This is a genomic window from Micromonospora sp. DT227 (assembly GCF_049841835.1).
GTDB lineage: Bacteria > Actinomycetota > Actinomycetes > Mycobacteriales > Micromonosporaceae > Micromonospora.
Map to the genome: position 1 here is coordinate 1,598,691 of NZ_JBNCLA010000001.1, position 115,343 is coordinate 1,714,033.

General features: G+C 73.6%; 95 protein-coding genes, 1 tRNA gene, 1 other RNA gene and 1 pseudogene (1 of these 98 only partly in view). 65 read left to right on the top strand and 33 right to left on the bottom strand.

Annotated elements, in window-relative coordinates:
* Positions 1–185 precede the first annotated feature (185 nt).
* Positions 186–1,457 (bottom strand): 4-aminobutyrate--2-oxoglutarate transaminase, encoded by a 1,272-nt coding sequence (gene gabT / locus ACLQ2W_RS08175; RefSeq protein WP_425785857.1) that lies wholly within the window; start codon positions 1,455–1,457, stop codon positions 186–188.
* 4 nt (positions 1,458–1,461) lie between these two features.
* Positions 1,462–2,898, bottom strand: coding sequence for a gamma-aminobutyraldehyde dehydrogenase (locus ACLQ2W_RS08180; protein WP_281944026.1), 1,437 nt, complete (start codon positions 2,896–2,898; stop codon positions 1,462–1,464).
* Between the two features lie 142 nt (positions 2,899–3,040).
* Here ACLQ2W_RS08180 and ACLQ2W_RS08185 point away from each other — a divergent pair, with 142 nt between their 5' ends.
* Positions 3,041–4,480, top strand: coding sequence for an aldehyde dehydrogenase family protein (locus tag ACLQ2W_RS08185; RefSeq protein WP_425785858.1), 1,440 nt, complete (start codon positions 3,041–3,043; stop codon positions 4,478–4,480).
* A gap of 4 nt (positions 4,481–4,484) precedes the next feature.
* Here the strand turns inward: ACLQ2W_RS08185 and ACLQ2W_RS08190 are convergent, their stop codons facing one another.
* Positions 4,485–5,717, bottom strand: a complete 1,233-nt coding sequence (locus tag ACLQ2W_RS08190; protein WP_425785859.1) for an SUKH-3 domain-containing protein — start codon at positions 5,715–5,717, stop codon at positions 4,485–4,487.
* Positions 5,718–5,855: 138 nt separating this feature from the next.
* Between ACLQ2W_RS08190 and ACLQ2W_RS08195 the strand changes: the two genes are divergently transcribed.
* The 15 genes from ACLQ2W_RS08195 to efeB all read left to right on the top strand — a co-directional run bounded on the left by ACLQ2W_RS08195 (position 5,856) and on the right by efeB (position 22,989).
* Positions 5,856–6,212 carry a YbaB/EbfC family nucleoid-associated protein gene (locus ACLQ2W_RS08195; protein WP_425785860.1) on the top strand — a complete coding sequence of 119 codons (357 nt, stop codon included), beginning with the start codon at positions 5,856–5,858 and terminating at the stop codon, positions 6,210–6,212.
* Between the two features lie 2 nt (positions 6,213–6,214).
* Positions 6,215–6,571 carry a hypothetical protein gene (locus ACLQ2W_RS08200; RefSeq protein ID WP_425785861.1) on the top strand — a complete coding sequence of 119 codons (357 nt, stop codon included), beginning with the start codon at positions 6,215–6,217 and terminating at the stop codon, positions 6,569–6,571.
* 24 nt (positions 6,572–6,595) lie between these two features.
* Positions 6,596–10,867: a toxin glutamine deamidase domain-containing protein gene (locus tag ACLQ2W_RS08205; protein WP_425786034.1), complete on the top strand. Its 4,272-nt coding sequence runs from the start codon at positions 6,596–6,598 to the stop codon at positions 10,865–10,867.
* Positions 10,864–11,304: a hypothetical protein gene (locus ACLQ2W_RS08210; RefSeq protein ID WP_425785862.1), complete on the top strand. Its 441-nt coding sequence runs from the start codon at positions 10,864–10,866 to the stop codon at positions 11,302–11,304. Before ACLQ2W_RS08205 ends, ACLQ2W_RS08210 begins: the two co-directional genes overlap by 4 nt.
* Before the next feature lie 16 nt (positions 11,305–11,320).
* Positions 11,321–11,893 carry a DinB family protein gene (locus ACLQ2W_RS08215; protein ID WP_425785863.1) on the top strand — a complete coding sequence of 191 codons (573 nt, stop codon included), beginning with the start codon at positions 11,321–11,323 and terminating at the stop codon, positions 11,891–11,893.
* Positions 11,894–11,946: 53 nt separating this feature from the next.
* A complete protein-coding gene (nfi, locus tag ACLQ2W_RS08220; RefSeq protein ID WP_425786035.1) occupies positions 11,947–12,624 on the top strand; it encodes a deoxyribonuclease V in 678 nt (225 codons plus the stop codon).
* Between the two features lie 113 nt (positions 12,625–12,737).
* Positions 12,738–13,712 (top strand): hypothetical protein, encoded by a 975-nt coding sequence (locus ACLQ2W_RS08225; RefSeq protein ID WP_425785864.1) that lies wholly within the window; start codon positions 12,738–12,740, stop codon positions 13,710–13,712.
* Between the two features lie 159 nt (positions 13,713–13,871).
* On the top strand, positions 13,872–14,078 hold the full coding sequence (locus tag ACLQ2W_RS08230) for a Trm112 family protein (RefSeq protein ID WP_425785865.1): 207 nt from the start codon (positions 13,872–13,874) through the stop codon (positions 14,076–14,078).
* Complete coding sequence (locus ACLQ2W_RS08235) at positions 14,075–15,271, top strand: SIS domain-containing protein (protein ID WP_107157731.1); 1,197 nt, start codon at positions 14,075–14,077, stop codon at positions 15,269–15,271. Before ACLQ2W_RS08230 ends, ACLQ2W_RS08235 begins: the two co-directional genes overlap by 4 nt.
* Positions 15,272–15,299: 28 nt before the next feature.
* Positions 15,300–16,346 carry a cation diffusion facilitator family transporter gene (locus ACLQ2W_RS08240; RefSeq protein ID WP_425785866.1) on the top strand — a complete coding sequence of 349 codons (1,047 nt, stop codon included), beginning with the start codon at positions 15,300–15,302 and terminating at the stop codon, positions 16,344–16,346.
* A gap of 3 nt (positions 16,347–16,349) precedes the next feature.
* Complete coding sequence (manA, locus tag ACLQ2W_RS08245; protein WP_425785867.1) at positions 16,350–17,510, top strand: mannose-6-phosphate isomerase, class I; 1,161 nt, start codon at positions 16,350–16,352, stop codon at positions 17,508–17,510.
* A 272-nt stretch (positions 17,511–17,782) separates the two neighbouring features.
* Positions 17,783–19,282, top strand: coding sequence for an adenosylhomocysteinase (gene ahcY, locus ACLQ2W_RS08250; RefSeq protein WP_425785868.1), 1,500 nt, complete (start codon positions 17,783–17,785; stop codon positions 19,280–19,282).
* Between the two features lie 244 nt (positions 19,283–19,526).
* Positions 19,527–20,510 carry an iron uptake transporter permease EfeU gene (gene efeU / locus ACLQ2W_RS08255; protein WP_425785869.1) on the top strand — a complete coding sequence of 328 codons (984 nt, stop codon included), beginning with the start codon at positions 19,527–19,529 and terminating at the stop codon, positions 20,508–20,510.
* A gap of 29 nt (positions 20,511–20,539) precedes the next feature.
* Positions 20,540–21,670: an iron uptake system protein EfeO gene (efeO, locus tag ACLQ2W_RS08260; protein WP_405092534.1), complete on the top strand. Its 1,131-nt coding sequence runs from the start codon at positions 20,540–20,542 to the stop codon at positions 21,668–21,670.
* Positions 21,667–22,989 (top strand): iron uptake transporter deferrochelatase/peroxidase subunit, encoded by a 1,323-nt coding sequence (gene efeB / locus ACLQ2W_RS08265; RefSeq protein ID WP_425785870.1) that lies wholly within the window; start codon positions 21,667–21,669, stop codon positions 22,987–22,989. The genes efeO and efeB overlap by 4 nt, the downstream gene beginning before the upstream one ends.
* Positions 22,990–23,057: 68 nt before the next feature.
* Here the strand turns inward: efeB and ACLQ2W_RS08270 are convergent, their stop codons facing one another.
* The gene (locus tag ACLQ2W_RS08270; protein WP_425785871.1) at positions 23,058–24,041 is read right to left on the bottom strand and encodes an RDD family protein; all 984 of its coding nucleotides are present in this window, start codon (positions 24,039–24,041) and stop codon (positions 23,058–23,060) included.
* Between ACLQ2W_RS08270 and ACLQ2W_RS08275 the strand changes: the two genes are divergently transcribed.
* A complete protein-coding gene (locus ACLQ2W_RS08275; RefSeq protein WP_425785872.1) occupies positions 24,012–24,974 on the top strand; it encodes a stage II sporulation protein M in 963 nt (320 codons plus the stop codon). The genes ACLQ2W_RS08270 and ACLQ2W_RS08275 overlap by 30 nt on opposite strands.
* Positions 24,975–25,059: 85 nt before the next feature.
* On the opposite strand, the gene ACLQ2W_RS08280 is transcribed toward ACLQ2W_RS08275, so the two are convergent.
* From ACLQ2W_RS08280 to ACLQ2W_RS08300, 5 genes are read right to left on the bottom strand one after another with little or no spacing between them, the layout of a single operon-like run.
* The gene (locus ACLQ2W_RS08280; protein ID WP_425785873.1) at positions 25,060–26,370 is read right to left on the bottom strand and encodes a DUF58 domain-containing protein; all 1,311 of its coding nucleotides are present in this window, start codon (positions 26,368–26,370) and stop codon (positions 25,060–25,062) included.
* On the bottom strand, positions 26,367–27,341 hold the full coding sequence (locus ACLQ2W_RS08285) for an AAA family ATPase (protein WP_425786036.1): 975 nt from the start codon (positions 27,339–27,341) through the stop codon (positions 26,367–26,369). The genes ACLQ2W_RS08280 and ACLQ2W_RS08285 overlap by 4 nt, the downstream gene beginning before the upstream one ends.
* Before the next feature lie 11 nt (positions 27,342–27,352).
* Positions 27,353–28,645 carry a DUF4350 domain-containing protein gene (locus ACLQ2W_RS08290; protein WP_425785874.1) on the bottom strand — a complete coding sequence of 431 codons (1,293 nt, stop codon included), beginning with the start codon at positions 28,643–28,645 and terminating at the stop codon, positions 27,353–27,355.
* A complete protein-coding gene (locus ACLQ2W_RS08295; RefSeq protein WP_425785875.1) occupies positions 28,642–29,268 on the bottom strand; it encodes a DUF4129 domain-containing protein in 627 nt (208 codons plus the stop codon). Before ACLQ2W_RS08295 ends, ACLQ2W_RS08290 begins: the two co-directional genes overlap by 4 nt.
* Positions 29,265–30,107 (bottom strand): hypothetical protein, encoded by an 843-nt coding sequence (locus ACLQ2W_RS08300; protein WP_425785876.1) that lies wholly within the window; start codon positions 30,105–30,107, stop codon positions 29,265–29,267. The genes ACLQ2W_RS08295 and ACLQ2W_RS08300 overlap by 4 nt, the downstream gene beginning before the upstream one ends.
* 216 nt (positions 30,108–30,323) lie before the next feature.
* Here ACLQ2W_RS08300 and mtrA point away from each other — a divergent pair, with 216 nt between their 5' ends.
* From mtrA to hpf, 5 genes are all read left to right on the top strand, one after another.
* Positions 30,324–31,013, top strand: coding sequence for an MtrAB system response regulator MtrA (mtrA, locus tag ACLQ2W_RS08305; RefSeq protein ID WP_091060316.1), 690 nt, complete (start codon positions 30,324–30,326; stop codon positions 31,011–31,013).
* Positions 31,014–31,026: 13 nt separating this feature from the next.
* On the top strand, positions 31,027–32,781 hold the full coding sequence (gene mtrB, locus ACLQ2W_RS08310) for an MtrAB system histidine kinase MtrB (protein WP_425785877.1): 1,755 nt from the start codon (positions 31,027–31,029) through the stop codon (positions 32,779–32,781).
* 2 nt (positions 32,782–32,783) lie between these two features.
* The gene (locus ACLQ2W_RS08315; RefSeq protein WP_425786037.1) at positions 32,784–34,577 is read left to right on the top strand and encodes an LpqB family beta-propeller domain-containing protein; all 1,794 of its coding nucleotides are present in this window, start codon (positions 32,784–32,786) and stop codon (positions 34,575–34,577) included.
* A 1-nt stretch (position 34,578) separates the two neighbouring features.
* Positions 34,579–35,286, top strand: coding sequence for a ComF family protein (locus ACLQ2W_RS08320; protein ID WP_425785878.1), 708 nt, complete (start codon positions 34,579–34,581; stop codon positions 35,284–35,286).
* Positions 35,287–35,536: 250 nt separating this feature from the next.
* Complete coding sequence (gene hpf, locus ACLQ2W_RS08325) at positions 35,537–36,181, top strand: ribosome hibernation-promoting factor, HPF/YfiA family (protein WP_425785879.1); 645 nt, start codon at positions 35,537–35,539, stop codon at positions 36,179–36,181.
* Positions 36,182–36,229: 48 nt separating this feature from the next.
* Here hpf and ACLQ2W_RS08330 read toward each other — a convergent pair whose 3' ends face one another.
* Positions 36,230–37,336, bottom strand: a complete 1,107-nt coding sequence (locus tag ACLQ2W_RS08330; RefSeq protein ID WP_425785880.1) for a GNAT family N-acetyltransferase — start codon at positions 37,334–37,336, stop codon at positions 36,230–36,232.
* Positions 37,333–38,490 carry a GNAT family N-acetyltransferase gene (locus tag ACLQ2W_RS08335; RefSeq protein ID WP_425785881.1) on the bottom strand — a complete coding sequence of 386 codons (1,158 nt, stop codon included), beginning with the start codon at positions 38,488–38,490 and terminating at the stop codon, positions 37,333–37,335. Before ACLQ2W_RS08335 ends, ACLQ2W_RS08330 begins: the two co-directional genes overlap by 4 nt.
* Before the next feature lie 170 nt (positions 38,491–38,660).
* On the opposite strand from ACLQ2W_RS08335, the gene secA reads away from it, so the two are divergent.
* Positions 38,661–41,564: a preprotein translocase subunit SecA gene (gene secA, locus ACLQ2W_RS08340; protein ID WP_425785882.1), complete on the top strand. Its 2,904-nt coding sequence runs from the start codon at positions 38,661–38,663 to the stop codon at positions 41,562–41,564.
* Between the two features lie 236 nt (positions 41,565–41,800).
* On the opposite strand, the gene ACLQ2W_RS08345 is transcribed toward secA, so the two are convergent.
* Entirely contained in the window at positions 41,801–42,469 is a 669-nt protein-coding gene (locus tag ACLQ2W_RS08345) for an Rv3235 family protein (protein WP_425785883.1), read from the bottom strand.
* Between the two features lie 100 nt (positions 42,470–42,569).
* The gene (locus ACLQ2W_RS08350; protein ID WP_091060288.1) at positions 42,570–42,797 is read right to left on the bottom strand and encodes a helix-turn-helix domain-containing protein; all 228 of its coding nucleotides are present in this window, start codon (positions 42,795–42,797) and stop codon (positions 42,570–42,572) included.
* Between the two features lie 197 nt (positions 42,798–42,994).
* On the opposite strand from ACLQ2W_RS08350, the gene ACLQ2W_RS08355 reads away from it, so the two are divergent.
* Positions 42,995–43,504 carry a DUF6912 family protein gene (locus tag ACLQ2W_RS08355; RefSeq protein ID WP_425785884.1) on the top strand — a complete coding sequence of 170 codons (510 nt, stop codon included), beginning with the start codon at positions 42,995–42,997 and terminating at the stop codon, positions 43,502–43,504.
* Between the two features lie 15 nt (positions 43,505–43,519).
* Here ACLQ2W_RS08355 and ACLQ2W_RS08360 read toward each other — a convergent pair whose 3' ends face one another.
* Positions 43,520–44,518, bottom strand: a complete 999-nt coding sequence (locus tag ACLQ2W_RS08360; RefSeq protein WP_425785885.1) for a hypothetical protein — start codon at positions 44,516–44,518, stop codon at positions 43,520–43,522.
* A gap of 423 nt (positions 44,519–44,941) precedes the next feature.
* Between ACLQ2W_RS08360 and pruA the strand changes: the two genes are divergently transcribed.
* The 8 genes from pruA to ACLQ2W_RS08400 all read left to right on the top strand — a co-directional run bounded on the left by pruA (position 44,942) and on the right by ACLQ2W_RS08400 (position 52,509).
* Complete coding sequence (pruA, locus tag ACLQ2W_RS08365) at positions 44,942–46,570, top strand: L-glutamate gamma-semialdehyde dehydrogenase (protein ID WP_425785886.1); 1,629 nt, start codon at positions 44,942–44,944, stop codon at positions 46,568–46,570.
* Positions 46,571–46,721: 151 nt separating this feature from the next.
* Positions 46,722–47,237 carry a PadR family transcriptional regulator gene (locus tag ACLQ2W_RS08370; protein ID WP_107157710.1) on the top strand — a complete coding sequence of 172 codons (516 nt, stop codon included), beginning with the start codon at positions 46,722–46,724 and terminating at the stop codon, positions 47,235–47,237.
* Between the two features lie 45 nt (positions 47,238–47,282).
* Positions 47,283–48,404: a peptide chain release factor 2 gene (gene prfB, locus ACLQ2W_RS08375; RefSeq protein WP_405092553.1), complete on the top strand. Its 1,122-nt coding sequence runs from the start codon at positions 47,283–47,285 to the stop codon at positions 48,402–48,404.
* Between the two features lie 118 nt (positions 48,405–48,522).
* Positions 48,523–49,203 carry a cell division ATP-binding protein FtsE gene (gene ftsE / locus ACLQ2W_RS08380; protein WP_013284225.1) on the top strand — a complete coding sequence of 227 codons (681 nt, stop codon included), beginning with the start codon at positions 48,523–48,525 and terminating at the stop codon, positions 49,201–49,203.
* A gap of 67 nt (positions 49,204–49,270) precedes the next feature.
* Positions 49,271–50,146, top strand: coding sequence for a permease-like cell division protein FtsX (gene ftsX / locus ACLQ2W_RS08385; protein ID WP_107157708.1), 876 nt, complete (start codon positions 49,271–49,273; stop codon positions 50,144–50,146).
* A 133-nt stretch (positions 50,147–50,279) separates the two neighbouring features.
* Positions 50,280–50,759, top strand: a complete 480-nt coding sequence (gene smpB, locus ACLQ2W_RS08390; protein WP_425785887.1) for an SsrA-binding protein SmpB — start codon at positions 50,280–50,282, stop codon at positions 50,757–50,759.
* Between the two features lie 104 nt (positions 50,760–50,863).
* Positions 50,864–51,239: a transfer-messenger RNA gene (gene ssrA, locus ACLQ2W_RS08395) on the top strand.
* Positions 51,240–51,558: 319 nt separating this feature from the next.
* Positions 51,559–52,509 carry a hypothetical protein gene (locus tag ACLQ2W_RS08400; protein WP_425785888.1) on the top strand — a complete coding sequence of 317 codons (951 nt, stop codon included), beginning with the start codon at positions 51,559–51,561 and terminating at the stop codon, positions 52,507–52,509.
* Between the two features lie 3 nt (positions 52,510–52,512).
* Here ACLQ2W_RS08400 and mdlC read toward each other — a convergent pair whose 3' ends face one another.
* Both mdlC and ACLQ2W_RS08410 read right to left on the bottom strand, forming a co-directional pair.
* Positions 52,513–54,108, bottom strand: a complete 1,596-nt coding sequence (gene mdlC / locus ACLQ2W_RS08405; RefSeq protein WP_425785889.1) for a benzoylformate decarboxylase — start codon at positions 54,106–54,108, stop codon at positions 52,513–52,515.
* 110 nt (positions 54,109–54,218) lie between these two features.
* Complete coding sequence (locus ACLQ2W_RS08410) at positions 54,219–55,019, bottom strand: S-methyl-5'-thioadenosine phosphorylase (protein WP_425785890.1); 801 nt, start codon at positions 55,017–55,019, stop codon at positions 54,219–54,221.
* 149 nt (positions 55,020–55,168) lie between these two features.
* On the opposite strand from ACLQ2W_RS08410, the gene ACLQ2W_RS08415 reads away from it, so the two are divergent.
* Together ACLQ2W_RS08415 and ACLQ2W_RS08420 are read left to right on the top strand one after the other, a co-directional pair.
* A complete protein-coding gene (locus tag ACLQ2W_RS08415) occupies positions 55,169–55,759 on the top strand; it encodes a YqgE/AlgH family protein (RefSeq protein WP_107157788.1) in 591 nt (196 codons plus the stop codon).
* Positions 55,760–55,846: 87 nt separating this feature from the next.
* Positions 55,847–55,919, top strand: a tRNA-Ala gene (locus ACLQ2W_RS08420).
* Positions 55,920–56,448: 529 nt separating this feature from the next.
* On the opposite strand, the gene ACLQ2W_RS08425 is transcribed toward ACLQ2W_RS08420, so the two are convergent.
* Positions 56,449–57,474: a family 43 glycosylhydrolase gene (locus ACLQ2W_RS08425; RefSeq protein WP_425785891.1), complete on the bottom strand. Its 1,026-nt coding sequence runs from the start codon at positions 57,472–57,474 to the stop codon at positions 56,449–56,451.
* Positions 57,475–57,694: 220 nt separating this feature from the next.
* On the opposite strand from ACLQ2W_RS08425, the gene ACLQ2W_RS08430 reads away from it, so the two are divergent.
* Entirely contained in the window at positions 57,695–58,570 is an 876-nt protein-coding gene (locus tag ACLQ2W_RS08430; protein WP_425785892.1) for an endonuclease/exonuclease/phosphatase family protein, read from the top strand.
* A gap of 526 nt (positions 58,571–59,096) precedes the next feature.
* Here ACLQ2W_RS08430 and ACLQ2W_RS08435 read toward each other — a convergent pair.
* The 4 genes from ACLQ2W_RS08435 to ACLQ2W_RS08450 form a co-directional block, all read right to left on the bottom strand.
* Positions 59,097–59,483, bottom strand: coding sequence for a transposase (locus ACLQ2W_RS08435; protein ID WP_425786038.1), 387 nt, complete (start codon positions 59,481–59,483; stop codon positions 59,097–59,099).
* Positions 59,438–60,010: a hypothetical protein gene (locus ACLQ2W_RS08440; protein ID WP_425786047.1), complete on the bottom strand. Its 573-nt coding sequence runs from the start codon at positions 60,008–60,010 to the stop codon at positions 59,438–59,440. Before ACLQ2W_RS08440 ends, ACLQ2W_RS08435 begins: the two co-directional genes overlap by 46 nt.
* Before the next feature lie 448 nt (positions 60,011–60,458).
* Positions 60,459–61,487: an ice-binding family protein gene (locus tag ACLQ2W_RS08445; RefSeq protein ID WP_425785893.1), complete on the bottom strand. Its 1,029-nt coding sequence runs from the start codon at positions 61,485–61,487 to the stop codon at positions 60,459–60,461.
* Positions 61,488–61,728: 241 nt separating this feature from the next.
* A complete protein-coding gene (locus ACLQ2W_RS08450) occupies positions 61,729–62,217 on the bottom strand; it encodes a DUF1772 domain-containing protein (RefSeq protein ID WP_425785894.1) in 489 nt (162 codons plus the stop codon).
* Positions 62,218–62,288: 71 nt separating this feature from the next.
* Here ACLQ2W_RS08450 and ACLQ2W_RS08455 point away from each other — a divergent pair, with 71 nt between their 5' ends.
* Positions 62,289–63,248, top strand: a complete 960-nt coding sequence (locus tag ACLQ2W_RS08455) for an AraC family transcriptional regulator (RefSeq protein ID WP_425785895.1) — start codon at positions 62,289–62,291, stop codon at positions 63,246–63,248.
* 74 nt (positions 63,249–63,322) lie between these two features.
* Complete coding sequence (locus ACLQ2W_RS08460) at positions 63,323–64,618, top strand: M23 family metallopeptidase (protein WP_425785896.1); 1,296 nt, start codon at positions 63,323–63,325, stop codon at positions 64,616–64,618.
* A 50-nt stretch (positions 64,619–64,668) separates the two neighbouring features.
* On the opposite strand, the gene ACLQ2W_RS08465 is transcribed toward ACLQ2W_RS08460, so the two are convergent.
* Positions 64,669–66,939 carry a DUF4153 domain-containing protein gene (locus tag ACLQ2W_RS08465; RefSeq protein ID WP_425785897.1) on the bottom strand — a complete coding sequence of 757 codons (2,271 nt, stop codon included), beginning with the start codon at positions 66,937–66,939 and terminating at the stop codon, positions 64,669–64,671.
* Between the two features lie 163 nt (positions 66,940–67,102).
* Here ACLQ2W_RS08465 and ACLQ2W_RS08470 point away from each other — a divergent pair, with 163 nt between their 5' ends.
* From ACLQ2W_RS08470 to ACLQ2W_RS08500, 7 genes are all read left to right on the top strand, one after another.
* Positions 67,103–68,002: a lytic polysaccharide monooxygenase auxiliary activity family 9 protein gene (locus ACLQ2W_RS08470; RefSeq protein ID WP_425785898.1), complete on the top strand. Its 900-nt coding sequence runs from the start codon at positions 67,103–67,105 to the stop codon at positions 68,000–68,002.
* Positions 68,003–68,126: 124 nt separating this feature from the next.
* On the top strand, positions 68,127–69,428 hold the full coding sequence (locus tag ACLQ2W_RS08475; protein ID WP_425785899.1) for a hypothetical protein: 1,302 nt from the start codon (positions 68,127–68,129) through the stop codon (positions 69,426–69,428).
* 468 nt (positions 69,429–69,896) lie between these two features.
* Complete coding sequence (locus ACLQ2W_RS08480; RefSeq protein ID WP_425785900.1) at positions 69,897–72,347, top strand: glycosyltransferase; 2,451 nt, start codon at positions 69,897–69,899, stop codon at positions 72,345–72,347.
* A complete protein-coding gene (locus tag ACLQ2W_RS08485; protein WP_425785901.1) occupies positions 72,344–73,972 on the top strand; it encodes a glycosyltransferase family 39 protein in 1,629 nt (542 codons plus the stop codon). Before ACLQ2W_RS08480 ends, ACLQ2W_RS08485 begins: the two co-directional genes overlap by 4 nt.
* Positions 73,969–75,342: an alkaline phosphatase family protein gene (locus tag ACLQ2W_RS08490; RefSeq protein WP_425785902.1), complete on the top strand. Its 1,374-nt coding sequence runs from the start codon at positions 73,969–73,971 to the stop codon at positions 75,340–75,342. The genes ACLQ2W_RS08485 and ACLQ2W_RS08490 overlap by 4 nt, the downstream gene beginning before the upstream one ends.
* A complete protein-coding gene (locus ACLQ2W_RS08495) occupies positions 75,339–77,522 on the top strand; it encodes a hypothetical protein (protein ID WP_425785903.1) in 2,184 nt (727 codons plus the stop codon). The genes ACLQ2W_RS08490 and ACLQ2W_RS08495 overlap by 4 nt, the downstream gene beginning before the upstream one ends.
* Before the next feature lie 65 nt (positions 77,523–77,587).
* Entirely contained in the window at positions 77,588–79,186 is a 1,599-nt protein-coding gene (locus ACLQ2W_RS08500; protein WP_425785904.1) for a DUF7594 domain-containing protein, read from the top strand.
* Between the two features lie 10 nt (positions 79,187–79,196).
* On the opposite strand, the gene mgrA is transcribed toward ACLQ2W_RS08500, so the two are convergent.
* Positions 79,197–80,195 (bottom strand): L-glyceraldehyde 3-phosphate reductase, encoded by a 999-nt coding sequence (gene mgrA / locus ACLQ2W_RS08505; RefSeq protein WP_425785905.1) that lies wholly within the window; start codon positions 80,193–80,195, stop codon positions 79,197–79,199.
* A 65-nt stretch (positions 80,196–80,260) separates the two neighbouring features.
* On the opposite strand from mgrA, the pseudogene ACLQ2W_RS08510 reads away from it, so the two are divergent.
* The 8 genes and pseudogenes from ACLQ2W_RS08510 (at position 80,261) to ACLQ2W_RS08545 (ending at position 88,944) form a co-directional block, all read left to right on the top strand.
* Positions 80,261–81,229 (top strand): annotated as a pseudogene (locus ACLQ2W_RS08510) (aldo/keto reductase).
* A 4-nt stretch (positions 81,230–81,233) separates the two neighbouring features.
* Positions 81,234–81,731, top strand: coding sequence for a hemerythrin domain-containing protein (locus tag ACLQ2W_RS08515; protein ID WP_425785906.1), 498 nt, complete (start codon positions 81,234–81,236; stop codon positions 81,729–81,731).
* 60 nt (positions 81,732–81,791) lie between these two features.
* Positions 81,792–83,042: a sensor histidine kinase gene (locus ACLQ2W_RS08520; protein WP_425785907.1), complete on the top strand. Its 1,251-nt coding sequence runs from the start codon at positions 81,792–81,794 to the stop codon at positions 83,040–83,042.
* Entirely contained in the window at positions 83,039–83,689 is a 651-nt protein-coding gene (locus tag ACLQ2W_RS08525; protein ID WP_425785908.1) for a response regulator, read from the top strand. The genes ACLQ2W_RS08520 and ACLQ2W_RS08525 overlap by 4 nt, the downstream gene beginning before the upstream one ends.
* Positions 83,690–83,762: 73 nt before the next feature.
* The gene (locus tag ACLQ2W_RS08530; RefSeq protein ID WP_425785909.1) at positions 83,763–84,821 is read left to right on the top strand and encodes a hypothetical protein; all 1,059 of its coding nucleotides are present in this window, start codon (positions 83,763–83,765) and stop codon (positions 84,819–84,821) included.
* A gap of 71 nt (positions 84,822–84,892) precedes the next feature.
* Positions 84,893–86,383 (top strand): magnesium chelatase, encoded by a 1,491-nt coding sequence (locus ACLQ2W_RS08535; RefSeq protein ID WP_425785910.1) that lies wholly within the window; start codon positions 84,893–84,895, stop codon positions 86,381–86,383.
* 2 nt (positions 86,384–86,385) lie between these two features.
* Positions 86,386–88,338 (top strand): VWA domain-containing protein, encoded by a 1,953-nt coding sequence (locus ACLQ2W_RS08540; protein ID WP_425785911.1) that lies wholly within the window; start codon positions 86,386–86,388, stop codon positions 88,336–88,338.
* 129 nt (positions 88,339–88,467) lie between these two features.
* Positions 88,468–88,944, top strand: a complete 477-nt coding sequence (locus ACLQ2W_RS08545) for a hypothetical protein (RefSeq protein ID WP_425786039.1) — start codon at positions 88,468–88,470, stop codon at positions 88,942–88,944.
* Here the strand turns inward: ACLQ2W_RS08545 and ACLQ2W_RS08550 are convergent.
* Positions 88,918–89,922 (bottom strand): GlxA family transcriptional regulator, encoded by a 1,005-nt coding sequence (locus ACLQ2W_RS08550; protein ID WP_425785912.1) that lies wholly within the window; start codon positions 89,920–89,922, stop codon positions 88,918–88,920. The two genes, ACLQ2W_RS08545 and ACLQ2W_RS08550, sit on opposite strands and share 27 nt — an antisense overlap.
* Positions 89,923–89,993: 71 nt before the next feature.
* Here ACLQ2W_RS08550 and ACLQ2W_RS08555 point away from each other — a divergent pair, with 71 nt between their 5' ends.
* Entirely contained in the window at positions 89,994–91,277 is a 1,284-nt protein-coding gene (locus tag ACLQ2W_RS08555) for an MFS transporter (protein ID WP_425785913.1), read from the top strand.
* 1 nt (position 91,278) lies between these two features.
* Here the strand turns inward: ACLQ2W_RS08555 and ACLQ2W_RS08560 are convergent, their stop codons facing one another.
* Both ACLQ2W_RS08560 and ACLQ2W_RS08565 read right to left on the bottom strand, forming a co-directional pair.
* Positions 91,279–91,992 carry an RICIN domain-containing protein gene (locus ACLQ2W_RS08560; protein ID WP_281943919.1) on the bottom strand — a complete coding sequence of 238 codons (714 nt, stop codon included), beginning with the start codon at positions 91,990–91,992 and terminating at the stop codon, positions 91,279–91,281.
* A 57-nt stretch (positions 91,993–92,049) separates the two neighbouring features.
* Positions 92,050–92,334, bottom strand: coding sequence for a DUF427 domain-containing protein (locus ACLQ2W_RS08565; RefSeq protein WP_281943917.1), 285 nt, complete (start codon positions 92,332–92,334; stop codon positions 92,050–92,052).
* An 83-nt stretch (positions 92,335–92,417) separates the two neighbouring features.
* On the opposite strand from ACLQ2W_RS08565, the gene ACLQ2W_RS08570 reads away from it, so the two are divergent.
* The 9 genes from ACLQ2W_RS08570 to ACLQ2W_RS08610 all read left to right on the top strand — a co-directional run bounded on the left by ACLQ2W_RS08570 (position 92,418) and on the right by ACLQ2W_RS08610 (position 105,586).
* On the top strand, positions 92,418–93,803 hold the full coding sequence (locus ACLQ2W_RS08570; RefSeq protein WP_425785914.1) for an FAD-binding oxidoreductase: 1,386 nt from the start codon (positions 92,418–92,420) through the stop codon (positions 93,801–93,803).
* Complete coding sequence (locus tag ACLQ2W_RS08575; RefSeq protein WP_425785915.1) at positions 93,800–95,143, top strand: class I SAM-dependent methyltransferase; 1,344 nt, start codon at positions 93,800–93,802, stop codon at positions 95,141–95,143. Before ACLQ2W_RS08570 ends, ACLQ2W_RS08575 begins: the two co-directional genes overlap by 4 nt.
* Positions 95,144–95,223: 80 nt before the next feature.
* Positions 95,224–95,457 (top strand): zinc-ribbon domain-containing protein, encoded by a 234-nt coding sequence (locus ACLQ2W_RS08580; RefSeq protein ID WP_107158271.1) that lies wholly within the window; start codon positions 95,224–95,226, stop codon positions 95,455–95,457.
* Between the two features lie 258 nt (positions 95,458–95,715).
* Complete coding sequence (locus ACLQ2W_RS08585) at positions 95,716–96,786, top strand: hypothetical protein (RefSeq protein ID WP_425785916.1); 1,071 nt, start codon at positions 95,716–95,718, stop codon at positions 96,784–96,786.
* A 43-nt stretch (positions 96,787–96,829) separates the two neighbouring features.
* Entirely contained in the window at positions 96,830–98,302 is a 1,473-nt protein-coding gene (locus ACLQ2W_RS08590; protein ID WP_425785917.1) for a hypothetical protein, read from the top strand.
* A 93-nt stretch (positions 98,303–98,395) separates the two neighbouring features.
* Positions 98,396–99,949, top strand: a complete 1,554-nt coding sequence (locus tag ACLQ2W_RS08595; protein WP_425785918.1) for a glycosyl hydrolase — start codon at positions 98,396–98,398, stop codon at positions 99,947–99,949.
* Between the two features lie 142 nt (positions 99,950–100,091).
* Complete coding sequence (locus ACLQ2W_RS08600; RefSeq protein WP_425785919.1) at positions 100,092–102,284, top strand: S1 family peptidase; 2,193 nt, start codon at positions 100,092–100,094, stop codon at positions 102,282–102,284.
* Between the two features lie 295 nt (positions 102,285–102,579).
* Positions 102,580–104,772 carry a putative bifunctional diguanylate cyclase/phosphodiesterase gene (locus tag ACLQ2W_RS08605; protein WP_425785920.1) on the top strand — a complete coding sequence of 731 codons (2,193 nt, stop codon included), beginning with the start codon at positions 102,580–102,582 and terminating at the stop codon, positions 104,770–104,772.
* 55 nt (positions 104,773–104,827) lie between these two features.
* Entirely contained in the window at positions 104,828–105,586 is a 759-nt protein-coding gene (locus ACLQ2W_RS08610) for a MerR family transcriptional regulator (RefSeq protein ID WP_425785921.1), read from the top strand.
* A 240-nt stretch (positions 105,587–105,826) separates the two neighbouring features.
* Here ACLQ2W_RS08610 and ACLQ2W_RS08615 read toward each other — a convergent pair whose 3' ends face one another.
* Together ACLQ2W_RS08615 and ACLQ2W_RS08620 are read right to left on the bottom strand one after the other, a co-directional pair.
* Entirely contained in the window at positions 105,827–107,344 is a 1,518-nt protein-coding gene (locus ACLQ2W_RS08615; RefSeq protein ID WP_425785922.1) for a GntP family permease, read from the bottom strand.
* A gap of 22 nt (positions 107,345–107,366) precedes the next feature.
* A complete protein-coding gene (locus ACLQ2W_RS08620; RefSeq protein WP_425785923.1) occupies positions 107,367–108,908 on the bottom strand; it encodes a gluconokinase in 1,542 nt (513 codons plus the stop codon).
* 266 nt (positions 108,909–109,174) lie between these two features.
* Between ACLQ2W_RS08620 and ACLQ2W_RS08625 the strand changes: the two genes are divergently transcribed.
* Entirely contained in the window at positions 109,175–110,332 is a 1,158-nt protein-coding gene (locus ACLQ2W_RS08625; protein WP_425785924.1) for a hypothetical protein, read from the top strand.
* 21 nt (positions 110,333–110,353) lie between these two features.
* Here ACLQ2W_RS08625 and ACLQ2W_RS08630 read toward each other — a convergent pair whose 3' ends face one another.
* A complete protein-coding gene (locus ACLQ2W_RS08630; RefSeq protein ID WP_425785925.1) occupies positions 110,354–110,947 on the bottom strand; it encodes a hypothetical protein in 594 nt (197 codons plus the stop codon).
* A 108-nt stretch (positions 110,948–111,055) separates the two neighbouring features.
* Between ACLQ2W_RS08630 and ACLQ2W_RS08635 the strand changes: the two genes are divergently transcribed.
* Positions 111,056–112,336 (top strand): phosphotransferase family protein, encoded by a 1,281-nt coding sequence (locus tag ACLQ2W_RS08635; protein WP_425785926.1) that lies wholly within the window; start codon positions 111,056–111,058, stop codon positions 112,334–112,336.
* Here ACLQ2W_RS08635 and ACLQ2W_RS08640 read toward each other — a convergent pair.
* On the bottom strand, positions 112,333–113,193 hold the full coding sequence (locus tag ACLQ2W_RS08640; protein ID WP_425785927.1) for an AraC family transcriptional regulator: 861 nt from the start codon (positions 113,191–113,193) through the stop codon (positions 112,333–112,335). The genes ACLQ2W_RS08635 and ACLQ2W_RS08640 overlap by 4 nt on opposite strands.
* 128 nt (positions 113,194–113,321) lie before the next feature.
* Here ACLQ2W_RS08640 and yidD point away from each other — a divergent pair, with 128 nt between their 5' ends.
* A complete protein-coding gene (yidD, locus tag ACLQ2W_RS08645) occupies positions 113,322–113,693 on the top strand; it encodes a membrane protein insertion efficiency factor YidD (RefSeq protein WP_281944185.1) in 372 nt (123 codons plus the stop codon).
* Positions 113,694–113,711: 18 nt separating this feature from the next.
* Here the strand turns inward: yidD and ACLQ2W_RS08650 are convergent, their stop codons facing one another.
* The 3 genes in view from ACLQ2W_RS08650 to ACLQ2W_RS08660 are tightly spaced (at most 35 nt apart) and all read right to left on the bottom strand, a layout consistent with a single transcriptional unit that may run on beyond the window.
* Positions 113,712–114,446: a YqjF family protein gene (locus ACLQ2W_RS08650; protein WP_425785928.1), complete on the bottom strand. Its 735-nt coding sequence runs from the start codon at positions 114,444–114,446 to the stop codon at positions 113,712–113,714.
* Positions 114,447–114,478: 32 nt separating this feature from the next.
* The gene (locus tag ACLQ2W_RS08655; RefSeq protein WP_425785929.1) at positions 114,479–114,844 is read right to left on the bottom strand and encodes a VOC family protein; all 366 of its coding nucleotides are present in this window, start codon (positions 114,842–114,844) and stop codon (positions 114,479–114,481) included.
* 35 nt (positions 114,845–114,879) lie between these two features.
* Positions 114,880–115,343 carry the end of a hypothetical protein gene (locus tag ACLQ2W_RS08660; RefSeq protein ID WP_425785930.1) on the bottom strand. The gene runs 526 nt beyond the window's last position, so only the last 464 of its 990 coding nucleotides appear in the window; its start codon lies beyond the right edge, outside the window; its stop codon occupies positions 114,880–114,882.

Genomic DNA, 115,343 nt, shown 5'->3' on the forward strand with positions numbered 1-115,343 from the left:
CGTGTTGCTCAACGCGGCGGCCATGGACCTGGTCCGCGAGCCGGGCAAGAACGTCATCCGCCGCAACACGGTGCAGTTGCTGCGCTGACCACGAGGGGATGCGCTGACCACGAGGGGAGTGGAACACCACGGGCGGGACCTGGGGGGATCAGGCCCGTGGTGCTCCACGATCAGGGGCGGCCGGGTCAGCCGAATGCGGCATCGAGAATGTCGAGGCCGCGGCCCAACTCGCTGTCGGCGATCACCAGCGGGGGCAGGAAACGCAACACGTTGCCGTAGGTGCCGCAGGTCAGGGTGAGCAGCCCGGCCGCGTGGCAGGCCGCCGACAGCGCCGCCGTGGCCACCGGATCGGGGGTGGTCCCGCCCGGCTGCACGATCTCCATGGCGAGCATCGCGCCCCGGCCGCGTACCTCGGCGACCCGCGGGTCACGGGCGGCGATCGCGTGCAGCCGCTCGCCCATCACCGCGCCGATCCGCCGGGCCGCGGCCGACAGGTCCAGCTCCCGCATCGTCTCCATCGCCGCGAGCGCGGCGGCGCAGGCGACCGGGTTGCCGCCGTACGTGCCCCCGAGACCACCGACGTGCACCGCGTCCATCAGCTCCGCCCGCCCGGTCACCGCCGCCAGCGGCAGCCCGCCGGCCATGCCCTTGGCGAGCGTGACCAGGTCCGGCTCGACGCCCTCGTGCGCGCAGGCGAACCAGTCACCGGTGCGGCAGAAACCGGTCTGGATCTCGTCGGCGACGAAGACCACCCCGGCCGCCGTCGCCCACTCGCGCAACGCCGGCAGGAACCCCGTCGCGGGTACGACGAAGCCGCCCTCGCCCTGGATCGGCTCGATCAGCAGCGCGGCCACGTTCTCCGCGCCCACCTGCTTCTCGATCATCTCGATCGACCGAGCCGCCGCGGTCGCCCCGTCGAGCCCGCCGTCGCGCAGCGGATACGACATCGGCACCCGGTAGACCTCCCCGGCGAACGGCCCGAACCGGTGCTTGTACGGCATGTTCTTCGCGGTCAACGCCATGGTCAGGTTGGTCCGACCGTGGTACGCGTGGTCGAACACCACCACCGCCGGCCGCCCGGTCGCGTGGCGGGCGATCTTCACCGCGTTCTCCACCGCCTCGGCGCCGGAGTTGAACAGCGCCGACCGCTTCTCGAAGCCGCCCGGCGTCACCGCGTTGAGCTGCTCGCACACCGCCACGTACGACTCGTACGGCGCGACCATGAAACAGGTGTGGGTGAACCGTTCGACCTGGGCGCGGACCGCCTCGACCACCTTCGGGGCGGAGTTGCCCACGTTGGTGACCGCGATGCCGGCCGCGAAGTCGATCCACTCCCGCCCGTCCACGTCGGTGAGCGTCCCGCCGCCCGCCCTGTCCACGTACGCGTCGACGACGCTGCCCACGCCCCGGGCCACCGCCGACGTGCGGCGCTTGCGCAGCTCCTCGCTGGATGCCATGGGGTCAGCCCTCGATGTGGTGCATGACGTGCTTGATCCGGGTGTAGTCCTCCAGGCTGTAGACCGACAGGTCCTTGCCGTGGCCGGAGTGCTTGAAGCCGCCGTGCGGCATCTCCGACACGAACGGGATGTGCGTGTTCACCCAGACGCAGCCGAAGTCCAGCCGGCGGGTCATCCGCATGGCCCGGCCGTGGTCGCGGGTCCAGACCGAGGCGGACAGGCCGTACTCGACGCCGTTGGCCCAGCGCACCGCCTCGTCCTCGTCGGAGAACCGCTGCACGGTGATCACCGGCCCGAACACCTCGTCCTGGATGATCTCGTCGGCCTGCCGGACGCCGGAGACCACGGTCGGGGCGTAGAAGAAGCCCCGCTCGCCGACCCGGCTGCCGCCGGTGGTGACGTCCGCGTGATCCGGCAGGCGGTCCACGAAGCCGCTGACCCGGGCGAGCTGGTTGGCGTTGTTCAACGGGCCGTAGAGCACGTCCGCGTCGTCCGGCCCGCCGGTGCGGGTGTTGCGGGCCTGCTCGGTGAGCGCGGCCACGAAGTCGTCGTGGATGCCCGGGCCGGTCAGCACCCGGGTCGCGGCGGTGCAGTCCTGGCCGGCGTTGAAGTAGCCGCCCACCGCGATCGCCTCGGCCGCCGCCGCCACGTCCGCGTCGTCGAAGATCACCACCGGGGCCTTGCCGCCCAGCTCCAGGTGGGTCCGCTTCAGGTCCGGCGCCGCCGCGGCGGCGACCTCCATGCCCGCCCTGGTCGAGCCGGTGATCGACACGAGCTGCGGGGTCGGGTGGGAGACCAGCGTACGACCGGTGTCCCGGTCGCCGCAGACCACGTTGAACACACCCGGCGGCAGGTGCTCGGCGGCGATCTCGGCCAGCAGCAGCGTCGACACCGGCGTGGTGTCCGACGGCTTCAGCACCACCGCGTTGCCGGCGGCGAGGGCCGGGGCGATCTTCCAGACCGCCATCATCAGCGGGTAGTTCCAGGGCGTCACCTGCGCGCAGACGCCGATCGGCTCGCGCCGCACGTACGACGTGTGGCCGGCCAGGTACTCACCCGCCGAACGCCCCTCCAGCAGGCGCGCCGCGCCGGCGAAGAACCGCAGCTCGTCCACGGCCGGCGGCAGCTCCTCGTCGGTGGTGAGCTGCCGGGGTTTGCCGGTGTTGCGCACCTCCGCGTCGACCAGGTCGGCGGCCCGGGCCTCCACCGCGTCAGCGAACTTCAGCATCGCCCGCTGCCGCTCCGCCGGGGTGGCGTCCCGCCAGCCCTCGAACGCGGTGGAGGCGGCCCGCATCGCCGCGTCCACGTCCGCCGGCCCGGACACGGGGGCGCGGGCGAACACCTCGCCGGTGCACGGGTCGACCAGATCGGCGTAGCCGCCGTCCACCGGGTCGACGTACTCGCCGTTGACGAAGTTGCGCAGCTGCTGCTGGTCGCTCATCTCAAGTCTCCGAGAGGGTGGCCGGAAGGAAGGTCAGCGGAGGTTCTCGCAATCTGACTGCCATCTTGGCTACTGAATTCGAGGCAGACAAGGGTTTGGGCAACTGTTTCCGCGCGAGCGTTCCTGGTCTACGCTGCCGGACGTGGAGCCGAGAGCCTTCTACGTCGCCGGCCGCCCCGCCCACGGCGAGGCAGAGCTGACCGTCACCCACCCGTACGACGGGCGAGCGGTGGGGCGTACCACACTCGCCACGGCCGACCAGGTCGAAGCCGCCGTCGCGGGCGCCGCCCGGGTGGCCGCGGAGGCCGCGGCCCTGCCCGCGCACGTCCGCGCGGCCGCCCTGGACCACGTGTCCCGGCGGATCGCCGAACGGGCCGACGAGGTCGCCGCGCTGATCACCGCCGAGAACGGCAAGCCGGTCAAGTGGGCGAAGGCCGAGGTCGGGCGCGCGATCTCGACGTTCCGCTGGGCCGCCGAGGAGGCCCGCCGCTTCTCCGGCGAGTTGCAACGCCTCGACACCGACCCGGCCGCCACCGGCCGGATCGCGCTGGTCCGGCGCGTGCCGCGCGGGCCGGTGCTCGGCATCACCCCGTTCAACTTCCCGCTCAACCTGGTCGCCCACAAGGTCGCCCCGGCGCTCGCCGTCGGTGCCCCGATCGTGGTCAAACCGGCCCCGGCCACCCCGCTCACCGCGCTGCTGCTCGGCGAGATCCTCGCCGAGACCGACCTGCCCGACGGCATCTTCTCGGTGCTGCCGCTGCCCAACGAACGCGCCGCCGAACTGGTCGCCGACCCGCGCCTGCCGGTGGTCTCGTTCACCGGCTCCGGCCCGGTCGGCGCGGCCATCCGCCGCGCCGCCCCGGACAAGCACGTCACGCTGGAGTTGGGCGGCAACGCGGCGGCGGTGATCTGCGGGGACTGGTCGGCCGACGAGGACCTGACATTCGCCGCGCACCGCATCGCCACGTTCTCGAACTACCAGGCCGGGCAGTCGTGCATCGCGGTGCAGCGGGTCTACGTGCACGAACGGCTCCACGACGGCTTCCTGCCCCGGCTCGTCACCGCCGTCGAGGAACTGCGCACCGGCGACCCCCGCTCCGAGCTGACCGACGTCGGGCCGCTGGTGTCCGTCGAGGCGGCGCAGCGGGTGGAGGCGTGGGTGGACGAGGCGGTCGCCGCCGGGGCCACCATCGAGGTGGGCGGCCGGCGCGACGGCGCGACCTACCCGCCGACCGTGCTCAGCGGCGTGCCGGCCGACGCGAAGGTCTGCGCCGAGGAGGTGTTCGGGCCGGTGCTCGTGGTCGCCCAGGTCCCGGACGACCAGGCCGCGTTCGCCGCGGTCAACGACTCCGCGTACGGATTGCAGGCCGGTGTCTTCACCCACCGGCTGGACGTGGCGTTCGCCGCCGCCCGGACGCTGGAGGTCGGCGGCGTGATCGTCGGCGACGTGCCGTCGTACCGGGCCGACCAGATGCCGTACGGCGGGGTGAAAGGCTCGGGCGTCGGGCGGGAAGGGCTGCGCAGCGCGATGGACGACTACACCGAGCCGCGCGTCCTGGTGCTCACCGGGGTGGCGTTGTAGGCGGTCACCAGGTGCCGTCATCGCGGACCCGGGGGGCGGCACGGCCGAGCAGCAGCGTGGTGAGAGCGGCATCGACGTCGGCGCCGAGGAACCACTCGCCGGCCTGGTCGAGCGCGAAGACCCGGCCGTGCTCGTCGACCGCGAGGATGCTCTCCTGACGTTCGCTGCCCAACGGGAAGAGGCGGACACCGAGGACCGCGCCGAAGTCGGCGAGGGTGTCGGCGGTGTGCGCGGCGCGGAGCGGATTCGTCGTGAACCGACTGATCCACACCTGTTCCCCCGGCCCTCGGCGTCGGCTCAGGACGGCCGGGAACGCGGTGAGCGCCGCCTCGGCGGCCGGGAAGACCTCATGTCGGTGATGTTGGCCCGCCACCTCGGTGGTCTCGGCGATCGCGCCCATCGCGAGGGCCTCGTTGAACATGCTGAGCTGCCATCCACCGTCCGCCAGCGCATGAGCGACCTCGTCGGGAAACCTGCCCGGCTGGACGAGCTCGCGCGGCTCCGGACGCCACTCCTCGACGAAGGCGAGATCGGACCAGGGCAGGACCGCGAAACGCACCAGGAACCTGACGCACGAATCGCAGGGCAGCTCGGCCGCCCCGGCCGCCGGGTCGCCCGGCTCGCGGCTCCGGAAGGTCTCGATCCGCCCCGCGCCGAGCAGCTCGCGTGCCTCGTCGAGCGTCAGCGGCGGTAGCCCTCCGGCGGCGCGACGGTGGTCGTGCTCGTGCAACGCGTCGGAGACGACGATCATCTCCGCGTGCCGATCGCCGCCCCGCACCAGGTGACCGGCGGGCAGCTCGTCGAGATAGGACCGGACGAGTGGATGGTGGTGCAGCTCGACGTCGCCCTTCGCGCCCTGCGCGACGTGCAGCCGGCCGTCCAGGGTGAGGTGCGCCGCCGCGCCGGGCGTGGGCAGCCGGGTCAGCTCGCGGAGCAACTGCCCGGCCGGGTCGACCGCACGGGGGGCGCGCGGCGCGGCCGGCCGGCGTTGCCGGTACATCTGCTCGACCGCCGACGCCGGCACCCGGGGCCAGGTGGAGACCTCGCCGGTCTCCTTGTCGATGACCGTGGTCGGCAGGTCGCCGGGCAGGGCCCGCGCCTCGGTGGACACGGTGGACAGCACCACGTAACCCAGGTCGAACTCCTCGACCACGGGCGTGCAGGGGAAACCGAGACGGTCGGAGTCCCGCCGGGCCCAGACGGAGGCGATCTGCTCGGCCTGCTGTCGCTCGATCACCACCTGAAATTACCGGACCCCACGGATTCCGTGGCACCCGGTATGGTCGGCCCTACCCACGGTGACGGAAGGGGAGCGGTGGTGGCCGAGAGTGCCGATCGGGATGCAAACCGTGCGCTGCGTGCGAGGTTCGACGAGGTGTACGGCCAGTACCAACGACTGCGGTCCGGCCTGGACGAGCTCCAGACCAGGCTGGCCGAGTTGCGGGTGACCGAACGCTCCGACGACGGACAGATCACCGTCGTGGTCGGGGCGCGCGGCGAGCTGATCACCGTCGAGGTGAGTCCCGCCGTGTTCCACGATCGGGATGCCCGGGCGCTGAGCCGGAAGATCACCGAGACCGTGCTGCGTGCCTCCGCCGCCGCGTCCGCCGCCACCCGTGAACTGGTCGCCGGCTATCTGCCGCCCGGCTCGTCGTCGGTCGAGTTCCTGCGTACCCATGACTTCGGCGCGCTGCTCGGCCGGGCCGACGCCGTGGCGTCGCGCGGCGAGTGACCGTGGCCGGGGAAGGGATCTGGCTGGACGCGGACCGCGCCCGGCGCGGGGGCGGCGACCTGGCCGCGACCGGCAGGGCCGTCACCGCGGCCCGGCGCGAGACCGGCGATCCGATCGCCGCGGCGGGTGGCCGACGACCGTGGGGGCGCGACGACATCGGCGCCGCGTTCGACAAGCACTACCAGGGCTACGCCGAGACGCTGCTGCGGGCGTGGGAGCTGCTCGGACGCTCGCTCGAAGGGCTCGGGTCGGACGTGGTCCGCTCGGTCACCGCGACCGTGGAGACCGATCTGGGCAACGCCCGTGACCTCGGGAAGATCCCGCACCAACGGCACAATCCGCATCGGCCCTGGCGCTGACCACCGGAGGATCCGCGCGTGAGCATGTTGCCCAGCCCGATCCCGCACCCGCTCGACTACTGCCCCTGGGACGTGCCCGGCTGGATCTACGAGGCGCTCGACTGGGTGGTCGGCGTGGAATGGCCGGAGGGCAACGAGCGCGCCGTCTGGGACCTGGCCGACCAGTGGTACTCCGTCGCCGGCGTCCTGGCCGGCCCGCGCGACGAGGCGACCACCGCCGCCGGTGAGGTGAGGAGCGGATACGGCGGCGTCGGTCCGGTGGCGCACGCGTTCGACACCGCCTGGGACAAGGTGGCGGGGGGCGAGGACGCGCCGCTGCACGCCCTCGTGGCGGCCACCGACGAGTTGGGGCGGCTCGTCGACTCCTGCGGCTGCGACATCGAGGGCGCGAAGCTGGAAGCCTGGATCGAGCTGGGCATCCTGGTCGTCGAACTGCTGTCCCTCGCGGTGGTCACCGTGCTCACGCTCGGCGCGGCGTCACCGGCGGCCGGCGCCGCGATCACCGCCACCCGGATCGCCGTGCAACAGATCTTCAAGCGGCTGGTGGCCCAGTTGGCCCGCAAGGCGGTCAAGGAAGGCCTGAAGGAGGCCGGCGAACGGGCCGCGAAGGAGGCCGTCAAGAGCGGTGCCCGGGGTCTCGCTCGCAAGGCCGTGCTCGCCGGCCTGGCGGAGGCCGGGCAGGAGGCGGGCACCAGCCTGGCCACCCAGGCGTACCAGAACTCCACCGGCCGCCGGAACGGCCTCGACCTGACCGACGTGGGCGCGTCAGGGCTCGGGGGCTTCGCCGGCGGCGCGGTCGCGCCGCTGGCCGGACTGGGTCGGCATGCGAGCGGGCGGTTCGCGCAGGTCGGGGAGCGCTTCGGGCGCGAGATGGCCGGCGAGAGCCTCGCCGAGATCGCGGCCGGGCTGGCCACCGGTCAGGGCCCGTCACTGGAAGACCTCGCTCGCGCCGCGGCGTCCGGCGTGAGCGGTTCCGCCACCGGGCAGACCGAGACGGCGCTGCACCACCGGCTCGACGGGAAGCTGGGCGGCCTCACGGCCCCGCCGGTCGGCCTGGACCTGCCGCCGGTCGGCCCGGAGGGATCATCCGGGCCCGGTCCGGCCGGTCTCGTTCCGGACCAGCGGTCCGGCGGGCCGCCGTCCGCGCAGAGTGGTGAGCCGGTCGCGCACTCCCGGCCGGTTGCTGGCCCGCTTCCTTCGACCCCGCTGGCCGATGCCGTGACGGCGGCTCCGTACCTCGACCCGGTGGGCGCGGCACACCCAACGCCGGAGCTGACCGCCCCGACGCTGCCCGCCCTGGAAAACGTCGATTCCGCCGTCGTGACAACCACCTCGACCACCACTCCGATGCTGTCCTCGGTGGCCGTCGACACGCCGAACCCCGGCACCGCTCTTCCCGGGGCCGCCGACGCTTGGCACGGCGCGGGCCCGACGCCGGCGGTGACCGACACCCATGCTCCGGCACCCACCACACCCGTGCAGGCGGCGGCCCCGACAACACTCTCGCCGCCGCCCGTCGACCATCCGTACCCGGCGATGCCGCCGTCACCGGATCGGATCACCGCCGGTGGGTTCGACGGGCACCTCGCCGCGCCGCCAGTTCCGCCGCCTCATCCCCAGGTCGCGCCGAACCCGGGAGCACCCGGCGTCGGCCCTGATCCCCGGCCGGTGCCGAACCCTCGCTTCCCGCTACTGGACTCGTTGGCCCCACCGCATCCCTCCGCCGATCCCTCGTCCCCGATTCCCGGTCCGCCGCAGCACCGGCCCCCGCACCGCGAGACCTTCCAGCAGCGGGCCGCGCGACTGGCGGCCGACCGCGAGGCCCTGGACCGGCGGCGTTACCAGGGCTACCTGCAATCCCAGCGGACGCTGCACGAGGAGAATCGGCGGCAGGCGCAGGTCAAGGAGCTCCGCGACCTTGCCGATCAGCACTACGAGGCAGCGCGCTGGCTGCTCACCCGAGGCTACGAGCTGCGCCAGGCCGGGCAGCACCAGCTCGCCGACCAGCACGTGCGCGAGGGACGGCTGCGGGAACGCCTGCATTACCGGGCGGTCGACGAGGCGGACGCGATACGTGCCGGCAAGCGCCTGCCGGAACGGGTGATGGTCGAGGACGACCTCGACTTCTACCGGATCAACGACGACGTGGCGGACCTGGCGCTCGGCGCGGTGGAGACGGCCGACCACTCCGCGCTCACCGGCCACGGTCACCCGCCGCCGGTCGACCGGTCCCGCCCCTACGGCCGGCGCGGAGGACTCCGGCCTCCGCTCGCGCTGCACCAGACCGACCTCGAACGACAGATGCCCCGCAACCCCGACGGCAGCGTGATCCGAACCGCCGATCCCCGGCACGGCGACTGGTTCCGGCTGGCCAACGACGGTGGCCCGGCCGCCGACGCGACCCGGGGGATCAACTGCCTCGACTGCACGCTGTCCCTCTTCGAGACCTGGGTGCACGGTCGGCCACGGGTCGCCGCGCCGCGTACCTTCGACGGTTATCTCGCGGGCGACGTGCGCCGGCCGGTCGGCGGCGAGATCGACGGCCCGCTGCGGGTCGAGGAGACGACGGGCGGCCGGTTCCAGAACCTGTGCGGGCCCGACCGCGCCGGGGTGACCGGCGCGGCCCGGCGGCGGCTGGTCGAGCGCGGCTACCGCGACCTGCACGCGCAACTGGCGTCGGGCGGTCACGGCAGCTACGCCTTTCTCATCACCAGTTTCGAGGGCGGCGGCTCGCACGCCTGGGTCGCGCTCAACCAGAACGGCACGGTGCTCTACCTCGACCCACAGAGCGGGATGGTGGCGGGGCAGCCGCTCTACCGGCACAGCGGCGTCCCGTTCGAGGGGAACGTGGTGGGGGTGGACGCCCTGGTCCTCGGCCCGGACGGCCGGCCGATGCCGCTCGCCAGCCGGCCGCCCGGCGACTTCAACGTGCTGCCCGAGCCACGGCACCGTCCGGCGCCGCCACGGCCGCCCGACCCGCTGCCGCAAGGCCACGGGGGCACGCCCGACTTCAACCGCGTCCACCTGCTCGGCGAGTCCACCACCTTGCACCGCCCGCCGGGCACCCCGGTCCCGGGCAGCGCGCCCGAGGCCGAGCCGACGCCCGTCCGGATACGCGACACGCACCGTGCGGCCCATGCGGACCGCATCGCCGCCGGGCTCTACGTGCGCGACGCGCTGGCGGCGAGCGGCAGCCTGGCTGACGCCTTCGCCGCCGGGGTGACTCCGGTCGAGTTGGCGCAGCACGCCGACGGGGCGACGTTGCGGCGGCTCGTGCCAGGGCTCGACGAGGCCGCGGCCGGTGACCTGAAACGGCTGTTCACCGACGCCCGCGTGCAGCGGATGCTGGACCAGAGCTGGGAGGCCCCGCCGCGGCGGGAGGAGCTGCTCGCCGAGACGTTGGTGCGGCAGCTCGCGGAGCGTCCCGACCTGGTGCGGATGATCCTGGCGACGCCGGAACTCGCCAACTCGCTGACCGCCAGGCCGGTGACCCTGCACCATCTCGCCAGCCACCAACAGGCCATCGACGTCCTCGGTGACGTGGTCCAGGAGATCCGGGAACGTGGCGCGAAAGCCGTCGCCTCAGCGTCCGTAGCTCCTGTTGAGGCCACCCCGCTCCGTCCCGGGCAGAACGAGGTGAGTCGGCGTTTCGACGGCGAGCGCCCGATGCCGCTCCAGCCGGGGTTCGACAAGGCTCGTCTCGCCGATTCGTCGTATTCAACGTCGTATCTGGATCGGCTGTATCAGGATGCCGCCGTCGCCCAGCGTGAACTCGACTTGCTCGGCAGCGACTTGGCTCAGATGTCGACGAACGAGGCCGAATACAGGCCACGCCCCGGGCCCAAGGACCGGGCTCGGGCCGAGGACAAGGTTGCTCGAAATGGCGGCAGAGTCGACCGCCTTCGAGACCTTGCAGCCGGCAGAGTTTCTTATCAGACGTTGGATGACTTGTACGCGGGGCTGGCGATCCTGTCCGGCAATCCTCATCTTGATGTGGCGAGATTCGAGGATCGATTCCGTGACCCCCAGGACAGCGGGTATCGAGACATCCAGCTGCTGGTGCGAACCGCCACGGGCCATATCGGCGAATTTCGACTGCAGCTGGCTGCGCTTGATCAGGTGGCCGAATGGGAGCACTCCCTGTTCGAGGTCTGGCGTGACCTCGAGGCGGTGCCCCGGAGCGAGGGTCGTAACCTCTCCGTGGCGGAGTCAGCGATCCGGAAGGGCCTCGTCCGGCGCCAGCGCGAACACTTCTGGGCCGCACTCCAATCGACTCTGAGCGGTGGAAAGCCATGACGGAAGCGGCGGACGGGCTCGGCCTTGCCGGCTACTACGACTACTACGACAACCCCGTGAAGATCATGCCGACAGCGGACGGTGGTCTGACCGCCTGGCGGTTAGACCACCGAACGGGCGGCTGGCAGGCAGCTGACGACGTTGTCGACGAGATAGTTTTCGCCATGGGTGGCGACATCTTCGTGCGGTCGGCTGACCGATTCGTGCAGCGTGTCGAAGAAGAGCGCGGTCGCTACCTCAAGGGCGACGGGCCCGTCTTCGCGCTCTACGAGACGGTGCGGGCGATCGACGAGCAGGCCACCGCCGAGAGGCGCGCGTACACACCGGAGGAAGCGGCACTCGTCGCGGGCATCCGGCGGCGGACCTTTGTGATGTTCGAGGAGCAGCTCCAACGGGCCGGGGACCCCGGTGCCGACCCGACCATCGCGGCCTCCTGATGGTCGCGTGCCGGTCATGAGCACCGATGCCGGAGCCGCCCTTCCGGCACGCCGGTTCGGCTGGGAGGACATGTTCGTCGCGCCGGACGAGGATCCCCGCGTCGAAGATCCGGGGGCGGACGAGCGGAGCATCCTGGCCGGCGAGTTGAGGTACCACCGTCGCACTCTGGAACTGAAGTGCGCCGGGCTCGACGCGGAGCAACTTGCCCGGCGGTCGGTGCCACCGTCGACGCTGTCGTTGCTCGGGCTGCTCCGTCATGCCGCGGAGCGTGAGCGGCACTGGTTCCGCCGCGTCATGGCCGGGAAGGATGTGTCGCGGATCTGGCCGACAGGTGACGTGGACGAGTCCTTCACCGGCGCCGTCGCCGATCCGGCGCTGGTCGCGCAGGCGTGGACGGCGTGGCGCCGTGAGGTGACGTTCGCCGAGCGGTTCGTGGCGGAGGCGCCGAACCTGGAGGTCAGGGGTCACCGGGGTGACCGGGTGGTCTCGCTGCGGGAGCTGCTGGTGCACGCGATCGGGGAGTACGCCCGGCACAACGGGCACGCCGATCTGCTGCGCGAGCGGATCGACGGTCGGGTGGGCCGGTGACGCGCGCCGACCCTGCGCGCCCCGGGCAGCAGGCCGGGCCGCCGACGGCGGGGATTCGGTACCGGCCGCCGGCCGACGTGGCGGAGGCGCTGCGCGTACAGGAGGAGTTGCGGTCTCGGGTCGACCTGGTCGGGCCCGGTCCGAGCGCGCCCGCGACGGTGGCCGGGCTGGACGTCGCGTACGCGGAGAGCGGTGACCGGCTCGCGGCGGCCGTCACGGTGCTGGACGCGGCCACCCTGGCCGTGGTGGACGAGGCGGTGTGCGTGGGGCGGCCGGCGTTCCCGTACGTGCCGGGGTTGTTCGCCTTCCGGGAGATGCCGGCGCTGCTCACCGCGTTGGAGCGGCTGACCGTCCGCCCGGAGCTGCTGGTGTGCGACGGGCACGGGGTGGCGCACCCGCGCCGGTTCGGGTTGGCCTGCCACCTGGGTCTGGTGACCGGGCTGCCGGCGATCGGGGTGGGCAAGACGCCGCTCGTCGGTTCGTGGACCGGGCCGGGCCCACGGCGCGGCGACCGGGCCGACCTGCGGGACGGCGGGGAGGTGGTCGGGCGGGTGCTGCGGACCCGGGACGGGGTCCGGCCGGTCTTCGTCAGCGTCGGGCACCGGATCGGGTTGGACGGGGCGGTGGAGCGGGTACTGGCTCTGACGCCCCGGTACCGGCTGCCGGAGACCACCCGGACGGCCGACCAGCTCTGCCGTCGGGCCCTCGCGGCGGGTGGCGACCGGAGCTGACCGGGGCACGTAACGCTGCACACATGTGGGGCGCTCGATGAGCGGGTGCCCAGGTGGCCCGGTAGTAACCTGACCGGCGGATCTCGTCCCGGGACGGAAACGGTGAGGTGGGGATGTCGGTGAGGCGGCACGCGGCGCGTTGGGCCACGGCCGGTGCGATGCTGGGTGGCCTGGTGGTCGCTGCGGCGTCCCCGGCGCTGGCTGACGGCGACCGGGTCGGGCTGCGCTCGGCGGGCAGCTTCACGGCCGGCGGCTCGGCGGGCGCGGTGACGGTCGAGGTGCGCAAGCGCACCGAGGGGTGCGTGTCGCTGCGCACCACGCTCGGCTTGCGGCTGGACGGTCTGCGGGCCGATCAGGTCCGGGTGCAGGTGGCGTCCGGTGGCCGCTGGGTGGGGGTGCCGGTCTCCGGTGGTGGCGGCGTGGTGACCACCTCCCAGGTGGCGTCGGTCGAGCGGCCGCTGTGCAAGGGCAAGGGCGCGGCGGTGCGCTACCGGGTGTCCTTCCTGTCCGGCGCCGTGGGCGGGCGGCTGGAGATCGCCGGTGAGGCGAGTGCCGCGAACGGCCAGGTGCTCGGCCGGGCCGGCCGGTCGGCCCGGCTGGTGGGCGCGCCGCCGACGCCGAGCCCGAGCCCGACGCCCTCCCGCAAGCCGTCGCCGACCCCCACGCCCAGCACGGTCGCCGCCACGCCGCCGGAGACGGCGGGCACGTCGGCGGTGGTCGCCGCCGTCGAGCCGGCCGCCGGTGCCGCGGCCGACGATTCGTCCTTCGGAGGTTCCATGATCATGTGGTTCGGCATCGGGCTGGTCCTGGTCGGCGTCGCGCTGATCGTCCTGCTGGTGCGCCGCAGCCGCGCGGACCGGACGGACGACGGCCCGGTGGTCGAGCATCCCCCGGTCCCGCTGCCCCGCAGCAGCACCACCTACCGTTCCGGGGCGCCCGGGCCGGCCCCGACGGTGTACGGCGGCGGCGGCGGCGCCACGCCACCGCGCCCGACCGGCAACGTGTACGGGACGCCGCCCGCCGGGTCCCCGCCGGCGCCCCCCGCGGACGGGGACGCCACCAGCCTGTTGCCCCGCATGCCGGACTGAGCCGGACCCGACGGCTCCCGGGTTTACCGTGACCATGGGTGGACCCGGCCGGCCGGGTGTCGAACGGGGCCGGGTGCCGGGGCCGGTTCGCCGTTAAGATCGCGTGCGCCGGACGGCACCGCCGACCGGTGAGACCACATACGTGGAAGGAGCCGCGCCGTGGCCCTGGACCCGCAGTTGCTCGAGATCCTCGCCTGCCCGGACACACACCACGCCCCGCTCGACTACGACCCGCAGGCGCAGACGTTGACCTGCACCGAGTGCGGTCGCGTCTTCGAGGTCCGGGACGACGTCCCGGTGCTGCTCCTGGACGAGGCGCGGGGCGGTCCGGTGGCTGACGACGCGCGGGGCGGGTCGTCGCGGTGATGGACGGTACGGCCGGGGTGAGCGGGCACCGGCACGCGGACGAGGCCCTGCTGGACGATCCGGCGCAGCTCGGCGAGCGGGATCCGGGCGGGATGCTGCGGTTCACCGCCTCCGCCGGCGCCCAGGTACGCGAGTCGGCGGCGTTGGCCGCCGAGGCGAACCTGTCCGTGCTGGCCGACGACGGGCGACCCCGTGCGGTGGTCATCGCCGGCATCGGCACCGCCGGGCGTACCGGGGACGTGCTGGCCACGGTCGCCGGGCCGCGCTGCCCGGTGCCGGTGATCCCGCACCGCAGCGCCGGCGTGCCCGGCTGGGTGGGCGCGGCGGACGTGGTCATCGCGGTGAGCGCCTCCGGCCGTAGCCCGGAGGCGTTGGGCGCGGCCGAGGCGGCGCACCGGCGCGGCGCCCGGCTGGTCGCGGTCGGCGCTCCGGACTCGCAACTCCAGTCGGTGGCGGAGCGGGCCCGCGCGCCGTTCATCCCGGTGCCGCGGCGGGCCCCGGCCCGGGCCAGCCTGTGGGCGCTCACCGTGCCGGTCCTGCTCGCCGCCCGTACGCTCGGCCTCGTGAAGGTCAACGAGGCGGATCTGGCCGAGACCGCGGCCCGGCTGGACGCCGACGCCGACCGGTGCCGGCCGACCGCCGAGTCGTTCGTCAATCCGGCGAAGTCCCTCGCGTTGGGGCTGGCCGGGTCGATCCCGATCGTGTGGGGTTCGTCCCCGCTGGCCACCGTGGCCGCCCGCCGGTTCGGTGACACGCTGTCCGCGAACTCCCGCTACCCGGTGGTGAGCGGTGCGCTGGGCGAGGCCGGCCGGGGCCGGGTGGGGCTGCTCGACGGCGTCTTCGGCGGGCTGGCCGAGGGCGAGCGGGACATCTTCGCCGACCCCGACGACTCCGACCCGGACGGCATCCGGCTGCGGCTGGTGCTGCTGCGCGACGGCGGCCTCAACGCCGACGACGACACCGACGAGCCGCTGGCGGTGGAGGAGCGCCGCGCGGACGCGGTGCAGACGCTCGCCGAGCGGCGCGGGGTGCGCTGCGACGTGGTGACCGCCGAGGGTGGCTCCGCGCTGGAGCGGCTCGCGTCGCTGGTGGCGGTGCCGGACTTCGCCTCGATCTACCTCGCCCTGGCACACGGGCTGGACCCGATGGCGGTTCCGGCCATCACGGAAATGAAGGAGCTGGCAAACCAGTGAGCATGTGCGGCATCGAGCGAGGCGGGGCATGAGCGCAAACGGGGGCACCAAGGCGATCGTCGCCGCCCTGGCGGCGAACCTCGGCATCGCCGTCACCAAGTTCATCGCGTTCCTGCTGACCGGCTCGTCGTCGATGCTGGCGGAGTCGATCCACTCGGTCGCCGACTCCGGCAACCAGGGTCTGCTGCTGATCGGCGGCCGGCGGGCCAAGCGGGAGGCCACGCCGCAGCACCCGTTCGGCTACGGCCGGGAGCGCTACATCTACGCGTTCATCGTGGCGATCGTGCTGTTCAGCCTCGGTGGCCTGTTCGCGCTCTACGAGGCGTACCACAAGGCGGCCGACCCGCACGGGATCGACAGCTGGCAGTGGGTGCCGGTGGTGGTGCTGCTCTCGGCGATCGTGATGGAGGGCTTCTCGTTCCGCACCGCGATCAAGGAGTCGAACCTGATCCGGGGCAAGCAGACCTGGGTCCGGTTCATCCGCCGGGCCAAGGCCCCGGAGCTGCCGGTGGTGCTGCTGGAGGACTTCGGCGCGCTGGTGGGTCTGGTCTTCGCGCTGTTCGGCGTCGGCATGACGCTGATCACCGGCAACGGCATGTGGGACGCGGCCGGCACCGCGATGATCGGCGTGCTGCTGGTGATCATCGCGATCACGCTGGCGATCGAGACCAAGAGCCTGCTGCTCGGTGAGGGTGCCGAGCGCAGCGAGCTGGCCAAGATCGAGCAGGCCGTCACCGGCGGCCCGGAGGTCGAGCGGATCATCCACATGAAGACGCTCTACCTCGGCCCGGAGGAGCTGCTGGTGGCCGCGAAGATCGCGGTGCCGGCCTGCGAGAGCGCGGAGGAGTTGGCCCGGGGCATCAACGCGGTCGAGGCGCGGATCCGCCGCGAGGTGCCGATCGCCCGGGTGATCTACCTGGAGCCGGACATCTGGAGCGCGGCGGCGCAGCGGGCGGGCACCGGCCAGGCCGCCGACACCGCCGTGCCGGAGGCGGAGACGGAGGCGCAGACGGACGACGCGACCGCGCCGGAGACGACGAAGGCCGACGAGGTGGCCGGGCGGCCCGGGGGCTGACCGATGGAGTTGATGCAGGGCCGGATCCGGGACTACGCCTGGGGCTCGCGCACCGCGATCGCGCAGTTGCAGGGCCGGGCGGTGCCGAGCGACGGGCCGGAGGCCGAGCTGTGGCTGGGCGCCCACCCGGGTGCCCCGGCCACCGTCGACCGGGACGGCGGCCCGGTGAGTCTCACCGAGTTGTTGCTGGCCGAGCCGGGGCACTGGCTGGGCGAGCGCCTGGTCGGCCGGTTCGGCACCCGGCTGCCGTTCCTGCTGAAGGTGCTGGCCGCCGACGCGCCGCTGAGCCTCCAGGCGCATCCGGACGCCGAGCAGGCCCGCACCGGGCACGCGGCGGACGCCGGGCGGGTCAACTACGTCGACCCGTACCACAAGCCGGAGCTGTTGGTGGCGCTCTCCGAGTTCGACGCGCTCTGCGGCTTCCGGGACCCGGCCGAGTCGGCGGCGGTGCTCGCCGGGTTCGGCGTACCCGCGTTGGCGCCGGTGGTGGCCGCGTTGCGTGGCGGTCCGGCGGGGCTGCGGGAGGCCGTACGCGCGCTGTTGAGCTGGCCGGAGTCGGAGCGTGCCGGGCTGGTGGCGGCCGTGCTGGCGGCGGCGACCGCCGGGCCGGCGTCCCCGGGTGCGGCGCTGGTCCGCACGCTCGCGGCCGGTTATCCGACCGACCCGGGCGTGGTGGTGGCGCTGCTGCTGAACCGGGTGCGGCTGGCGCCGGGCGAGGGGATCTGGATGCCGGCCGGCAACCTGCACGCCTACCTGCGCGGCACCGGCGTGGAGATCATGGCGGCGAGCGACAACGTGCTGCGCGGCGGGTTGACCTCGAAGCGGATCGACGTGGACGAGTTGCTGCGGGTGCTCCGGTTCGAGGTGCTGGCCGATCCGGTGCTGCGGCCGGAACCGGTGGCGCCCGGCGTGTCCACCTGGCCGGTGCCGGTGGAGGATTTCGCGTTGCACCGGGTGGTGGTGGGCGCCGCGTCGCCGGAGGTGCGGTTCACGCTGCCCGGTCCGCGGGTGGTGCTCTGCGGGGCCGGCAAGCTGACCGTGGACGACGGGGTCGGCGTGGTGACGTTGGCCGCCGGCCGGTCCGCGGTCGGCACCGCCGCCGGCGGCCCGCTGGTGCTCACCGGCGACGGCGAGGCGTTCGTGGCCACCTGCGGTCTGTCCTGAGCCCGCGGCGCCGATTTCCCGGAACCGCTTGACGAGCTGGTCGCTCAGTGTGAGTCTTTGTGTACGCAGCGTTGTCGCGACGAACGTCCGGGAACGCGCGGGGATCCAAACCGGGGGGATGCACGGGGGTGGCCGGGCCGTGGACGGAAAGTCGTCCACGACCGTCCGCCCCCGTGCGCTTTTCGCCGCTCCTGCGCCAACCGGAGCCGGGTGAGCGGGCCCACGCGCGTAAGGTGGAAGGCTGCGCAGCCCTTCGTTCGACAGGAGCTTCCATGACCAGCACGCTTCCGGCGGCCCCCAGCGGCGCGCCGTCCGGCGCCCGGCCGAGCACCCTCGCCGAGGGCGACTACAAGGTGGCGGATCTGTCGCTCGCCGAGTTCGGGCGCAAGGAGATCCGGCTCGCCGAGCACGAGATGCCCGGCCTGATGGCGATCCGGCGCGAGTTCGCCGACGCCCAGCCGCTCGCCGGCGCCCGCATCACCGGGTCGCTGCACATGACCGTGCAGACCGCCGTCCTGATCGAGACCCTGGTCGCGCTCGGCGCGCAGGTCCGCTGGGCGTCCTGCAACATCTTCTCCACCCAGGACCACGCCGCCGCGGCCATCGTGGTCGGCGCCGAGGGCACTCCGGAGGCCCCGGCCGGCGTCCCGGTCTACGCCTGGAAGGGCGAGACGCTGGAGGAGTACTGGTGGTGCACCGAGCAGGTGCTCGCCTGGCCCGACGGGCAGGGCCCGAACATGATCCTCGACGACGGCGGCGACGCCACGCTGCTGGTGCACAAGGGCGCCGAGTTCGAGAAGGCCGGCGTCGTGCCGCCGGTCGAGTCCGCCGACTCCGAGGAGTACGCGGTCATCCTCCAGGTGCTGCACCGCTCGCTCGGCGAGGACAACCAGCGCTGGACCCGGATCGCCGCCGGCATCAAGGGCGTCACCGAGGAGACCACCACCGGTGTGCACCGGCTCTACGAGATGCACCGTGCCGGCACGCTGCTCTTCCCGGCCATCAACGTCAACGACTCGGTGACCAAGAGCAAGTTCGACAACAAGTACGGCTGCCGCCACTCGCTCATCGACGGCATCAACCGGGCCACCGACGTGCTGATCGGCGGCAAGATGGCCGTCGTGATGGGCTACGGCGACGTGGGCAAGGGCTGCGCCGAGTCGCTGCGTGGCCAGGGCGCCCGGGTCGTGGTGACCGAGGTCGACCCGATCTGCGCGCTCCAGGCCGCGATGGACGGCTACCAGGTCGCCACGCTGGACGACGTGGTCGAGCAGGCCGACATCTTCATCACCGCGACCGGCTGCTTCGACGTGATCACCAACGAGCACATGGCCCGGATGAAGCACCAGGCCATCGTGGGCAACATCGGCCACTTCGACAACGAGATCGACATGGCCGGCCTGGCCAAGCGCGGCGACGTGACCCGGGAGAACATCAAGCCGCAGGTCGACGTGTGGCGGTTCGACGACGGCCACGCCATCATCGTGCTCTCCGAGGGTCGCCTGCTGAACCTGGGCAACGCCACCGGGCACCCGAGCTTCGTGATGTCGAACTCGTTCGCCAACCAGACCATCGCCCAGATCGAGCTGTTCACCAAGACCGACGAGTACCCGATCGGCGTCTACGTGCTGCCCAAGCACCTGGACGAGAAGGTCGCCCGGCTGCACCTGGACGCGCTCGGCGCCAAGCTGACCACGCTGACCAAGGAGCAGGCCTCCTACCTGGGCGTCTCCCAGGAGGGCCCGTTCAAGCCGGAGCACTACCGCTACTGAGTTCCACTCCCGGAAGGGACCGGGGTCGGCCGCCGCGCGGCCGTCCCGGTCCCTTCTCGCGTACGCGGGGACGAACGGGTCCTCCGGCCCTGTCCGATCCGGCCGGCCCGGGACGAGGCTGGGACGACGGTCGCGGCCGGCGGGGTGACGTTGCCGTGAACAACTTGACGCCGTGCCGGAACAGGAGCAAGGTATGGCTGCCCTAAGTTAACTGAGGCATGCCTGACCGACTACGGAGTTACGGATGTTCGCCACGTACCTGATCGGCCTGCGGGAGGGCCTGGAAGCGACCCTGGTGGTCAGCATCCTGGTCGCCTTCCTGGTGAAGTCGCAACGGCGTGACCGGCTGCCCCAGGTCTGGGCCGGCGTCGGCCTGGCCGTGGTGCTCTCCGTCGTCTTCGGCTCGCTGATCCAGTACACCTCGACCTCGCTGCTGCGGACCTCCGAGTCGCGCGAGTTCTTCGAGGCGGTGACCTCGGTCGCCGCCGTCGTGTTCGTGACCTGGATGATCTTCTGGATGCGCCGGGCGGCCCGCTCCATCGCGGGCGAGCTGCGCGGGAAGCTCACCGAGGCGCTCGCCGTCGGGTCGCTGGCGGTCGCCGGCATGGCCTTCCTCGCGGTGGTCCGGGAGGGCCTGGAGACCGCGCTGATCTTCTACGCCGCGGCCGAGAGCGTGGCCGGCGGCACCGGCGCGGGCTCGCTGCTCGCCCTGGTCGGCGGCATCGCCACCGCCGTGGTGATCGGCTTCCTGCTCTACCGCAGCGCCCTGAAGATCAACCTGAGTCGCTTCTTCACCTGGACCGGCGCGCTGCTGATCCTGGTCGCCGCCGGCATCCTCAAGTACGGCGTGCACGACTTCCAGGAGGCCGGCGTGCTGCCCGGCCTGAACAACCAGGCCTTCGACATCTCCGCCACGCTCGACCCGAACGCCTGGTACGGCGCGCTGCTCGCCGGCATGTTCAACATCACCGCCGCGCCGACCGTGCTGGAACTGATCGCCTGGGTCGCGTACGCGGTGCCGGTGTTGGTGCTCTTCCTGCGCAAGCCGGCCGCGCCGGCCAAGCCCCCCGCCGCCCCGGCCGCCAACGCGCCGACCGCCGCCCCGGCAGCCGCCAACGCGCCGACCGCCGCCCCGGCCGGGAACGCGCCGGCCGAGTCCACCGCGACCACCCCCGAGCCCGCGCCGGCAGCGGTCGACGCCGCCGCCGTCCCGTCCCCGCGCGCCTGACCGCCCGTTTCCGAGGAGATCCCGCACCGATGCGTACCACTCGATTCGTCGCGCCCGCCGCCGCCGGGTTGCTCGCCGTCGCCGGCCTGACCGGTTGCGGCGGTGGTGACGACGCCGACGCGACCGCCGGCGGCCCGATCGCCGTCAAGGCGACGGACAGCGCCTGCGAGGTCGGCAGCACCGAGATCGACGCCGGTCAGGTGACGTTCAAGGTGACCAACAACGGCTCCAAGGTCAACGAGTTCTACGTGTACGCCGCCGGCGACCGGGTGATGGGCGAGGTGGAGAACATCGCCCCCGGGCTGAGCCGGGAGCTGCGCGTCGAGCTGCCCGCCGGGACGTACGAGACCGCCTGCAAGCCGGGGATGAGCGGCCGGGGCATCCGGGGCGCGCTGAAGGTCAGCGGCACCGCCGCGAGCGTCGCGCCGGACGCCGCGCTCACCGAGGCCACCGCCAGCTACCAGCGCTACGTGCGCAGCCAGACCGCCGCGCTGCTGACCAGGACCGAGGAGTTCGTGGCCGCGGTCAAGGGCAACGACGTGGCCAAGGCCAAGGCGCTCTACCCGGTGGCCCGCACCTACTGGGAGCGGATCGAGCCGGTCGCGGAGAGCTTCGGCGACCTCGACCCGAAGATCGACGGTCGCGAGGAGGTGGTCGAGGAGGGCATGGAGTTCACCGGCTTCCACCGGATCGAGAAGGACCTCTGGACCACCGGCGACATCAGCAAGGACGGCCCGATCGCCGACCAGCTCCTGGTCGACGTCAAGGCGATCGTGGCCAAGGCCGACGCCGAGAAGCTCACCCCGCTCCAGCTCGCCAACGGCGCCAAAGCACTGCTCGACGAGGTTGCCAGCGGCAAGATCACCGGCGAGGAGGAGCGGTACTCGCACACCGACCTCTGGGACTTCAACGCCAACCTGGAGGGCTCGAAGGCCGCCGTCGGCGCGCTGCGCCCGGCCCTGGAACAGCGCGCGCCCGACCTGGTCAAGCAGCTCGACGCCGAGTTCGCCAACGTGGAGGCCGCGCTCGGCAAGCACCGGGCCGGGGACGGCTGGAAGCTGCACACCCAGCTCAGCAAGACCGAGCTGAAGGAGCTGTCGGACAGCATCAACGCGCTGGCCGAGCCGGTCAGCAAGATCGCGGCGGCCGTCGCGCGATGAGCACCCCGGCCGGCGGTGACGCGACGAGCGAGCCGAACAGCGAGCAGCCCGGTCGCGGGATCTCCCGCCGGCGGGCGATGACCCTGGCCGGTGTCGGCGCGGCCGGTGTCGGCGCGGTGGCGGCCGGCGCGGGCGCGCTGATCGCCGGTGGCGGCCAGGCGTCGGCCACCGAGACGGCCGCCGGGGCGGTGCCGTTCCTCGGCGAACACCAGGCCGGCATCACCACCGCGGCCCAGGACCGGCTGCACTTCGTCGCGTTCGACGTGGTCACCAAGGACCGGGACCGGCTGGTCGCGATGCTCCAGGAGTGGACCGCCGCCGCGGCCCGGATGACCGCCGGCAAGGACGCCGGGCTGATCGGTGCGGTCGGTGGCGTGCCGGAAGCCCCGCCGGACGACACCGGCGAGGCGCTCGGGCTGCCCCCGTCGCAGCTCACCGTCACGGTCGGCTTCGGCCCGTCGCTGTTCCGCGACGCCCAGGGCCGGGACCGGTTCGGCATCGCCGACCGCCGCCCCGCCGCGTTGGCCGACCTCCCGCACTTCGCCGGCGACGCGCTCAAGCCGGAGCTGTCCGGCGGCGACATCTGCGTCCAGGCCTGCGCCAACGACCCGCAGGTGGCGGTGCACGCCATCCGTAACCTGGCCCGGATCGGCATGGGCGTGGTCAGCGTCCGCTGGTCGCAGCTCGGGTTCGGGCGTACCTCGTCGACGTCGCGGGACCAGGCCACGCCGCGTAACCTGTTCGGCTTCAAGGACGGCACCGCCAACCTCAAGGCCGAGGACGCCGACCTGCTGCGCGAGCAGCTCTGGGTGCAGCCCGGCGACGGCCCGGACTGGATGGCCGGCGGCTCCTACCTGGTCACCCGCAAGATCCGAATGCTGATCGAGACCTGGGACCGCAGCCCGCTGGCCGAGCAGGAGATGATCACCGGCCGGACCAAGGGCAGCGGCGCCCCGCTCGGCCGGCGCGACGAGTTCGACGAGCCGGACTTCGCCGCCAAGGGCGACGACGGCGAGCCGATCATCGCGCCGACCGCGCACGTGCGACTCGCCCACCCGGACCAGAACGGCGGCGCCCGCCTGCTGCGTCGCGGCTACAACTTCGTGGACGGCTCGGACGGGCTGGGCCGGCTCGACGCCGGGCTGTTCTTCATCGCCTACCAGCGGGACCCGCGCAAGCAGTTCGTGCCGATCCAGACGCGGCTGGCCCGCAACGACGCGATGAACGAGTACCTCCGCCACGTCTCCAGCGGCCTGTTCGCCTGCCCGCCGGGCGTCCGCGACGCCGCCGACTGGTGGGGCCGGACACTGTTCTCCTGAGCCGGCCCGGTCTCCCGAGCTGCCCCGGTCTCCTGAGCCGGCCCGGTCCCTGAGCCGGCCTGCCGCGCTCAGCGGCGTACCGGATCGGGCCCGGCGGGTTCCGGCGCGGCCCGCCGCAGCGGAACGCCGGGCGTCGCGGCCGGGGCCGGGGCCAGCTCCGGCCAGAGCGCGCCGCTGACCGCGCGGGCCCGGCCCAGCCGGTACCCGGCCCGTCGCCTGCGCTCGGCCAGCACGGCGGCCAGGTACGCCCACTCCGGCGCGGTCCACGGCGGCGGCGGTGACGTCACCGCGGCCACCTCCGCCCACAGCTCCCGGCCCAGCCGCACCCGGTCCGCGGCGGCGAGCTGGGGGAGCCGGTCCACGTACTGCCGGACGGCCAGGGCGAGCCCGTCGTCCACCCGGGTCAGGTCCAGCGTGCCCGCCCAGGCGAGCAGCGGCGGCACGGCCGGCGGCAACGGCCGCCACACCGACGCGCCCCGGGTGTGCACCACGAGCGTGCCGGCCACCAGGTCGCCCAGCCGTCGGCCGCGCTGGTCGGTGAGCATCACCGTCACGGTCGCCGCCCAGCTCAGCAGCGGCAGCACCAGGCCGGGCCACTCCACCGCGACGCCCACCAGCGCCCGGGCCAGCGACTGCCCGACCCCGACCGGCCCGCCGTCGGCCCGTACCACCCGCAGTCCCACCGCCAGCTTGCCCACCGTCCGGCCGCCGACGAACCGCTCCATCACCACCGGGTAGCCGACCAGCACCAGCACCAGCAGCACGACCTGGAGGCCGCCGGCCAGCGCGGCGTCCATCAGGTCCGGCGGCAGCGCGAGCACCAGCATGGACAGCGCCGCACCGAGCACCAGCGCCAGGCCGAGCTGGACGACCAGGTCGATCAGCAGGGCGAGCACCCGGGAACCCAGCCGGGCGGCCCGGACGTCCAGTTCCACCGCCTCGCCGCTGACCAGACCGGCGTCGGCCCACCGGGAGGGCGGGGGAGGTTGCGCGCGCACCCCGACAGTGAACACCATGAACGAGTGGATCTCGACGCGTACGTGGCGGAGCACGGTGTGCAGTGGCGGCGGCTGAAGCAGTTGACCGGCCGGCGCCGGCTGGACGCGGCCGAGGTCGACGAGTTGGTCTCGCTCTACCAGAGCACCGCCACCCACCTGTCCGTGCTGCGCAGCCGCGCCCCCGAGCCGGCGCTGCTCGGTCACCTGTCCCACCTGGTCCTGGCCGCCCGCGCCCGGATCATCGGCCGGCCCCGGCCGTCCTGGGCGGCGGTACGCCGGTTCCTGCTGGCCGACCTGCCGGCCGCCCTCTACCGGGCCTGGCCCTGGTGGTGCGGCGTCGCCACCGGCTTCAGCGCGTTGAGCGTCTTCCTCATCTGGTTCGTCGCCGGCCACCCGGACACCGCCGCCGCGTTCATCGGCGCCGAGTCGGCCCGGCAGCTCGTCGACTCCGGCTTCGCCGGCTACTACACCGAGTTCGCCGCGCCGACGTTCGCGTTCCACCTGTGGACGCACAACGCCTGGCTGGCGGCCCAGTGCCTGGCCGCCGGCGTGCTGGTGGTGCCGGTGTTCTGGCTCCTGTGGCAGAACGCGCTGAACATCGGCGTGGTGGGCGGCGTGATGGTCTCCTACGACCGGGCGGACGTCTTCTTCGGCCTGATCACGCCGCACGGCCTGCTGGAGCTGACCGGCATCTACGTCGCCGCCGGGGTCGGGCTGCGCACCGCCTGGGCGTGGATCGCCCCGCCCGCGCACCTCGGGCGCGGCCGGGCGGTCGCCGAGGCGGGGCGGTCGGCCATGGTGGTCGCGGTCGGCCTGGTCGGGCTGTTCGCCGTCTCCGCGCTGCTGGAGGCGTTCGTCACCCCGGCGCCGGTGCCGACGGCCGTGCGGGTCGCGGCCGGCGCCACCGTCTGGGCCGCCTTCCTGGCGTACGCGCTCATCCTGGGCCGCCGCGCCGCGTCCTCCACTCCGCGCACCCTCCGCCACTGACCGCAGATTCACGGAAACAGTGGCTGTGGAGCCCGCGAGAGCCACTGTTTCCGTGAATCAGGGCGGAGGAGCCCCGGGGGTGGGGTCAGAGCTGGCCGAGGGACTTCAGGTGTAGGTAGGTGTCGGCCACGGTGGGGGCCAGTCGGTCGGCGGGGACGTCCACCACTGTCACGCCGTGGCGGGACAGCGCGGCCCGCACCCGGTCCCGCTCGGCCAGCGCCCGCCACGCCGACGCGGCCGCGTACGGGTCGTCGGGGCCGACCGGGGTGGCGGTGGCGAGCCCGGCCAGCACCGGATCGTGGGTGGCCGCCAGCACCACCCGGTGCCGGGCGGCCAGCCGCGGCAGCACCGGCAGCAGCCCTTCCCGGAGCGCGCCCGCGTCCAGCGCGGTGAAGAGCACCAGCAGGCTGCGCTGCCGCTCCCGGCGCAGCAGCTCACCGGCGATCAGCTCGAAGTCCGTCTCGACAAGCGCCGGCTGGAGCGGCGCCATCGCCTCGACCAACCGGGTGAGCAGCGCCGGCCGGTTGCCGCCGGTCACCCGGGCCCGTACGGCGGTGTCCACGGCGAGCAGGTCCACCCGGTCACCGGCGCGGGCGGCCAGCGCGGTGAGCAGCAACGCCGCGTCGATCGCGGTGTCCAGCCGGGGTTCGTCGCCGAGCCGGACCGCCGAGGTGCGGCCGGTGTCCAGCACGCAGACGAGCCGCCGGTCCCGCTCCGGTCGCCAGGTGCGCACCAGCACGTCGGCGCGGCGCGCGCTGGCCCGCCAGTCGATCGACCGGACGTCGTCGCCGACGGCGTACTCGCGCAGGGTGTCGAACTCGGTGCCGTGGCCGCGTCCCCGGGTCACCTGGACGCCGTCGATGATCCGCAGCCGGGCCAGCTTCTCCGGCAGGTGCCGGCGGGAGTCGAAGCGGGGCAGCACGCGCAGCGTCCACGGTGGCGTGCCGGGCCGTTCGGCGCGCTGCCGGAAGCCCAGGCGCATCGGCCCCAGCGAGCGGACGGTCAACGCCACCGCCGGCCGGTCGCCGCGCCGGGTCGGGGTGAGGTGGACCGGCAACGTGGCCGTGCCGCCGGGCGGGACCGTGAGCGTCTCCCGTGGCGACCGCCCGGGACGCGCCCCGGCGGACGGCACCCACGCGTCGCGGACCTGGGCGTGCAGCGTCCGGTCCGTGGGGTTGGCCAGGTGCAGGGTGACCGTGGCGGTGCCGCCGAGCCGGACGGTCCGGTCGCCGGTGCGGGTGGCGGTGAGCGCCTGCGGCGGGGCGGCGAGCGCCCGGTCCAGGGCGACCAGCAGCAGCACCGTCGCGGTCAGCACGGCGACGCCGAGAAACGGCGCCGGCCAGGCCGGCAGCGTTCCGGCGCCGGCCGCGAGCAGCAGGCCCGCCCGCCAGGTCATCGCGGCGTCGGCACGGTGGCCAGCACCGAGTCGAGCACGGCGTCGGCCGTCACGCCCTCCAGTTCCACCTCCGGTCGCGGCCGGAGCCGGTGCCGGAGCGTCGGGCGGGCCACCGCCTTCACGTCGTCCGGCGTGACGTGGTCGCGGCCGGCCAGCCAGGCCCACGCCTTGGCGGTGGCGAGCAGCGCGGTCGCGCCCCGGGGCGAGGCGCCCAGCTCCAGCGCGGGAGCGGCCCGGGTGGCCCGGCAGAGGTCCACGATGTAGCCGAGCACCGGCTCGGCCACGTGCACGGCGTGCGCCTGCGCACGGGCGGCGGCCAGGTCGGCCGCGCCGGCCACCGGGCGTACGCCGGCGGCGCGCAGGTCGCGTGGGTCGAAGCCGGCGTGGTGCGCGCGGAGCACACCCAGTTCCTCGTCCCGCCCCGGCAGCGGCACGGTCAGCTTGAGCAGGAAGCGGTCGAGCTGCGCCTCGGGCAGCGGGTAGGTGCCCTCGTACTCGACCGGGTTCTGGGTGGCCGCGACGATGAACGGCTCGGGCAGCGGACGGCGCTCGCCCTCGACGGTGACCTGCCGTTCCTCCATCACCTCCAGCAGCGCGGACTGCGTCTTCGGCGGGGTGCGGTTGATCTCGTCGGCGAGGAGCAGGTTGGTGAAGACCGGCCCCTCGCGGAACGTGAACGCGGCGGTGTGCGGGTCGAAGATCAGCGAGCCGGTGACGTCGCCGGGCATCAGGTCGGGAGTGAACTGCACTCGTTTGGCGTCCAGGTCGAGCGCGGCGGCGAGCGTGCGCACCAGCAGCGTCTTGGCCACCCCCGGAACGCCCTCCAGCAGCACGTGCCCCCGGCAGAGCAGCGCGATGACCAGGCCGGTGACCACCGCGTCCTGGCCGACCACGGCCTTGGCCACCTCGGCGCGCAGCCGGTGCAGGGCGGCGCGGGCGTCGGACGGGGCGGCGGGCGACTCGGCGGCGATGACGGGTCCGGTCACCGGGGTTCTCCTTCGCTCGGGGGCGGGGCCAGGGTACGGGTCAGCGTGTCCAGCGCCCGGGCCAGCTCCAGCAGCTCCCGGTCGTCGTCCGGGGCGGGGCCGTGCAGCAGCCCGGCCACCCGCTCCGGGTCGTCGCCGGTCGCCGCCGCGACCCGGGCCGCCACCTCGTCGTCCGGGGTGTCGGGCGGCAGGTTGAGCCGGGGCAGGACGCGGTCCCGGGCGGCGGCGCGCAGCGTCGCGGCGACGGTGTCCCGGGCGCCGGCCCGCCGGTAGAGGCGGGCCCGGCCGCGGACGGTCTCGGCGGCGCGGACGGTCACCGGCAGCGGCTCCGTCACCGGTGGCCCGAGGCGGCGGGCCCGCCAGAGCACCACCAGCAGCCCGGCCAGCGCGAGCTGCGCCAGGATCGCCCAGAACCAGGCCGGGAACGCGTCCCACAACGGGTTGTCGGCGCGCCGCGGCGGGTCCGCCCGGTCGGGGCGCTCGGCGGTGCGGCGGGGCGTCGGCGGAGCCTCGGTCTCGGTGGTCCGCGACGCGCCGGTCCCGGTCGGGGCCGGGTCGGGCGCGGGCAGGTCCAGCCAGACCAGCGGACGACCGGTGGCGCCGAGCAGGCCGGTGGCGAGGTCCCGGTTGCCCCACTCGTCGATCCGGTCGTTGCGGAACGGGTCGCTGGCGCCCACCAGCACCACCTCGGTGCCGGCCGGGATCCGGAGCAGCGCGCCGCCGTAGCAGCGGTCGGCGCGCTCGGGCCCGGCGTACCGCTGGTGGTCGACCGCGGCGGTGCCGGCGCGGACCGCCTCGGGCAGCCGGCACTCCGCGCCCCCGGCATCCGGTGGCAGCGCCCGGGTGGCCCACCGGCGACCGGCCGGCTCGACGGACGTGCCCAGCTCGGCCAGCACCCGGCGGGACGGCTCGACGAGCACCAGCCGGCTGCCGGGCGGCAGTGCGGTCAGCCCGGTGAGCGTGTCCGGGTGCACCAGGTCGGGTGCGGGCACGAAGAGCGTGCTCGGTGCCACGCGGGCGGCCCGCAGCGCCCCGGCGGTGTCGGTCTCCCGGCGTAGCGGCACGCCCTGCGCGTGTAGCTCCTCGGCGAGCCGGCTGCCGCCGTCGTCGTCGCCGGCGACGGGGGAGAGGAAGCCGCGCTCGTCCGGGTCGGGCTGGTCGACCGCGTGCAGCACCACGGTGGCCCCGATCAGCAGCGTGGCCAGCCCGAGCGGGACGACGGTGCGGTGCCACCGGCGACGGGACGCCGGCGGGGCCGCGGGCCGGGCCGGGGCGGGGGCGACGGTCACCACGTGTCCTCCTCGCCGGTCAGTTCGCGGCGCAGCTCGGCGGCGAGCGCGCGCATCCGCTGGTCGTGGCCGGCGGTGGCGGGACGCTGGGCGTACCAGAGGTCGGAGAAGATCGTGCCGGCGGCGTGCAGGGTGGGCCGTACCGCCGGGCGGGTCCGGGCCGCCGCCTCGGTCAGCTCGGTGACGGTGAGTCCGGCCCGTGGCTCCACCACCTGCCGGGTGATCAGGAGCCGGACCATGTCCCGGAGCCGTTCCCGCACCGCCTCGGCGTAGCGACCCTCGGCGGCCAGCCGGTCGGCCGTCGCCGGGCCGCCGACGGGTGCCGGCGGCGCGGACCGGGGCGCGGGGACGCGCACCGGCGGGTCGGGCCGCTGCCGGCGGGCGGGACGGCGCAGGCGCATCCGGGGCAGGCGCATCCGGGGCAGGCGGAGCCGGGGCAGTCGCGGTCGGGGCAGCCTGATCCGGGGCAGCCTGATCCGGGGCAGTCGGCGGGGCACCCAGGCCGGGAAGGAGTGCCAGGCCAGCGCCGTCAGCAGCGCGGCGGCCAGCAGGAGCAGCGCGACCAGCGGCAGCGGCACCACGTCGCCCAGCGCGGCCACCGTCTCGGTCCACCAGCGGCTCACCGCTCGACCGCCAGCAGCACCGGCTCCGGGACGCCGGCCGGCGCCCGGGAGAGCCGGATGTCCAGCCCCTCGGTGCGCATCCGGGTCTCCAGGTGCAGCACCGCGTCCAGGCAGGCCAACGCCGGGTACGCGAGCGCGTTCACCGCCGCCTGCGCGACGACGGCGACCGGCAGCGCCCAGGCCGACACGTCGAACAGGTCGAGCAGCCCGAGACCGTAGGGGACGCCCAGCCCGATGCCGACCCGGACCAGCCACCAGCCCAGGTAGCCGAGCAGCCGGACGGCGGCGGCGCGCCCGCCCACCCGGCCGGCCAGCCGGATCGCCCGTCCCGGTGCCCGGTGCGTCGGCACCCCGTCCAGCACGAGCACCGGCACCACGAGGCCGAGCAGCCCGTACGCGACGAACCAGGCGGGCCCGGCCAGCCCGGCGAGGCCGACGGCGAGCCCGACCGAGCCCGCGGCCAGCAGCGTCGCGCCCGGACGGGCCTCGTGGAGCAGCTCCGACGGCGCGCGGCGGTGGCCGAGCAGCGCCGCCGCGCCGCCCCGCGCGGCCGGGTTGCCCAGCAGCGCGATGATCGCCGCCTCGGTGCCGGCGCCGGCCGCGAGCAGCAGCCAGTACCAGCCGAACGACTCCCCGCCGGCGGGCCACCAGCCGGGCGGGTGCGCGCCGGCGAGCAGCCGCACCGGGTACAGCACGGCCTGCTCGACGAGGGCCAGCGCGACGGCGAGCGGCAGCAGCACCCGGGCCTGGTCGCGGAGCAGCAGCACGGCGGCGTCGAGCAGCTCACCCACGGTCAGCGGACGGCGCGGGAGCACCGCGGTCGGGCCGACGTCGGACACGCGTACTCCCGGGCGGGCAGGGCAGCAGAGGTGGCGGGCGGCGGGGCACCCGGGGGATCATGGTTGCACGGCGGGTCCGCATCCGGTGGACCCGTCCGTCGCGGCGCGCCACGCTGGTGACCACGCCGTCAGCTGTGGTGCGGGGGCGCGCTCGGCGCTACCGTGCCGGGAAAGACTCCGACCCTCCAGATGAACGGGGATGGAACGATAAACCCCATGAGAGCCCGCGTACTCGTGGTCGACGACGACCCCGCCCTTGCCGAGATGCTCGGCATCGTGTTGCGCAGCGAGGGCTTCGTGCCGTCCTTCGTCGCCGACGGAGAACGGGCATTGGCCGCGTTCCGCGACAGCCGGCCCGACATCGTCCTGCTCGACCTGATGTTGCCGGGCATGAGCGGCATCGACGTGGCCCGTGCGATCCGCGCCGAGTCCGGGGTGCCGATCGTGATGCTGACCGCCAAGAGCGACACGGTCGACGTGGTGCTGGGGCTGGAGTCCGGCGCCGACGACTACGTGGTCAAGCCGTTCAAGCCCAAGGAGCTGGTGGCCCGGATGCGGGCCCGGCTGCGTCGCGGCGAGGACGTCGCGCCGGAGCTGCTCACCATCGGCCCGCCCGGCAACCAGATCACCATCGACGTGCCGGCGCACACGGTCAGCCGGGACGCCGAGGAGGTCAAGCTGACGCCGCTGGAGTTCGACCTGCTGGTCGCGCTCGCCCGCAAGCCCCGCCAGGTGTTCACCCGGGAGGTGCTGCTGGAGCAGGTGTGGGGGTACCGGCACGCCGCCGACACCCGGCTGGTCAACGTGCACGTGCAGCGGCTGCGGGCCAAGATCGAGCCGGATCCGGAGCGACCCGAAATCATCCTCACGGTCCGGGGCGTGGGCTACAAGGCGGGCACCGGATAACCTGGTCAGCACTGTGCTGACCGCCCCGCTGCCCGACCCGCCGACCGCCTCGCCCCGCCGGCTACGCGCCGCGCGGGCGCTCTGGCGCGCGTTGGCCGGCCGGTCGACGCGGTTCGCCGCCGGCGTGCGCCAGGCCTGGCGGCGGTCGCTCCAGGTGCGCGTGGTCACCATCACACTTGTGGCGTCGAGTCTGCTGGTGGGCGGTTTCGCCTACCTGATCGCCGACAAGATCACCAACATCCTGCTGGAGAACGCCGAGACCGACGTGCGGATGCGGCTGAGCAACGGCAGCGAGTACGCGGCGAAGCAGTTCAACCTCTACAGCCAGCCGCAGGAGGCCCAGCTCCAGGACACCATCGACGGCACGGTCAACTACCTGGCCGGCGGGGACCCGGCGCAGACCAGCGGCGTGGTGGTGGCGATCACCGCCGACAACTTCGCCGAGTTCATCGAGCCCCGCGTCTCCCCGGACGTGCCGGTGCGCCCGGTGATCGGCGACGAGCTGCGGGCCACCGTGGCGTCCGGCAAGGTGGCCCACCAGATCCGCACCGGCACGCTCGGCGACGACCGCACGAAGTACCTGGTCTACGGCTCCCCGGTGCCCACCCGGTTCGGGCAGGTCGAGCTCTACTACCTCGTACCCCTGGCCCGGCAGGACGCCACCGCGGCGGACGCCCGGGCCACCGTGGTCGCCACCGGCGTCGCGCTGGTGCTCCTGCTCGGCCTGCTGGCCGCGCTGGTGACCCGGCTGGTGGTGACGCCGGTCCGGGTGGCCGCGCGCACCGCCCAGCGGCTCTCCGCCGGTCTGCTCGACCAGCGCATGGTGGTCTCCGGTGAGGACGACCTGGCCCTGCTCGCCGCCTCGTTCAACCAGATGGCGACCAACCTGCAACGGCAGATCCTCCGGCTGGAGGAGATGTCCCGGCTGCAACGCCGGTTCACCTCGGACGTCTCGCACGAGCTGCGGACGCCGCTGACCACGGTCCGGATGGCGGCCGACCTGATCTTCGCGGAACGGGACGAGTTCGATCCGGCGGTGGCGCGCAGCGCCGAGCTGCTCCAGGCCGAGCTGGACCGGTTCGAGGAGCTGCTCACCGACCTGCTGGAGATCAGCCGGTTCGACGCCGGTTTCGCCGTGCTGGACAGCGAGCCGACCGATCTGGTGCCGGTGGTGCACCGGGTGGTCGAGCGCCTGGCCGGGCTGGCCGAGCGGGTCGGGGTGACCATCGAGCTGGACCTGCCGGACGCTCCGGTGATCGCCGAGGTGGACCCGCGCCGGGTCGAGCGGGTGCTGCGCAACCTGGTCGGCAACGCGGTCGAGCACGGTGAGGCCAAGCCGGTGCGGGTCACGCTGGGCGTCGACCAGAGCGCGGTGGCGATCACCGTGCGGGACCACGGCGTCGGGCTCAAGCCGGGGGAGGAGAAGCTGGTCTTCAACCGGTTCTGGCGGGCCGACCCGTCCCGGGCCCGGCAGACCGGCGGCACCGGCCTGGGCCTGTCGATCAGCGTGGAGGACGCCCGGTTGCACGGCGGCTGGCTGGAGGCGTGGGGCGCACCCGGGCAGGGCGCGCAGTTCCGGCTCACGCTGCCGGCGCGGGCCGGCGACCGACTGACCACCTCGCCGTTGCGGCTGGTGCCGGCCGACGCGGCTCTGCCGTTCGGCGGCCCCCGCGACGGTGGCCTGCTCGCCATCGGTCCGGGCAGCGGCGCCGGCGCGCTGGCCGTCGGCCCCGCCGACGACTCCGCGCGGATGGAGGTGGGGCCGTGAACGTGCCCCGGCGACTGCTGGCCGTGCTGCTGGCCGGCGTCCTGCTGCCGGCGGGGTGCGGCATTCCGGCCCAGACGGACGTCCAGGTCGACGGTTCGGTGCCGGCCGGCGAGGCCGGCTCGCTCAACGGCCCGCCGGCCTCGCCGCCCGCGCCGACCGACAGCGACGAGCCGGTGCCGTTCATCGAGAACTACCTGAGCGCGGCGGCTGCCGGAGAGCGCGACCAGGCGTACACCCGGGCCCAGAAGTTCCTCGCCCCGGAGGCCCGGGAACTGCTGCCCGGCAAGCCGCAGACCAGCGAGGTCGAACTCACCGTGGTCCGGCTGCGGGCGAAGGAGAGCACCCCGCCGAACAACCAGGGCACCAGCCGGGTCACGATCAAGGTGCAGCAGGTCGGGGTGCTGCGGGCCGACGGCACCCTCGGCCCGCCGGGGGCCACCGAGACCGAGTACGTCTTCCAGTTGCGGCGGGCCGAGCCGGCCGGGACCGGGCTGCTGATCACGAGCCTGCCGAACGTGCTGCTGACCAGCGACACGGCGCTGCGCCAGTACTACCGCACGCGCACCGTCTACTTCTGGAACTCCGACCTGACCCGGCTGGTGCCCGACCTGCGCTACCTGCCGTCGTCGGTGTCGGCCGAGCGGCGCGTCACCGAGGTGGTGAAGTGGCTGGCCGGTGGCCCGTCCGACTGGCTGGAGTCCGGGGTGACCGGGCTCCCGGACGGCACCCGCCCGATCAACAACGCCACCGGCGCGGACTCCCAGTGGGAGGTCAACCTGACCATGCCGGGCGCCAACGAGGGTCGGTTGGCCCGGCTCGGCACCCAGCTCGCCTGGTCGTTGCCGGAGTTGACCGGGCAACTCGAGCTGAAGATCCAGAACCAGAAACGGCTCAGCGTCGACCTGGAGCGGGAGCGCGACACCCATCCCGCGTACCCGAGGGGCGCGAATCCCACCCGGTTCAGCGTCTACGACGGCGTCATCCATCCACTCGCCATCGGCACCGAGCAGCGGGCCGTCGTCCCGTTGCCGGCCGCGGAGAACCGGAACGTGGTCTCGGCGACCCTCGCCCGCGCCGAGGACCAGGTGCTGGCCGCGCTGGTGGTGACCGGGGCGGACCGGCGGCTCCGGCTCAAGGTGGGCACCGGGCCGGAACCGGTGGCGGTGTTCAACACCAGCGACCCGAAGGCCGGGTTCCAGACGATGAGCCGGCCCACCTGGCTGCGCTCGCTGGCCACGGACCATCCGGCGGGTCTGGTGGCGGCCGACGGCAAGCTCTACCGGTTCGACGGTACGGCCACGCTGAGCCCCGTCCCGCTGAACGTCTCCGGAAGCGTCGTGGCGGTCGCCGCTTCCCTCGACGGCCACCGGATCGCGCTGGTCAGCGGCGGCGCGGTCTACGTGGCGCCGGTGAGCGTGGAGGGCGGCGTGGTCACCCTGGGCCAGCCCCGCCGGCTGCCCACGCTGCTCACCGGCGTGACGGCGGTCGACTGGATCGCGGAGGACCAACTGGTGATCGCCGGCAACGACCCGGACCGGCGTTCGGCCATCCACCAGCTCAGCATCGACGGCGGCCTGGGCTCCACGCTGAAGTCCGGGATCGGCGCCGCGGTGACCCAGTTGGCGGGATACCCGGGCGGCGGTGGTGGCGGGCTGCCCGCGCTCTCGTTCATGTTCGAGACCGCCGGCAGTGCCTGGCGGAACAACCCGTTCGACCTCGTCACGCCGGAGCAGGTGCTGGACCTGCCGGCGGGCGGCCGGCCGGCCAACCCGACCGCACCGTTCTTCTTCTACTGAGATGCCGGTGCCGGACCTGGGCGGCCTCTGGTCGGACCTGACCGATCTGGTGCTGCCCACCGGGTGCGCCGGGTGCGCGGTCCGCTCCCCGGCGCTGCGGCAGGGCTTCTGCCCGCGCTGCGTGGCCGAGCTTCAGGCGCTGCGGCCCGCGTCGACCCGGCCCGATCCGGCCCCACCCGGCCTGCCGCCCTGCGTCGCCCTCGGCCCGTACGGCGGGGCGCTGCGCGAGGGGTTGCTGGCGTACAAGGAACGGGGCCGACACGGGTTGGCCCGGCCGTTGGGCGCGTTGCTGGCCGAGGTGGTGGCGGTGGCGGTGGGCCGGCCCGGCCCGGTGACGCTGGTGGCGGTGCCGGACACCACCCGCGCGGCCCGGGCCCGGTACGGCGACCACCTGGAGCGGCTGGTCCGGCCCGCCGCGGCCCGGCTGCGCGCGGCCGGCTGGCCGGTTCGTGTGCTGCGACCGCTGCGGGCGCTGCCCCGGCCGGACTCGGTGGTGCTGGACAGCGCCGGCCGGGCCGCGGCGGCGGAGGCGGCGTTCCGGTTGCGCCGGCCGGGGACGGCGGCGCCGGCGGGGACGGTGGTGCTGCTCGACGACATCGTCACCACCGGTGCCACGCTGGCGGCGGTGAGCCGGAAATTGCACCGCGCGGGAATGACGCCAAAGGTCGCGGCGGTGCTCGCCGCAACGCAAAAGCGGCGGCCTCGGTGACGCTTCGTGGTTCCGTTTCACCCCATGGTGTATGAGGTGTTAATTTTCCCGACCGCTCTCGACAACCGGGGGTGACTGGTGACCGAACAGGAGTTAGCGTTTCCGTGTCGGGGGTAGTGAGGATGCCAACCTTCCCCCGGCACTGGAAGGAGGCGTAGCCGTACATCACCGGTCGACGCCGAGCGGGGCCGTCCCAGGCGCGTCGACCGGAAGATCCGGACCGAACGACCGTCCGAACAAGGGAGGTCACGTGGACATCGTGGTCAAGGGCCGTAACGTCGAAGTGCCGGACCATTACCGGGTGCACGTAGCCGAAAAACTCGCGAAGATCGAACGCTACGACCACAAACTCATTCGCGTGGATGTCGAGTTGTTCCACGAGCGCAATCCGCGCCAGGCCGACCACTGCCAGCGGGTGGAGATCACCTGCGTGTCGCGGGGCCCGGTGATCCGGGCCGAGGCCTGCACGAACGACTTCTACAGCGCGCTCGACGCCGCCATCGCCAAGCTGGACACCCGGTTCCGCCGCGCGGCCGACCGCCGCCGGGTGCACCGCGGGCGGCACGCGCCGCTCTCGGTGGCCGCCGCGACCGCCGGGCTGCCGGTGGCCGACCTCGACGGGCCCGGGCTGGCGTCGCTGAACGGGCACGCCACGGCCACCGCCGTGGCGGAACGCCCCGACGCCGCCGGCTACGAGGAACCCGACGACCAGCCGTGGCACATCGCCCGGGAGAAGGTCCACCCCGCCGAACCGATGACCGTCGACGACGCGCTGTTCCAGATGGAACTGGTCGGCCACGACTTCTACCTGTTCCTGGACAAGGAGTCCGGCCGTCCGAGCGTGGTCTACCGTCGACGCGCCTACGACTACGGGATCATCTCGCTCGACACCTGACCCTTGGCCGACGACCCGGAGCCCCCGCCCGCCGGCGGGGGCTCCGTCTCACTGCGCGTCCGAGGCCAGCCGACCGAAGATCACCGTGTCGGTGCGGGTGCCGGCCAGGCCGGGCAGCCGCCCGCGCAGCAGGCCCTCCCGCTGGAAACCGGCCCGCTCCAGCACCCGCTGGGAGGCGACGTTCTCCGGTCGGGTGCCGGCCCAGAGGCGGGCCACCCCGACGCCGAAGGCCCAGTCGGCGACGAGCCGGACCGTCCCGCTGGCCAGCCCCCGGCCGCGGGCCTCGGGCAGCAGGCTGTAGCCCAGCATCGCCTGACCGGTGGCCGGCTCGTCGTACGCCAGCAGGCAACCGCCCACGGGCGTGCCGGTGGCGGCGTCGACGACGGTCAGGTCGGCGGCGTCGCCGGCCAGCCAGTGGCTCGCCGCGAGCCGGCACCGGCGGGCGATCGACGCCCGGTCCGGCGGCGCCGGCGGCACCCGGCTCGCCACCACCTCCGGCAGCGTGTGCAGCCGGTACATCATGTCCTCGTCCGCCGGTTCGACGCGGCGCAGCGTCACCACGCCGTCGGTGAGCCGGCCGTCGGGCAGGTCCGGCAGCGGCCGGGCGGTCGGCCCGGGCGGGTCGTCGGCCAGCCGCGCCCAGACGACCAGGTCGGGGCGGACGCCGTCGCGTGGCGTGCCGGCGCCCCGCCGTACGCCCTCGCGCCGGTAGCCGCAGGTCAGCGCCGTCCGCTGGCTCGGCACGTTCTCCTGGTGGGTGAGCAGTTCCAGCCGGGCCGCGCCGGCGGCGAAGGCCCGCTCGGTCAGCAGCCGGGTGGCGGCGGTCGCCACGCCCCGGCCGCGCGCCGACGGCCCCACCCAGTAGCCGATCTCGTAGGTCGCCCGCTCGGCGCTGAGCCGGGTCAGGCCGATGCTGCCCAGCAGCCGGTCGGTGACCGGGTCGGCGATCGTGTACGCGGCCCCGCCCGCCGCCCGGGCGGCCGGTGCCCCTTCGGTGATCCACCACCGCGCGCTGTCCGCGTCGTACGGGTCGGGCAGCCGCGGGATGAACCGCCGGGTCTCCGGGTCGGCGCAGCCGGCCACCGTCCCGGGCACGTCCGCCGGGTCGCAGGGGCGCAGCCGGACCCCGTACCCCTCGATCGTCTCCGGGGTCACACCAGGTCCTGGGGCAGCAGGCCGCCGATCCACATGTCCTGCCGTTCGCCGCGGTGCTGGACGCCGCCGCGCAGCGTGCCCTCGACGGTGAAGCCGGCCTTCTCGGCCGCCCGCCGGGACGCGGTGTTGCCCACGTTGGCCCGCCACTCGACCCGGGCCAGGCCGAGCGTGGTGAACCCCCAGGCGCAGAGCGCGGTGAGCGCGGCCGGCAGGTAGCCCCGCCCCCGGGCGGCCGGGGCGGTCATGAAGCCGACGTCGGCGACCAGCGGGTCGGTGGGGAGGATGCGCAGGTCGATCGAGGCGACGTAGTGGTCGTCCGGGTCGGCCACCGCGAACATCGCGGCGGTGCCCCGGGCCCAGGCCGGCCGCACCAGGTCCCGCAGGTAGCCCTCGGCGTCCTCCGGTCGGTAGGGGTGCGGCACCGTGGTCCAGCGCACCGTCTGCTCGTCCTGACAGGTGCGGGTGATGTCGGGGAGGTCGCGTTCCTCGAGCGGGCGCAGCCGCAGCTCGGTGCCGCCGGCGGTGGCGAACAGGACGGGCTGCGGCCGGCCGAAGACGGCCGCCCGGCGGGCCTGGAGCGTGGTCGGACCGTACGGGACCGGGTCGCCCGGCGCGGCCAGCCCGGTCGGGAGCAGCGAGCCGATCCACCCCTCCGGCCGGCCGCCGTCGGCCGGGTGGGCCAGCCGCAGCTCTCCCTCGACCCGGAAGCCGGCCCGCAGCGCGACCAGCCGGGACGCGTGGTTGCCGATCTCGGCCTGCCAGGTCAGCCGGCGCAGGCCGAGCGCGTCGAACGCCCAGCGGGCGACCGCGCGGACGGCGCGGACCGCGACGCCCCGGCCCCGCGCCCAGGGCGCGGTCCAGTAGCCGACCTCGGCCGAGTCGAGCGCGCGGTCGACGGAGACCAGGCCGCACGAGGCGAGCAGCTCGCCGCTGTCGGCGTCGCAGACCGCGAACGGCGCGCCGGCACCCGTCGCCCAGGCCGTCGCGGCGACCGTGGTCACGAACGCGAGGGCGTGTTCGGGCCGGTACGGGCGAGGTACGGTGGTCCAGCGCTGGATGTCCGGGTCCTGGCAGGCGCGGTGCACCGCGTCGGCGTCCGCCGCCCGCCAGGGGCGCAGCAACAGCCCGTCCTCGATGATCTCCACAGGCTCCATCCGAGCCATGGTGCCGGATCGTTCGCGGACGGCGTAACCCGATTAGCGGTTGCTGCCCGCGTGCCCGCGGCGTTATGTCGGGTTCCCGGGTTCGGACCGCCGCCACCAGTGACCATCGCCGCGTCGGAGCGCCTACGATGGTTCGAGACCGTCTAGGGGAGCGTTGATCCGTGTCGATTCTGGAAAAGGTCCTTCGCGCCGGCGAGGGCCGCATGGTGCGTCGGCTGAAGGCCATCGCGGCCGCCGTCAACTCGATCGAGGACGACTACGTCAACCTCGACGACGACGAGCTGCGCGGCATGACCGACCAGTTCAAGGAGCGGCTCGCCGACGGCGAGACCCTCGACGACCTGTTGCCCGAGGCGTTCGCGGTGTGCCGTGAGGCCGCCTCGCGGGTGCTCGGTCAGCGCCCCTACGACGTCCAGGTGATGGGCGGCGCGGCGCTGCACTTCGGCAACATCGCCGAGATGAAGACCGGTGAGGGCAAGACGCTGACCTCGGTCATGCCGGTCTACCTGAACGCGCTCGCCGGCAAGGGCGTGCACGTGATCACCGTGAACGACTACCTGGCCGAGCGCGACGCCGCGTGGATGGGCCGGGTGCACGAGTTCCTCGGGCTCACCGTCGGGGTGGTGCTGCCGAACCGGCCCTCCACCGAGCACCGCGCGGCCTACGAGTGCGACATCACCTACGGCACCAACAACGAGTTCGGCTTCGACTACCTGCGCGACAACATGGCCTGGTCGAAGGAGGAACTGGTCCAGCGCGGCCACTTCTTCGCGGTGGTCGACGAGGTCGACTCGATCCTCATCGACGAGGCCCGCACCCCGCTGATCATCTCCGGGCCGGCCGAGCACTCCGCCCGGTGGTACCAGGAGTTCGCCGGGGTGGTGGCCCGGCTCCAGCCCGGCACCGACGGCGAGGGCGACTACGAGGTCGACCACGCCAAGCGCACCATCGCGGTCAGCGAGCGCGGGGTGGCCCGGGTCGAGGACCGACTCGGCATCGACAACCTCTACGAGTCGGTCAACACGCCCCTGGTGGGCTACCTGAACAACGCCATCAAGGCCAAGGAGCTCTACAAGCGCGACAAGGACTACATCGTCAGCGACGGCGAGGTCCTGATCGTCGACGAGTTCACCGGCCGCATCCTGCACGGCCGCCGCTACAACGAGGGCATGCACCAGGCGATCGAGGCCAAGGAGGGGGTGGAGATCAAGCAGGAGAACCAGACCCTGGCCACCATCACCCTCCAGAACTACTTCCGCCTCTACGAGAAGCTGTCCGGCATGACCGGCACCGCGCAGACCGAGGCGGGCGAGTTCAACAAGGTCTACAAGGTCGGCGTCGTGTCCATCCCGACGCACCGGCCGATGGTCCGGATGGACAAGCCCGACGTCATCTACAAGACCGAGAAGGCCAAGTTCAACGCCGTGGTGGAGGACATCGCCGAGCGGCACGAGCAGGGCCAGCCGGTGCTGGTCGGCACCGTCTCGGTGGAGAACTCCGAGATCCTGTCGCACATGCTGCGCCGCCGCGGCATCCCGCACGCGGTGTTGAACGCGAAGTTCCACGCCAAGGAGGCGGAGATCGTCGCCCAGGCCGGGCGCAAGGGCGCGGTCACGGTCGCCACCAACATGGCCGGCCGGGGCACCGACATCCTGCTCGGCGGCAACCCCGAGTTCCTCGCCGCCAACGACCTCCGCCAGCGCGGCCTCGACCCGGTCGAGCAGCCGGAGGAGTACGCCAAGGCGATGGAGGAGATCCTCCCGACCTGGAAGCAGGCCTGCGACGCCGAGGCGGAGGAGGTCGCCGCCGCCGGTGGGCTCTACGTGCTGGGCACCGAGCGGCACGAGTCCCGCCGGATCGACAACCAGCTCCGCGGCCGGGCCGGCCGGCAGGGCGACCCGGGCGAGTCCCGGTTCTACCTGTCGCTCCAGGACGAGCTGATGAAGCGGTTCCGCGCGGGCGCGGTCGAGGCGGTGATGGACCGCTTCAACATCCCGGAGGACGTGCCCATCGAGTCGAAGATGGTCACCCGCCAGATCAAGAGCGCCCAGGCCCAGATCGAGGGCCAGAACGCCGAGATCCGCAAGAACGTCCTGAAGTACGACGAGGTGCTCAACAAGCAGCGCCAGGTGGTCTACGCCGAGCGCCTCCGGGTGCTCAACGGCGAGGACCTCTCCGACCAGGTCCGCAACATGATCGACGACACGGTCGGCGCGTACGTGGTGGGCGCCACCAGCGACGGCTACGCGGAGGACTGGGATCTCGACCAGCTCTGGTCCAGCCTGAAGCAGCTCTACCCGGTCGGCGTCACGGTCGAGGAGCTGGAGGAGGAGGTGGGCTCCCGGGCCGGCCTCGACCAGGACTTCCTGCTCGCCCGCCTCAAGGAGGACGCGCACGCCGCGTACGACCGGCGCGAGGAGACCCTCGGCGAGGAGGCGGTCCGCCAGTTGGAGCGGATGGTCCTGCTCCAGGTGATCGACCGCAAGTGGCGCGAGCACCTCTACGAGATGGACTACCTCCAGGAGGGCATCAGCCTGCGGGCGTACGCCCAGCGCGACCCGGTCATCGAGTACCAGCGCGAGGGCTTCGACATGTTCGCCACCATGATGGACGGCATCAAGGAGGAGACGGTCGGCTTCCTCTACAACCTCGACGTGCAGGTCGAGGAGGCCGCGCCGGAGGCCGAGGAGGTGGCGCTGCTGGAGAAGCCGGTGGAGATCCGGGCCAAGGGTCTCAACCGCACGCCGCAGCAGCAGGGTCTGCAATACTCCGCGCCCGCCGTCGACGGCGAGGCCGGTCGCGGCGCCCCGGTGATCGAGCGGGTCGAGCAGCAGGCGCCGGCGCTGGGCATCGGCCAGCCCGCGCCGGAGCGCCCGGCCGCCTCGACGCCGCGCCGGACTCCGGCCGGGGCGAGCGGCCAGGCGGCTGCCGCGAGCAGTGCCGCCCGGCGCTCCGCGTCCCCCCAGGTCGACGGCGGTGAGGGCCCGTCGCGGAACGCGCCCTGCCCGTGCGGCTCCGGCCGCAAGTACAAGCGCTGCCACGGCTCGCCCAACGGCGGCAACTGACCCCAGCGCTAGCCCGACGGGCCCCGGCCACCGGCCGGGGCCCGTCGGCGTCAGGTGGCCCGTCGGGGCTCCTGTCTGCGCTGGTGTGCGTAGGTCGACCTGTGAGTGGGGTCGTCAAGGAGTCCGCGATGTGGTTGATCATGAGGTTGACGGCATCAATGGAGATCAACACTGCCGTCAACCTCATGATCACGGCCGCGGAGGCGGGGGTGCTGCCGATTGACGAGGAGGGCGGGTCAGAGCACGTCCAGGACGAGGCAGAGCCAGTTGCCGCGGCGGTGTTCCAGGCGCACGGCGATGGCCCAACCGGTGCCGCCCATACCGGCGAACACGGCGGTGGCCTCCACCGCGCCGGCCCGGGGTTCACAGACGCGCAGCCGGCGCAGGAGCAGGGCCGGCCGGGCGCTGCGGCGGCGGACCGGGGTGACCCGGCGGGCCGCCCGGGTCAGCTCGGCCGACACCTGGGCGGCGGCCTCGGGCAGGCAGAGCGGCCGGAGCTGCCCGGGCGGCCGGAAGCCGTTGACGATCTCCAGGAACGTGCGCACGAACCGGTGGGCCGCCCGCGCAGCCTCGGGCGTGGCGGCGGCGAGGGTGGACGGTGGTGGCCCGGCGGCCGGCTGCGCGTCGCCGTCCCCGCTCGCGCCGGCGTCGCAGAGCGTGCTGCCCTCGCCCGGGGCGGTGCGGGGCGCGCCGGAGACGGACCAGCGCGGCCAGCTGGGAGCGCGGTCCGGAGCCCGGTTGGCGGGCCGGTCGGATTCCCGGCGACGCCTGTCGACCAGGTCGAGCGCGAGCTGGCCGACGTGGCTCCAGACCGCGTCCTCGTCGGTGCAGGGCGGGTCGAGCGGCGGGGCGGGGCGGAGACGGACCGGTGGACGCGGTGCCCGGGGACGGCGGGTGTCAACCATGTCAGCCCTCGAATCCTACGTTTGCCTGTGTTTGCCTCCGACAACCCTCATCTTCGAGCATGAAAAGCGTACGCGTCAATGGCTCACGGTTCGTGGAAGGTCACTCCACGTCGCGCTCGCCCAACGGGTTGCCGCGTACCCACTCGGCGGTCTCGGCGTACTTGCGCTCGATGTACTCCTCCAGGCGGGCGCGTTCGACCCGCCACTGACCCCGGCCGCCGATCTTGATCGCGGGCAGCTCACCGCTCCGGACCATGTGGTAGACCTGCGAGTCCGAGACGTTCAGCTCGGCGGCGACGTCGGAGAGCAGCAGGAACCTCGACTCCACGGTGACTCCCGGGGTTGGCTTCGTTTGCCTCAGTTTGCCACCAGCGAGCGACACCGTTGACGCCCGCTTCGGCGGACACACCGGTGGGACGCTTCTCCCCGGCGGGTGCCGGGTGTATGACGGTGTCGGCGTACGGCATGATCGGCGCCCGGAGCCGGCGTCCGCCGGCGAGCGGCGGAGAGTGCGGGGAGAGTGCGGTGACCGACGAGCTTGTCCGGGTGTACCTGCCGGCGACCGTCCCGATGCTGGCCCGGCTGCGGGACGAGGGCCTGGCCGCCGAGGCGGCGCACGCGGTCACCCCGGAGCTGCGCGAGTGGTACGCCGAGGGCGACGAGGAGGAGCTGGAGTACGTCGCCTTCACCCGGGCCGCCCAGGACGCGTTGCTCCTGCTGCGGGCCGATCCCGGCGCTCCCCGGCGGCGGGTGGTGGTCTCGGCCGACCTGCCGGCCCGCGCGGTCGACCGGGTCGCCGGCGAGCTGGGCTCCAGCGTGGTCCGGCCGGCCGGGCCGGTGCCGGTGAAGGCCGTCGCCGCGATCCACGTGGACGGCGCGGACGCGGCCGGGGACGTGGCCGCCGCCGCCGACGTGGCGGCGCAGGCGCAGGCCGGTGACCCCGACGCCCAGTTCACCGTCGACGGCGTCGAGGACCACGAACTGGAGTGGTACGACGTCACGGAGCTGGACCTGCTGCTGCGCGACGCCGGCTGAGGGCCGCCGGGCGGCTCAGGCCGCCGGCTCGTCCTCCTCGTCGTCGACGGCGCGCGGCCCGAGCGTGCGCCCGAAGACGATGAGCGTGGTGAGCGCGCCCACGAAGAGCACCCAGATCGCGTTGTCCACCCGGGAGGTGCCGAGCGCGGTCTGCGCCACCTGGTCGGCCTCGCTGAGCGCGGCGGCCAGGTCGAGCAGCCCGCGCCCGCCGATCCGGATGATCACCTCGGTGAGCAGCAGGAGCAGCCCGGCGCCGGCGCCGGCCACCAGGTACGCCGGCCAGCGCAGCGACGACGCCCCGCCGTCCCGGCGCTCCGCGCGCCGGCGCGACCAGGCGAGGTAGAGGTACGCCACCAGGCCGGCGATCAGCCCGGCGAGCAGCGACTCCGTCCGGGACACCCACTTGGCGGCGTCCAGCACCGACTGCTGCGTCTCCCCGGCGCCGAACAGGTCGGAGAGCGGGTCCCGGGCGCGGCTGAACAGCACCACGAAGACCTGCGCGGCGAGCGTGGCGGCGGCGAGACCGGCCACCACCCGCGCCTGGCGCGCGCCGGCCATCGCCCCGCCGATGATCGCGGCGGCGGCCGTGGTGCCGGCGATGGTGTTGGTGGTGGCGTTGTCGGCGTACGTGAGGTTGACGCCCACCGCGGTGGCGAGCCCGACCAGCAGGCCGGCGCCGACGGTGGCCAGGAAGCGCAGCGAGGCGCGGTCCAGCCGGTTCGTGGCCGCCAGCGCGACGGTGGCGCCGGTGACCAGCGCCGCGGTGATCACGCCGGGGAGCGCGTACGCGGAGAGGCTGATCGCGGTGACCCCGGCCGCGGTCGAGGTGATCGCCTCCCGGGTCGACCAGAGCATGGCCACCAGCCAGGCGAGCGACAGCACGGCCAGCGGCAGCGCGCCCGGCGCGTACCCCGGCCGGCCGGCGGCGGTGCCGACCTGGCCGGCGACGGGCGGCGCGTCGGCCACGGGCCGGTCCGGTTCCGCGGCCGTGGAGCTGCCGGGCTGGTTGCTCATCGTCTCCCTTTCGACGGCTGCCGGATCGCCCGCGCGGGCCGGGCAGGTCACCGGCCATCCAGCGTACGCGTCCCGCGACGCCGCCCCGGCGGGCCCGCCGCGGTGGCCGGCCGCCGGCGGGGACGGCGGGGCTGCCGCCGTTCGGCCCGACGAGGGCACTGACGAATCGTCGACCCGAAGCTCTCTGTTCTGACGTTTCGTCGGGTGGGGGCCACTCCTGCCGATGGTCCGGAGAGGGTGGGTGCGTCCGATCTCCCGGCCCGCACCCGGGGAGCCCGGGCCGACGGGAACGCCGCGTGACAGAATCGGCGCAGGTCCCGCCGCCGCGACCGGTCCGCCGCGTGGTGTCCGGCACCCGGCCGCCCGGCCGGTGCCCGCGGGTCCGGTTTCGCCATCGCCGTCGAGATCGCACAGGAGCCTGTGATGGACGCCGTGTTCTCCGTCCCCGAGCCGCGCAATGAGCCGGTCCACACCTACGAGCCCGGCAGCGCCGACCGGGAGCGGCTCCAGCGGCGGCTGGCCGACCTGGCCGCCGAGCGGATCGAGCTGCCGATGACCATCGCCGGCGCGCAGCGGATGGCCGGCGGCGAGTCGATCGACGTCGTCCAGCCGCACAAGCACGCGCACGTGCTGGGCGTCACCGGGCACGCCACCCACGACGACGCCCGCGCCGCCGTCGAGGCGGCCAAGGACGCCGCCCCGATGTGGCGGGCACTGCCGTTCGAGGAGCGGGCCGCGATCTTCCTGCGCGCCGCCGACCTGCTGGCCGGCCCCTGGCGGGACACGCTCAACGCGGCCACCATGCTGGGCCAGTCCAAGACCGCCGTCCAGGCCGAGATCGACGCCGCCTGCGAGCTGATCGACTTCCTCCGGTTCAACGTCCACTTCGCCCGCCGGCTCCTGGCCGAGCAGCCGATGTCCTCGCCGGGCGTGTGGAACCGCTTCGACCACCGGCCGCTGGAGGGCTTCGTCTACGCGGTCACGCCGTTCAACTTCACCGCCATCGCCGGCAACCTGCCGTCCGCGCCGGCCCTGCTCGGCAACACCGTGGTCTGGAAGCCGGGCCCGACCCAGCAGTTCGCCGCGCACTTCACCATGCGGCTGTTCGAGGCGGCCGGCCTGCCGCCCGGTGTGATCAACATGGTCACCGGGCGCGGCGAGGAGGTCTCCGACGTGGTGCTCGCCGACCCCGACCTGGCCGGCATCCACTTCACCGGCTCCACCAAGGTCTTCCAGCAGCTCTGGCGCACGGTCGGCGAGAACATCGCCCGCTACCGGGGCTACCCGCGCCTGGTCGGCGAGACCGGCGGCAAGGACTTCGTGGTGGCGCACACCAGCGCCGACGTGGACGCGCTGCACACCGCGCTGCTCCGGGGCGCCTACGAGTACCAGGGCCAGAAGTGCTCGGCCGCCTCGCGGGCGTACGTGCCGCGCTCCATCTGGGAGGGCGGGCTGCGGGACCGGCTCGCCGCCTCCGCGGACGCGCTGACCTACGGCGACGTGACCGACTTCAGCAACTTCGGCGGCGCGGTCATCGACGACCGGGCGTTCGGCCGGCACACCGCCGCGCTGGAGCTGATCAAGGGCGACGACAGTTGCCGCGTGCTGGCCGGCGGCACCGCCGACGACTCGGTCGGATACTTCGTCCGGCCGACGCTCTTCGAGTGCTCGGACGCCGCGCACGAGACGTTCACCACCGAGTACTTCGGGCCGATCCTGGGCGTGCACGTCTTCGACGACGCCCGGTTCGACGACGTGGTCGCCCAGGCCGAGTCGATCGCGCCGTACGCGCTGACCGGGTCGATCTTCGCGACCGACCGCCGGGTGGTCGACCAGGTGGCGGAGAAGATGCGGTACGCGGCCGGCAACTTCTACATCAACGACAAGCCGACCGGCGCGGTGGTCGGGCAGCAGCCGTTCGGCGGCGCCCGGGCCAGCGGCACCAACGACAAGGCGGGCTCCTGGCACAACCTGCTCCGCTGGACGTCGCCCCGGACGATCAAGGAAACCTTCGTCCCCCCGACCGACCACACCTACCCGCACATGGGCTGAGGTGTAAGGAGGGGCCCCTTCTTAACAGACGTCTGTTAAGAAGGGGCCCCTCCTTACTGTCGTCGGTCGACGGTGCACTCTGGACCGCCTACGAGTGGCGAAAACGGCAAATCCTGGACGCCAGAGCCGACAAAGTGGCAGCTTAGAGGGCATGGCGGAATCCGGAGTCAACCCGACGGCGGCGGCCCTGCTCGGCCTGCTGCACGACGGCCCGATGACTGGCGGCCAGTTGATGGCCGCCGCCGAGCGCCGGCTGGCGCCGTACTGGTCGATGACCCGTAGCCAGGTCTACCGGGAGCTGCCGGTGCTGGCCGAGAAGGGTCTGGTGCGTCTCGGCAAGCCCGGGCCGCGGATGAGCCAGCCGTACGCGCTCACGGCGGCCGGGAAACGGACATTCTCCCGCTGGCTCGCGGAGAATCCCGGCAAGGACACCATCCGCAACCCGGTGGCGCTGCGGATCGCGTTCGGCAACCTGCACTCGGCGAGCCAGCTCAAGAACCTGTACGCCTCGGCCAACGAGTACCACACCGAGGCGCTGGCGGCGGTGCGCGAGCAGGTCAAGAACGCGAAGAAGGAGGGCGACGGCTACGATGCCAGCGCGCTGGAGTTCGCGGTCGCCTACCATCGGGCGGCGCTGTCCTGGCTGAAGACCGCGCCGGCCGGCTGACCACCTGCGGCGAACGCGCTGGACTAGGCAGTAGTCTTGTCTGTCGTGACCGCTGCCGATTATGCCGAACAGCTCAAGGAACTCGACGCCACGCTGCGCAACATCGAGGCCGTGCTCGACCTCGACAAGCTGCGCGAGCAGAAGGCCCGCCTGGAGCAGGAGGCCTCCGCGCCCGACCTGTGGGACGACCAGGCCAAGGCGCAGGCGGTGACGTCGCAGCTGTCGTACGTCAACGGCGAGATCACCAAGCTGGGCGACCTGCGCTCCCGGCTCGACGACGCCGGCGTACTGCTGGAGCTGGCCCAGGCGGAGTCCGACCCGGCCGCGCTGACCGAGGTCGAGTCGGAGATCACCGGGCTGACCAAGGCCATCCAGGAGATGGAGGTCCGCACGCTGCTTTCCGGCGAGTACGACTCCCGGGAGGCGCTGGTCGCCATCCGGGCCGGGGCCGGTGGCGTGGACGCCGCGGACTTCGCCGAGATGCTGCTGCGGATGTACCTGCGCTGGGCGGAGCGCCACGGCTACCCGACCGAGGTCTACGAGACGTCCTACGCCGAGGAGGCGGGCCTGAAGTCGGCCACCTTCACGGTGAAGGTGCCCTACGCCTTCGGCACGCTCAGCGTGGAGTCCGGCACCCACCGGCTGGTGCGGATCAGCCCGTTCGACAACCAGGGCCGCCGGCAGACCAGCTTCGCCGGCGTCGAGGTGCTGCCGGTGGTGGAGCAGACCGACCACATCGACATCCCCGAGAACGAGATGCGGATCGACGTCTACCGGTCCTCCGGCCCGGGCGGGCAGAGCGTCAACACCACCGACTCGGCGGTCCGGATCACCCACATCCCGACCGGCATCGTGGTCACCTGCCAGAACGAGAAGTCCCAGCTCCAGAACAAGGCGTCCGCGCTGCGGGTCCTCCAGGCCCGGCTGCTGGAGCGCAAGCGGCAGGAGGAGCAGGCCAAGATGGCCGGCCTGAAGACCGACGCCGCCGGCTCGTGGGGCGACCAGATGCGGTCGTACGTCCTGCACCCGTATCAGATGGTGAAGGATCTGCGTACCGAGCAGGAGACGGGCAATCCGTCCGCGGTCTTCGACGGCGAGCTGGACAGCTTCATCGAAGCGGGTATCCGCTGGCGGAAGCAGCAGCAGCTCACCGCTGACAGTGTGTGATCACCCTCGAACGCAGCGCGTCATCGATCTCGGTCTGACCCGGCAAATCGATGACGCGCACCGCATCTGAGGGGCGTGGGGCTTGGCTCTGCGGTTACACCGCGTAGACTCTCGACCCGTGATTCAGCTTGAGCAAGTGACGAAGACGTACCCGAAGGCGTCCCGGCCTTCGCTCGACAACGTGTCCGTCTCGATCGAGAAGGGCGAGTTCGTCTTCTTCATCGGTCCATCCGGCTCCGGCAAGTCCACCATCATCAAGTTGCTGCTGCACGAGGTCACGCCCAACAAGGGTCGCGTCGTCGTCAACGGCAAGGACGTCACGTCGATGCGTTCCTGGAAGCGACCCCACTTCCGGCGTTCCATCGGCTGCGTCTTCCAGGACTTCCGGCTGCTGCCGAACCGCACCGCGTACGAGAACGTGGCGTTCGCGCTGGAGGTGATCGGCAAGACGAAGGCGGTCGCCCGTCGGGTCGTACCGGAGGTGCTGGAGCTGGTTGGTCTCGGTGGCAAGGAGCACCGCTACCCGCACGAGCTCTCCGGTGGTGAGCAGCAGCGTGTGGCGGTGGCCCGGGCGTTCGTGAACCGGCCGCTGATCCTGCTGGCCGACGAGCCCACCGGAAACCTGGACCCGGACACCTCGATCGAGATCATGCGCCTGCTGGACCGGATCAACCGCACCGGCACGACCGTCGTGATGGTCACGCACGACTCCAACATCGTGAACCAGATGCGGCGCCGGGTGATCGAGATCGAGAGCGGCCGCATCGTGCGCGACCAGGCCCGCGGCGTCTACGGCTGAGCCGACAAGGCAGCCCGAAGACCCCGACGACGAACACCTCACGCCGGAGAGCCGGAGGAATATCCCGATGCGGATGAAGTACGTCCTGTCCGAGGTACTGGTCGGACTGTGGCGCAACGTCACCATGACGGTCGCCATGATCATCACCATGGCGGTGTCGCTGTTCATGCTGGGCGGCAGCGGCCTTCTGTACCAGAAGGTCGGCGACATGAAGGATCTCTACTACGAGAACGTCCAGGTGTCGATCTTCCTGAAGACCGACGTCCAGGAGCAGCAGCGGACCGACCTGGAGACCAAGCTCAACGCCGACCCGCTGGTCAAGGACGTCACGTACGTCAACAAGGACGAGGCGTACAAGCGCTTCCAGCAGATGTACGCCGACGCGCCCGACCTGGTGAACGCGGTCAAGCCGGACCAACTGCCGGAGTCGTTCCGGCTCACGCTGAACGATCCGCAGCAGTACAAGCAGATCTACGACCAGTACAAGACCGCCGAGGGCATCGACACGATCGTCGACCAGTCCAAGCTGCTCGACAAGGTCTTCGGCGTGCTCACCGGCATCCAGAACGGCGCGTTGGCGCTGGCCATCGTGATGGCCGCCGCCGCCCTGCTGCTGGTCGCGAACACCATCCAGGTGGCCGCGTACAGCAAGCGCCGTGAGGTCGCGGTCATGAAGCTGGTCGGCGCCTCGAACTGGTTCATCCAGGCGCCGTTCGTGCTGGAGGCGGTGGTGGCCGGCCTGATCGGCTCCATCCTCGGCCTGCTTGCGCTGATCGGCGTGAAGACACTCGCGGCCGGTAGCTCGATGGCGGCGCTGGAGGGCCTGATCACCCCGATCTCCTGGTCCGAGATCTTCCTGACCTTCCCGCTGATGGCCGCCGTCGGTGGCCTGGTCAGCGCCATCACCGCCTGGGTCACGCTCCGCTTCTACCTGCGGGTCTAGTTACCCGTACGGCTCTGGCGAAGAGCCCTTCCGTGCCGGAATAAACGGCGCGGGAGGGCTCTTGTGGTTCCGGTAGCATGATCTTCGCTCGTCGGCCGCCGGCCGGGGAGCCGGCGGAAAGGGGGTGGCGCCGATGCCACGGGAAAAGGGTCGCAAGGTGGTCGCCTCCAACAAGAAGGCGCGGCACGACTACGCCATCCTCGACACGTACGAGGCGGGCATGGCGTTGACCGGCACCGAGGTGAAGTCGCTGCGGGCCGGTCGGGCGTCGCTGGTCGACGCGTTCGCCCAGGAGCGCGACGGCGAGCTGTACCTGCACGGCATGCACATCCCGGAGTACACGCTGGGCACCTGGACCAACCACGAGCCCCGGCGGACCCGTAAGCTGCTGCTCAACCGGTTGGAGATCGACCGGCTGATCGGCAAGACCCGCGAGGGCGGCCTGACCATGGTCCCGTTGCAGGTCTACTTCTCGGACGGCTGGGCCAAGGTCGAGATCGCCCTGGCCAAGGGCAAGAAGTCGTACGACAAGCGGCAGGATCTGGCCAAGCGGGACGCCGACCGGGAGATCCAGCGGGCGGCGGGCCGGCGCGGCAAGGGCATGGACGACTGATTCGTCATGTTCGTCCGGTTCGGCGCGTCCGGGCGGGGCTCGGGATGAAACCCGTTGCGGGAGGCGTTAGGCTTGTCAGTGCCACCACATGGGTGGCCTGTCGAGGGGGTGACTGGTTTCGACTTCGTACGCAGCGACAGGGGAAGCGAGCCGAGGAAGCCGACGTCGTCTCGAGAATCGGTCGTCGGAAACCAATAAGCGCCAAGAACAATCGCGCTGACTTCGCTCTCGCCGCCTGAGGCGAGTAGCAAGTCTGTCGGCCTGGGAGTGCCTTCGACCCAGTTAGCCGGCATCAGCTAGAAGGCTGGCCAATCGGACCCGGTCGCGGGGTCCGTGCGGCGAGATTAATCAGCGACTGGGCCCGTCACACCAACTTGCTCGCGTGAGCGGTGGGGCCGAGTAGAGGCACAGCGAGCTGCGCTCGGAGAAGCCCTGACAAACCGGCGAAGGACCCGGGTTCGATTCCCGGCACCTCCACCACCTTGACCTGTGCGCCCCGGTCCACCGGACCGGGGCGCACAGTCGTTCCCCGCCCCCGAACGCGACGCCCCGGCTCCGGGGGGCGCCACGCCCCTGCGCTCCGGGGGTCGTGACGCTCCCGCACCCCGGGGCCATGACGCCCTCGCCTCCGGGGGCCGCGACGCCCGGTGCCCTGTTTCACGGAAATAGTGGCTAACCGGGCCCCGAAGGCCACTCTTTCCGTGAAACAGGCGCATGGGACGGCGGGGAGGCGCGCGCGGGGTGGGTGGGGAGCGGGGGAGGCTGGGAACCGGAGGTGGGGGATCGGCGTCTGATCCGTATGCGCCGATCGATCGCCCTGCTCGGGCTGCCGCTGCTGGTCCTCTCCGGATGCGCCGCGCCCGGCGTCGGGTCGGGCGCGCCGTCGCCCGCCGCGCCGGACCAGCGCCCCGCGTTCACCCAGCGCGCCGACGAGGTGGCCGCGCGGTGGCGGCCCGGACCGCAGTGGCGCGACGGGTACGTGCCGCTCCAGGACGCCACCGTGCTCGGCGGCGACCCCGGCTTCACCGAGGAGACCAGGGCGGCGTTCGCCGCCGGCTGGTACCGGGATCAGATCGCGATGCCGACCGCCGTTCCGCCGCAGGGCTCGATCCGCTTCCCCGACGGCGTGCTGCGGGTGCCGCTGGTCAGCGCCGCCGACGCGTACGCCCAACTGGACCGGGGCGATCCGCCGCCCTGCGACGGTCGCCCCCGTGGACCGGAGCCGGCCGACGCGACCGCCGCGCCGGGCCCGGACGACCCGGTGTCGACCACCGCGCCGACCCCGTGCATCCCGCTCACCGTCACCTCGGTGCGGCTGGGCAGCGCGCCGGTGTGGACCAGCCGGGGCCGGGCCGACGTGCCGGCCTGGCTGTTCACCGTGGCGGAACTGGCCGCGCCGGTGGCCCGGCTGGCGGTCGCGCCGCGCGCGGTCGGCACGGTGCCCGGCGGCGCGGCGGACACCGGCCCGCTGCCGGCCGGCCTGGTCGCCGCGCAGGAACTGCGGACGGTGGCGGCCGACCGGCTCGACTACCTGGTCGGCGTCGGCGCCTGCGACGGCGCGCCGACCCCGCTGGTGCGGGAAGGACCGGACGTGGTGGTGGTCGGCGCCGCCGTGGTCACCGCCACCGGCCCCTGCACCATGCAACTCGCGATGAAGCCGGTCAGCGTCACGCTCGCCGCCCCGCTGGGCGACCGTACGGTCCTGGATGTCGGCAGCGGCACGCCGCTGATCGTCCGCACCGGCGGGTGAGGGTCACAGGATCCGGGGTATCTCGGTGCTGATCGGCACCGGCAGCACCGTGGGCCGGTCCGCGTTCAGCGCCCGGGCCAGCGCCGGCCCGAGCGCGTCCGGCGACGCCACCACCTCCGCCGCGCAGCCGTAGCCGCGAGCCACCGCCGTGAGGTCCAGTCCGGGCAGGTCCAGCGCCGGTACGCCCGGGGTGTGCTTCAGCTCGGCGAACGCCTTCAGGATCGCGTACTGCTGGTTCACCGGGACCACGACGGGCAGCGCCAGGCCCAGCCGCGCCGCGGTCCACAACGCCTGCACCGAGTAGTGGATCGAGCCGTCCCCGATCACCGCGACCACCGGCCGGCCGCGCCGGGTGTCCCGCTCGGCCAGCGCCAGGCCCACCGCCGCCGGCAGCCCGAACCCGAGTCCGCCGCTGGCCATGGTGAAGTACGAGCGCGGTCGGTCGATCCGCAGCCGGCGGCGCAGTGCGGCCAGGTTGGACGGTGACTCCTGCACCAGCACCCCGTCCGCCGGCCAGGCGGCGGCCAGCGCCGCGAAGAGCGCGTCCGCGCTGGGCGGCTCGGCCGGCTCGGGCGGGGCGGGCGGATCCCGGGGCGGCGGCGCGGGCCGGTCGGTCGGCGGGAGCAGCTCCCGCAGCGCGGCCAGCACCAGCTTGGCGTTGCCGAGCAGACTCTCCCCGACCGGGGCCCGGCCCGCCTCGTCCGGGTCGTCGGTGACGTGCAGCAGCCGGGCGTCGCCGGGCAGGTAGTCGCCCGGCACGTGCGGGTAGTAGCGGAACACCGGGGCGCCCACCACCAGCACCACGTCGTGGCCGCGCAGCGCCGCCGACAGCGGCCCGATCGCGTACGGCAGCACGCCCCGGAACTGCGGGTGATCCTCGGGAAAGACGGCCCGTTCCGGTGCCGGGGCGGCCCAGACCGGGGTGGCCAGCCGTTCGGCCAGCGCGACCGCCTCCGGCCAGGCGTCGGTCCGGTCCACGGCCGCGCCCAGCACCAGCACCGGGGCGCGGGCGGTGGCCAGCGTGGTGGCGAAGTCGCGCAGCCGGTCCGGGTCCGGCCCGATCCGGGTGGCCACGGTCCGCACCGGCGGCGGCGGGTCGGCGGGCTGGTCCCAGTCGTCCATCGGCAGGGACAGGAAGACCGGCCCGGTGGGCGGCTGCGCCGCCGTGGCGTACGCCCGCATGAACGCCGCCGGGATGTCCTGCGCGCGGGCCGGCTCGTGCGCCCACTTGACGTACGGCTGGGCCAGCTCGACCGCCCGGGGGCTGGCCAGGCGCGGCTCGATCAGCAGCATCTCGCGGGTCTGCTGGCCGGCGCTGACGATCAGCGGGGTCCGGTTGTGCCAGGCGGTGACCAGGTTGCCCATGCCGTTGCCGGTGCCCGGCGCGGTGTGCAGGTTGACGTGCGCGGGCCGCCCGGTGCCCTGCGCGTAGCCGTCGGCCATGGCGACCGCGGACGCCTCCTGGAGCGCGTGCACATAGTGGAAGTCGGCCGGGAAGTCGGCGAGGAACGGCTCCTCGGTGGAGCCGGGGTTGCCGAAGACGGTGGTCAACCCGAGCGCGCGCAGCAGGTCGTGGGTCGCCTCGCGCACCGTCGCCATCGCCGGCTGCCTCCGTCCCTGGCCGCGGTGCCGGGGACGGCGTGGCGCCCGGTCCCCGACCCACCGAATCTAGCGGGCCGGGGCGGACTTTTCGGGTGCTTCGCCGGGGTTCAGGGCAGCGGGAACGGCAGCGTGATGCCGTCCAGCGTGGTCCCGCAGGGGCAGTCCCGCGTGGTGGGCAGCGCGGCGACCGCGTCCAGCAGCAGCTCGCGCAGCCGGTCGGTGTTCTCCGCGAAGACCCGGAACACCTCCTCCTGGGTGACCGACTCGCCCGCCTCGACGCCCGCGTCCAGGTCGGTGACAAGCGCGATGGACGAGTAGCAGAGGGCCAACTCGCGGGCCAGCACCGCCTCCGGGTGCCCGGTCATGTTGACCACCGCGCCGCCCATCGAGGTGAACCAGCGAGACTCCGCACGGGAGGAGAAACGCGGGCCCTCGACCACCACCACCGTCCCGCCGTCCACCGCCGGCACGTCCCGCCGGGCCGCCGCGTCCAGCAGCGTCCGCCGACCGGCCGGGCAGTACGGATCGGCGAACGAGACGTGCACCGCCCCCTGGTCGTAGTAGGTCTGCGCCCGCCCGCTGGTGCGGTCGATGAGCTGGTCCGGCACCACGAACGTGCCCGGACCCAGCTCCGGCCGGAGCCCGCCGACCGCACAGGGCGCCAGCACCTGGCGTACGCCGAGAGAGCGCAACGCCCACAGGTTGGCGCGGTAGGGGATCAGGTGCGGGGGGTGCCGGTGGTCCCGACCGTGTCGCGGCAGGAACGCCACCCGCCGGCCGCCCACCTCGGCGACCGTGATCGGGTCCGACGGCGCCCCGTACGGGGTCTCCACCACGTGCTCCACGCCGTCGAGCAGGGCGTAGAGACCCGACCCGCCGATCACCGCCAGTTCCGCCTGCGCCGCCATCCGGTCCTCCCTCGATCCGTCGCGATCACCCGACGGTCAGACCTTAGCCAGCGGGCGGGACGCAAGCTATGGTGCGTGACATGGCGTTGACAGCGTGGACGGTCGACGACGGAGGGCCCGCGCGGGCGCACGGCTGACGGGTGTCGGACATGCAGGGTGAGGGGCAGGCGATCGGTGGCCGAGCCATGGAGTCGATGACCGGACGGCTGCTGGTCGCGACACCCGTGCTCAAGGACCCGAACTTCGACCGTACGGTCGTGCTGCTGGTCGCCCACGAGCCCGGCGGCGCGCTCGGCGTGGTGCTGAACCGGGCCACCGAGGTCCCGGTGGCCGACGTGCTCGGCGACTGGAGCGACCTGGCCCGCGAGCCGGCGGTGCTCTTCGAGGGCGGCCCGGTGCAGCCCGACTCGGCCATCTGCCTGGCCCGCATGCGCCACCCGGTCCAACCGGTCAAGGGCTTCCACCGGGTCTCCGGCGCGGTCGGCACCATCGACCTCTCGGTCGACCCGGAGAAGCTGCGCGACGCGGTCGGCGGGATCCGGGTCTTCGCCGGCTACTCCGGCTGGGGCGCCGGCCAGTTGGAGCGGGAGATCGAGGAGGGGTCCTGGTTCGTGTTGGACGCGCTGCCCGGTGACGCCTTCGTCGACCGGCCGGACGATCTCTGGCCGATGGTGCTGCGCCGGCAGGGCGGCATGATGGCGGCGGTGGCCCACTTCCCGCCGGACGTGGCGCTCAACTGATCCGCCCGGGGGGACCCCGCGAGATGACCATGGCGGGCGGCGTGTGTATAGTTCTTCCCGTGCCCGGGTGACCGGGGACGATCGCAAGGGGCCGTGGCGCAGCTGGTAGCGCACCACACTGGCAGTGTGGGGGTCAGGGGTTCGAGTCCCCTCGGCTCCACCCTTGAAATTGCAGGTCAGCGGCCTGGTCGAGTGATCATCGACCAGGTCGCTGATTCGTTTTCCGGCCCGGCGTCTCACGGTTTCTCACATCAGCCTCGCGTGTCACATCCTGGTGCGACGTGACGCTCCCTGCCGGGCGTTGCCGTGGTGTCCCGTAGGCCGCCGTCAGCATGCCGCCGGCGGCCCGCAGAGCCTCGTCCTGCGAGTGCACGTAGGTCTTTATCGTGAAAGGCGACGTTGGCGTGCCCGAGCCAGGCGGAGATCGCCGCGGTCGTGGTTGCCCGTCCGGGCCGCCGGTCGGGCCGGCCGGGCGGCGAGTGACGCCGGTCGGGTCGCCGGCGGCCGTCAAGGGGGCCGGCCCCGGCGGCCCGATCACCGCGATGTGCCGACGCCTGGCGTCGGGCCTGGCCGTCAGCGCGAGGTGCCGACGTGCGGCGTCGGGCCGGGCCGTCAGCGGAACGCCCCGACGCGCGGTGTCGCGTCGTCCGCGCACCGGAAGGTGCCCCGCGCGGTGTCGAGCCGGGCTGTCACAGGAACGCGCCGACGCGCGGCGTCGCGCCCTCCCAGCGGAAGATCGCGGCGTACAGCGCGCGGCGGGCGGTGCTGGGCAGCGAGCCGTCGGCCTGCTGTCGGCACGGCGCGGTGCCGGCGCAGATCCAACCGTGCAGGAAGATCCGCTGCTCGTCGTCGACCAACGCGGGGACGAGGTCGGCGCCGCCCGGGCCGCAGATCCCGGTGCCGCCGGTGGTGAGCAGCGGGCGCTCCGTCCTGCCGTGGAAGTCCCACCGGTCGGTGGAGGTGAGATAGACGGTGGCGTAGCTGCAGTTCTGGTAGCCGTACCGGGAGGCGAACAGCACGAATGTGGAGCCGCGTTGGCGCAGCACCGGGTTCTCGATGATCCCGTCGCTGCGGACCAGTTCGCGGCTGACGGTGCCGACCCCGCGGGTGCCGGTGTCGTCGACCCGCAGCATCCGGATCGACGAGGGTGTCTGCTGCGTCTTGTAGAGCACGAACCGGTGGCCGTCGGCGTCCTCGAAGGGCGACGGGTCGATCACGCCGGCGGCGGCGACCGGCCGTCCGGGCACCGCGTCTTCGGCGTCGTGCGCGCCACCCGGGCAGATCAGGGGCGCGGCGCCGACCGGGGTGTACGACCCGGTGGCGGTGTCGGCGGTAGCGGCGCCGATGCACCGCTGCCCGTCCTTGCCCTTGGCCGGCGCCGAGTAGTAGAGCACCCACCCGGTGGCGGTATGGACCGCGTCCGGCGCCCACACCGCGCCGCTCTCGGCCCAGTCGGGCACCGAACCGAGCACCGCGCCCAGGTCGGTCCACGGCCCCGACGCGGTGTCAGCCCGGTACGCCGGGGCCCGGCCGCCGGTGGCGAACACGACGAAGGCGTCGCCCTGTCTGACCACTCCGGGATCGGCGATCCCGCCGGCCGGCGCGTACACCGGTTGCGGGGTGGCGGCCGCGGCGGGCGCGGCGGCGACGCCTACCGCGACCACCGCCGCCAGGACGGCGGCCAGGAACGGGCGTCGGGTCCCTCGTGGACGCATGGGTCTCCTCGGCGCGACAGCGGTGCGGCGGGTGGTGTCGGTGGGCACGGCCGAGCGTGCCGGTAGCACCGCCCGGCTGTCAACAATCGCCATTCAGTCTGGTCAATGTGGTGCTAATGTGCAGCTGCGGTAGCCGAGCTGCCCGGCCGGCGGCGATCCGGGCGATCCCCCATCCGAGCCGCGACGCGCCGGTCCGCACCCCTCGGGAAGGGATTGCCCCATGCAACACAGAAGACGGTGGTCGGCACGCAGCGCGGGCGCCCTCGTCGGCACGGCCGTGCTGCTGGTGAGCCTGGTGCCGACGGCTCCCGCCGCCGCCGCGAACGCCACCTTCAGGGCGGCGACGCTGAACATCCTCTACGAGCTCAACCAGGCCCAGTTCACCCAGGACCTGCAACTGATCACGTCCCGGGCGGACCTGGTCGGCCTCAACGAGGTGGGCAACCGCCGGGCGTTCCTGCAGGACTGGGCCGCCGCGAACGGCTGGTGGCTGTACGCGCCCGAGCCGACCCAGGCGGCCAACGAGGCGCTGCTGGCCCGCAAGAGCATGTTCGACGTGCTCGACAAGGGGTCAAACTTCGTGTGCGACACCAACGGGCCGGGCGAGGTGCCACCGGCCCGGTACAACAACTGGGTCCGCTACCGGCACAAGCCGACCGGGCGCAGCGTCTTCCACCTCAACGCGCACGCCAACGCCAGCATCGAGAGCGGCGGGCAGCCCGAGGACCTGCCGCGTACCCGCTGCGCCGAGCAGCAGTTCCAGGCCCTCAAGGACCTGGCGGCCAGCAAGAAGGACGCCGGCCAGATCATCGTCAGCGGTGACCTCAACGTCGACTTCAGCGCCGACCGCGCCTACGGGTACGCGAAGTTCCCGTGGCAGGTCTTCGAGGCCAACGAACTGCCCAACCTGCGGTCCTGCTACAACCTCTACGGCGAGAAGGGGACCGGGACGCACGGCAACCGGCACATCGACTACATCTACTTCTGGAAGCGTGTCGAGGAATACCGCGAGATGTGGATGACCGACTATGCCATCGTGGGCGGCACCAATTCCGACCACAACGGGGTGGTCGCCACCTTCAGCATCGCGCCGTGATCCCCGGGGGGCGGTGTCCCGACGAGCCCGCGGTCGTGACCGGGACCGGCGTCGTGGTCGCCGACCCGGCGGTCCGCGAGCGCGGCCGGCGAGTAGCCCGGGGCAGCAGCATGGCGGCGCCGGTCTGCCAGAACACCCACTCGGTCTTGCCGTCCTTGGGCGGCCCTGCCTGGCCACGGTCGGGTGAGGATCTCCTCGGCCCGGGCGGCGGTCTCGTAGAGCAGCCTCCACAGCGACTTGTCGCGCAGGCCGACGTCGAGGCGCCACAGCGCGGCGACCTGGTCGCGAGTCAACGCCCGGGTGGTGTCCACGGCTACCTTCGGCCGGACCCAGCCCGCGGTGGGGTCGCCGGTGATCCAGCCAGCCGACCCGCGCCACCAGGCCAGCGCCGAACGCAGTGTGGACAGGTGCCGGACCCGGGTTGGCCGGGGCGGTGGTGCCGGACGCCGCGGTGTATGCCCGCGCGAGCGTGGCTGCCCCGGCGTCGGTGTCCAGCGCGGCGAGATCCTCCCGATCTAGTGCCGCGTCATGCAGCCTTGAACGGGTGATCCGGGTGGCGGATCTTGGAGCCGGTGGCGAATCCGGTTTTGGTTTGGCGCGTTGGTTGCGCCATCGGATGTAGGCGCCGATGGCGGCGTCCTGCTCCGGGTGGCTGCGGTGGTCGGTGCCGTTGAGCGAAGTAGCCTACCGCGGCGAACTCTGCCTCGATCCAGTTCAGCCAGGACGCGTACTTCGGTAGGAACACCAGGTCCACCTGGTTGGCGGCGCACCAGGTGCGGACTTCGGGGTGCTTATGCGGGGAGAAGTTGTCGCAGATCAGGTAGAGGCGCTGGTCGGGCCAGCGGCGGCGCAGGGTCTTGAGGAAGGTCAGGAACTCGCGCCAGCGTTTCCGATCACGGATCCGGTAGTGCAGCTTGCGCCGGCCAGGTCGAGGGCGGCGATCATGTGCCGTACGCCTTGGTCGCGGGTGTAGGTGGCCCGCAGTCGCACTGGTTGTGCGACGGGTCGCCAGGCGCGGCCGGGGCGGGGTTGCAGGTTCAGCGGCCCGAACTCGTCGACGCAGATCACCCGCCCGTCGGCGGGTGGGTGGTCGTAGAGGTCCAGGATTCGGCGCATCTTCGTGGCGAAGTCGGGGTCGGTGCTGGCCTTCCACGTCTTGGTGGCCTGCCAGGAGATAGCCGCAGGTCGGCTTGGGTGATCTCGGCGGTCGGGGCCTGGATCCGGGCGGCGATGGCGGTCAGGGCGGCTTTGGTGGGCCTCGACGGGATCGGTGATTCGGGTCTCGTCGACGGGTAGCGCGGCGCACCGGTCGACCAGCGGTGGTCCCGGCTGGCTGAGGTCGTGGCGCAGGGCCTCCGGCGCAGCGACGCCCTGAGCGGTGAGGTGGCGGGCCAGTCCCGCACCGTAGGTGCCGGTGCCCTCCACCCCAACCTTGATCACCTGCCCGAATCGGCGTAGCCAGGCCAGTAGTTGCCGGTAGCCCGCCGCCGACGTGGGAAGCTCCTGGTGACGGGACCTCTTGCACAGGCTCCTGTCAGGTCACGAACGCCCAGCAGGTGAGTGCAGCAGCGGGTCACCCGGACAAGCCGACGAATCCCCTAGAAGACACCACGGTCAGTCAGAGGGTGAGTCAGACCGGCCGGGTGACCCGCTCCCACATCATCACTGTCAGGGGTTCGAGTCCCCTCGGCTCGACCCGAGCGAAAACCCCGGTGAGGAACGATCCTCACCGGGGTTTTGTCATGTCACTCCGGGCTCTGTCGCTGGGGCGAGCAGTGCCCGTGGTTATGTCCTGTTAGTGAGCGTTATTCCGTTTCGCCGCGACCGGACAGCGGTCACGGCGGTAGGCGGTGGGCCCGGCCGGCAGGTCACCGGCCGGGCCCTCCGATCAGGACTGGAGTGTCCGGCGACGCCTGGCGAGGAAGAACATGATTCCGCCCGAGGTGATCAGGAAAGTTCCCACCCCGGCCAGGGCCGGGGCCGTGCCGCCACCGGTCACCGGCAACATGCCGCCGTGTTTGCCGGGACCGCCCGGCCGGCCGGGAGAGCCAGGTGCGCCGGGGCTGCCGGGCGGCCCCGAAGGACCGGGTGCGCCGGGGCTGCCCGGGGCGCCGGGGCTGCCCGGGGCGCCGGGGCTGCCGGGTGCACCGGGGCTACCTGGTGCGCCAGGTGCGCCGGGGCTGCCGGGTGGGCCCGACGGACCGGGCGGCCCCGACGGTCCGGGTGGGCCGGTCGGTCCGGGTGGGCCGGTCGGTCCGGCGCACACCGGGGCGGTGATGACGTTGGTGTCGAGAGTGACGGCCGCGGTTCGAGCCAGTGCACGGCCCTGAAGGTTCGCGCCCGTGGCCATCGTGACCGACGCCTGGGCCATGATGGTGCCCAGGAAGGTGGTGCCCGTACCGAGCGTCGCGGAGCTGCCGATCTTCCAGAACACGTTGCATGCCGAGGCGCCGTTGATCAGGACGACGCTGCTGTTCGACGCCGTGGTCAAGGCGGAGTCGACCTGGAAGATGAACACCGCCTGGGGGTCGCCCTGCCCGTTGAGCGTCAGGGTCCCGGTCAGCTGCGCCGCCCCGATCCGGTAGACCCCGGCGTTGAGGGTGTTGCCGCCGAGTTCCGCGGGCAGGTTGGTGAACGGGGTCCGGCCGGCGGCGTCGTTGAAGGCCGTGGTCAGGTCGCTCTGGGCCTGGAGGGCGACCGCGTCGCCGAGGTGGACCTCACCGCCGATGGTCGCCGTCCCGAAGCCCGATGCGGTGTTGCCCGGGAACCTGCCGAGGCTCTGCGCGAGGAAGCTCGGGCCGGTGTTCGTGGGCTCGGCACCGGCCAGGACGGAGAAGTTGCCGGCCGTGCCGAGGTTGACCGGCGCGTCCGCCGCGCTGGCCGCGGTGGAGTTGAAGATCAGCATGGCGACGGCCACGGCGGCACTCGCGGAAGCAGCGAGTACTGACGGGGCCGCCCGCCTCAGGCGATGAACGGTTCGGACTTTCACAGAACACCCTCCGTGGGTACTACTCGCAGGGATGTCATGTGACCGGCCCTGCTCAGGTGACACGTGTGGCACAGGATGTGCATTGACCACCAAATCACCCAGCAGTGTAAATAGTTGTGCAAACGATACAATTCGACTATAGTGAGTCGATCTCAGGTGTTGGTGGGCCTCAGCCGGTCGTGCGGCCGGCGACCACCAGCGCCCAGCAGAGCGCGCCGAACCCGGCCGAGTTCGCGAGCGCGCGGAGGACGTTCCAGGCGACCCAGGTGCCCTCGAACTGCTGTCGAGCAGCGTCGAGGTCGGACGCCCCGGCCGCGGCGAGCGCGTCGTTCAGCGGGACGTTGACCGCCGCGGTGACGGCGACCATCACCAGATAGAGGGCGAGACCGACGAGGATCCACGGCAGCGCCGGGCGGCCGGCACCGCGCCAGGCCAGGATCGCCGACAACGCGGCGAGCACCGGTGTGCCCAGGAAGATCAGCAGGAACCAGCCGTTGACGATGGTCACGTTGATCCGCTGCATCGCGTCCACGAACGTGCGGTCGTCGGCCCCGCGCAGCGCCGGCATGACGGCGTAGGCGAACGCGGCGAAGAGCCCGGCCATCAGCCCGGCCCCGACCGTGGACCCGATCATCGACAGTTGCTGCACGAGTCGCATGCGCCCAGTCAACCGTCGTCCGGTGGGACGGCCCATGGTCAGGACGCGCGATCCTGTGTGTAATCGTCTCCGTGGACGCCGTCGCCGGACTGCTCGACGGGCCCCGGGCCCGGGGCGCCTTCCTGCTCCGCTCGATGCTGACGCCGCCCTGGTCGATGCTGATCCGGGACGAGGCACCGCTCACCGTGGTCGCGGTGGTGCACGGCGACGCCTGGCTGGTGCCGGCCGAGGCCGCCGCCGCGCGGCTCGGCGCCGGGGACGTGGCGATCGTGCGCGGTCCGGCGCCGTACACCGTCGCGGACGATCCGGCCACGCCGCCGCAGGTGGTCGTCCACCCGGGCCAGCGCTGCACCACGCCGGACGGGCAGGAGCTGTACGAGATGAGCCGGCTCGGCGTCCGCACCTGGGGCAACGGCCCGGACGGCCGGACGGTGCTGCTCACCGGCACGTACCCGGTCCGGGGAGCGGTCGGCCGGCGGCTGCTGGACGCGTTGCCGGCGCTCGTGGTGGTCCCGCGCGCTTCCTGGGACTCGCCGCTGGTGCCGCTGCTGGCCACCGAGATCGTCAAGGACGACCCCGGCCAGGAGGCGGTGCTGGACCGCCTGCTCGACCTGCTGCTCATCGCCGCGCTGCGGGAGTGGTTCGACCGGCCGGGAGCGGCGGCGCCCGCCTGGTACCGGGCGTACGCCGATCCGGTGGTCGGGCGGGCCCTGCGGATGCTGCACCACGATCCGGCCCGGCCGTGGACCGTGGCGTCGCTGGCCGCCGGCGTCGGGATCTCCCGGGCGGCGCTGGCCCGGCGCTTCACCGGGCTGGTCGGCGAGCCGCCGATGTCGTACCTCACCGGGTGGCGGTTGACGCTCGCCGCCGACCTGCTGCGGGAACCCGGCGCCACGGTCGGCGCGGTGGCCCGGCGGGTCGGCTACGGCAGCTCGTTCGCGCTGAGCGCCGCGTTCAAACGCCGGTACGGCACGAGCCCGCGCCAACACCGTTCGTCGACAGGTGGACCGGCTCCTCGGAAGCCGGAATGATATCCACGCCCGTCTAAGGATGGGTCCGGCGGGCCGGAGTCGAACCGGCCGCCCAGGTGTCGGAAGGGGTCGGAATGACGGAGAGCGGGCAGCGCGGCTGCTGCGGGGTCGATCGGCGTACGGTGCTGCGTGTCGCCACGCTCGGTGCGGGCGCGCTGGCGGTGGGCGGGGTGATGCCGCCCGGTGCCGCGTCCGCCGCGCCGGTCATCTACAACCCGTTCAGTGCCTACCCGATCACCGACACCTGGGAGGGGCACCTCAGCCGGGGCTCACGCGGCGGCATCGACTTCGGGATGGGGGTGGGGACGCCGCTGCCTGCCTGCGGCGCCGGCACCGTCCAGAACATCCCCTACAACGGTGACGGCGGGCACACCGTCACGATTCACCACGGTGACGGCTACCGCAGCCAGTACCTGCACCTGTCGCAGTTTCTGCTCGCCGATGGCACCGGCGTGGGCGCAGGCACCATCGTGGGTCGCTCCGGCGGCGCGCAGGGCGCGCCCGGATCGGGCAGCTCGACCGGCCCGCACCTGCACTGGCACATGATCGACCCGGCGGGGACATACATCAGTCCGCTCGAATACATCGCCCGGAATCCCGCCGCCCAGCCGCGTCAGGTGTTCGAGGCGGCCAGCAACGCCGGCTGGCGGGCGCTGCCGGTCTCCGGCAGCGGCGGCGCGGTGACCGGTTCCGCGGTGGCCTCCATCGGATCAGGCGACACGAAGATCATCTACTCGCTGAACGGCGGGCGGGTCTTCGAGGCGGCCAGCAACGCGGGGTGGCGGAACCTGTGGACCGGGATCTCCGGCGCGCAGGGCACCGCGTTGGCGGCGTTGAGCCTCGGCGGCGAGAAGCTGATCTACAGCGTCGTCGGTGGTTACGTGCACGAGGCGAGCAGCTACAACGGCTGGCGCAACCTCAACAGCGGCATCAGCGGCGTCGCGTCCTCCTCCATCTCGGTGATCGCGCTGGCCGGCGTGAAGTACGTCTACAGCATCGTCGGCGGCTACGTGCACGAGGCGCACAGCGCCAACGGCTGGCGCAACCTCAACACGGGTATCGCGGCGTCGGCGGTGGCGGCGATCACGCTGGGCGACACGAAGATCATCTACTCGCTGAACGGCGGGCGGGTCTTCGAGGCGGCCAGCAACGCGGGGTGGCGGAACCTGTGGACCGGGATCTCCGGCGCGCAGGGCACCGCGTTGGCGGCGTTGAGCCTCGGCGGCGAGAAGCTGATCTACAGCGTCGTCGGTGGTTACGTGCACGAGGCGAGCAGCTACAACGGCTGGCGCAACCTGAACAGCGGCGTCCGTGGTGACACGGCGGCCGTGCTGGCGTTCGGTGGCGTCAAGCACATCTACGCCGCCTGACCCGCCGGGCGGACGGTCGGGCCGCCGCGTGGGCGGCCCGACCGGTGGCCTCAGCGGGGACGCCGCGTCTTCGGCAGGTCGAACTGGTCCGCCCGCCGGCAGTCCTTCGGACCGCCGACCGCACCCGGACCGACCCGGTCGAGGGCCTGGCGGGCCCGGTACCGGCCCAGGTTCCAGGCGTACCAGGGGTCGGGCTGGTCGAGGTCGTCCGCGATCCAGCTCAGCGTGCAGCGGCGGACCGGGTCGGGGAGCCTGGTGAGGGCGGGCGTGGCGTCGGCGGACAGCGCGCGCAGGTACCAGGCGTCGATCTTGCCGGTCTGCTCGTACCGGAGGGTGTTGCGCCGGGCCGCGTAGTCCTCCGGGTTGAGCACCGCGAGGCCGAGCAGCATCGCCACCGCCAGCGCCACGGTGGTGCCGGGGATCCACCGGCCCCGCCACCGCACACCGGCCGCCAGGATCATCAGGAAGACCGCGCCGAGCAGCAGCTCGAACGCCATCACGAAGATCCGCTCGCCGGTGAAGCTGTAGACCTTCTGGTAGGTCCACATCCGGGACAGCGCGGACACCACGATCACCACGCTCAGCGCGCTGAGCAGCCCGAGCAGGACGCGCAGCAGGATCCGCTCGACCGCCCGCTCCCGGCCGGCCCAACGGCTCACCCCGCCGAGCACCGCCACGGTCAGCAGCGTGACGAAGAGCAACTGCCAGAAGCCGCTGCGGGCGTACTCCGCGTAGCTGAGCCCGGCGACCTTCCGCACGTGCCGCTCGCCGCCGAAGAGCACGGTGAACTGCACCACCACGAAGCCGGCGAAGAGCAACGTCAGCGCCGCGATGGCCGGCGCCCACTCCAGCAGGCCGAGTCGCCGCCCGCTCGCCCGGTCCACGGTGGACAGTTCCGGCGGGGCGGCCAGCGTGTAGACGGCGGCGACCGCGATCAGCCCGCCCACCGCGGCCAGGAACAGCCCGCGGAACACCGTGCCGAGGTCGACCTCGGGCACGACCTTGCCGAGCGCCTCGGAGAACGCCGCGTCGGCCGAGGCGAGCAGGCTGCCGAAGACCACAAGCACCACCACGGTGGCGACCACCGAGACGGTGACCTTGCGGACGGTCGCCGCCTCCGGCGAGACGGCGACGTGCCGGCGCACCCAGGGCAGCCCCCGGAACGCCGCGAACGGCGTGGCGGCCAGGCCGAACAGGATCGAGCGGACCAGCCGGCCGCCGACGATCGCCAGCGTGGCGCAGCCCAGCGCGCCGAGCACGCAGAATGTCACCAGCCACCAGGCGTTGCGGAACGCCGGCACGGCGAGCAGGGCCAGGGCCGCCGCCGCCCAGCCGGCCCGGATCAGCCGGTCGGCGCGGGGCAGCTCGGCGGCGCGGGTGCGGACCGCGAACAGCACCCCGAGGGTGAGCGTGAGCCAGCCGAGGAACCAGCCGATGCCGACCCGGCTCAGCGGGACGAAGACCGCGCTGCCGAGCGCGCCGGCGAGCACCGCGAGCGGCACCGCCCGGCCGGTGGCCGGTTTCGGGCCGGGCCAGCGCGCGCCCAGGAACGAGGTGCGGGGCGTCCGTGGCCGGGGCGCCCAACCCGGTGCCGGCGGGTAGGTGGCCCACGGTCGCATGTCCTGGTGCCCCGGCCCGGGCGCTGCTCCACCGTGGACCGGTGGAAGGACATGCCCGGTGGGTGCCGTCGGAGTGCCCGGGCCGCCCGTCGGGGCGGCCGACACGGCCGGGACGGCCGGCGTGCCGGAGGCCGTCCGGGTGGCGACCGGCGTGCCCGGGGCCGACGGCGGGCCGGCCGGTGCGGCGGCGCCCGTCGGTGCCGGCGTGCCGGGCGCCGGGGTCGGCCCGGTGCTGGTCGGCGTCGTGGCCGGGACGCTGCCCGGCGTCTGCGCGCCGCCGTCCGGGTGCGCGCCGTCCGGGCGCGTCGGACCGGCCGTCGGTGGCGTGGCGTCCGGGGGCCCGGCCGGGGCGGTGGGGGTCGGGGTCTCGACGGCCGGCGGCGCGGCCTGGGCGGGCACGCTGGACGAGGTCTCGACGGCCGGCGGCGCGGCCTGGGCGGGCACGCCGGTCGGCGTCGGCTGGCCGGCGGCCGGGACCAGCGGCACGAACAGCGCGTAGCCCTGGGTGCCGGGCGGCACGACGACCGGGATCGCCCAGGCTGGTTGGCCCTCCCCGCCGGGCCACGGCACCGGGGGCGGCGCGCCCTCCGCCGGGGGCAGCATCAGCAGGTACGGCTGTGCGGTGGGCGGCGGGTCGCCCGTCGGGGACCCGTCCGTGGGGGCGGGACGGGGCGGCTCGGAATGCTGTGCCGGCTCGGGCAAGACGCGCTCCTCGATCACAGGGTGTCGTCACTGTAGGGCCCGCCCCGACCGCTCCGCCGCCCCGGTTGTCCGTTCGGCCAGCCGAGCCTGACCGGTCGTGGCGCCGGTGCGGATCGAACCTTTGCCGCTTCCGGCCCGTACCAGTGCGCGGGAGGTCGATCACATGGGCACACGTCGCGCGCTCGTCGCGTTCGCCGTCATCGGCACGACGCTGCTGCTCACCGCCGTCCCGGCGAGCGCCCACGGCGCGCCGACCAGCCCGCTGAGCCGCGCGGCGGCGTGCGGGCCGGAGGGTGGGCGGGCGGAGACACCGGCCTGCCGGGCCGCGATCGCGGCCGGCGCGGCGGTACGGGAGTGGGACAACATCCGGGTGGCCCGGATCGACGGGCGGGACCGGGAGCGCATTCCGGACGGCGAGCTGTGCAGCGGTGGGCTCTCCGCGTACCGCGGGCTGGACCTGCCCCGGACCGACTGGCCGGCCACCACGCTCACCGCCGGCGCCCGGCACACCTTCCGCTACCGCACCACGATCCCGCACCGGGGCACGTTCCGGTTCTACGTCACCACCGCCTCGTACGCCCCGGACGCGCGGCTGACCTGGGCCGACGTGGAGCGCAAGCCGTTCCTGTCGGTGACCGACCCGCCGATCCGCGACGGCGCGTACGAGATGCCGGGACGACTGCCGGCCGGGCGCACGGGCCGGCACCTGATCTACGTGATCTGGCAGAACTCGAACACCCAGGACACCTACTACTCCTGCTCCGACGTGATCTTCCGCGCGGCCTCGCGCGCCACCCGGCCGGCCGCACCGGCGGCGAGCGCGGCGGTCCCGCGTACCCGCTCGGAGGCGGCGACCGCGGACGCGCCGGGAGTGCCGGTCGCGGCGGTGACCGGGAGCGGCCCGTTCTCCCGACCGCTGGTCGTCGGCGCGGCGGCGGCGGTGGTCGTCACCGCGCTGCTGGCGGCCGTGCTCGGCCGGCGGATGCGGCGGGCCGGCGGCCCACCGCCCGGGCGGCCGTGCGGGGTTCGCAACCATCGCGCCGGGCGGCGCCGGATCTGGTGAGTCGACGGCGGCCCGGGCGCGACCGGGTCGTCGCGCGGGCCGGTGACCGGCCGCGCAGTCACCCGACCGGTCACTCCCGCGTTGCCCCGGTGTCGGACCCGCCAGGCAACGCAGAGGAGTGTCGATGTTCCTACGTCTCGCAGTGGTACTCACGGTGCTGGCCGCCGCCGTGCCGGTCGGCCCGTCCGCGTCGGCGGCGCCACCCGTCGCCGCCGACGACTTCTCGCTGACCGTCGCGCCCGCCGCCGTCACGGCGGTGGCCGGACATCCGGCCCGGGCGACCGTCGACACGGCCACCACCGGCGGGGCACCGCAGCCGGTGGCGCTGCGGGTGACCAACCTGCCCGCCGGCGTCTTCGCCACCGTCACGCCGGCCACGGTGACGAGCGGCGCCTCGGCCACCCTGTCCGTCCAGACCTCCGTCTCCGCCCGCGCCGGCACCTTCACGCTCGTCGTCGAGGGCGTCGGCGCGGCGGTGCGGCACCAGGCGGCGCTGCGGCTCGTGGTGCGGACGCCGACCGCCGTCCGGGCCGCCTTCTACTACCCGTGGTTCCCGGAGGCGTGGCGCCAGGGCGGGCTGGACCCGTACACCAACTACCGGCCGAGCCGGGGAAGCTACACGGTGGACGCGACGGTGGTCCGGGAGCAGGTGGCGGACATGCGGTACGGCGGCATCACGGTCGGGCTGGCCTCCTGGTTCGGTCAGGGCACCACCACCGACCGGCACTGGCCGGCGCTCTTCAAGGGGGCCCGGGACACCGGGTTCGCCTGGGCGCCCTACTACGAGCCGGAGGGGAGGGGCCGGCCCACCCCCGACCAGATCGCCGCCGACCTGCACTACCTGCGCAGCACGTACGGCGGGGACCGCTCGGCGTTGGCCGTGCTGCCCGGCCGGGGCATGGTGGTCTTCGTCTACAACGCCCACGACCTGACCATGGCCGACGGCTGCGAGACCGTCGACCGGTGGGTCCGCGCCCGGTCGCTGCTCCAGCGGCTCTGGGGCGAGTCCATCTATCTCAGCCTGAAGGTGTTCTCCGGCTACCGCCACTGCGCCAACAGCGTCACCGTGGACGCCTGGCACCAGTACGCCCCGGCCCACGCCGAGGCCGACTTCAGCGGGGCGCCGGGCGGCGCGTACTCCGTCTCGCCGGGCTTCTGGAAGGCCGGGCTGCCGTACGGGCGCTCGCCGTTCCTGGCCCGGAGCCTGGACCGGTGGCGGGCCGGGGTGGCTCGGATGACCGCCTCCGGGGCGTTCTGGCAGCTCGTCACCACGTACAACGAGTGGGGCGAGGGCACGGCGGTCGAGAGTTCCGTGGGGTGCCGGGGCGTCGCGCCGGTGGGCGCGCTCTGCGACTGGAGCGGTGGCGGCCGGTCCGACTTCGTCACCGTGCTGCACGACCACCCGCCGGTCGTGACGTCCGGCTGACGTCGGCGCGCGGCGTCGACCACGTGCCGCCGAGCGACCGTGGCGTTCCGCTGTCCAATTAACGCATTGCCGCCCCGACCCGGGGCGTCCCCATTCACAACTGCGCCATTGTTGCGACGTGCCGCGTCGCAGCGGTGGCGCAGTTTTTTCAACGGCGCCCGACGCGTGTCGCGCGGCAACGTGAAAACCCTGCGTCTGCCGCCCCTGAGCTGGGAATGTGCCTCGTCTATCTATGAACCACTGCGGTCCGGTTCGTTTATTGCACGTGTCGTGGTGCTGACGTTTCAGGAACTGGAAGTCCGCTGTTAACCCTCCGTACTCTTTGCGCATCCGAGCCGCCACCCCGTGCTGCGGGTTCGTCCCTTGCTGGGCTCCGGGAAACCGATTCATTTCGCCGGCGGACGGTTCTGCATCCAGTGCCCGTCATCAACGTGGCTCACGCCGCTCGTGCCGACCATGGGGGTTGACATGAACAGAGTCGGATCCGGAGTTCGCGACCGGCGAACCGAACCGGAGGCGCAGCTCCAGGCGCTGCACGAGGCGGACGAGGGCCGCCCGCCCCGACTGACCGTCATCGTGCCGACCCGGAACGAGGCGGAGAACGTCCCGATCCTGCTGGCGCGGCTCGGCCCGCTGCTGGCGCCGCTCGACGCCGAACTCCTCGTGGTCGACGACAGCGACGACGGCACGCCGGAGGTGCTCACCCGGGTGGCCGCGGGGGCGCCGATCACCGTACGGCTGCTGCACCGGCCGCCGCACGCCCGCGCCGGTGGACTGGGCGGCGCGGTCCTGCTCGGCACCGCGCACGCCCGCGGCGAGTGGGTGCTGGTGATGGACGCCGACCTCCAGCACCCGCCGGCCGCGGCGGCGACGCTCGCGCGGATCGCCATGCGGCACGACGTCGACGTCGTCATCGGCACCCGGTACGCCGGCAGCGGCTCCCCGGTCGGGCTCGACGGGGCCCTCCGGACGGCGACCTCGTCCTGGGCGACCCGACTGGTGAAGGGCATGTTCCCGCGCCGGCTGGCGACGGTGAGCGACCCGATGAGCGGGCTGTTCGCCTTCCGCCGGGCCGCGGTGCGCCTGGACCGGATGAACCCGACCGGCTTCAAGGTGCTGTTGGAGCTGCTGGTGCGCCATCCCGGCGCCCGGGTCGCCGAGGTGGCGTACGACATGGCGCCCCGGCACGGCGGCCGGTCGAAGGCGTCCCTGCGGGAGGGCGCGACGTTCCTGCGGCACCTGGCCCGGCTGCGGGGCCGCCGCCTCGTCGGGCAGATCCGGCGGAGCCCGCGTACCCACGCCGAGCGGCTGCGCGAACTGGGCCGGATGATCGCGTTCGGCATGGTGGGGCTCTCCGGCATGGTGGTGAACACCGCCGTGCTCTGGTTCTGCTACGAACCCGCCCGGATGCACCACCTGATCGGTGCGGCGCTGGCCACCCAGGTCTCCACCACGTGGAACTTCCTGCTGATCGACAGCCTGATCTACCGGCGGAACCGGCACGGCTCGTTCGCCGCCCGGGCGGCCCGGTTCTTCCTGCTCAACAACGCGTTGCTGCTGCTGCGGCTGCCCGTGCTCCAGGCCCTGGTGTGGGCGGGGGTCGGCATCCTGGTGGCCAACGCGGTCACCCTGGTGGCGCTCTTCCTGGTCCGGTTCCTGGTCAACGACCGGGTCATCTACACCGCCGTCGACAAGGCCCGCCGCGACCCGGTGCGGTTGCTCGTCGCCGGCGCCTCCGAGGCGCCCAGCACCCCGTCGCGCCGTCGCTACCAGTACCTCAAGTACCGCTACGACGTCGCCGGCGTGGTGACCATCGGCTCGCAGATCATGCTGCCGGAGCTGGAGTTCTTCCGGGCCCAGTGGGTGCCCGACTCCGAGGTGGACATCGCGGTGCGGGTCAGCGACATCGGCGGTCGCGGGCCGCAGCGCCGCGCGGCCATGACCCAGTACGCCGACCAGTCCGTGCTGCGCTACGAGGAGCAGCTCGGCCGGTGGGGCGCGAACTTCCGCATCCAGCTCGGACCGCCGATCGAGATCCAGGTCGGCCCGCTGCTGGCCCACTCGCCGCACGTGGTCTACACCAACATCATCGAGGCGCTGCTCCGGTTCGTCATGGTGGCCCGGGGCCACATGCTGCTGCACTCCGCGTGCGTCACGCTCGACGGGGTCGGGGTGATGCTCTCGGCGCTCACCGACACCGGCAAGACCGCCACCGTGCTGCGGCTGCTCCGCGACCACGGCGGTCTCTTCCTCTCCGACGACATGACGATCGTCCGGCCGGACGGGGTGGCGACCTGCTTCCCCAAGCCGCTCACCATCAGCGCGCACACGCTCCGTGCCGTGCAGGCGCAGGACCTGACGCCCGCCGAGTGGCGGCGGCTGCAACTCCAGAGCCGCCTGCACTCCAAGGGCGGCCGGTCGCTGGCGCTGACGCTCAGCCGGTTCAACCTGCCGATCATGGGGATCAACGCGGTCACCCAGTTGCTGATCCCGCCGCCGAAGTACAGCGTCGACCGTCTGGTGCCGTGCCGGATCGGCACCACCACCCGGGTGGAGGAGCTGTTCGTCATCGAGCGCGGCAAACCCGACATCACCGAGCTGGGGGCCGCCGACACGCTCGACCGCATGATCGACAACACCGACGACGCGTACGGGTTCCCGCCGTTCCGGTACCTCGCGCCGTCCATCACCATCGACGGTCAGGGGTACGGCCAGCTCCGGGCGCGGGAGCGGGACATCCTCGCCAGCTTCCTGTCCCACGTCCGCAGCCGGGTCGTCGTCTCGGACACCTTCGGCTGGGCCGACGAGATCCCCCGGCTGCTGCGGGAGGAACGCGCCGGCCGGGGCGCCCCGGTGGTGCCCGCCCAGCCGTGGCCGAGCTGGAGCGGTGACCTGACCGTGGCGGGAGGGCCCGCGTGAGCGTGAGCCATCCGGCCACCACCGACACGCTGCCCGAGCAGCGGCGGGGCGAGGCGCAGCGACCGGCGAGGTCGGCGCCGCCGTCCTGGCTGCCGGCGCTGCGGCGGCCACGGTGGAAGGTGGCCGGTGGGCTGACCGGGGTCGCCGTGCTGGCGCTGTTCGTCCGGACGTGGCAGATCGACGCGTTCGGCTTCAACAGCGACGAGGCGGTGTACGCCGGGCAGGCCGCCTCGCTCGCCGGCAACCCCCGCTACACCGAGTACTTCCCGGTCTTCCGGGCCCACCCGATGCTCGTCCAGGCGTTGCTGTCGCCGTTCTTCCGGGCCGGCGAGGTGGACGTGGCCGGCCGGCTGGTCGTCGTGGCGCTCGGCGTGCTGACCGTGCTCGCGGTGTACCCGCTGGGCGCCCGGCTCTACACCCGGCGGGTCGGGCTCATCGCCGCGCTGTTGCTGGCCGTGATGCCGTACCACGTGGTGGTGACCCGGCAGGTGCTGCTGGACGGGCCGATGGTGCTGCTGGCCACGCTCACGCTGTACTGCATGGTCCGGTTCGTCCAACGGCAGGACGCGCTCTGGTACGTGGCCACCGCCGCCATGCTCGGCGTCACCATGCTGGCCAAGGAGACCAGCATCGTGCTGGCCGGCAGCGTCTACGCGTTCCTGGCGCTCACCCCCGGCGTACGCCGGCCGGTGCGGGCCACGCTGCTGGCGCTGCCGGTGCTGGCGCTGGTCTTCGCCACCCATCCGATCTCCCAGGCGCTGGCCGGCCGCACCGAGACCGGGCGCAACTACCTCGTCTGGCAGTTGTTCCGGCGCCCCAACCACCCGATGTCGTTCTACCTGGAGAACGTGCCCTCGTCGATCGGGCTGCTGGTGCTGCTCGCCGCGTTCGGAGGGCTGTGGTGGGCCCGCCGGCAGCGGAGCTGGCGGGAGACGCTGCTGCTGTCCTGGATCGCCGTGCCGGTGGTCTTCTTCCAACTCTGGCCGGTCAAGGGTTTCCAGTACCTGCTGCCGGTCGTCGTGCCGGTGGCGGTGCTCGCCGCGCGGGCGTTGGCCGTCCTGCCGGTGCCGGCCCGGCTCGCCGCCGTCCCCCGGCGGGTGATGCCCCGGGCCCGCGTGCACCTGGTGGTCCGGCTGGTGGCCGTCGCCACGGTCGCGCTGAGCCTCCTCGGACCGTGTTGGCGGGCGGTCAGCCAGCAGGGTGGGGCGCACTTCCTGGCCGGCTCCGGCGGCGTGCCGGGTGGCCGGGAGGCCGGCCGGTGGTTGACCGACCACACGCCGGACGGGTCGGTGATCCTCACCCTCGGCCCGTCCATGTCGAACATCATCCGCTACTACGGCCAGCGGCAGAGCTACGGACTGTCGGTCAGCCCGAACCCGTTGCACCGCAACCCGTCCTACGTGGCGCTCAACAACCCGGACGGGTGGCTGCGCAACAACAACCTGCACTACATCGTCTGGGACTCGTTCTCCGCGCGTCGCTCGACGTTCTTCGCCGACCGGCTGGCGACCCTCGTCCGGCGCTATCACGGCCGGATCGTGCACACCGAGTACGTCGGCGGCGCCGACGCCTCCGGTCGCGCCGTTCCCGTCCCCGTGATCATCATCTATGAGGTGCGTCCATGACCCGTCGGATCGATTCCGTGCTCCGGCGTCGCGCCGGGCGGCTGTCGGCCGTCGCCGTGCTGCTGGCCCTGGCCGTGGTGACGGCGACGCCGGCCGCCGCGTCGGCCGCCCCGGCGACGCCGACCACGCCGACCACGCCGATCGAGAACGTGGTCTTCCTGATGCAGGAGAACCACACGTTCGACAACTACTTCGGCACCCGGCCCGGGGTGGACGGCATCCCGAAGGGCGTCTGCATGCCGATGCGGTCGGACCTGCCGGAACCCTGCGTCAAGCCGTTCCACATCGGCAAGCTGGGCGCGATCGACCTCGACCACTCCGCCGACGCGTTCGCCCAGCAGTACAACGGCGGCCGGATGAACGGCTTCGTGGAGGGGGTGAGCAAGGCGGGCAAGGACGGCCGGATGGCGATGGCCTACTACGACGACCGCGACCTGCCGTACTACTGGAACCTGGCCGACGAGTACGTGCTCTTCGACCGCTTCTTCAGCTCGTCGCACTCCGGCAGCATCCGCAACCACATGTACCGGGTCACCGGCGGTCCGGGCGCGGCCGGCAAGGCGGAGACCATCCCGGCGACCGGCTGGGGGAACATCCCGACCATCTTCGACCGGCTGGAGGCGGCCGGGATCAGTTGGAAGTTCTACGTGCAGAACTACGACCCGACCATCACGTTCCGGTCCCGCGTCGAGGAGGAGGACATCGACCGGGGCGCGCAGGTCATCTGGGTGCCGCTGCTGGGGTACGCCCGCTACGTCGACGACCCGCGCCTGTTCTCCAAGATCGTGGATCTCGACGAGTACTACGCGGACGCGGCCAAGGGCGACCTGCCGGCGGTCTCCTTCATCGCGCCGGCCGGCAACAGCGAGCACCCGCCGGGCAACATCGGCGCCGGCCAGAACCTGGTGCGGGCGCTGCTGACGCAGCTCATGCGGTCCCCCGAGTGGTCCTCGTCGGCCTTCATCTGGTCGTACGACGACTGGGGCGGCTGGTACGACCACGTCAAACCGCCCAAGGTCGACCAGTACGGCTACGGGTTCCGGGTGCCGGCGCTGCTGGTCAGCCCGTACGCCCGGCGCGGACGGGTCGACTCCACCACGCTCGACTTCACCTCGGTGCTCAAGTTCATCGAGATCAACTGGCGGCTGAGACCGCTCGCCAGCCGGGACGCCAAGGCGAACACGTTCCTCGACGCGTTCGACTTCGACGCGCCGCCCCGTCCCGGCGTCCTGCTCAGCGCCGAACGCACCGCTGTCGCGTTGAAGCGGCCCGACCCCCGGCCGGTCTACGGCTCGTACGCCACCGCGCTGCTGCTGGTCGGCGCGTTGGTCGGCGCCGCGGCCGTCCGTGGCCGGCGGCGGTCGCGGTGAGCGCCGCCCGCCGGCTGCTGCCGCCGCTGCTCCTGGTGCTCCTGGTCGTCCTGCTCACCCCGGCCGCCGCCACCGCGGCACCCCGCTCCGCGCTGCCCGGCACGCTGCACCTGCAGATGGTGCCGCCGATCCGGGGCGTGCCGGTCGCGGTGGACGGCAACACCGGCCGCTCGGACGCCAAGGGCCGGGTGAACATCCGGGTGAAGAACTTCCTCGGGCTCGACAACCGGCTCACGGTCGGGTCGGCGACCGTCGGCGCCGACCGGAAGGTGGTGCTCGACCGCATCCGGGGCAGCGTGGACCACGGCGTCCGGGACCGGATCGTCGAGGTGGGCCTGCGCACGATCCGGCGGGTGAGCTGGCGCTACACCGACCGGTTCGGGTCACCGGTGCCGGCCCGGCGGGCGACCGCGATGCGGCTGCGCAGCAACACCGGCGAGATCATCGAGCTGACCGGCGACCAGTTGACGAAGCCGCTCTGGGTCGCCGAGAGCCGCACCCAGCAGGGGCCCCGGGGGCTCGTCTCGAAACGCCTCTACTACGTGGTGGACGCCGTGATGGTGGACGGCACCTCGGTGGTCAACCGGGCCGGCCAGAAGTTCGTGCCCTGGGACCGGCAGGCCTGGGTGGTGCAGTTGCTCTTCTTCAAGGTGTCGTTCACCGCCTCGGACATGCTCTTCCCCCGGCGGGCCGGCAGCGGGATCCAGCTCACCCGGGCCGACGGGCGGGTGCAGCGGCTGGGGTTCGGCCCGGACGGCACCGTGCTGGTCCCCGACCTGCCCCGGGGCACCTACACCCTGACCGTCCGCGGCGGCGGCCTCTCCTTCGGCCGGCCGGTGACCATCAGCCGGGACCAGGAGGTGACGCTCACCGTGATCAGCATCGTCGACCTGACCCTGGTGGCGGTGGGCGTGCTCGGGGTGGCCGTCGGGTTGGTCCTGCTGGGCCGCCCGCACCTGCGCCGCCCGATCCGGGCACTCCGCCGCGTCGCGCGGCGGCCCGGTCGGCGTCGCTGGCGGCCCCGCGCCGCCGCCGGCCTGGTGCTGGTGCTGCTGGCGGTCGCCGCGGCGAGCCTGCCGGCGGCCCGGGCCCAGGCCGCGCCCGCCCGGTCCGGGCCCGCGGCGACCCCGACGTCGTCGCCGGTTCCGGTGCTGGCCTACTACTACATCTGGTTCAACCCCAGCTCGTGGAACCGGGCGAAGAGCGACTACCCGGTGCTCGGCCGCTACTCCAGCGACGACCAGGAGATCATGCGGCGGCACGTCCGGATGGCCAAGGCGGCCGGGATCACCGGCTTCCTGGTCTCCTGGAAACACACCGAGCAACTCGACGAACGACTCGCCGCGCTGGTCGAGGTCGCCCGCGCCGAGAGCTTCCGGCTCGGCATCGTCTACCAGGGCATCGACTTCAGCCGCAAGCCGTTGCCGCTGGCCACGGTCCGGACCGACCTGGCCCTCTTCGCCGAACGCTACGCCGCCGACCCGGTCTTCGGGATCTTCGACCAGCCGGTGGTGATCTGGAACGGCAGCGACAGGTACTCCGCCACCGAGGTCGCGGACACCGTCCGCCAGGCCCAGGAGAAGCTCCAGGTCCTCGGCACCGCCAAGAGCGTCTCGGTGGTGACCAGCCAGTCGACGCTGGACGGGCAGGCGTACTACTGGTCCTCCGCCGACCCGCTCGTCGACCGCAGCCGGGACAAGCTCACCGCGATGTCCCGGGCCGTCCATCTCCGGGGCGGGTTGTGGATCGCCCCGGTCTCGCCCGGCTTCGACGCCCGCCAGATCGGCGGGAGAAGGGAGGTGCCCCGCCGGGACGGCGAGACCCTGCGCGCGTCCTTCGCCGCCGCCCGGCTCTCCCAGCCCGACGCCCTCGGCGTCATCAGCTGGAACGAGTTCACCGAGAACACCTACGTGGAACCGAGCGAAGAGTGGGGCAGCAGGTACCTGGAGGTCCTGGCCGACCTGCTCGGCGTCGCCCCGCACCCGGACGCGCAACTGGACAGCAGCGCCGAGGGCGACGACTGGGGCCTGCCCGCCTGGGCCGCGCTGATCCTGGCGGTCGGCGCGGTGGTCCTGGTGCCGCTCTGGCTGTACCGCCGTCGACGGCGCGCGCGAGCCGCCGCCACACCGTCGACCCCATCCGGCGCCACGCGGTCCGAGGAGGCGCCGCTCCACCACTGACCGGGCGACCCACCACCGATGTCGCGGCCGGCCCGGACCACCCTCCACACCGTTCTGGAGGACCGATGACAACTCGATCCCGATCCCTGGTCCGTCTCCTCGCGCCGGCACCCGTCCTGCTCCTGGCCGTCGCCGCCGTCGCTCCGCCCGTCGCCGCGGCACCCGCCGGCACCCCGGCGAAGCCGCACGCCACCACCGCGGCCCAGGTGGCCCGGGCCGCCGCGGCCGTGACGCTCAACCCGGTCGCCGACGCCTGGGTGGACGCCTCCCATCCGACGGTCAACGCGGGGCGGACCGCCTCGCTCCGCGTCGACGCCGTCCCCTGGCAGGTCGCCTACCTGCGCTTCGAGGTCACCGACGTGGCCACGGACCCGACCGCGGTGCTGCGTTTCTACGTGGAGACCGCCAGCAGCACCGGGGTGGACGTCCACCCCGTCGCCGACAACACCTGGGACGAGAACACCATCACCTACGGCAACGCCCCACCGATCGGCGCGGCGGTCGTCCGCAGCGGACCCGTGGGCGCGGACACCTGGGTGTCGGTGAACGTCTCGTCGCTGGTCACCGGCAACGGGCCGGTGACCGTGGCGCTCACCACCACCAACGACACCGGCCTACGGGTGACCAGCCGGGAGGGCGTCAACAAGCCGCAACTGTTGACGCCGGCGCCACCCAACCCGTCGCCGTACGTGGTGACCAGGACCGGGTCGACGACCTACCGGGCGGCCTCCGACGTCACCGGGGAGACCTACACCGGCAGTCTCAAGACCGTGCTGGAGAGCGCCGTGGTCGAGCTGAACCGGCTGGGCGGCGGCACGGTCCGGTTCGAGGCCGGCACGTTCGACTTCGGCGCCGAGTACATGAAACTGGAGGGCATCCGCAAGGTGACCTTCGTCGGCGCCGGCATGTACGACACGCTGATCCGCAACGACAACTCGTCGGCGGGGGACACCGAGCCGTTCAACACCAAGGGATGGGACGGCGTGATCGTCCGGGACCTCGCGGTCTCGGCCGGCGGCGCGTTCCGGAGCACCAGCGACGCGCTCGACTTCGACGACGGCAACAACATGGTCGTGGAGCGGGTGCGGGTGACCGCGTCCCGGGGGCGGGGCATCGTGTTCGACGGCAAGAACCAGACCTGGACGTCGATGGGCAACACGGTCCGGGACTGCGTCATCAGCGGTGCCCAGAGCGACGGCGTCGAGCTGCTGGCGACCAGTGGTGACACGGTCACCGGCTGCACCATCACCGGCGTGGGCGGGCACGGCATCCAGGTCAACCGCGCCTCGTCCACGGCCGACCAGCCGAACAAGACGGCCGACCACAACCTGATCAGCGACAACGTGGTCGACCAGGCCGGGCAGGACGGCATCAACATCAACAGCGGCGCCGGCAACCAGGTCGTCGACAACCACGTCACCGACAGCTCCGACGACACGCCCAACCGGGACGGCATCCGGGTCACCACCGCGACCGGGATCACCTGTGTCGACACCGTGGTCAGCGGGAACGTGGCCATCGACAACCAGATCGTCAAGACGGAGCGTTACGGGCTCTACGTCACCGAGGGCTGCAACGCGACTGTGGTCGGACCCGGCAACACGTTCACCCCGAACCGGGTGAGCGCGATCCGGGACGCCGGCAACGGCACCATCTTCCACTGACCGCCGGGCGTCACCGCGGGTCGGCGAGGATCTGGTCGATCTCGGCCAGGTCCTCGCCGGCGAGGTCCAGGTCGTCCAGCGCGGCGACGTTGCCGGCCAACTGCTCGACACTGCTCGCGCCGATGATCAGGCTGGTCATCCGCGGGTCGCGCAACGCCCAGACCAGGGCGAGCTGGGCCAGGCCCTGCCCCCGCCGCCGGGCCACCTCGGCGAGCGCGCGGACGGTGGCCATCCGCGACTCGTCCAGGTCGCTCTCGTTGAGGAAGACGCTGGTCCGCACGCGCGAGTCGGCCGGGATGCCGCCCAGGTAACGGTCGGTGAGCAGGCCCTGGGCCAGCGGGCTGAACGCGATGCACCCGGCGCCGACCTGGTCCAGCGTGTCCAGCAGGCCGTCGGACTCGGTCCAGCGGTTGAGCATCGAGTACGACGGCTGGTTGATCAGCAGCGGGGTGCCCAGGTCCCGGAGGATCTCGGCGGCCCGGGCGGTCTGCTCCGAGTCGTAGTTGGAGATGCCCACGTAGAGCGCCTTGCCCGAGCGGACGATCGCGTCCAACGCGCCCATCGTCTCCTCGAGTGGCGTGTCCGGGTCGAACCGGTGCGAGTAGAAGATGTCCACGTGATCCAGGCCCAGCCGGCGCAGCGACTGGTCCAGCGACGAGATCAGGTACTTCCGGGAGCCCCACTCGCCGTACGGGCCGGGCCACATCAGGTAGCCGGCCTTGCTGGACACCACCAGCTCGTCCCGGTACGGCTTCAGGTCGGTGGCGAGCAGCCGGCCGAACACCTCCTCCGCCGCACCCGGCGGCGGGCCGTAGTTGTTGGCCAGATCGAAGTGGGTGATGCCGAGGTCGAAGGCGCGGCGGACGATGTCGCGCTGCCGTTCGAAGGGCCGGTCCGGCCCGAAGTTGTGCCACAGGCCGAGGGAGATGACGGGCAGCTTCAGCCCGCTGCGGCCGCTGCGCCGGTAGAGCATCGAGTCGTAACGGTCGTCGCTGGCGAGGTAGGTCACCCGATCATTCTGCGCCCACCGGCGAACCGGTGTGCGGGCACCGGGGCGCGGGTAGCGTCGGAGCCATGCGTTTCGTGCGGCTCGACACTCCCAAGCCCATTTCCAAGATCGGTCTCGGCACGTGGCAGTTCGGCTCCCGCGAGTGGGGCTACGGCGCCGACTACGAGCGGCGGGCGGCCGAGATCGTGCGGCGGGCGCTCGACCTCGGGGTCACCCTCTTCGACACCGCCGAGCTGTACGGCTTCGGCCGCAGCGAACGCATCCTCGGCGCCGCGCTGGGGGACGACCGGGCGAAGGTGGTGGTGGCCAGCAAGATCTTCCCGCTGCTGCCGGTCGCCCCGGTGGTGCAGCAGCGGGCGGTCGCCTCCGCCGCCCGGCTCGGCGTCGACCGCATCGACCTCTACTAGGTGCACCAGGCCAACCCGGTGGTCGCCGACACCACCACCATGCGCGGCATGCGCACGCTCCAGGACGTCGGGCTGGTCGCCGAGGTCGGGGTCAGCAACTACGACCTGCGCCGGTGGCGGTTCGCCGAGGCCGCGCTGGGCCGCCGGGTGCTGAGCAACCAGGTCCGCTACAGCATGATCGACCGCGGCCCGGAGGAGGACCTGATCCCGTACGCGGAGCAGGCCGGCCGGATCGTCATCGCGTACAGCCCGCTGGCGCAGGGGTTCCTCTCCGGCCGCTACGACGCCAGCAACCCGCCGTCCGGGGCGGTGCGCCGGGCCAACCCGTACTTCCTGCCGGAGAACCTGGCCCGCGGCACCGAACTGATCGCCACGCTGCGCGAGGTGGCCGACGCGCACGACGCCACCCCGAGCCAGATCGCGCTCGCGTACGTGCTGCGACACCCGAACGTGGTGGCCATCCCCGGCGCGTCCGGGGTGGAGCAGATGGAACGCAACGCGGCCGCCGCCGACATCGACCTGGCCGACGACGAGTACGCCGCGCTGGTCGCCGCCGCGCACGCGTTCCGGCCGGTCACCGGCCTGGCCGCGATGCCCCGGCTGATCCGCGCCCGACTGGGGAAGTGACCGCATGGACGACGTCACCGCACTGATCCTGGACGACCACGCCGCCTTCCGGCGCGGCTTCGCCCGACTCGACGACGCCCGCGACCCGGCCGAGATGCTGGCGATCTGGGAGGCGCTCGCGCTGCACCTGGACATCCACGCCGAGGCGGAGGAGGCCATCCTCTATCCGCACCTGGTGAAGCACGGCGACGACGGCGAGGACGAGACCGCCGACGCGATCGGCGACCACAACAAGATCCGCGACGCGATAGTCGAGGCCAAGCTGCACGAGGTCGGCTCGGACGCCTGGTGGGCGGCGGTCGGCACGGCCCGCCGGGAGAACAGCGAGCACCTGGCCGAGGAGGAGGACGAGGCGCTGCCCGACTTCCGCCGGCACGCGAGCGTGGAGCTGCGGGCCGAGCTGGGGGCGCGTTGGCTCACCTTCTACGGCGAGCACAAGAACGGCCGGGACCTGCCGTTCCGCGACAAGGACCCGCAGGGCTACGTGCGCGACCACCGCTGACCGGCCGATCTCCCCGGCGTGGGGGAGTCGCCCGGGAACCGGCGACGGGACAATGACCGGATGACGGTCCGGGGCGCGCTCGCGCCGCTGGTGCGCGGCAGCACCTGGCGGCGTGCCGTGTTCCTGCTGCTCGGCGGCGTGCTCGCGCTGCCGTACGCGCTGCTGGTGGTGGCGTTCGCGCAGCTCCTGACCAGCACGGAGGTGCCGCGCCCGCTCGGGTACGGGCTGCTGCTGGTCGGCGTCGGGCTGGCCGTGGTGCCGGTGTTCCTGGCCGGCAGCCGGGCGCTGGAGATCGCCGCCGCCCGGGCGCTGCTCGCGGTCGACCTGCCGGAGCCGCTGCCGGGCCACCGCGTCGACCGGGAGACCCGGTTGCGCGCCGCGCTCTGGATCGCCATGCACCTGGGCACCGGCGCGGCCGTGCTGTTCGCCGCGATCAGCGCGTTCCCGATGGCGCTGGTGTTCGTCGTCGGGCTGACCGGGATCGACACCGGGGCCGGGCCGGGCGAGCGTTTCGGGCCGTTCGACCCGGCCCGCCCGGTGCCGGCCGGGCTGGCCGGGGTGGCCCTGCTGGTCGTGCTCGGGTACGCGGTGGCCGGGCTGGGCGCGCTCGCCGCCTCGATGGCGCCGGTGCTGCTCGGCCCGGCCCAGGCCGAGCGGATCGCCGCGTTGGAGGCCCGGGCCGTGCGGCTGGCCGAACGCAACCGGCTGGCCCGGGAACTGCACGACTCGGTGGGGCACGCGCTGACCGTGGCGACGCTCCAGGCCGGCGCCGGGCGGGAGCTGCTCGACACCGACCCGGAGTTCACCCGGCGGGCGCTGCGGGCCATCGAGGAGACCAGCCGCCGGGCCATGGACGACCTCGACCAGGTGCTCGGGCTGCTCCGCGAGACGGACGCCGGGCGGCCGGCCGCGTCCACCGCGCCGCAGCCCACCCTGGCCGGCCTCGCCGACCTGGTCGCCGCCGCCCGGGCCGCCGGGCTGGTCGTCGAGTCCCGGGTCGACGGCCCGCTGGACGCGCTGCCCGCGGTGGTGTCCCGCGAGGGCTACCGGATCGTGCAGGAAGGGCTGACCAACGCGGCCCGGCACGGCCGGGGACCGGTCACGCTGCGGGTCGGCGTACCCCCGGACGGGTTGGCGATCGAGCTGGTCAACACCGTGCGCGGCGGCACCGGCCCGACCGGCGGCGGACGCGGGCTGGACGGCATGCGGGAACGGGTGCTGCTGCTCGGCGGGCGGCTCGACGCCGGCCCGGTCGGGGACCGGTGGCGGGTCCGGGCCACCCTGCCGGCGCCGAGGAAGGAGCCCGGGTGACCATCGACGTGCTGGTCGTGGACGACGACGAGCTGATCCGGGTCGGGCTGCGGGCCATCGTGGACGCCCAGCCGGACCTGCGCGTGGTCGGCGAGGCGGCGGACGGCGCGGCGGTGCCGCCGCTGGTGGCCAGGCTGCGGCCGCGGGTGGTGCTGATGGACGTGCGGATGCCGGCCATCGACGGCATCCAGGCCACCCGCCGGCTGCTCGCCGCCTCCGCCGACCCGCCGCGCGTGCTGGTGGTCACCACGTTCGCCAACGACGAGTACGTCTACGAGGCGCTGCGCGCCGGCGCGAGCGGCTTCCTGCTCAAACGGGCCCGCCCCGCCGAGGTGGTGGAGGCGATCCGGGTGGTCGCGGCCGGCGAGTCGCTGCTCTTCCCGGCCGCGATCCGGCAGCTCGTCGGCGCGTACGGGCGACGCGGTGGGGACCGGCTGGCCGCCGCCCGGCTCACCGAGCGGGAGGCCGAGGTGCTGCGGCTGATGGCGGCCGGGCTGTCGAACCCGGAGATCGCCGCCCGGCTGGTGGTCGGCGGGGAGACGGTCAAGACGCACGTCGGGAACGTGCTGGCCAAGCTCGGGGTGCGGGACCGCACCCAGGCGGTGATCGCCGCGTACGAGTCGGGGTTCGTGGTGCCGACCGGCTGAGTCCCCCGGCCGGGGGAGGCGTCTCACTCCGCCACGGGAGGGTTTCGGGTCGCCGGGAGCCGAGGCTCGAACCATGACCGCCACGTCGCTCGCACCGACCCGTCACCGGTCCCGGACCGCGCCGCTCGCCGCCGGCTGGCTCGCGCTCTGGGGCGTGCTCGCCCTGATCTCCACCGTGACCCGCGCCGGCTACCCGTTCGGCGCGCACGACCGGGACCGCGAGGTCAACCTGCTCCGCCTGGTGCCGGTGTCGGTCGGGCCGGCGCTGTTCGCGGCGCTGCTGCTCACCGCCGCGGTCGTCGCGCTGGCCATGGCCGGCCCGGTCGCCCACCCGTCCCGGCCGCTGCGCGCGCTGCTGCTCGGCCACGGCTGGACGGTCGCGTTCGGGCTGGCCGTGGTGGTGCCGGACACCCGGGTGCTGATCACGCTGGGCTACGCGCCGATCCTGCTCGTCGGCGCGCCGTTCGGCTGGCCACCGGTCGACTACGCCGACGTGTTCACCTGGACGCTGCTGTGCAAAACCGCCGCGATGGCGGGCGGGGTGCTGCTCGCCCTGGCGGTGCTCGGCTGGCAACGCCGTACCGTCGGGGCCTGTGCCGCCTGCGGCCGGGGCGACGGCGGGCGGGGCTGGACCACAGCGGCCGCCGCGGCCCGCTGGGGGCGCTGGGCGGCCTGGACCGCCGCGGTCATCCCCACCCTGTACGCGCTCACCCGGCTCGCCTGGGCCGCCGGCATCCCGCTCGGCATCTCCCGCGACTTCCTCGACGAGATGCACGACAGCGGGCTCGTCTGGGCGGGCGCCGGGCTGGGCGCCTTCGCGGTGGCCGGGGCGGTGCTCACGCTCGGGCTGGTCCGGCCCTGGGGCGAGCGGTTCCCCCGGTGGATGGTCGGCCTGGCCGGCCGCCGGGTGCCGGTGTCGCTCGCCGTGGCGCCCGCCACGCTCGTCGCGCTCGCGGTCACCGCCGGCTCCCTCGGGCTGCTCACCGCCCCACGGTTCTGGGCGTTGACCGGCGGGTTCAGCCTCACCACGCTGCCGATGCTGCTCTGGCCGCTGTGGGGCGTGGCGCTCGGCGCCGCCGCGTACGCCTACCTGCTGCGCCGCCGCGGCGCCTGCCGCCGCTGCGGGCGCTGACCGCCCCCGGTGGTCGGTCCCGGTCACGGGGCGGGACCGACCACCGGGCGACGCGGGAAAACTGAGCTAGCGTGGTGCGGGTGAGCGCTCACTCCCAGGTTTCCCCGGCTCCGCCGGCCGAGCTGCCCGCCACGCTCGGCGCGCTGCGCGCGACCGGCCACCACTACCGCACCGTCAAGCAGGAACTCCGCGACAACCTCCTCGCCCGGATGCGGTCCGGCGAGGAGCGCTTCCCCGGCATCGTCGGCTACCAGGACACGGTGCTGCCCGAGGTCGAGCGGGCGCTGCTCGCCGGCCACGACATGGTGCTGCTCGGCGAGCGGGGGCAGGGCAAGACCCGGCTGATCCGCGCGCTCGGCGGGCTGCTCGACGAGTGGACCCCGGTGATCCCCGGCTCGGTGCTCAACGAGCACCCGATGCACCCGCTCACCCCGGCCAGCCGGGCCCAGGTGGCCGAGGCCGGCGACGACCTGTCGATCGGCTGGCTGCACCGGTCGATGCGCTACGGCGAGAAGCTCGCCACGCCGGACACCAGCGTGGGCGACCTGATCGGCGACGTCGACCCGGTCCGGCTCGCCCAGGGGCGGACGCTCGGCGACCCGGAGACCATCCACTTCGGCCTCGTCCCGCGCACCAACCGGGGCGTGTTCGCCGTCAACGAGCTGCCCGACCTGGCCGAACGGATCCAGGTGGCGCTGCTCAACGTGCTGGAGGAGCGGGACATCCAGGTCCGCGGCTACCAGCTCCGGCTGCCGCTGGACCTGCTGCTGGTGGCCAGCGCCAACCCGGAGGACTACACCAACCGGGGCCGGATCATCACCCCGCTCAAGGACCGCTTCGGCGCCGAGATCCGCACCCACTACCCGCTCGACCTGGAGCTGGAGCTGGCGCTGATCCGGCAGGAGGCCGACCTCGTCGCCACCGTGCCGGAGCACGTGCTGGAGGTGCTCGCCCGGTTCGCCCGCGGGGTGCGCGAGTCGCCGTCGGTGGACCCGCGCTCCGGGGTGTCCGCCCGGTTCGCCATCGCCGCCGCGGAGACCGTGGCCGCCGCCGCGCTGCGCCGCTCCGGCCTGCTCGCCGCCGGCGACACCGGTTCCCCCGGCGACACCGCCGACGCCGGGTCCCGCCGCGCGCCGGAGGAGGCGGTGGCGCGCGTCGGCGACGCGGTCTCGGTGACGTCGACGCTGCGCGGGAAGGTCGAGTTCGAGAGCGGTGAGGAGGGGCGCGAGATCGAGGTGCTCGCGCACCTGCTGCGTACCGCCACGGCGGAGACGTTCCGGGCCCGGCTGTCCGGGCTGGACCTGTCCGGCTTCACCGCGCTGGTCGCCGAGGGCGGCGCCGTCGAGACCGGGGAGCTGGTCTCCGCCACGGAGCTGCTGCGCCAGGTCGGCACCGTGCCGGGGCTGGCCAAGGTGCTCGACCGGCTCGGTCTGGGGGACGCGCCCAGCCTGGCGGAGGCCGCCGCCGGCGTCGAGTTCGTCCTCGAAGGGCTGCACCTGACCCGCCGGCTCGGCAAGGACGTCACCGACTCCGGGCGCACCGTCTACGGCGGCCGGGGCTGACCGTGGCCGGCAACCGGTTCCGGTACGGGCAGTGGCGCGGCGGGCCCGACCCGCTCGCCCCGCCGTACGACGTGCGTGCCGCGGTGGACGCGGTCGGCGCGGAGGTGCTCGGCGGGGGCAGCCTCCGGGAGGCGCTGCGGGACCTGCTGCGGCGCGGCCCGGACGGTCGCGGCGGTCTCCAGGACCTGGCCGCCCGGGCGCGGCGGCTGCGCCGGGAGGCGTTGCGCCGGGGCGACCTGGACGGCGCGGTCACCCGGGCCCAGGCGCTGCTCGACCAGGCGCTCGCCGCCGAGCGGGACGAGCTGCGGGGCCGCGACGGCGACGACGCCCGGTTCGCCGAGGCGGTGCTGGACAACCTGCCCCGGTCCACCGCGCGCGCGGTCTCCGAGCTGTCCGAATACGACTGGGCCAGCGCCGAGGCCCGCCAGACCTACCAGCGGATCCTCGACGGGCTGCGGGGCGACGTGCTGGAGCAGCGCTTCGCCGGGCTGCGGGACGCGGCGCGGGCCGCCGGTGACCCGGACGCCCAGCGGCAGCTCGGCGACATGATGCGCGACCTCAACGAGCTGCTCGCCCGGCACGCCCGCTCGGAGGACACCACCGACGCGTTCGCCGAGTTCATGCGCCGGCACGGCGAGTTCTTCCCGGAACGGCCCCGCGACGTCGACGAGCTGATCGACGTGCTGGCCCGCCGGTCGGCGGCCGGGGAACGACTGATGCGGTCGCTGTCGGACCGGCAGCGCGAGGAGCTGGCCGGGCTGATGCGCCAGTCGCTCGGCGACCGGCTCGCCGGGGAGCTGTCCCAACTCGACGCGCACCTGCGCTCGCTGCGCCCCGACCTGAACTGGCAGCGCGGCGAACGGGTCCGCGGCGACCAGCCGCTCGGCTACGGCGAGGCGACCGGCGCGCTCGACGAGATCGCCGAACTCGACGAGCTGCTGGACTCGCTCGACCAGGACCAGGCCGGCGCCACGCTTGACGACGTCGACGTCGACGCGGTGGCCCGGACGCTGGGCCGGGACGCCGCCGACGACGTACGCCGCCTGCGCGACCTGGAGCGGGAGCTGCGCCGCCAGGGCTGGGTGACCCGGGACGCGGAGGGGCTCACGCTCAGCCCGAAGGCGCTGCGCCGGCTCGCCGGCACCGCGCTGCGGCGGGTCTTCGCCGACCTGACGGCCGGTCCCCGGGGCCAGCACGACCTGCGCTCCGCCGGTGCGGCCGGCGAGGTCAGCGGCGCCTCCCGACCCTGGGAGTACGGCGACGAGCAGCCGCTGGACGTGGTGCGCACGCTGACCCGGGCGGTCCGCCGGGCCGGCCCCGGCGTGCCGGTGCCGCTGGCGGTCGAGGACTTCGAGGTGATGGAGACCGAGCGTCGGGCGTCCGCGGCGGTGGTGCTCTGCGTCGACCTGTCGTACTCGATGATCTCGCAGGGGCGGTGGGGCCCGATGAAGCAGACGGCGCTGGCGCTGTCGCACCTGATGGCCACCCGGTTCCCGCAGGACGCGTTGCAGATTGTCGGCTTCGGGCGGGAGGCGATGCCGCTGACCCAGCAGGAACTGGCGGCGGCGGAGCCGGACATGGAGCAGGGCACCAACCTCCAGCACGCGTTGCGGCTGGCGGGCCGGCACCTGCGCCGCCACCCGGGCGCCGAGCCGGTGGTGCTCGTGGTGACCGACGGCGAGCCCACCGCCCATCTGGATCCGGACGACGGCGAGGCGTACTTCAACTGGCCCCCGCTGCCGGAGACGATCGAGGCGACCATCCGCGAGGTGGACAAGCTGACCCGGTACGGCGCCACGCTCAACCTGTTCATGCTCGGTGACGACCCGGGGCTGCGCCGGTTCGTCGACGCGGTGGCCCGCCGTTCCGGCGGCCGGATGTTCACCCCCGACCTGAACGACCTCGGCGAGTACGTCGTCTCCGACTACCTCCGCGCCCGCCACGGCCGCCGCTGACCCCCCCGACCCCGCCGGCTGTCCGCGCGGATTCACGGAAAGCGTGGCCATTCCGCGTGCCATGGCCACGCTTTCCGTGAATCCGCGCGGGGTGGGGGTGGGATGGGGTTGGATGCGGGCATGGACGAGGTGGATGCGGCGGCGCTGCGGCGGGCGTATGACGAGCTGCTCGCCGAGGTGGACGCGGGCGGGTTCGGGTCGCCGCCGGAGGGGGAGCTGAGCGCCGAGCAGATCGTCGCGCACCTCGCCGCCAACGACGAGCTGATGAGCGAGGCGACCGAGGCGGTGCTGGCCGGGTCGCCGTTCGCGTACTACGACCTGGACGCCGTGCACCGCCCGCAGCTCGACGCGCTGGTCTCCGAGTGCGGCGGGCTGGACGCGCTGGCCGCGCTGCTGCGGGCCACCAGCCTGAAGCTCTGCGCGCTGGCCGAGCGGCTCGGCCCGGCCGCCGAGACGCCCGTCGAGACCGTGCTGCGCGAGGGCTTCGACCTGGACGTGGACGACTCGCTGCCCTGGGGGCGCGCGCTCGACCTGCACATCCGGGTGCACCTGCCGCTGCACCTGACCCAGCTCCGCGCGCTACGCCGGCAGCCCCACCTGGCCTGACCCCAGGGGTGCGCGGAAGGCGCGGCGGTAGGCGGTCGGGGCCACGCCCACCCGGGCGTGGAAGTGCTGGCGCAGGGCGGCGGTGGTGCCGAAGCCGGCGTCCCGGGCGATCCGGTCGACGCTCAGGTCGGTGGTCTCCAGCAGCACCCGGGCGTGCTCGATGCGCTGCCGCAGCAGCCACTGCGCCGGGCTGAGCCCGGTCTCGGAGCGGAAGTGCCGGGTGAACGTGCGGACGCTCATCCGCGCGTGCGCGGCCATCTCGCGCAACGCGACCGGTTCGTGCAGCCGGTGCCGGGCCCACTCGCGGGTGGCCGCGGTGCCGGTGGCCGTGGCCCGGGGCACCGGCCGCTCGATGTACTGGGCCTGGCCGCCGTCGCGCCACGGCGGCACCACGCAGCGGCGGGCCGCCCGGTTGGCCACCGCGCTGCCGTGGTCGGTGCGGATCACGTGCAGGCAGAGGTCGATGCCGGCGGCCACCCCGGCCGAGGTCAGCACCGGCCCGTCGTCGACGAAGAGCACCTCGGGGTCGAGCCGTACGCCCGGGTGCAGCCGCCGGAAGCGGGCCGCGTACGCCCAGTGGGTGGTGGCCGGTCGGCCGTCGAGCAGGCCGGCGGCGGCGAGCACGAACGCGCCGGTGCAGATGGACATGATCCGGGCGCCCCGCTCGTGGGCGGCGCGCAGCGCGTCCGCCACGTCGGCGTCCACCGTGCCGGCGGTGAGCGGCGGGCCCTCGTGGATGCCGGGGACGATCACCGTGTCGGCGGTGTCCAGCGCGTCGAGGTCGTGGTCGGGGAGCACCCGGAAGCCGCCCGTGCTGCGGACCGGACGGGCCCCGGCGGTGCAGGTGGTGACCGCGTACAGCCGGGTCCGGTCCGTGACGCGGGCGGCGCCGAAGACCTGGGCGGGGGTGCCGAGGTCGAGGGCGACCACGCCGTCCAGGGCGAGGACGACGACGCGGTGCGGCGGCAGGGCGGGCATGGCCCGATTATTGCGCACGATGGCTTTCCGGCCACTCGTCCCCGGGGCCCCGCCGTGGCGAGACTCGGTGGGTGAGAAGACTGCACCCGGCCTGGCTGGTCGCCGGCGTCGCGTTCGTGGCGCTGGTCGGCGCCGCCGGCTTCCGGGCCACCCCGGGCGTCCTGCTGCATCCGTTGCACGCCGAGTTCGGCTGGCCGCTCGCCACCATCTCCGCCGCCGTCTCGGTCAACCTGCTGCTCTACGGCGTCACCGCCCCGTTCGCCGCGGCGCTGATGGACCGGTTCGGCATCCGCCGGGTGGTGGCCGTCGCGCTGCTGCTGGTGGCCGCCGGCAGCGGGCTGACCGTGGCGATGACCGAGAGCTGGCAGCTCATCCTCTGCTGGGGCGTGCTGGTCGGGCTGGGCACCGGCTCGATGGCGCTGGCGTTCGTGGCGACCGTCACCGGGCGCTGGTTCGTCCGCCGCCGGGGCCTGGTCACCGGCGTGCTCACCGCCGGCGGGGCGGCCGGGCAACTGGTGTTCCTCCCGCTGCTCGCGGTGCTGGTGCGCGACCACGGGTGGCGGACGGCGGCACTCGTCGTGGCCGGGGCCGCGCTCGCCGTCGTACCCCTGGTGGGGTGGTTGCTGCGCGAGCACCCGGCGGATCTCGGCCGGCCCGCCTACGGCGCCACCGAGGTCCTGCCGCCGGCCCGGCCGGCGGGCGGCGCGGCGGGTCGCGCGGTCGGCGCGCTGGCCGCCGCCGCGCGGACCCGGCCGTTCTGGTTGCTGGCCGGCGGCTTCGCGATCTGCGGCGCGACCACGAACGGGCTGGTCGGCACGCACTTCGTGCCGGCCGCGCACGACCACGGCATGCCGGAGACCACCGCCGCCGGCCTGCTCGCCCTGGTCGGGATCTTCGACATCGCCGGGTCGGTGGCGTCCGGCTGGCTCACCGACCGGGTCGACAGCCGGCTGCTGCTCGGCGCCTACTACACGCTGCGCGGCGGATCGCTGCTGGTGCTGCCGAGCCTGTTCGCCGGCCGGGCCGAGCCGAGCATGCTGGTCTTCATCGTCTTCTACGGGCTGGACTGGGTGGCCACCGTGCCGCCGACGGTGGCGCTGTGCCGGGAGTGGTTCGGCGCGTCCGGCGCGGTGGTGTTCGGCTGGGTGTTCGCCGCGCACCAGGTGGGCGCCGCGCTGGCCGCCACCGGCGCCGGCCTGGTCCGGGACCGCCTCGGCGACTACGCGATGGCCTGGTACGTGGCCGGTGCGCTGTCGATCGGCGCGGCCGGGCTCTCCCTGCTGCTGCGCCGACGGCCCGCGCTCGCGTTGCCCGTGGTCGCGGCCGGCCGGCGGGCCTGGAGCTACCGGGGCTGAGTCAGCCGAGCGCCCACTGCTGCTCGGCGGCGCCGCCGCACGGCGCCTGTTCCAGCTCCCGACCGGCCTCGGTGCCCGCGTCGTCGACCTGCGCGCACTTGCCGCTGTGCACGGCGACCAGCAGCACCGGCCCGCCGCCCGTCGGCTGGAGCTTCCACTGCTGGTTGGCCTGCCCGTTGCAGGACCACTGCTGCACGTCGGCGCCGTCGTCGGTGCTCGCCTCGTTGACGTCGAGGCACTTGCCGCTGGCGGCGTTGACCAGCAGGTAGGTGTCGGGGGCGACCGGCGTGACCACCCACTGCTGCTCCGGGCCGCCGGTGCAGTCGGCGAGCGCGGCCTGCGCGCCCTCCGGGTCGTCGCCGGTGACGCCGACGCAGCGCCCGGACGGCACGCCCCGGATCACCCGGGGCGTGGCCACCGGCGCGGCCGGTGTCTCCGGTGTCGCGCTCGGCGTGGGCGACGGCGCGGCCCGGGTGGTCGGCGGGGCCGAACTCGGCTCGCTCTCCGCCGGGGTCGGCACGGCCGCCGCCGGCACCACCGGCCGGTCGGCCCCGCCGCCCAGCACGCCGGTCGCGAAGAACACCCCCAGGAGTACGCCGACCAGGCCGATGCCCAGCGCGGTCCGCATCAGCGGGTCCCGGGGCAGCCGGCTCCCGCCGCGGGCGGGGCGGGCACCGTAGACGGTGCCGGACGGGTCGGGACGCGGGTCGGCCATGGGGGCATCCTGACCCACCGGAGCCGCCGAGGGCCAGTCGCCCCGGCGGCCGGTGACTCAGTCGACGACCCGGACGTCCTTCCAGAACGCCACCCGGTCCCGCACCATCTCGGCCCCGGACTTCGGGTCGGGGTAGTACCAGACCGCGTCCGGGCTGGTGGCCCCGTCGTGTTCCAGCGTGTAGTAGGAGGCGGTGCCCTTCCACGGGCAGACCGTGTGCGTGTCGGAGGAGCGGATCAGGTCGTCGCGCAGGGCCGTACGCGGAAAGTAGTGGTTGCCCTCGACCAGCACGGTGTCGTCGCTCTCCGCGACGACCAGGTCGTTCCAGACGGCTTTCGGCATGGCCTCCACGCTATGCCGCGACCCGCCCGTCGGCCACCGTCGAGGGTGCCACGAATTGTCGGACCGGGGCGTAAGGTGATCTCATGCGAGCTGTCCGTGATCATGAACGGGCGGTGGACGCGCTGCGGCGCTCGTACGCCGCGGTGCCCGCCGGTGAGACGGTGCGACTGGCCAAGCAGACCTCGAACCTGTTCCGCCCCCGTTCCGCGCCCCGGGTGCCGGGGTTGGACGTGCGCGGGCTGACCGGGGTGCTCGACGTGGACGCGACGGCCCGCACCGCCGACGTGCAGGGCATGTGCACCTACGAGGACCTGGTCGACGCGACGCTGCCGCACGGGCTGATGCCGCTGGTCGTGCCGCAGTTGCGCACCATCACGCTGGGCGGCGCGGTGACCGGCCTGGGCATCGAGTCGACGTCGTTCCGCAACGGCCTGCCGCACGAGTCGGTGACCGAGATGGACGTGCTCACCGGCGCGGGGGAGCTGATCACCACCCGTCCCCGGGGCGAGCACGCCGAGCTGCACCGGGCGTTCCCCAACTCGCTGGGCAGCCTCGGTTACGCCACCCGGCTGCGCATCGAGCTGCAACCGGTCGGCCGGCACGTGGCGCTGCGCAACATCCGGTTCACCCGGCTGGAGGAGCTGGTCGACGCGATCGGCGAGGTGGTCGACAAGGGCGCGTTCGGGGGCGAGCCGGTCGACGCCATGGACGGCGTGATGTTCAGCCCCGGGGAGTCCTACCTGGTGCTCGCCACGTTCACCGACCAGGCCGACGGCCGTCCGTCCGACTACACCGGCCAGGAGATCTACTACCGCTCCCTGCGTCGGCGCACCCGCGACGTGCTGACCGCGTACGACTATCTCTGGCGGTGGGACACCGACTGGTTCTGGTGCTCGTCCGCGTTCGGCGTGCAGCACCCGGTCCTCCGGCGGCTCTGGCCGCAGCGCTACCGGCGCAGCGACTTCTATCACAAGATCGTGCGCTTCGAGCACCGGCACCAGGTGGCCGCCCGGGTCGACAGGTGGCGGGGCCGGCCGGCGCGCGAGCGGGTGGTGCAGGACGTGGAGATCCCGCTGGCGCGTACGCCGGAGTTCCTGCGCTGGTTCGCGGCGCACGTGGGAATGGATCCGGTGTGGCTCTGCCCGCTGCGGTTGCGGGAGCCGGCCGGCCCGGGATCGGCCCGGGCGTGGCCGCTGTATCCGCTCCAACCGGGCGAGACCTATGTGAACATCGGCTTCTGGGGCAGCGTCCCGATCGCGCCGGGCGCCGCCGACGGCGACGTCAACCGGCGGATCGAGCACATGGTGTCGGAGACGGGCGGCCACAAGTCGCTCTACTCCGACGCGTACTACGACCGGGCCGCGTTCGACCGGCTCTACGGCGGGGAGACCTGGCGCGCCGTGAAGGACCGCTACGACCCGGAGCACCGACTCACCGGACTGTACGAGAAGGCGGTATCCCGAGCATGAGTCTGACCGACCGAACACCGGGGGCGGCGAGCGCCCCGGCCGGGCCGCCCACGGGCGGCCGGCGCACCGGACCGACCGTCGCGGACGTGATCCGCGCGGTGACCACCGGCGACCTGCCCGTCCGGGTCACCGGGTACGACGGCAGCGCGGTGGGCCCGGCCGACGCCGGGATCACCCTGGCGATCCGCACCGAGCGGGGTCTGTCGTACCTCCTCACCGCGCCGGGCGACCTGGGCATGGCCCGGGCCTACGTCAGCGGTGACCTGGGGCTCGACGGCGTGCACCCCGGCGACCCGTACGAGGCGTTGCGGGTGCTCAAGGACGAGATGCCGCTGCGGATGCCGCCGGTGGCCGACGCGCTGGCCCTGGTCAAGGGGCTGGGCTGGGAGCGGCTGCGGCCCCCGCCGGCCCCGCCGCAGGAGGCGGCGCCGCGCTGGAAGCGGGTGGTGAACGGGCTGCGTCACTCGCGGGCGCGGGACAGCACCGCGATCTCCCACCACTACGACGTGTCGAACGCCTTCTACGAGAAGGTGCTCGGCGAGTCCATGACGTACACCTGCGCGGTCTTCCGCACTCCCGGCGACACGCTGGAGGAGGCGCAGCGGGCCAAGTACGACCTGGTCGCCGGCAAGCTGGCGCTCACGCCGGGGATGCGGCTGCTGGACGTCGGCTGCGGCTGGGGCGGCATGGTCCGGCACGCGGCCCGGGAGTACGGCGTCAAGGCGCTGGGCGTGACGCTGTCGAAGGCGCAGGCCGAGTGGGCGCAGGCCGCGATCGAGCGGGAGGGGCTGGGCGACCTGGCCGAGGTGCGGCACCTCGACTACCGGGACGCGCCGCGCGAGCAGTTCGACGCGATCTCCTCGATCGGGTTGACCGAGCACATCGGCGTGCGCAACTACCCGGCCTACTTCGGCGCGTTGCGGTCCCGGCTCAAGCGCGGCGGGCGGCTGCTCAACCACTGCATCACCCGGGCCGACAACCGGGCGCCGCACCGCTCCGGCGCGTTCATCGACAGGTACGTCTTCCCGGACGGTGAGCTGGCCGGCCCGGGGCGGCTGATCAGCGAGATCCACGACGCCGGGTTCGAGGTGCACCACGAGGAGAACCTGCGCCAGCACTACGCGCTGACGCTGGCCGGTTGGTGCCGCAACCTGGTCGAGCACTGGGACTTCTGCGTCAACGAGGTCGGTCCGGGCACCGCCAGGGTGTGGGGCCTCTACATGGCCGGCTCCCGGATGGCGTTCGAACGCAACGGCATCCAACTGCACCAGGTGCTGGCCACGCACAACGGCCCGCAGGGGGTGAACGGCTACCCGCTGCGTCCGGACTGGACGCCCTGAAAGGAGGGGCCCCCTGTTAACGCCTCAGGTATAGGAGGGGGCCCCGCTTAACACGTGCCGCGGTTGGGTAATGGCGGGCGATGTTCTTCATCTTCGGGCTGCGGACCAAGGTCACCCGGTCCGGCGTCGTCACCCGGGTCTGCCGGCACTGCGGCAACCAGGCCGCACAGGTGATCACCCGGCGGGCCACGAAGTTCAGCCTCTTCTTCGTCCCGCTGATCCCGGTGCGCACCCGGTACGCGCAGCAGTGCACGTTCTGCGGCGCCGAGTACGACATCTCCCGCGCCGAGGCCGAGCGCCTCCCGGTCGGCTGACCGTGACCCGTTTCCTCTGCTGGCTGATGGGGCGGCCGATGGTCACGCCGCCCGCCGTACCGGTGCACACCGCCGCCCGCCCACCCTGCACGCCCGGGCGTCGGCACCGGCGCCGGCGCCGACCGACGGCGGGCGCGCTGTCCCCGCGCTCCCCGTGGAACCGTTCCGCCGGCCGCTGACCCGCCGGAGCGGGTGTTAACAGGGGGCCCCGCCTCTACCGGAGGCGTTAAGCGGGGGCCCCTCCTTACACTTCATCGGGTGGAAGATCGGCTGGGGGAGATTCGGGGTGGGGGACCGCCGCGGCGGCACAACGCCCGCACCATCGCGGCGCTGACCGGCAACCCCGGGTGCACCCGGCGCGCCGTGCTGGACAGCGCCGGCGCGGACAAGCCGGCGCTGGCCGAGCGGCTGGGCTTCCCGGCCCGGTTCGGGCAGTCCCGGTTCGCCATCACCCGGGGCAACGCGTTCGAGGCCCAGGTCAAGGCGGACGGCGGGGTGGAGTTGCTGCGCCTGGTGGCGGAGCGGCTCGGCGTACCGGTGCCGGCGGGCGCGACCTGGACGGACCTGGGCGGCGACGAGGACCGGACGGAACGCTCCCGGGCGGCGTTGACGGCGGGCGGGGACGCTCCGGCGCTGTTCGACCATCCGCTGCTCGGTCTGGACGTGGCCGGCCGACGCGTGCACCTGGAGCCGGACCTGGTCGCCGCCCGGCTGGCCGGCCGGTTCCACGTCGTGGAGATCAAGTCGTTCCCGGTGATCGACGGGCAGGCCGACCCGGCGAAGGTGGCCGCCGCCGCGATCCAGTCCGCGGTCTACGTGCTGGCGTTGCGGGAGCTGCTCGCCGCCGGGGGACGCGACCCGGAGCTGGTCTCGCACGAGGTGGTGCTGATCTGCCCGCGCGACTTCGCCAACCGGCCGGTGGCCAGCCTGCTCGACGTCCGTCGGCAGCTCCTGGTGCTGCGCCGGCAGCTCGCCCGGATGGCCCGCGTCGACGACCTGCTGGCGACCCTGCCGGCCGGCTTCACCGCCGATCCGGCGGCCGATCCGGCCACGCTGGCCGCCGCGTTGCACGAGGTGCCGGCCCGCTACGCGCCGGACTGCCTGGCCGCCTGCGAGCTGGCCTTCTTCTGCCGGCACGAGGCGCGCGGCCAGACCGGGGCGCTGGGTCGGCCGGTCCGGGAGGCGCTCGGCGGTGTGCCGGCGGTGACGGACGTGCTGGCGCTCGCCGCGGGCGTCCGCACCCCGGAGCCGGAGCAGGCGGAGGCCGCCGCGCTGCTGCGGGCCGCCGCGCGCCTGCGCGCCGACGCCCTCGCCGGAAACCCCTCATGAGTACGCCCCGGAGCGCGCGGGCGCGTCGAGCGGGGGAGCCGCGGTGAGTACGCTGCGCGCGCTGGCCCGGGCGCAGGCGGTCGCTGCCGGGCGGGCCCAGCCGGTGGCCACGGTCCGGCACCTGCACCTGTCGGACCGGCCGCTGGTGCTGGTGCCGCTGGCTCTCGCGGGTGAGGCGAACGCCCCGCTGGCCGTGCTGGTGGGCGCCGCGCCGGACGAGGCCCGGCTGCTGGTGGTGCCGCAGCCCCGCAACCGGGACCAGCGGTTCGCGTTCGCCGCCGAGCTGGCCGGCATCGTGCTGCCCTATCTGGACTCGTTCCGCGGCGTGACCGAGGCGGTGGCGGTGGACCGGGGCCGGGACGTCCGCCACCGGTACGTCGACGCGCCGCAACTGCTGGTGCCGAACCCGGCCGGGGTCACGTTCCTGCGGCTGTTCGGCCGGTCCACCCGGTTCCGTCGTCCGGACGGCGATTATCCGGTGCACCCGTCGGTGCCGCTGCTCGGCCGCTGGTTGACCTTCTTCGCGGAGCGGGCCGAGCAGCCCGGCTCGGCGGCGCTGCTGGCGATGACCGACGCGTTGACGCTGCACTGGGCGACCGGGCAGAGCGCGGTGGAGGACCTGCACCTGCCGGCGGTGCTCGGCTGGCTCGACCCGCCGCCGGGGTCGACCGGGGCCGAGGCGGCGCTCCGGGCCGAGGACCCGGCGCTCGTGCCACCGGCCGGGCCGGCCACCGACCCGGACTTCGACAACCACCGGCTGGCCCCGGCGATCGAGGCGTACGCCGGGGCGGAGGACGATCCGGTGGCGCGCGCGTCCGCGTACGCCGAACTCGGTGACCTGCTGCGCGGCCAGCTCGCGCCCACCTGGGAGCTGATGTGGCGCGGGGTCGGGCTGGTGCGGGCGTTGCCGCCCGGCGCGCGGGTGGCGGGTCGGTGGGCGGGGGACCGGGACGCGTTCACCGGGTACGCCGAGCACGTCGACGCCGGCGGCGGTCCGCAGCCGCGCCGGGACGGCGCGGTGGCCGCGGCGCTGCGGTTGCAGCGGCTGGAGCGGGCGTTGACCGCGTGGGCGGTGCAGCGGGCGTACGACGATCCGCTGGTGATGGCCGAGCACCGGCTGGCCGGGGAGGCGTTCGTGGGCGAGGTGACGCTGGCGGACCCGAAGCGGGTGGACGACTCCGGTCGGCGGCCGGTGCTGCGGCCCCGGATCCAGGTGGTGACCGTCGAGCCGGTGCCGATGCCGGTGGGCGCGACGCTGTACTCGCCGGCCCGGCCGGGGCAGAAGGCGACCGTGGTGTTCGTGACCCCGGGCGGGGACGGCAAGACGGAGGTGGTGCTGGAGCTGTCCGGCGGGATGGGGCGCGGGCTGACCGCGCCGGCCGGCAGTGTGCCGGAGGTGGGGGAGCGGATCTGCCTGACCAGTCTCTCCGACGGCTACCTGCCGGGTGGCGTGTTCCCGGCGCCGGAGGAGACGCCGTGGACGCACGGCGGACCGCCGGAGCATCACGACGGGTAGCCGTATCAATTCATTTACATGCTTGAAACTTAATCGGTTCAGTAGTGCACTGGGGGGGCAGCCACACCACCTCCCGAACCGAAAAGGTGACCCATGCGAAGCCGCAGGATCCGCCTCGCGTCGACCGCCGCCGCCACCGTCCTGGCCGCCGCCACCGCGCTCTCCGTCGTCGCGCCGGCCGAGGCGCACACCGTCGCCCCGGCCAACGCCAACGCGTCCACCGCCACCCGCAACGTGCTCAACTGGCTCGCCCACCTGCCGAACCGCAGCAGCAACCGGATCGCCTCCGGCTTCTTCGGCGGCTACAGCAACAGCGGCTTCTCGCTGAGCCAGACCGAGGAGCTGCGCGCCGCCACCGGCCAGTACCCGGCGATCCTGAGCTGCGACTACGGCTCCGGCTGGGCGACCAACAACGACATCACCGCGCTGGTCGACTACTCCTGCAACTCGTCGCTGAAGTCCTGGTCGGCCAGCGGGGGCCTGGTCACCATCAGCGTGCACCTGCCCAGCCCGGCCAACGCCAACGGCGGCGGGCTGAACACCCCGATGGGCAACTTCGCCGACCTGCTCAACCCGTCGACCGCCGCCGGCGCCCGCTGGCGTCAGCTCCAGGACAAGATGGCCGCCGGCCTCCAGGACCTGGAGAACGCCGGGGTACCGGTGCTGTTCCGACCGTTCCACGAGGTCAACGGCGACTGGTTCTGGTGGGGCAACCGCGACCCGAACACGTTCAAGCAGGTCTGGCAGCAGACGTACACCTACCTCACCGGCACCAAGGGGCTGGACAACCTGCTCTGGGTCTACTCGGCCGACTTCAGCCGGGGCAACCGCACCACCTACTACCCGGGCAACTCCTACGTGGACGTCGTCGGCATGGACGCGTACGACGACAACCCGCAGGTCTCCGGCATCCAGTCCGCGTACAGCGAGCTGGTCGGGCTGGGCAAGCCGTTCGCGTTCGCCGAGATCGGGCCGGACAGCCAGGGCTCGTTCGACTACGGGCGCTGGGTCACCGCGTTCCAGCAGAGCTACCCGAAGACGTCCTACTTCCTGGCCTGGAACGACGGCTGGGGCCCGGCCCGCAACGCCGGCGCGAGCACGCTGTTCACCAACTCCTGGATCGCCAACCGGGGCGAGGTCGACCTGGGTAACGTCACCGAGCCGGGTGGCGGCGGCACCACCCCGCCCCCGTCCGGCGGCACGCTGCTCAACGGGTTCGAGTCCGGCACCGAGGGCTGGACCGGCGCAGGAGTCACCGGCGGGCCCTGGCAGGTCACCGAGTGGGCGGCGGAGGGCACCCGCTCGCTGAAGTCCGACGTCAACCTGGGCGCCGGGGCCGCGTACCTGAAGAAGACCGCCACCACCAGCCTGAGCGGGCGCGGCACGCTGCGGGCCACCGCGCGCGTCGCGCCGTGGGGCAGTTTCGGCACCGGCAGCCAGGCGAAGCTCTACGTCAAGACCGGCGCCGGCTGGCAGTGGTTCGACGGCGGCTCGGTCGCGGTCACCTCGGCCGGGGTGAACCTGTCGCTGTCGCTGGCCGGCGTGGCCAACCTCGGCGACGTGCGGGAGATCGGCGTGCAGTTCGTGCCGGGCAGTGGCGCGGGCGGCACCTCGGCGATCTATGTGGACAACGTCACCGTCCAGTGACGACGGGTCGGTCCGGTCCGGCTGGCTGTCGCTGTTGGGCGGTTATGTTCCGGCGCGCTACACGTCGCGTGTCCGCCGGATAGCATCCAGCGGGACCGGACCGGACCCCCGGTCCGCGCCGACTCGAACCACGGGGGATTCGTTGTCAGTTCGCCATGCCCGTCGATGGGGAGCCGCTCTCCTCGGCGTCGTCACCGTCTCGACACTGCTGGGTGGTGGGACCGCGTCGGCCGTCAGCGGCGCCACCCCGGTGCCCGACGGCACCTACGCCTTCACCGCCAAGATCACTTTTGGTGACCTGCGCGCCTGCACCGGCGCGTTGGTCGACCCGAACTTCGTGGTCACCGCGAAGACCTGCCTGACCGACGGCACCGGCCCCGTCGCCGCCGGCGCCCCGGCCCGCCCCACCACAGTCGTCGTCGGGCGTACCGACCTGACCGGCACCGCCGGGCACGAGCGCGCCGCCGTCGCGGTCCTCCCGCACCCGGACCGGAACCTGGCGCTGCTCCGGCTCGCCAACCCGGTCACCGGCATCACCCCGGTCGCGCTCGCCACCGCCGCGCCCGCCGCGGCCGACACGCTGACCATCGCCGGGTACGGCCGTACCGCCACCGAGTGGGTGCCGGACCGGCTGCACGCGGCCGACTTCACCGTGCAGGGTGTCGGCACGGCCACCGCCGACGTCACCGGCGCCTCGGCCGGGGCCACCATCTGCCGGGGCGACGCCGGTGGCCCGGCGTTCCGCGTCGTCGCCGGTACGCCGCAGCTCGTGGCGATCGGCAACACCTCCTGGCAGAAGGGCTGCCTCGGCGAGACCGAGACCCGCGACGGGGCCACCGTCACCCGGGTGGACGACCTGACCGCGTGGATCCGCGAGCGGACCGCCGACGTGCAGATCTTCGGCGTGACCGCCACCGGGCAGCTCACCTACGGCGTCATCGACGCCGCCAGCGGCGAACTGCGCGCCAACCGGGTGTCGACCGCGACGCTCGGCTTCACGCCCAAGGCGATGGCCACGCTGAACGAGAACACCATCCTGGTGACGGACACCGGCGGCAAGATGTACCGGCTGGACGTGACAGGCGTCGACCCGCTGACGTTCACCACCACCTGGGTGATGGACGGCTGGTCCTCCTACGACCGGCTGACCTACGACGGCTACGGCTCGCTCTACGGGCAGGTCGGCTACGAACTGCGTCGCCGGACGCTCACCACCGAGAAGCCGACCTCGCAGAACGACCTCGGGTACCCGGTGACGGTCGCCGCCGGCTTCAGCCAGAAGACGCTCACCTCCCCGGCGCCGGGCCGTATCCTCGGCAACCTCACCGACGGCCGGCTGCTCTCCTACCGCATCAACGGAGGCGGGCCGGAGGGGTTCATCCTCAGTACGCTCGCCACGACCGGCTGGGCCGGCTACACCCACGTGCTCTCGCCCGGTGGCGGCTGGTACTTCGCCCGCACGGCCGGCGGCGGGCTGGACCGCTTCCGCGACGCGAACCCGGTCGACGGCAGCGGTGCCGACCTGACGAAGTCCACAGCGGTCAGCACCAGCGGCTGGAACCAGACCCTGCTGTCGGCGCGGCCGTGGCACGGCGTCATCTCGGTCTTCGGCGCCCGTCCGGACGGCCGGCTCACCTACACCGCCCTCGACCCGGTGACCGGCGCGATCGTGGTGCGGACGGTCTCCGAGCAGACGCTCGGCTTCACGCCCAAGGCGCTGGCCACCCTCAGCTCGGACACCCTGCTGGTGACCAACGGCGGTGACCTCCACCGGGTCGACGTCACAAGCGTCCAGCCGCTCACCTTCACCCGCACCACCGAACGCCTCGGCGGCGGCTGGACGCACGACCGGCTGGTCTACGACGGCAACGGCTCACTCTTCGGGCAGGCCGGCAGCGTCCTGCACAGGTACACGGTGGCCAAGGCCAAGCCGGCCGACGCGACCACCGACCTGCCCAACCACGTGGTGCCGATCGCCAGCGGCTTCGGGGTGCAGTCCCTCGGCGCCAACGGCAAGGGGCATCTGATCACCACGACCAGCACCGGGGCCCTGGCCACCTACGTCGTCACGCCGGCCGGCGCCTGGGACGGCCGGTTCGACCCGGCGACCAGCGGCTGGACCGGGGTCACGTCGATCTTCTCGCCGGGCGGCGGCCAGTACTACCGGCGCGACGCCAACGGTGTGCTGACCGGCTACCTGGAAACCAGGCCGTTCGACACGAGCGGCGCCGACCTGGCGGCGTACGTGCCGACCGGCACGGCCAGCGCCGGCTGGGACGCGATCCTCTCCGCCCAGTCGTACGACTCCTGGCCGGACAGCACCCGCCGCTGGTGATCCGCACCAGAGTCCGATGAGGACGCGGGCCGTCTCCACCGCGGTAGGACGGCCCGCGTCACGTCCGGTGACCGACACCGGACCGAGTCTGGCGGCGGCCCCCGGCGCTGACTAGGCTTGCGCCGTTCGTCGTCCGCCGTCCGGTCCTCATCACCGAGGGCGCACGTCTGGAAGAGAGCCGGAGCGCATCGTTGTCCCCCCGCACGACGTGAGCCTCGCCGCCGCGGCGCCGGCCCGTCACCCGCTCGCCGGCCGTGTCGGACTCGTCGCGGCCGCCGTCGTCGTACTCGGGGAAATGATCTGGCTGGTCGCCGCCCTGCCCGGCGCGGCGCTGGTCAGCGACCTCGGCGCGATGGCGGTGTCGAGCTGGGCGGCGGTGCTCTGCGTCGGCGCGGCCCGCCGGCACCCGGTCCCGCTGCGGCGGTTCTGGTGGCTGCTCGCGACCACCATGGCCCTCGCCGCGCTCGGCCGTACGGTGTGGACAGTCGAGCGGCTCAGCGGGCTCGACCTGCCGCACACGCCGCTGGTCGGCGGGCTCTTCACCGCCGGCATCGTCACCGGCACCGCCGCGCTGCTCTGCTCCCGGGCCGGCGGAAGCAGCCTCATCGGGCAGGCCCGCACCCTGCTCGACGGCGTGATCGTCGGGCTGGCCCTGATCCCGATCGGCTGGGTGGTGGTGTTCCGCGACCTCGCCGCCGCCGACCTGTCCGACCCACTGCGCACGTTCGGGCTGCTCTACCCGATGTTCGACCTGATGCAGCTCACCATCCTGGTGGCGGTCGCCGGGCCGGGCCGGCCGATGTGGCGGGCGCTCACCCTGATCGGCGCGGGCCTGGCGATCCGGGCCGGCGCCGACGCGGTCTACGTCTCCCTCGTCGCGCACGGCAGCTACGCCCCCGGGCACCCGGTCGACGTCTGCTGGCCGCTGAGCTACCTGCTGGTCGGCCTGGCCACCCGCTATCCGGCGCCGGGTTGCGGTGACCGGGAGGACGACGCCGGCGAGTCGCCGCTGCCGCCGTGGTGGCGGGTCGCGCTGCCGTACCTGCCGGTGGGCGGCGCGATCGTCGCGGTGATGGTGTCCCGGCAGCCCACCGGGCAGACCCCGCACCTGGTCTTCGTCGGCATGATGGCGCTGCTCGGGGTGCTGGCGCTGCGGCAGGGGCTGGCCGCGAACGAGAACCTGCGGCTGGTCGCCCGGCTGCGCCGGCTGGCCTACTCCGACCAGCTCACCGGCCTGCCCAACCGGCTGACCTTCATCCGGCGGCTGCGCCGCGCGCTGCGGGCGGGCGGACCGGTCGCCGTGGTGCTGCTCGACCTGGACGGCTTCAAGCAGGTCAACGACCGGTTCGGGCACGCCGCCGGGGACCGCCTGCTCACCACCACCGCGGCGCGCATGCGGGACGCGACCGGTCCGGACGGGATGATCGCCCGGCTCGGCGGCGACGAGTTCGCGGTGCTTGTTGGCGGGGACCGTCCGGTGGCCCCCGAGCGGCTCGCCGTGCGGCTGCTCGCCGCGCTCGAACCGCTGCCCGGCGAGGAGGACCTCGGCGTCCACCCGTCGGCCAGCATCGGCATCGCCGAGTACGGCCCGCAGCACAGCTCGCACACCGACCTGCTGCGCGACGCCGACATCGCCATGTACGCGGCGAAGGCGGCCGGCAAGTCCGCGTGGCGTACGTGCACGCCGGAGCTGCGCGAGTCGGCGGTGAGCCGGGCCGAGCTGATCGCCGACCTGCGCCGCGCGGTCGACGAGGGTCAGTTGCTGATGGAGTTCCAGCCCATCGTCGACCTGGCCACCGGCACGGTGCGTAGCGCCGAGGCGCTGGTCCGCTGGCGGCATCCCCGGCTCGGCGTGCTCACCCCGGCACGGTTCCTGCCGCTGGCCGAGGAGACCGGGCTGATCCTGGCCATCGACCGCTGGGTGATCCACGAGGCGTGCCGGGCCGCCGCGACCTGGCGGGAGCGGGCCCCCGAGGTGACCGTCGCGGTCAACATCGCCGCCGCCCACCTGTGCCGGCCGGACCTGATCGCCACGGTCACCGGCGCGATGGGGGCGGCCGGGCTGCCGCCGCGCGCGCTCACCCTCGAACTCACCGAGTCGGCGCTGATCGAGGGCAGCGAGGCGGTGCTCGACCGGCTGGCCCAGCTACGCGACCTCGGCATCCGCATCGCCATCGACGACTTCGGCACCGGCTACTCGTCGTTGAGCTACCTGCACCGGATCCCGGCCACCGAGCTGAAGATCGACCGATCCTTCGTGTCCCGGCTGGGCGCCGGCGACTCCCGCGCGTACGCCACCGTGGAGATGGTCAACCGGCTGGCCGGCGCGTTCGACCTGGCGGTGGTGGCGGAGGGGGTGGAGACCGGCGCCCAGCACGCGGCGGTCACCGCGATCGGCTGCCGGCAGGGCCAGGGCTGGCGGTACGGCCGTCCGAGCGCCCTGCCGGACCTGCTGCCCACGCTGGCGCACGAGAGAATCAGCGGGTGACTTGACCCTCACGCTGCGGGAGGCGGGAGCCTTGGTCGCGGAAGGGAGGGAACCCATGGCGTACACGGTGGGTCAGGTGGCGCGGGCGGCCCGGGTGACGGTCCGCACGTTGCACCACTACGACGAGATCGGGCTGCTGCGGCCGAGCGGGCGGACCCCGGCGGGCTACCGCCGCTACGACGACCGCGACCTGGACCGTCTCCAGCTCATCCGCTACTACCGCGAGCTGGGGTTCCCGCTTGACGAGATCGCCGCGATCCTGGACGACCCGGACGCCGACCCGGCGGCGCACCTGCGCCGGCAGCACGAGCTGCTCTCCGGGCGGATCGGCAAGCTCCAGGAGATGGTCGCGGCGATCGAGCGCGCGATGGAGGCGAGGAAGTTGGAGATCCGATTGACGCCGGAGGAGCGGTTCGAGGTGTTCGGGGACTTCGACCCGGACGAGCACGCCGAGGAGGTGGAGCAGCGCTGGGGTGACACCGAGGCGTACCGGCAGTCGCAGCAGCGGGCCAGCCGCTACTCGAAGGAGGACTGGCTGCGCAACAAGGCGGTGAACGAGGACTGGGGGCGGCGGTTCGCCGCGCTGATGGACTCGGGCGCGCCGGCCGAGGGCCCGGAGGCGATGGCGCTGGCCGAGGAGCACCGCCAGCTCATCACCGAATGGTGGTACGACTGCTCGTACGAGATCCACACCGGGCTGGCCGACATGTACGTGGCCGACCCCCGGTTCACCGCGTACTTCGAGACGATCCGGCCCGGGATGGCCGCCTACCTGAACGAGGCCATCCACGCCAACGCGATCAGCCGGGCCTGAGCCCGCCCCGCGGCCCAGGTGACGACGATCCTCGGCGTCGAGGCGCCCTGAGCAGGGCTCGTGGCCCGGGCTGGCCTGGGTCAGACAGTGCCACGGGTCGCCTACGAACTTGATGGCAAGAATGGGTCAGCACGGCGGCTGCGGTTGGCCGCGCACTGGCCGACCCATTCACGCCATCAAGTTCGTAGGCGGTGCGAAGGCATCCTCGTTCGTCGCAGCCGGGCAGCCGGGCAGCCGGGGCTAGACGAAGACGTCGAGCAGGAGGACGCCGAGGAAGCCGACCACCGAGATGATGGTCTCCATCACCGACCAGCTCTTGATGGTCTGCCCGACGGTCAACCCGAAGTACTCCTTCACCAGCCAGAAGCCGGCGTCGTTGACGTGCGAGAAGAACAGCGACCCGCAGCCGATCGCCAGCGCCAGCAGCGCCACCTCGGGGCCCTGGAGCGTGGCGGCCAGCGGCGCGACGATGCCGGCGGCGGTGATGGTGGCGACCGTGGCCGAGCCGGTGGCGACCCGGATGCCGACCGCGACCAGCCAGCCGAGCAGCAGCGGCGACAGGTTGGCGCCGGTGGCGGCGTCCGCGACCAGGTTGCCCACGCCGGCGTCCACCAGCACCTGCTTGAAGCCGCCACCGGCGGCGACGATCAGCAGGATGCCGGCGATCGCCGGCAGCGAGCCACCCAGGAAACCCGAGACCTGGGTACGGCTGAAGCCGTTCCGGTAGCCCAGGAAGACCATGGCGAAGATGACGCCGGCGAGCAGCGCGACGATCGGGGTGCCGGCGATGTCCAGCGCCTTGCGGCCGGCGGTGTCCTCGTCGAGGGTCAGCTCGCCGATGGCGCGCAGCAGCATGAGCGCCACCGGCAGCAGCACGGTGACCACGGCGGCCCAGAGCGCCGGCGCGCGGCGGGACCGCGGTCCGGCCGGCTCGTCGATCGACGCGCCGGGACGACCGGCGCCGGGGTTGACCAGGTCGTCCTCGGTGACCAGGTCGCCGTCGGCGTCGGCCCGCCCGTCGCCGGGGCGGGTGGGGCTGCGGTCCCCGGCGACCGCCAGGTCACGCCGGGTGGGCAGCAGCGCCTCCGGCGCGGTGGCCGTCACGTACCGGGAGATGAAGGTGCCGAACACCGGGCCGGCGATGATCACCGTGGGGATCGCCACCAGCAGGCCGAACGCGAGCGTCTGGCCGAGGTTGGCGCCGAGCGCGTCGATCGCGACGAGCGGGCCCGGGTGCGGCGGCACCAGACCGTGCAGCACCGACAGGCCGGCCAGCGCCGGGATGCCGATCTTCATCAGCGGCACGTCGACCCGGCGCGAGACCAGCAGCACGATCGGCACCAGCAGCACCACACCGACCTCGAAGAACAGTGGCAGGCCGATCAGCGCGGCGACCCCGGCCATCGCCCAGGGCAGCGCGCCGCCGGAGACCCGGCTCACCACCCGTTCGACGATGCTGTCTGCCCCGCCCGACTCGGCCAGCATGCCGCCGATCATCGCGCCGAGCGCGATCAACAGGCCGACGCCGCCGACCGTGGAGCCGACGCCGCCGCTGAACGAGGTGACGATCTTGTCGGCGGAGACGCCGGCGACCACGCCCAGCACCGCCGCGCCGAGGATCAGCGCCAGGAACGGGTGCACCTTGCCCCAGGCGATGAGCAGCACCACCGCCGCGATGCCGAGCAGCGCGGCGACGACGAGTTGGGTGTTGCCGGCGTTCGTGAGTGGTTCCGCCGGTGCGGCGAGCAGTGTGACCACGGCTATCACGACCTCTGTTCGGTCATCTGGGTGGGGCGGTGGGTGGTGGCTCCGGCGGCAGGCTCGGGGCCAGCCGTCGCAGCGACGCGAACGTCGGCACGAGCGCGTCGTACAACTCGGAGAAGAGCGGGAGCAGCGCCGCGTACGTGGCGGCGGCGGCGGGATCGGGGCGGACCGTCTCCTCGATCCGGACCAGGTCGGCGGCGACCTCGACCGAGGGGATCAGGCCGAGCGCCTGCATGCCGAGCAGTGCGGCGCCGAACCCGGAACCCTCGTGCCCGGCCGGGAAGCGCACCGGCATGCCCAACGCGTCGGCCAGGATCTGCCGCCACAGCGGGCTGCGCGCGAAGCCGCCGCTGGCACGGACCTCGCGGACCTCGTTGCCGGCCGCCCGGACCGACGCCAGGACCAGCGCGAGCTGCTGGCAGACCCCCTCCAACGCGGCCCGCACCAGGTGGGCGCGGCCGTGGCCGTGGGTCAACCCGACGTACGCGCCGCGCGGCAGCGAGCTCCAGTGCGGCGCCCGCTCGCTGAGCAGGTACGGCAGCATGATCAGCCCGCCGGAGCCGACCGGCGCCTGGGCGGCCAGGCCGAGCAGTTCCTCCTCGGCGTGCTCGCCCAGCTCCGGGGCGAGCGCGTCGTGGGCCCACTGGAGCACGATCCCGCCGTTGTTGATCGCGCCGCCGACCACCCAGCGGTCCTCGGTCAGCGCGTAGCAGAAGACGCCGCCCAGCGGGTCCACGCCGGGGCGTTCCACCATCACCCGCATCGCGCCGCTGGTGCCGATCGAGCAGGCCACCACGCCGGGTCGGACCGCGCCGAGCCCGAGGTTGGCCAGCGGACCGTCGCCGGCGCCCACCACGAGCGGGGTGTCCGCCGGCAGGCCGGTGGCCCGGGCGGCCTCGGCGGTCAGCCCGGGCAGCACGTGCGTGGTGGGGACGAGTTGGGGGAGCTGCTCCTCGGTGATGCCGGCGACGCGTAGCGCCTCGGTGTCCCAGGCCAGCCGGTGGATGTCCATCAGGCCGGTGGCGGAGGCGACCGAGTGGTCGGTGACCAGCGCCTCGGCGAGCCGCCGCAGGACGAGATCCTTGATGCCGACCCAGTGCGACACCCGCTCGTGCAGCTTCGGCTCCTGCTCGGCGAACCAGACCAGCTTGGACAGCGGCGCCATCGGGTGCACCGGCGTGCCGGTGCGCCGGTGCAGGGCCAGCCCGGACGGTGCGGCCCGCAGCCGTTCGGCCTGCGCGCTGGCCCGGGAGTCGGCCCAGGTGATCGACGCGGTGAGCGGGTTGCCGTCGGCGTCCAGCCCGATCAGGCTGTGCATCGCGGTGCTGAACGACAGGCCGGCGACCGGCCGACCCAGCTCGTCGACGACCGCGCGGATCACGCCGAGGACGGCCTGGTAGATGAGGTCCGGGTCCTGCTCGGCCCAGCCCGGGTGCGGCTCCTCCAGCGGGTAGCCGATCGAGTGGCTGGCCAACTGCCGGCCGTCGGTGTCGAACGCGACCGCCTTGCTGCTGGTGGTGCCGATGTCCACGCCCACCACGACGGCCGGGTCGCCCACCGGTGCACCTCCACTCGCCGCCGGGGGCCGCGGACGCCCCGCCTTGCGGCTGACGTTACCGACGTGTCCACCGGCCCGCATGGCGAAGCGGGGCCGCCGGAGGCGGACCCACACGAAACATGAATCGCCGCGGCGTTTTCCGCCGATTGCGGCCGTCAATCAGCCAATCGGTCTAATTGGTGACTTTGGCGTGTCTTCGTACCCCTGCTTCGCCGTTGATACGGATAACACCCCGAATGGTGGGCTCGCGCGGCGGAGGAGTCGGCGTGGCGATGACTGATTCGACGGGTTCCACATGGCGTTACCGGTGGGCACACCGGCAGAACGAGCGGCGGCAGCGGGCCTTCCGCGCGGCCGACGAGGCGTGGCGACGCCGCGACGACGAACTGCGTCGCCTGCGTACGCTCGCGGTTTCCTTTCACGGCTCGGTGCGGGCCGGCATGGGCCTGCCGATGGAGCTGGCCCCCGGCGAGGTGGTCTTCTGGACGCTGCCGGCCGCGCAACTGGTCGAGGTGCGGCACACCGCCGTGCTGCCGGCCCCCGAGCTGACCGTCGACCCCGACCCGGCGGTGCTGCGCCCGCGCCGCCCCGAGGGGGTGCGGGTGGTCGACGCCGGGTTGGCCGTGCTCACCAACCGGCGGCTGGTGCTGCTCGGCGGGCGCGGGCGGCGCGACTGGGCGTACGGCCGGATGACCGGGCTGTCCCACGACCCGGCCGCGCCGGTCACCCTGATCCAGGTGCTGGACCGGCGGCGTACCTCGGGACTGCTGCTGCCCACCGGCGCGGCGGCCGACTTCCGGTTCACGCTCACGCTGGCCTTCGCCGACGCGATCGAGCAGCGCGCCGCGGTCGTCGCCGAGCTGGACGAACTGCTCGACGAGCACGCGGAGTCCCGCCCGCAGCGCCCGGCCGTGCTCACCCCAGGCCAGGCCCGGCCCTCCGCGCTGGTGCCCGGCGGCCGGCGGACCGTCGCGGTGGGCGCGGCGCTCGCGTTGGCCGTGCCGGCGATGCTCGTCGAGTCCAACCCGCCCACCCGGGCCGGGTCGGAACGCGCCGCCGCCGCCACCCCGGCGGCCACCGGCACGCCCGCGCCGCCGGTCGTCGCCCCCGCCGTCCAGGTCCGGCCCAGCACCGACCCGGATCCGCGCCGCACCCGGCCCGCGTCGCCGCGCGACGCCGTCCCGCAGCCGGCCACCGAACGGCGCTGCGGTGCGCCGGTGAACCCCTTCGGGTACGACTTCTGCGGCGGCGACCGGATCCGCAAGCCGGCCGCAGGCGTGTGCGACTGGTTCGAGTGCGTACCCGGGTTCTGGTCCGGTCGGGGCTGGCTGGTGCAGTGCCGGGACGGCACGATCAGCCGGACCGGCGGCCAGCGCGACGCCTGCGCCAACCACCGAGGCCCGCGCCGCCCCCTCTTCAGCTGAGGTGTAAGGCGGGGCCCCCGGTTAACGCTTCTGGTATAGGCGGGGCCCCCGCTTAACGCCCCGGGCGCGCAGCGGCAGCAGGCCGGCCAGGACCAGCGCGGCGCCGACCGGCAGCAGGTCCAGGTTCACCGCGATCGCCACGAACCCGACCAGCACCAGCACCGGTGCCCACACCGGCAGCAGCCGCGCCGCCGCCGCGCGGTAGAGCAGCACCAGCAGGCCCAGCTCGAACAGCACCGGGCCGCCGAACAGCACCACGCCGGGCGTGTCCACCGCGTCGGCGAAGCGCGGGAACAGGTCGCCCAGGATCACCCAGACGAAGGCGGCGGTGCCGACCAGGCCGGCCACCGCGGCCACGTCGTCGAGCGTCCGCAGCCGGCCCGACCGGGTACGCAGCAGGCCGTGTAACCCGACGATCAGCGCGCCGAACCCGAGCACGCCGAGCAGGAACAGGGTGTGCCCGGTGTTCCACGCCCAGGCGCCCTTGTCGCTGTGCCCGTCCAGGCGGTCGAGCAGGCGCAGCAGCCCGTAGCCGAGCAGCAGCAACGCGGAGGTCACCGCGACTGGCCGCAACCAGCGGTACGCGGGAGGAGTCCGGGAATCGAGAAGGCTCATTGCCCCAGCGTGTCCGCCGCCCGTCGCCGGGACATCCGGGAGCCGCCCCGCACCGCGCCCGGATCAATCCGCTCGCATCCCGTAGGGGTGCTCGGTTAGCGTCCGGCCGTGTCCCGCACCGTGACAGTGGTCCTGGTCGACGCCGCCGGCCGGCCGCTCGGCGCGCTGCCTCCGTTCGACGTGCCGGACCCGTGGTGGCAGCAGGTCGCCTCCGTCGTCGACGGCGTCCGCCACCGGTACGGCGTCGGCGTGGCCGTGCTGCGGCTGCTCGACGCCGACCGTCCGCACCCACCCGGCGGTCACGTCCGCTACCTGGCCCAGCGCACCGAGACCTCGGCCGCCGCCGCGGTGCCCGGCATGCCCCTGGAGCCGGTCGTGGTGGACCGCGCACCGCACCCACTGCGCCAGCCGTGGGCGGAGCCCGGCGGCCCGGCCCGCAGCGTGGCCTGGGCCACCGACGAGCTGCGCCGGCTCGGCCGCCCGGTGACCGCCGTGGCGCAGCAGCGCACCTGGAACCTCTCCGCGATCTGGCGCCTGGAAACCCCACCGGGCCCGGCCTGGCTGAAACAACTCCCCCCGTTCGCCCACCACGAACCCGCCGTCCTGACCTGGCTGACCACCCTCCCGCCCCCCACCTCCCTCGCCTCCCCGGTCGATCAAGGAGTTCGTGTCTCCGTCGATCTCTCCGGCGACGCGAACTCCTTGATCAACGACGCCGAGGCCGGGCCGGGGGTGCTGGCGGTGGGTGGGGAGGGACGGGTGCTGGTGGAGCACGTGCGGGGGGAGGACCGGTACGGGGCGGGGGAGGCGGAACTGGCCGGCATCTCGGTGGTGCACCATGCGGTGCAGGTGCGAGCCGTGGGGGCGGTGGGTCGGCTGGTCGCGGACGGCGTACCCGACCTTCGGGGGGTGCGGCTGGGTGGGTGGATCCGGAGGCGGCTGGCGGGGCACGACGTGTCGGTCGCCGCGGAGCTGCTCGACGGGCTCGACGAGCGGCTGCGGCGGGTCCGCGACTGCGGGCTGCCCGACACGCTCGTGCACGGCGACCTGCACCCCGGCAACGTCCGCGGCGACGGCACCCGGCGCGTCGTCATCGACTGGGCGGACGCGTTCGTCGGCCACCCCGCGTTCGACGTCCTGCGTCTGGCCGAGGGCCTGGCCGCGCCGGCCGCCGCCCGGCTGATCGACGCGTGGGCCGACCGGTGGCGGGCCGACGCGCCCGGCTGCGACCCGCACCGGGCGGTCGACCTGCTCCGGCCGGTCGCGCCGCTGCGGCTGGCCGCCGGGTACGCGATGTTCCTCGCCGGCATCGAGCCGAGCGAGCACCCCTACCACGCACTCGACGTGCCGGCCGCGCTGACGCGGGCCGCCGCCGAGGCGCGACGCTAGACCCGGCGCACCGGGATCCACAGCTCCGCGTCGGCGGTGCCGCCGCCCTCGGCGATCCGCACCCGGGAGATCTCCGGTCCGGGGCGGATCTCGTACGGGTTGGACGGGAACCACTGGGTGAACACGTCCCGCCAGAGGTGCTGCAACGCCTGCGGGAACGCGCCGGAGCTGCGGAAGACCGCCCAGTCGCCGGCCGCCACCGGCAGGGTGTCCAGGTCCGCCGGCACCGGGGCGCCGGTCACCACCGCGTACCAGTAGTCCAGCTCGGTGCCCTCCGCGCGGGAGCCGGCCAGGTCGTCGCTGACGTTGACGATGCCGTGCGGCTCCTGGTCGGACAGCGCCTCGATGCGGCGTACGGTGGTCGGGTCCACGCTCTTGACGAACGCCACGATGTGCGGGTTCATCCCCTCGTGGACCAGCGGCACGCGGGCCTTCCGGCCGGCGAGGTGGCAGGCGTCCTTGGTCACGATCCGGTAGTCCATGCTGCTGCTGCCCTCGACGACGAGCCGGAACGACATCCGGGGCTGGGATCGCAGCACCGCACCGGTGCGCCGTGCCTGCGCCGGGCCGACGCCGTGCACGGACCGGAACGCGCGGGCGAACGCCTCGTTCGACCCGTAGCCCCACCGGATCGCCACGTCGAGCAGCGACTCCCGGTCGGCGAGCACGTCGGCGCCGGCCAGCGTGAGCCGGCGCCGGCGCACGTACTCCGACAGCGGCATCCCGGCCAGCGCCGAGAAGAGCCGCCGGAAGTGGTGCTCCGACGTGCAGGCGACGCGGGCCAGCGCGGCCACGTCGAGCGGCTGGTCGAGCCGTTGTTCGAGGTGGTCCATGGCCTGGTTGAGCCGATCCAGCACCGGATGCTCCTTCCTGGGTTCGCCCTCGACGCCATGGTTCCGGCTGCCCGTGGACCCGAACTCACCGGCCCCGTCCCCGGTCGGCTGAGCCGCGACTGGCGGGGGTGTCGCATCATGGCCTCGTGATCATGCGGAAGCGACACCACAAGAAGAAGAAGCACCGGGACTGGTGCGACTGCGACTGCGATCTGCTCGACTGTGACGGCCCGGGCTGCTGCGACCTGGGGCTCTTCTCGACGCTGCTCACCCTCGGCTCGGTGACCGCCGGCCTGGTGCGGACGCCGGCCGTGGACCGGGCCGGCCGGGCCGCCATCCTCGGCTACCGGCGCTGGCTGTCGCACCGCTGGCCGGGGACCTGCCGTTACACGCCGACGTGCAGCGCGTACGGGCTGGCCGCGGTGGAACGGCACGGCCTCGCGGTGGGGGGCCGGATGGCCGCCGACCGGGTCCGCCGGTGCCGCCCCGACGTGCCGCGCGGCACCCACGACCCGCTGCGCTGACCGTCGGCCGGCACGCGGTCAGGGAACCGACGTGGGGCCGCCGAAGACGACCGGGACGCCGGGGGAGTGCAGCACGCTCACCGGCGGCCCGTCCGGCGCGGGCAGGCCGGCGGCGGTGACCAGATCGTCGTCCAGGTGCAGCAGTTCGGCGCGGTGCAGCGGCCACCGCGGATGCCAGTTCGGAAGGTGCCGGGTGCGCCCGTACGCCCGGGTGTGCAGGCCCCACCGCGCGGTGAGGAAGTGCTCCAGCGGCGTCGGCTCGGGGATCGGCGCGCCGACCCGGACGGTCATCCGGCTGGCCGCGCCGGCCGGGCCGGGCCAGCGCCGCCGGCAGTGGTAGGTGAGCGTGTCGCCGGCCCGATCCAGCCGCATCGCCGACCACTTGTAGGGCAGGCGCAGGCTGAGCTGGGCGACCAGCACCGGCACCAGCCGGGACGCGTCCAGCGAGCGGAACATCACCGCCCGCCGGCCGGCGCCGTCGACCGAGTAGAGCCGCACGTTGGTCTCCCAGAACGTGCCGAAGTAGGGCACCCCCGGCCCCCGGCCGAACCCCAGCCCGACCATCCGGAAGCCGATCAGCCCGACGTAGCTGAGCCCGTCGAGCGTGTCGGGACGGGTGCCGGCCGGCAGCAGCGGCGCGACCCGCTCCGGCGGCACCGCCCAGTGCAGGAACGTGAGATCGTGCCAGCGTTGCGCCAGCCAGGCCCGACGGATCGCGCGTGCGGGCGCGTGCTCGACCGGTTCGATCTCCACCCGTCCATCCTGCCTCCCGCCGGGCCGGCGGGTCACTCCGGCCGGTGGCAGACCGCCTCGACGTTGTTGCCGTCCGGGTCGCGGACGAACGCGCCGTAGTAGGCGGCGTGGTATTCCGGCCAGACCTTCGGCGCGTGCAGCACCTCGGCGCCGGCCGCCACCGCCGCGTCGTGGAACGCCTGCACGGCCGCCCGGTCGGGCGCGGTGAACGCGATGTGCAGCGGCGCCGGGGCGGCGTCGGCCGGCGCGGGCTCGACCCAGAAGTCGGGCGTGTCGACGCCGTAGCCGATCGGCCCCGGTTCCATGATCCGCCGGCCGCCCAGCGGGGCGAGGACCGTGTCGTAGAAGGCGCCGCTGGCCCTCAGGTCGCGCACCGCTACGGAGAAGTGGTCGAGCACGTCGCCTCCCTGTGATCGTCGAGAACCCCGCCAGGCTACGAGCCCACTACGACACTTCCCGGACGTTCGGGCGTCGCACTCCCGCCCGTACGCCGGGCGGCCCGCCGCCGCCGGGCGGTGTCCGCGCCGACGAGCAGGCCGGGGAGCGCGCCGAGCAGCCAGATCACGCCCACCGGCCAGTGGATCAGCGCGCCCACCGCGCCCCGGATCCGCGGCTCGTCGCCGACCACGTAGGACGCCTCCGGATCCGACGTGCGGCAGGTCAGCGTCCACGCCCCGGCCGCCGGCAGCCGGACCGAGGCGACCCAGGCGTGGCTGGCGGCGTCCCCGCCGTAGCCGCCGGGCGGCACCCGGACCGGTTCCGCCACCCGGACCGCCGCGCCCGCGCCGGTGAGCCGGCAGTCCGGGGCCGCCGGTGCGAAACCCACCCCGAAGATCGCGTACGCCCCGGGCGCCGGCACCGTGACCCGCCCGGCCGACGTCGCGTAGGGGCCCGTGC

Bases quoted from the DNA above. Each gene is read 5' to 3' on its own strand.
- ACLQ2W_RS08610 (WP_425785921.1), top strand. From the start codon at position 104,828: ATGGCGTACACGGTGGGTCAGGTGGCGCGGGCGGCCCGGGTGACGGTC.
- ACLQ2W_RS08410 (WP_425785890.1), bottom strand. From the start codon at position 55,019: ATGGCGGCGCAGGCGGAACTGGCGGTGATCGGCGGGTCGGGTCTCTAC.
- ACLQ2W_RS08570 (WP_425785914.1), top strand. From the start codon at position 92,418: ATGCGAGCTGTCCGTGATCATGAACGGGCGGTGGACGCGCTGCGGCGC.
- efeU (WP_425785869.1), top strand. From the start codon at position 19,527: ATGTTCGCCACGTACCTGATCGGCCTGCGGGAGGGCCTGGAAGCGACC.
- ACLQ2W_RS08630 (WP_425785925.1), bottom strand. From the start codon at position 110,947: ATGAGCCTTCTCGATTCCCGGACTCCTCCCGCGTACCGCTGGTTGCGG.
- ACLQ2W_RS08205 (WP_425786034.1), top strand. From the start codon at position 6,596: ATGTTGCCCAGCCCGATCCCGCACCCGCTCGACTACTGCCCCTGGGAC.
- ACLQ2W_RS08580 (WP_107158271.1), top strand. From the start codon at position 95,224: ATGTTCTTCATCTTCGGGCTGCGGACCAAGGTCACCCGGTCCGGCGTC.
- ACLQ2W_RS08565 (WP_281943917.1), bottom strand. From the start codon at position 92,334: ATGCCGAAAGCCGTCTGGAACGACCTGGTCGTCGCGGAGAGCGACGAC.
- ACLQ2W_RS08400 (WP_425785888.1), top strand. From the start codon at position 51,559: ATGCGCCGATCGATCGCCCTGCTCGGGCTGCCGCTGCTGGTCCTCTCC.
- ACLQ2W_RS08215 (WP_425785863.1), top strand. From the start codon at position 11,321: ATGAGCACCGATGCCGGAGCCGCCCTTCCGGCACGCCGGTTCGGCTGG.
- ACLQ2W_RS08550 (WP_425785912.1), bottom strand. From the start codon at position 89,922: ATGCCCGCCCTGCCGCCGCACCGCGTCGTCGTCCTCGCCCTGGACGGC.
- yidD (WP_281944185.1), top strand. From the start codon at position 113,322: ATGCGGAAGCGACACCACAAGAAGAAGAAGCACCGGGACTGGTGCGAC.
- ACLQ2W_RS08425 (WP_425785891.1), bottom strand. From the start codon at position 57,474: ATGCGTCCACGAGGGACCCGACGCCCGTTCCTGGCCGCCGTCCTGGCG.
- ACLQ2W_RS08415 (WP_107157788.1), top strand. From the start codon at position 55,169: ATGCAGGGTGAGGGGCAGGCGATCGGTGGCCGAGCCATGGAGTCGATG.
- ACLQ2W_RS08560 (WP_281943919.1), bottom strand. From the start codon at position 91,992: ATGGCCGACCCGCGTCCCGACCCGTCCGGCACCGTCTACGGTGCCCGC.
- ACLQ2W_RS08240 (WP_425785866.1), top strand. From the start codon at position 15,300: ATGAGCGCAAACGGGGGCACCAAGGCGATCGTCGCCGCCCTGGCGGCG.
- ACLQ2W_RS08605 (WP_425785920.1), top strand. From the start codon at position 102,580: ATGATCTGGCTGGTCGCCGCCCTGCCCGGCGCGGCGCTGGTCAGCGAC.
- pruA (WP_425785886.1), top strand. From the start codon at position 44,942: ATGGACGCCGTGTTCTCCGTCCCCGAGCCGCGCAATGAGCCGGTCCAC.
- ACLQ2W_RS08480 (WP_425785900.1), top strand. From the start codon at position 69,897: ATGAACAGAGTCGGATCCGGAGTTCGCGACCGGCGAACCGAACCGGAG.
- ACLQ2W_RS08225 (WP_425785864.1), top strand. From the start codon at position 12,738: ATGTCGGTGAGGCGGCACGCGGCGCGTTGGGCCACGGCCGGTGCGATG.
- ACLQ2W_RS08595 (WP_425785918.1), top strand. From the start codon at position 98,396: ATGCGAAGCCGCAGGATCCGCCTCGCGTCGACCGCCGCCGCCACCGTC.
- gabT (WP_425785857.1), bottom strand. From the start codon at position 1,457: ATGGCATCCAGCGAGGAGCTGCGCAAGCGCCGCACGTCGGCGGTGGCC.
- ahcY (WP_425785868.1), top strand. From the start codon at position 17,783: ATGACCAGCACGCTTCCGGCGGCCCCCAGCGGCGCGCCGTCCGGCGCC.
- ACLQ2W_RS08470 (WP_425785898.1), top strand. From the start codon at position 67,103: ATGGGCACACGTCGCGCGCTCGTCGCGTTCGCCGTCATCGGCACGACG.
- ACLQ2W_RS08475 (WP_425785899.1), top strand. From the start codon at position 68,127: ATGTTCCTACGTCTCGCAGTGGTACTCACGGTGCTGGCCGCCGCCGTG.
- ACLQ2W_RS08345 (WP_425785883.1), bottom strand. From the start codon at position 42,469: ATGGTTGACACCCGCCGTCCCCGGGCACCGCGTCCACCGGTCCGTCTC.
- mtrA (WP_091060316.1), top strand. From the start codon at position 30,324: ATGAGAGCCCGCGTACTCGTGGTCGACGACGACCCCGCCCTTGCCGAG.
- ACLQ2W_RS08500 (WP_425785904.1), top strand. From the start codon at position 77,588: ATGACAACTCGATCCCGATCCCTGGTCCGTCTCCTCGCGCCGGCACCC.
- ACLQ2W_RS08530 (WP_425785909.1), top strand. From the start codon at position 83,763: ATGACCGCCACGTCGCTCGCACCGACCCGTCACCGGTCCCGGACCGCG.
- ACLQ2W_RS08320 (WP_425785878.1), top strand. From the start codon at position 34,579: ATGCCGGTGCCGGACCTGGGCGGCCTCTGGTCGGACCTGACCGATCTG.
- ACLQ2W_RS08575 (WP_425785915.1), top strand. From the start codon at position 93,800: ATGAGTCTGACCGACCGAACACCGGGGGCGGCGAGCGCCCCGGCCGGG.
- ACLQ2W_RS08430 (WP_425785892.1), top strand. From the start codon at position 57,695: ATGCAACACAGAAGACGGTGGTCGGCACGCAGCGCGGGCGCCCTCGTC.
- ACLQ2W_RS08360 (WP_425785885.1), bottom strand. From the start codon at position 44,518: ATGAGCAACCAGCCCGGCAGCTCCACGGCCGCGGAACCGGACCGGCCC.
- efeB (WP_425785870.1), top strand. From the start codon at position 21,667: ATGAGCACCCCGGCCGGCGGTGACGCGACGAGCGAGCCGAACAGCGAG.
- ACLQ2W_RS08335 (WP_425785881.1), bottom strand. From the start codon at position 38,490: ATGGAGCCTGTGGAGATCATCGAGGACGGGCTGTTGCTGCGCCCCTGG.
- ACLQ2W_RS08520 (WP_425785907.1), top strand. From the start codon at position 81,792: ATGACGGTCCGGGGCGCGCTCGCGCCGCTGGTGCGCGGCAGCACCTGG.
- ACLQ2W_RS08180 (WP_281944026.1), bottom strand. From the start codon at position 2,898: ATGAGCGACCAGCAGCAGCTGCGCAACTTCGTCAACGGCGAGTACGTC.
- ACLQ2W_RS08515 (WP_425785906.1), top strand. From the start codon at position 81,234: ATGGACGACGTCACCGCACTGATCCTGGACGACCACGCCGCCTTCCGG.
- mdlC (WP_425785889.1), bottom strand. From the start codon at position 54,108: ATGGCGACGGTGCGCGAGGCGACCCACGACCTGCTGCGCGCGCTCGGG.
- ACLQ2W_RS08450 (WP_425785894.1), bottom strand. From the start codon at position 62,217: ATGCGACTCGTGCAGCAACTGTCGATGATCGGGTCCACGGTCGGGGCC.
- ACLQ2W_RS08210 (WP_425785862.1), top strand. From the start codon at position 10,864: ATGACGGAAGCGGCGGACGGGCTCGGCCTTGCCGGCTACTACGACTAC.
- ACLQ2W_RS08490 (WP_425785902.1), top strand. From the start codon at position 73,969: ATGACCCGTCGGATCGATTCCGTGCTCCGGCGTCGCGCCGGGCGGCTG.
- efeO (WP_405092534.1), top strand. From the start codon at position 20,540: ATGCGTACCACTCGATTCGTCGCGCCCGCCGCCGCCGGGTTGCTCGCC.
- ACLQ2W_RS08460 (WP_425785896.1), top strand. From the start codon at position 63,323: ATGACGGAGAGCGGGCAGCGCGGCTGCTGCGGGGTCGATCGGCGTACG.
- manA (WP_425785867.1), top strand. From the start codon at position 16,350: ATGGAGTTGATGCAGGGCCGGATCCGGGACTACGCCTGGGGCTCGCGC.
- ACLQ2W_RS08280 (WP_425785873.1), bottom strand. From the start codon at position 26,370: ATGACCTGGCGGGCGGGCCTGCTGCTCGCGGCCGGCGCCGGAACGCTG.
- ACLQ2W_RS08370 (WP_107157710.1), top strand. From the start codon at position 46,722: ATGGCGGAATCCGGAGTCAACCCGACGGCGGCGGCCCTGCTCGGCCTG.
- ftsX (WP_107157708.1), top strand. From the start codon at position 49,271: ATGCGGATGAAGTACGTCCTGTCCGAGGTACTGGTCGGACTGTGGCGC.
- smpB (WP_425785887.1), top strand. From the start codon at position 50,280: ATGCCACGGGAAAAGGGTCGCAAGGTGGTCGCCTCCAACAAGAAGGCG.